The organism is Kitasatospora sp. NPDC127111, from assembly GCF_042677465.1.
GTDB lineage: Bacteria > Actinomycetota > Actinomycetes > Streptomycetales > Streptomycetaceae > Kitasatospora.
Genome location: NZ_JBHXTG010000034.1, coordinates 1 through 81735 on the forward strand (window position 1 = coordinate 1; position 81735 = coordinate 81735).

At 75.7% G+C, this 81735-nt stretch carries 64 protein-coding genes and 1 pseudogene; 39 read left to right on the plus strand and 26 right to left on the minus strand.

The window, feature by feature from the left end:
- The 9 genes from ACFVHB_RS21065 to eccCa form a co-directional block, all read right to left on the minus strand.
- A partial coding sequence (locus ACFVHB_RS21065; RefSeq protein WP_380324181.1) for a WXG100 family type VII secretion target occupies positions 1-1787 on the minus strand: 1787 nt, incomplete at its 3' end.
- A gap of 190 nt (positions 1788-1977) precedes the next feature.
- Complete coding sequence (locus ACFVHB_RS21070) at positions 1978-2634, minus strand: hypothetical protein (RefSeq protein ID WP_380324184.1); 657 nt, start codon at positions 2632-2634, stop codon at positions 1978-1980.
- A 1-nt stretch (position 2635) separates the two neighbouring features.
- Positions 2636-2926: a WXG100 family type VII secretion target gene (locus ACFVHB_RS21075; RefSeq protein ID WP_380324187.1), complete on the minus strand. Its 291-nt coding sequence runs from the start codon at positions 2924-2926 to the stop codon at positions 2636-2638.
- Positions 2927-2976: 50 nt separating this feature from the next.
- Positions 2977-3309: a WXG100 family type VII secretion target gene (locus ACFVHB_RS21080; RefSeq protein WP_380324190.1), complete on the minus strand. Its 333-nt coding sequence runs from the start codon at positions 3307-3309 to the stop codon at positions 2977-2979.
- A gap of 176 nt (positions 3310-3485) precedes the next feature.
- Positions 3486-6812, minus strand: coding sequence for a right-handed parallel beta-helix repeat-containing protein (locus tag ACFVHB_RS21085; RefSeq protein WP_380324193.1), 3327 nt, complete (start codon positions 6810-6812; stop codon positions 3486-3488).
- Positions 6809-9130 (minus strand): hypothetical protein, encoded by a 2322-nt coding sequence (locus tag ACFVHB_RS21090; protein ID WP_380324196.1) that lies wholly within the window; start codon positions 9128-9130, stop codon positions 6809-6811. Before ACFVHB_RS21090 ends, ACFVHB_RS21085 begins: the two co-directional genes overlap by 4 nt.
- Positions 9131-9144: 14 nt before the next feature.
- Positions 9145-10509, minus strand: a complete 1365-nt coding sequence (eccB, locus tag ACFVHB_RS21095) for a type VII secretion protein EccB (RefSeq protein WP_380324199.1) — start codon at positions 10507-10509, stop codon at positions 9145-9147.
- A gap of 8 nt (positions 10510-10517) precedes the next feature.
- A complete protein-coding gene (gene eccD / locus ACFVHB_RS21100; protein ID WP_380324202.1) occupies positions 10518-11912 on the minus strand; it encodes a type VII secretion integral membrane protein EccD in 1395 nt (464 codons plus the stop codon).
- Positions 11909-15943 carry a type VII secretion protein EccCa gene (gene eccCa / locus ACFVHB_RS21105; RefSeq protein WP_380324205.1) on the minus strand — a complete coding sequence of 1345 codons (4035 nt, stop codon included), beginning with the start codon at positions 15941-15943 and terminating at the stop codon, positions 11909-11911. The genes eccD and eccCa overlap by 4 nt, the downstream gene beginning before the upstream one ends.
- A gap of 434 nt (positions 15944-16377) precedes the next feature.
- On the opposite strand from eccCa, the gene ACFVHB_RS21110 reads away from it, so the two are divergent.
- Positions 16378-17724, plus strand: coding sequence for a ricin-type beta-trefoil lectin domain protein (locus ACFVHB_RS21110; RefSeq protein WP_380324208.1), 1347 nt, complete (start codon positions 16378-16380; stop codon positions 17722-17724).
- 70 nt (positions 17725-17794) lie between these two features.
- Here the strand turns inward: ACFVHB_RS21110 and ACFVHB_RS21115 are convergent, their stop codons facing one another.
- The 3 genes from ACFVHB_RS21115 to ACFVHB_RS21125 form a co-directional block, all read right to left on the minus strand.
- Positions 17795-18520: a LuxR C-terminal-related transcriptional regulator gene (locus ACFVHB_RS21115; protein ID WP_380324211.1), complete on the minus strand. Its 726-nt coding sequence runs from the start codon at positions 18518-18520 to the stop codon at positions 17795-17797.
- Positions 18521-18703: 183 nt separating this feature from the next.
- On the minus strand, positions 18704-19063 hold the full coding sequence (locus ACFVHB_RS21120; RefSeq protein WP_380324214.1) for a hypothetical protein: 360 nt from the start codon (positions 19061-19063) through the stop codon (positions 18704-18706).
- A 150-nt stretch (positions 19064-19213) separates the two neighbouring features.
- Positions 19214-22000, minus strand: a complete 2787-nt coding sequence (locus ACFVHB_RS21125) for an AAA family ATPase (RefSeq protein ID WP_380324217.1) — start codon at positions 21998-22000, stop codon at positions 19214-19216.
- Positions 22001-23099: 1099 nt separating this feature from the next.
- Between ACFVHB_RS21125 and ACFVHB_RS21130 the strand changes: the two genes are divergently transcribed.
- The gene (locus ACFVHB_RS21130; protein WP_380324220.1) at positions 23100-23828 is read left to right on the plus strand and encodes a hemerythrin domain-containing protein; all 729 of its coding nucleotides are present in this window, start codon (positions 23100-23102) and stop codon (positions 23826-23828) included.
- Positions 23825-24238 (plus strand): hypothetical protein, encoded by a 414-nt coding sequence (locus ACFVHB_RS21135; protein ID WP_380324223.1) that lies wholly within the window; start codon positions 23825-23827, stop codon positions 24236-24238. The genes ACFVHB_RS21130 and ACFVHB_RS21135 overlap by 4 nt, the downstream gene beginning before the upstream one ends.
- 28 nt (positions 24239-24266) lie before the next feature.
- On the opposite strand, the gene ACFVHB_RS21140 is transcribed toward ACFVHB_RS21135, so the two are convergent.
- Together ACFVHB_RS21140 and ACFVHB_RS21145 are read right to left on the minus strand one after the other, a co-directional pair.
- Positions 24267-27734, minus strand: a complete 3468-nt coding sequence (locus ACFVHB_RS21140) for a BTAD domain-containing putative transcriptional regulator (protein ID WP_380324226.1) — start codon at positions 27732-27734, stop codon at positions 24267-24269.
- 533 nt (positions 27735-28267) lie between these two features.
- A complete protein-coding gene (locus ACFVHB_RS21145; protein WP_380324229.1) occupies positions 28268-29371 on the minus strand; it encodes a LysR family transcriptional regulator in 1104 nt (367 codons plus the stop codon).
- Between the two features lie 140 nt (positions 29372-29511).
- On the opposite strand from ACFVHB_RS21145, the gene ACFVHB_RS21150 reads away from it, so the two are divergent.
- Positions 29512-30672, plus strand: a complete 1161-nt coding sequence (locus ACFVHB_RS21150) for an iron-containing alcohol dehydrogenase (protein WP_380324232.1) — start codon at positions 29512-29514, stop codon at positions 30670-30672.
- 275 nt (positions 30673-30947) lie between these two features.
- Positions 30948-31784: an SDR family NAD(P)-dependent oxidoreductase gene (locus tag ACFVHB_RS21155; protein ID WP_380324235.1), complete on the plus strand. Its 837-nt coding sequence runs from the start codon at positions 30948-30950 to the stop codon at positions 31782-31784.
- 154 nt (positions 31785-31938) lie between these two features.
- On the opposite strand, the gene ACFVHB_RS21160 is transcribed toward ACFVHB_RS21155, so the two are convergent.
- Positions 31939-32418, minus strand: a complete 480-nt coding sequence (locus ACFVHB_RS21160; protein ID WP_380324238.1) for a MarR family winged helix-turn-helix transcriptional regulator — start codon at positions 32416-32418, stop codon at positions 31939-31941.
- 159 nt (positions 32419-32577) lie between these two features.
- Here ACFVHB_RS21160 and ACFVHB_RS21165 point away from each other — a divergent pair, with 159 nt between their 5' ends.
- The 3 genes from ACFVHB_RS21165 (at position 32578) to ACFVHB_RS21175 (ending at position 34468) form a co-directional block, all read left to right on the plus strand.
- Complete coding sequence (locus tag ACFVHB_RS21165; RefSeq protein WP_380324241.1) at positions 32578-33438, plus strand: NAD(P)H-binding protein; 861 nt, start codon at positions 32578-32580, stop codon at positions 33436-33438.
- Positions 33439-33548: 110 nt separating this feature from the next.
- Positions 33549-34025 (plus strand): MarR family winged helix-turn-helix transcriptional regulator, encoded by a 477-nt coding sequence (locus tag ACFVHB_RS21170; protein ID WP_380324244.1) that lies wholly within the window; start codon positions 33549-33551, stop codon positions 34023-34025.
- A gap of 197 nt (positions 34026-34222) precedes the next feature.
- On the plus strand, positions 34223-34468 hold the full coding sequence (locus ACFVHB_RS21175; RefSeq protein WP_380324247.1) for a hypothetical protein: 246 nt from the start codon (positions 34223-34225) through the stop codon (positions 34466-34468).
- A 30-nt stretch (positions 34469-34498) separates the two neighbouring features.
- Here ACFVHB_RS21175 and ACFVHB_RS21180 read toward each other — a convergent pair whose 3' ends face one another.
- Complete coding sequence (locus tag ACFVHB_RS21180) at positions 34499-34735, minus strand: DUF6296 family protein (RefSeq protein WP_380324250.1); 237 nt, start codon at positions 34733-34735, stop codon at positions 34499-34501.
- Positions 34736-34935: 200 nt separating this feature from the next.
- Between ACFVHB_RS21180 and ACFVHB_RS21185 the strand changes: the two genes are divergently transcribed.
- The 3 genes from ACFVHB_RS21185 (at position 34936) to ACFVHB_RS21195 (ending at position 36752) form a co-directional block, all read left to right on the plus strand.
- Positions 34936-35625, plus strand: coding sequence for a TetR/AcrR family transcriptional regulator (locus tag ACFVHB_RS21185; RefSeq protein WP_380324253.1), 690 nt, complete (start codon positions 34936-34938; stop codon positions 35623-35625).
- 127 nt (positions 35626-35752) lie between these two features.
- Positions 35753-35947: a DUF1918 domain-containing protein gene (locus ACFVHB_RS21190; protein ID WP_380324256.1), complete on the plus strand. Its 195-nt coding sequence runs from the start codon at positions 35753-35755 to the stop codon at positions 35945-35947.
- Positions 35948-35996: 49 nt separating this feature from the next.
- On the plus strand, positions 35997-36752 hold the full coding sequence (locus ACFVHB_RS21195) for a DedA family protein (protein WP_380324259.1): 756 nt from the start codon (positions 35997-35999) through the stop codon (positions 36750-36752).
- Here ACFVHB_RS21195 and ACFVHB_RS21200 read toward each other — a convergent pair.
- Entirely contained in the window at positions 36749-37492 is a 744-nt protein-coding gene (locus ACFVHB_RS21200) for a PIG-L deacetylase family protein (RefSeq protein ID WP_380324262.1), read from the minus strand. The two genes, ACFVHB_RS21195 and ACFVHB_RS21200, sit on opposite strands and share 4 nt — an antisense overlap.
- 163 nt (positions 37493-37655) lie before the next feature.
- On the opposite strand from ACFVHB_RS21200, the gene ACFVHB_RS21205 reads away from it, so the two are divergent.
- Both ACFVHB_RS21205 and ACFVHB_RS21210 read left to right on the plus strand, forming a co-directional pair.
- Positions 37656-38273, plus strand: coding sequence for an ArsR/SmtB family transcription factor (locus tag ACFVHB_RS21205; RefSeq protein ID WP_380324265.1), 618 nt, complete (start codon positions 37656-37658; stop codon positions 38271-38273).
- Positions 38270-39640 carry an MFS transporter gene (locus ACFVHB_RS21210; protein ID WP_380324268.1) on the plus strand — a complete coding sequence of 457 codons (1371 nt, stop codon included), beginning with the start codon at positions 38270-38272 and terminating at the stop codon, positions 39638-39640. Before ACFVHB_RS21205 ends, ACFVHB_RS21210 begins: the two co-directional genes overlap by 4 nt.
- A 24-nt stretch (positions 39641-39664) precedes the next feature.
- Here the strand turns inward: ACFVHB_RS21210 and ACFVHB_RS21215 are convergent.
- Positions 39665-40615, minus strand: a pseudogene (locus ACFVHB_RS21215) (helix-turn-helix transcriptional regulator); the annotation flags it as partial.
- A gap of 39 nt (positions 40616-40654) precedes the next feature.
- Here ACFVHB_RS21215 and ACFVHB_RS21220 point away from each other — a divergent pair.
- The 3 genes from ACFVHB_RS21220 (at position 40655) to ACFVHB_RS21230 (ending at position 43813) form a co-directional block, all read left to right on the plus strand.
- Positions 40655-41179 carry a hypothetical protein gene (locus ACFVHB_RS21220; protein ID WP_380324271.1) on the plus strand — a complete coding sequence of 175 codons (525 nt, stop codon included), beginning with the start codon at positions 40655-40657 and terminating at the stop codon, positions 41177-41179.
- Positions 41176-41649, plus strand: a complete 474-nt coding sequence (locus ACFVHB_RS21225; protein WP_380324274.1) for a hypothetical protein — start codon at positions 41176-41178, stop codon at positions 41647-41649. Before ACFVHB_RS21220 ends, ACFVHB_RS21225 begins: the two co-directional genes overlap by 4 nt.
- 160 nt (positions 41650-41809) lie before the next feature.
- Entirely contained in the window at positions 41810-43813 is a 2004-nt protein-coding gene (locus ACFVHB_RS21230) for an FUSC family protein (protein WP_380324277.1), read from the plus strand.
- A gap of 128 nt (positions 43814-43941) precedes the next feature.
- Here the strand turns inward: ACFVHB_RS21230 and ACFVHB_RS21235 are convergent, their stop codons facing one another.
- The gene (locus tag ACFVHB_RS21235; RefSeq protein ID WP_380324280.1) at positions 43942-45345 is read right to left on the minus strand and encodes an amidase; all 1404 of its coding nucleotides are present in this window, start codon (positions 45343-45345) and stop codon (positions 43942-43944) included.
- 180 nt (positions 45346-45525) lie between these two features.
- Here ACFVHB_RS21235 and ACFVHB_RS21240 point away from each other — a divergent pair, with 180 nt between their 5' ends.
- Together ACFVHB_RS21240 and ACFVHB_RS21245 are read left to right on the plus strand one after the other, a co-directional pair.
- Complete coding sequence (locus tag ACFVHB_RS21240; RefSeq protein WP_380324283.1) at positions 45526-46083, plus strand: hypothetical protein; 558 nt, start codon at positions 45526-45528, stop codon at positions 46081-46083.
- 415 nt (positions 46084-46498) lie between these two features.
- On the plus strand, positions 46499-47482 hold the full coding sequence (locus ACFVHB_RS21245) for a carbohydrate kinase (RefSeq protein ID WP_380324286.1): 984 nt from the start codon (positions 46499-46501) through the stop codon (positions 47480-47482).
- A 50-nt stretch (positions 47483-47532) separates the two neighbouring features.
- On the opposite strand, the gene ACFVHB_RS21250 is transcribed toward ACFVHB_RS21245, so the two are convergent.
- Complete coding sequence (locus tag ACFVHB_RS21250) at positions 47533-49938, minus strand: ATP-binding cassette domain-containing protein (protein WP_380324289.1); 2406 nt, start codon at positions 49936-49938, stop codon at positions 47533-47535.
- Between the two features lie 314 nt (positions 49939-50252).
- Between ACFVHB_RS21250 and ACFVHB_RS21255 the strand changes: the two genes are divergently transcribed.
- From ACFVHB_RS21255 to ACFVHB_RS21290, 8 genes are all read left to right on the plus strand, one after another.
- Positions 50253-52046 carry a beta-galactosidase family protein gene (locus ACFVHB_RS21255; protein ID WP_380324292.1) on the plus strand — a complete coding sequence of 598 codons (1794 nt, stop codon included), beginning with the start codon at positions 50253-50255 and terminating at the stop codon, positions 52044-52046.
- Positions 52047-52581: 535 nt separating this feature from the next.
- Complete coding sequence (locus ACFVHB_RS21260) at positions 52582-52929, plus strand: GntR family transcriptional regulator (protein ID WP_380324295.1); 348 nt, start codon at positions 52582-52584, stop codon at positions 52927-52929.
- Complete coding sequence (locus ACFVHB_RS21265) at positions 52926-53939, plus strand: DUF1648 domain-containing protein (RefSeq protein ID WP_380324298.1); 1014 nt, start codon at positions 52926-52928, stop codon at positions 53937-53939. The genes ACFVHB_RS21260 and ACFVHB_RS21265 overlap by 4 nt, the downstream gene beginning before the upstream one ends.
- A gap of 266 nt (positions 53940-54205) precedes the next feature.
- Complete coding sequence (locus tag ACFVHB_RS21270; RefSeq protein WP_380324301.1) at positions 54206-56317, plus strand: SpoIIE family protein phosphatase; 2112 nt, start codon at positions 54206-54208, stop codon at positions 56315-56317.
- 51 nt (positions 56318-56368) lie between these two features.
- The gene (locus ACFVHB_RS21275; protein ID WP_380324304.1) at positions 56369-56812 is read left to right on the plus strand and encodes a helix-turn-helix transcriptional regulator; all 444 of its coding nucleotides are present in this window, start codon (positions 56369-56371) and stop codon (positions 56810-56812) included.
- 10 nt (positions 56813-56822) lie between these two features.
- Positions 56823-57233, plus strand: a complete 411-nt coding sequence (locus tag ACFVHB_RS21280; protein WP_380324307.1) for a VOC family protein — start codon at positions 56823-56825, stop codon at positions 57231-57233.
- Between the two features lie 138 nt (positions 57234-57371).
- Complete coding sequence (locus tag ACFVHB_RS21285) at positions 57372-57542, plus strand: hypothetical protein (RefSeq protein ID WP_380324310.1); 171 nt, start codon at positions 57372-57374, stop codon at positions 57540-57542.
- Between the two features lie 188 nt (positions 57543-57730).
- A complete protein-coding gene (locus ACFVHB_RS21290) occupies positions 57731-59404 on the plus strand; it encodes a serine hydrolase (RefSeq protein WP_380324313.1) in 1674 nt (557 codons plus the stop codon).
- A gap of 86 nt (positions 59405-59490) precedes the next feature.
- Here the strand turns inward: ACFVHB_RS21290 and glmS are convergent, their stop codons facing one another.
- Positions 59491-61317, minus strand: coding sequence for a glutamine--fructose-6-phosphate transaminase (isomerizing) (gene glmS, locus ACFVHB_RS21295; RefSeq protein ID WP_380324316.1), 1827 nt, complete (start codon positions 61315-61317; stop codon positions 59491-59493).
- A 58-nt stretch (positions 61318-61375) separates the two neighbouring features.
- On the minus strand, positions 61376-61660 hold the full coding sequence (locus tag ACFVHB_RS21300) for a hypothetical protein (protein WP_380324319.1): 285 nt from the start codon (positions 61658-61660) through the stop codon (positions 61376-61378).
- Positions 61661-61898: 238 nt separating this feature from the next.
- Between ACFVHB_RS21300 and asnB the strand changes: the two genes are divergently transcribed.
- From asnB to ACFVHB_RS21345, 9 genes are all read left to right on the plus strand, one after another.
- Entirely contained in the window at positions 61899-63749 is a 1851-nt protein-coding gene (asnB, locus tag ACFVHB_RS21305) for an asparagine synthase (glutamine-hydrolyzing) (RefSeq protein WP_380324322.1), read from the plus strand.
- A gap of 244 nt (positions 63750-63993) precedes the next feature.
- Complete coding sequence (locus ACFVHB_RS21310; RefSeq protein ID WP_380324325.1) at positions 63994-65118, plus strand: hypothetical protein; 1125 nt, start codon at positions 63994-63996, stop codon at positions 65116-65118.
- Positions 65119-65241: 123 nt separating this feature from the next.
- Positions 65242-66663: a pyridoxal phosphate-dependent decarboxylase family protein gene (locus tag ACFVHB_RS21315; protein WP_380324328.1), complete on the plus strand. Its 1422-nt coding sequence runs from the start codon at positions 65242-65244 to the stop codon at positions 66661-66663.
- Between the two features lie 236 nt (positions 66664-66899).
- A complete protein-coding gene (locus ACFVHB_RS21320) occupies positions 66900-68354 on the plus strand; it encodes a GNAT family N-acetyltransferase (RefSeq protein ID WP_380324331.1) in 1455 nt (484 codons plus the stop codon).
- Positions 68355-68674: 320 nt separating this feature from the next.
- On the plus strand, positions 68675-69937 hold the full coding sequence (locus ACFVHB_RS21325; protein WP_380324333.1) for a MurT ligase domain-containing protein: 1263 nt from the start codon (positions 68675-68677) through the stop codon (positions 69935-69937).
- Between the two features lie 49 nt (positions 69938-69986).
- Positions 69987-70715, plus strand: a complete 729-nt coding sequence (locus tag ACFVHB_RS21330) for a type 1 glutamine amidotransferase (protein ID WP_238864478.1) — start codon at positions 69987-69989, stop codon at positions 70713-70715.
- 360 nt (positions 70716-71075) lie between these two features.
- Positions 71076-72101, plus strand: a complete 1026-nt coding sequence (locus ACFVHB_RS21335; RefSeq protein WP_380324337.1) for a 6-phosphofructokinase — start codon at positions 71076-71078, stop codon at positions 72099-72101.
- Between the two features lie 123 nt (positions 72102-72224).
- Positions 72225-73220: a 2-hydroxyacid dehydrogenase gene (locus ACFVHB_RS21340; RefSeq protein WP_380324367.1), complete on the plus strand. Its 996-nt coding sequence runs from the start codon at positions 72225-72227 to the stop codon at positions 73218-73220.
- Between the two features lie 141 nt (positions 73221-73361).
- Entirely contained in the window at positions 73362-74336 is a 975-nt protein-coding gene (locus ACFVHB_RS21345; protein ID WP_380324340.1) for a cytochrome c oxidase assembly protein, read from the plus strand.
- Between the two features lie 108 nt (positions 74337-74444).
- Here ACFVHB_RS21345 and ACFVHB_RS21350 read toward each other — a convergent pair whose 3' ends face one another.
- On the minus strand, positions 74445-75155 hold the full coding sequence (locus ACFVHB_RS21350) for a TetR/AcrR family transcriptional regulator (protein WP_380324343.1): 711 nt from the start codon (positions 75153-75155) through the stop codon (positions 74445-74447).
- Positions 75156-75295: 140 nt separating this feature from the next.
- Between ACFVHB_RS21350 and ACFVHB_RS21355 the strand changes: the two genes are divergently transcribed.
- Together ACFVHB_RS21355 and ACFVHB_RS21360 are read left to right on the plus strand one after the other, a co-directional pair.
- Positions 75296-76765: an MFS transporter gene (locus ACFVHB_RS21355; protein ID WP_380324346.1), complete on the plus strand. Its 1470-nt coding sequence runs from the start codon at positions 75296-75298 to the stop codon at positions 76763-76765.
- Between the two features lie 94 nt (positions 76766-76859).
- A complete protein-coding gene (locus ACFVHB_RS21360; RefSeq protein ID WP_380324349.1) occupies positions 76860-77498 on the plus strand; it encodes a YdcF family protein in 639 nt (212 codons plus the stop codon).
- Between the two features lie 150 nt (positions 77499-77648).
- On the opposite strand, the gene ACFVHB_RS21365 is transcribed toward ACFVHB_RS21360, so the two are convergent.
- From ACFVHB_RS21365 to ACFVHB_RS21375, 3 genes are all read right to left on the minus strand, one after another.
- Positions 77649-79871, minus strand: a complete 2223-nt coding sequence (locus ACFVHB_RS21365; protein ID WP_380324352.1) for an NADP-dependent isocitrate dehydrogenase — start codon at positions 79869-79871, stop codon at positions 77649-77651.
- A 186-nt stretch (positions 79872-80057) separates the two neighbouring features.
- Complete coding sequence (locus tag ACFVHB_RS21370; protein ID WP_380324355.1) at positions 80058-80426, minus strand: DUF4180 domain-containing protein; 369 nt, start codon at positions 80424-80426, stop codon at positions 80058-80060.
- Positions 80419-80847 carry a helix-turn-helix domain-containing protein gene (locus ACFVHB_RS21375; protein ID WP_380324358.1) on the minus strand — a complete coding sequence of 143 codons (429 nt, stop codon included), beginning with the start codon at positions 80845-80847 and terminating at the stop codon, positions 80419-80421. The genes ACFVHB_RS21370 and ACFVHB_RS21375 overlap by 8 nt, the downstream gene beginning before the upstream one ends.
- 234 nt (positions 80848-81081) lie before the next feature.
- Between ACFVHB_RS21375 and ACFVHB_RS21380 the strand changes: the two genes are divergently transcribed.
- Positions 81082-81372 (plus strand): SAV_915 family protein, encoded by a 291-nt coding sequence (locus tag ACFVHB_RS21380; RefSeq protein ID WP_380324361.1) that lies wholly within the window; start codon positions 81082-81084, stop codon positions 81370-81372.
- Positions 81369-81686: a hypothetical protein gene (locus tag ACFVHB_RS21385; RefSeq protein ID WP_380324364.1), complete on the plus strand. Its 318-nt coding sequence runs from the start codon at positions 81369-81371 to the stop codon at positions 81684-81686. Before ACFVHB_RS21380 ends, ACFVHB_RS21385 begins: the two co-directional genes overlap by 4 nt.
- Positions 81687-81735 lie beyond the last annotated feature (49 nt).

The window sequence follows — 81735 nt, forward strand, 5'->3', positions numbered from 1 at the left end:
GTCCGCGGCGCCGCCGCACCGGGGCCGGCCGCGGCCGGGGCGCCGAAGCCGGGCAGGACGACGGCCGGGCCGGCACCGGCCGGAGCACCGGCGCCCGCGCCCGCCGGGTCCGCGGCCACCGGCCCGGAGGCCGTCCAGGGGTCGGTGCCCGCGTCCAGCAGGCCCGAGGCCTCGGACCGCGTTCCCGTCCCGTCCCCGGTGTCACGGGCGGCCGCCGCCGGGCCGGCCGCCGGCAGGAACGGCACCCCGCCCGCGGTGAGCCCCTCACCGCCGGCCGCCGCGCCGGCGTCCGATCCGGCCTCCCGCTCCTCCTGCTCCGTCCCGCTCTCCCACGGCTCCGCACTGGGCGTCAGCAGGCCGGAGGCGTCGGAGCGCTCACCCGCGTTCTCGGACCGGTTGGGAGCGCCTCCCATGCCGGGCATGAAGGGCATCCCGGCCCCGCCCAGTCCGGCCGGCAACGCCGACTCGGTGGCGGCGCCGGCCGGCAGCCCGGCGGGCGCGCCGTCGCGCAGCTCCTCGGCGGCCTTCTCCTCGCCGTCGGCGGCGCCCGCGCGACCGCCGAGGCCGAGCCCGCGCGGGAAGCCGGCCAGGCCGGAGGCGGTGCCGCGGCCCGTGGCGAGGCCCTTGGGGAGGGAGCCGATGCCGCCGAGACCGGCCGTCCCGCCCAGCGCGAGCGGGGGGATCGCGGACAGCGCGCCGAGGCCCGCCCCGCCGAGACCGTCCAGGCCGCCCGGCGAGTCCACGGAGCCCGGCCCGCCCAGTCCGCCGAGGCCCGGGAAGGAGAGCGGGTCCAGTCCGTTGAGGCCGGGGAGGCCGGGGAGCTCGCGACCGGGACCGCCGAGGTCCAGCCCGCCGGGGAACGCGGAGCCGTCAAGGCCCTTGAGGTCCCCCGGGCCGCCCACGCCGTCCAGCCCGCCGACACCACCGAGGTCCCCCGGGTCGCCGAGCCCGCCGGCGCCGCCGAGGCCTCCGCCGGCGAGGTCGGAGAGGCCGGCGAGGTCCCCGCCGCCGGGAAGTCCCCCGCCGATACCCTCCGGGTCGGGCAGCGGGCCGGGACCGCCACCGGGGAGGTCGGCGGTGTTCGGGCCGTCGCCGGTCCCCGGACCGTCGACGGGCGAGGGCACCGGCTGCGGGGAGACGATCGCGTCCGAGGTGAACTGGTAGTGCGAGGCCAGGGTCTTCAGCACGACCCGCATGTCCTCGCTCATCGCATGCACCAGCTCCGGCCGCAGGCTGATCGGGATGAGGCCGTTGGACATCGGGGTGATGCCCAGCGCCTGCGCCCGGTTGGCGTACCAGGTGTCGATCTCGACGATCTTGTGCTGGGCGTTCCGGAGCGTGACGGCGTTGTTCGCCAGCTGCTGCGGGACCGAGTGCATCCCGGTCGAACCGCCGGACAGCACCTTGGCGTTGGCGAGGACCTGCCGGGAGAAGGTGGTCATCGTGTCGAGGAAGGAGTCCGCCGCCGCGCCCTGCCACGGCCCGTCGTCCCCGGCCAGTGCCTTGGCCTGGTCGACCAGGCTCTTGCCGACCGCCTCCAGCGCCTTCTGCACCCGGTAGAAGGTGTTGGCGGCGTCCTGGAGGGACTGCGGGTCGGAGATCGCCCGGGCGTGGGACTGGTTGGCCTCGTTGCCGACCCCGGAGGACATCCCGTTGATGGCCGCCATGATCTGCTTCCAGTCCCACAGCTCGTAGTCGCCGCGCGAACCCGTCGAGGTGGCGTCCGGATCGCCGAAGACCGCCCCGTCGTCGCCCTGGTGGAAGCCGTGGCCGTTGTAGTCGGGCACGTCCGTTCTCCTTTCGGTCCTCCGGGCCCGCTCCGCCCGGCTCGTGTCCCGAGGCCGCTCGCCCCTGGGGCCCGTCTTCAAGCCCCCGTCTGCGGGGCGACGACGGGGGTTTGAAAACGGGCCCTTCGCGCTGTCCCCGGGACCGCCGTCCCCGCGACGGCCCCGCCCGGGACCGCCCCGCCCGGGACGGTCAGGACGGGGCCGGGGAGTTCCCTGCGCCGCTACCGGGGTTGGCCATCACGGCGCCGCCGGCCGCGGTGGCCACCGCGTTGAAGTCGCCGACCGCGTCGGCCAGGGCGTCGTGGAAGTCCCTGGCCGTCATGCCGTTGGCCTCCTCCACCGTCCGGTACTTGGCGCTCAGCGCCTTGACTCCGTCCCGCAGGTCGGTCAGCCCGGTCACCAGCGAGGCCAGCGAGTCGGTGAACTCCTTCTTCAGCCCGGTGTCGCCGTTGGGTCCGTTCACCTTGTTGCGCATCATGTTGGCGTGGTAGAAGGCGCCCGGCGCGACCGAGACGTCCTCCAGGGCCGTGGCGACGTCCTTCACCGGCTGGATCAGCCGGTCGATGTTGGCGGCGAACACGTCCAGCGACGGCGTACTGACGGCGATCCCGCCGGGGCCGGTCGCGCCGTTGCGCGGCACCGCCGGCACCAGGACCGGGTTGGAGTCGCTGAACGTCCCGTGCCCGGCCCCGACGTTGGAATCGCCGTCCCAGTGGATGGAGCCGCCGGTGCCGTTCCCGCTGCCGTTGCTGCCGGTGCCCGACCCGTAGTCGTTGTTGTTGATGTTCGGGTCGGAGGAGGCGTGGGAGTCGTCGCGGGCGGCGAGGGACTCGTCGGTCTCCGCCATGTCACTGCTCCCAGAGGCTCACGCCGTGCCGCTCGCCCTGGTGGTAGGCCTCGTGGATCTGGCCGAGCGCGGTGGTCGCGTTCTGGGCCTGGAGCACCATGTCGGCGGCCGCGGCGTCCCACTTGAGCTTGGCCACGTCGTAGGTGCCGCGGGCGTCGCTGCTCCACTCGCTCAGGTGCTGCTTGGTGCCGTCGTCCAGCTGGCTCAGCGTCTCCTGGAGCTTGTTGCTGATCGCGGTCATCTCACCGACGACGTACTCGACCTGGTTCATGTTGACGACGTACGTGCTCATGCGTGACTCCTCTGGTGTGCGGGGCGGCGGGGAAGACGGGGCGGGGCCGGTCAGAAGCCGGGCAGCGGGTTGGCCATCCCCTTGCTGAACTGGGCGGCCACGTCGGCGGTGGCCTGGTGGACGGTCCCGTAGCCACCGGTGTTGGCCTGGAGCTTCTCCAGCATCAGACCGAGCTGCTCGCGGACGGTGCCGAAGTCCTGGAGCCAGGTGTTCATCGCACTGAGGAAGGTGGTCGAGGCGTCGCCGGTCCAGCTCGACCGGAGCGTGTCGATCTGGCCCGCCATCTGGGTGTAGCTGCGGTTCACCTCGTCCACCGCGGTCTGGAAGCTGCCCTGGGCACCGAGCATCCCCTCGATGTTGACGGAGGTCGTCTGATTGGCCATCGGCCGGTCCCTTCGGTCCTGGTGCTCCTGCGCCACGCGGCTCGCGGGTGGTCCGCGGCCGGGCGACGGGGTGGGGAATGTCCCGGTCTGTCATGCTGCTCCACGCCGGGCCGGCCGGGAAGCGGAGCACCCCCGCACTGCCCCGCCGACCTGCGATCGCTGCCCGGCCGACCGTCTCACGGCCCCGCCGGCACCGCGGCCACCGGTTCCCGGACGGCGGGGGCCGGTACGTCCGGCCGGCCCGCCCCGCCCGGTCGTTCCGGCGGCGGCACGTCCGACGGGAGCACGGTGCGGGACCGGGCGCTCCCGGCGATCCGGCGCGCCAGCAGGTGGGCCCCGCGGGCGCCGTGCACCGGGTCCTGCCCGGCCAGCACCGCACGGGCCTCCGGCGCGACGACCAGGCCCAGGGCCGCCAGCCGCCGCTCCGTCAGCTCCGCCAACTCCGCGCCGCTGTAGGCGGGGAGGCGCAGGTACTCGGCGAACCCGCCCGCCAGGTCGGTGCGCGCGACCAGCAGGTCCATCAGGTACGGAGCCCGCCCGGAGAGCACCAGGACGGCGCCGTGGGCGTCGCGCCCGGCTGCCTCGACCGCCAACGCGTCCACCACCGCCGCCTGTTCGGGGGCGGGACGGCGCTCGAAGAGCGGGTCCGCCTCGACCAGCAGCACCCCGCCGGCGGCCTCCCGGAAGGCGTCGGCCAGCCGGGCGCGCGGCTGCTCTGCCCACCGGGCCGGCACGGCGGACAGCGGCAGCCGCTCCAGCGTGCCCAGCAGGGCGAGGCCGGCCCCGGCCAACGAGCGGGCATAGGCGGCGGCAAGGGCGCGCCGACCACTGCCGGGCGGTCCCTCCAGCACGACGTCCGCCAGGCCGGCGGTGCCCTGGTCGCGCTCGACGAGGACGTCGAGCCGGGCGGCCAGCGCCTGCCGGACGGTGGTGAGGCCGGTGAGGCCGGCCAGGTGACCCGAGGCCGCGGCGGCCCGTGGCGCCGGGGGCGTGACGGGGGCGGCGGCCGGCGCCGGCGGCGCCTCCCCGGCCGACCGGTCCCGCCGTTCGGCCTCGCCCGGCAGGGCGGTGAGGTCGGCGGCGGTCAGGCGGCTGAGTTCGCCGTCGTCCGCGGGCGGCCGGACGGCCAGCCGGGACGCCTGGTTGCTGATCATCGTCTCGAAGACCTGGCGCGCGACCCGGCCGTTGCCGAACGTCGGCCCCTTGGGGACGTCCTCGAAGTGGCGGGTCAGCGCCGCCACCGCGTCCCCGGTCAGTTCGTAGCAGTGCTTCGCGCACAGGCCCCGGACGATGGTGACCAGTTCCGCCGGCTCGTAGTTGGGGAACTCCACCGTGCGCGAGAACCGGGAGGCCATGCCGGGGTTGGAGGCCAGGAACTGGTCCATCTGCTCGGAGTAGCCCGCGACGATGACGACGATCTCGTCGCGGTGGTCCTCCATCAGCTTCATCAGGGTCTCGACGGCCTCCTGCCCGAAGTCCGGTCCGGTGCCCCGGGACTGGTTGGTCAGGGTGTACGCCTCGTCGACGAAGAGCACCCCGCCGAGCGCCTTGGTGAAGACCTCCGTGGTCTTGATGGCGGTGCCGCCGATGATCTGGGCGACCAGGTCGGCGCGGGCCACCTCGACGATGTGGCCCTGGCCGAGGATGCCCAGCTCGGCGAGCACGGCGCCGTAGAGCCGGGCCACCGTGGTCTTGCCGGTGCCGGGCGGGCCGGCGAACACCAGGTGGCGGCTCATCGGGGGCATCGGCAGGCCCATCTCCTGCCGCCGCTGGGTCATCCGGTTGAGGTTGATCAGGCCGGTGACCTCGCGCTTGACGCTCTCCAGGCCGACCAGCGCGTCCAGTTCGGCCAGCGGTCCGGTGCCGGGGACGCCGGGGGCGGTGGCGGTGCCGTCGCCCGGCCGCGCGCCGTCCGCACGCGCGCCGTCCGTACGGGCGCCGGACTCCGCGCGGACGCCGGGCTCCGGACGGGCGGTGGCTCCGCTGTCCTGGACGTCGCTGTCGCGCACCAGCGCCGAGCCGTCCGGCCCCGCCGCCCTGACCCCGCCGCCCGCGTTGCCGACGACCGTGCAGTTGCCGAGGTCGGCGCGGGCCCCGGCCCGCACGTCCACGCCGTGCCCGCGCGCGCCGCTGACCCGGCAGCCCACGGCGGTGAACGTGCCGCCCGCCAGCACCCGCACACCGTCGGTCCCCGATCCGGTGAACTCACTGTCATGGGCGACCAGTTCACCCTGGTCTCCGACGACCGCGGGGCAGCCGTCCAGCGTCGAGTCGGCCAGCCGGACGCTCGCACCGTCCAGCACGCCGAGGCCATGCCCGCCGCCGGTGGTGCCCACCCTGACGCCGGTGAGGCGTCCGCTGGTGGACCGGCCGGCCAGGTCCACCGCGTGGCCGCCGGCGAGAGTGATCTCCGCCTCCCGCAGGGCCAGTTCGGCCCCTCCGTCGGCCCGGACGCCGTCGCCGGCCGTCCCGCTGACGGTGAGCCGGTCCAGCTCGGCGGCGGCCCCGTCGGCGAGCCGGACGGCCGCGGTGGCGGCGTCCCGCACGGTCAGCCGGTCCGCCAGGGCGGCGCTGCCGGCGCCGGTCACCCGCAGGCCCACCGGTGCCCCGGTGATCCGGACGTCCTCCAGCACCGGCCGGGCGCCCCCGGTGACCTCCACCCCGCTGTCGGCCGCACCGTGGACGGTGCAGCCGCGCAGCACCGGCGCCGCCCCGCCCGCGACGTGCACCGCCTGGCCGGCCGACCCTTCGAAGGCGCAGCCGGTGAGGACGGTCTCGCCCCGGCTGGTCAGGTAGGCGTCCACCGCGGCGCTGCCGGACACGGTGACCCGGCGCAGCTCGGCCCGGGCCTCCTGTTCGACGGCGACGCCCGGCTTGGCGCTGCCGGTGATCACCGTGCCCTCGACGACGACCGCGCCCGTGCCGTTGACGCAGACACCGTTGCCCCGGGCCCGGACCAGCCGGCAGTCCCGCACCTCCAGGCGCCCGCGCTCGGCGACCACGACGGCCGAGGAGCCGGCGTCGGCCACCTCGGTGTCCTCCAGCACGCTGGCGCCGGTGGAGGTGACCACCACGCCGGCACCCTGCGGGTTCTCGACCCAGCACCCGCGCGCGGCGAGGGTGGCGTCCTGCCAGACCAGCACGGCGGTCCACGCCTCGCCGCGGATCCGGCAGCCGTCCAACGCGGCCTGCCCGCGGCGCAGGTCCAGCACCGGGGCCTGCCGGTCGGTGCCGGAGAGCACCAGGCCGGAGAGCCGGACCGCCTCGGCGTCCACGACGACCGTGCTGCCCGCGACGGCGTGCACCTCGACGGTCCCGCCGTCGCCGGCGTCCCCGACGTCCCCGGCCGCCACGGTGACCGCGCGGGTGAGGACGAGCGCCTCCTCGTACCGGCCCGGGGCCACGGTGATCAGCGCCCCCTCGGGGGCCTCGGCGAGGGCGGCGGAGATCGAGCGGTGGGCACCCGGGCGGTCCGGGGAAACCAGCAGCACCTGCCTGCTCACGGGCGGGATCCTTCCGTACGGGGGGTGATCATCAGGCCGGGCGGGTCGGCGCCCCCGGAGTCGTCGTCGGTCCCGGCACCGGCCAGCGCGGGCGGGATGCGTTCGAGGCCGGCCAGGGCCAGCGCGTCGAGCTTCGCCGGTCGCAGGTCGACCCGGCCGTCGGCGGTGATCTCCGACGGGGAGAGCTCGCGCAGCAGCACGGTGCGCCCGTCGACCCGCAACACCTTGAAGCCGGTGCCGGGCAGGAACAGCACCCGGTCGGGCACCGACGGGTCCAGCAGGGCGGTCCGACGGGCCGTCATCGACCAGACCAGCACGTCGGTCCCGTCCGCCGGGCCCGGGTGCGGCACGGTGCGGGCGTGGCAGAAGGCCCACTCGGTGAGCAGCTCCCCCTCGCGGTAGAGCGCCCGCTCCGACGCGTCCAGCCCGGTGCGCAACAGCGCCGGCCCGCGGTATGACGGCAGCCGGCCCAACCCGGCCGCCACGCACCGGGCCAAGGGCACGTGCGGGCCCGGGGCGGCGCTGCGGACCGCCGCGTCGGCCCGACGGCCGTCGCCCGACAGGTAGATCCGGACGGCGACCAGCTCGGTCAGCGCCGCCGCCCCCTCGGTCCGGCCCTCCCCGCGCAGCCCCGGGGCCTCCGACATCACCCGGGACACCGAGCCGGCCACCGCGTTGAACTGCTCGCTGAACGTCCGGCGCACCCACTCCCGCTCCTGGTCGATCCCGCGCTCCGGCGGCACCGCGCAGGCGGCGGCCGACGGCGTCGGCTGGACCCGCACCCGCGCGGGCGCGGGGGCCGGGCCCGGCGCGGGCGGCGCGGGCACCGGGTCGGGCGACGGCGGCTCCGTCGCGGGTGCGGGCACCTGACGGGCCGCCGGCGGCACGGGCACGGGCCCGCCGGACTCCAGCCGGAAGCGCGGCGCCGGAGCCGGGATCGACCGGTCCGGCAGCGGCGGGGCGGGCACGGCCGGCGCGGGGACGGCAGGGCTCTCGCTCCCGCCCCCGGACCGCGCCGGCTCCGTCCCGTTCGTGTCTCGGCGAGCCCTCTCGGGCGTGCCCGACTCGTGCGGGGTCGCGCTCTGACGAGCGGTCTCCGGTGCTGCCGGTGCGGGGCGGGCCGTCCCGGGGGGTGGGGCTTCCGCGCCTTCCGGCTCGGGAACGGGCGTGACGACGGCCGGGGCCGGGGCCGACGGCACGACCGCTGCCGCGGACGCGACCGGAGCCGCGGTCTCGGTGGCGCGACCCTCGACCGCGTTCACGTCCGCCGTCCCGGGCGCGACGGCCCGGGCGACGTCCTCGGCGGCACCGACCGGCTCGGCCGGCTCGACCGGCAACCGGGCCGACGCGGGAGCGGGGCCGGAGCCCGCCCCCGGAAGCCCCGCGGCCGCCGCCACCGAAGCCGCCGGGGCCATCCCCGGCGCCGGCGGGGCGGAGCGCGGGCCGGCCGCCGGGTGGTTCACCAGCTCCGCGTCCCGGCCCTGCCCGGCCCGGGCCGGGGCGACGAGGGCGCCGGCGGCGTCGCGGACCGCGGCCGGGAGCGCGGCGTACCGGACGACCGGGTGGCCGAGTGCGTCGGCGAGGACCTGCCCGGGGTCGACGCTGGCGGGGGTGTCCAGGGTGCCGTGCAGGACGAAGCGGACCGCCGGCCGGGCACTGGGCAGCACCGTGCCCCAGAACCGAGCCACGTCGTCGAGGGCGACCGCCGGCGCGCCGGGGCTGCCGAGCACGACGAGCAGCAGTTCCGGGTCGGCCGGCACCGCCTCGACCAGGTGCCGCCGTTCGGCGTCCGTGGGTTCCTCCCGGGTGCTGCGCAGCCAGACCCCGGCGGGCAGCGGCTCGGCGACCGCGTGCGGACCGGCCGGCCAGGGGCGGACGGGCGTGGAGAACTCCCAGGACGGCTTGGGGAACCGCTGCCCGTCCCGCTCGGCCGCCCGGCCCGGGCGGTACCGCAGCCACCCGTCGCCGTGGTGCGCGGGTACGAAGAGCCCGCCGGTGACGGTGGGCGTGACCTCGCCGTCGGGCGCGATCACCTCCCGGCCGAGCCGTTCGGCGATCCGCGCGGCCGCCTGCCCGACCTCGGTGCGGTCACCGCGGCCGAAGACCAGCCGCAGGCTGCCGTAGCGGGCGGGCGCGAGCAGCCGGGCGACCGCCGTCCACTCGCGCTCGGCGGCGCCGGCGGCCAGGTCGACCACGACCAGGGTGTGCCGTTCGTCGCGGGCGAGGCCGCGGGCGAAGGCGACGGCCCGGCCGTCCGGGCCGCCCTTGGGGTGGATGAGCAGGGCGCCGCCGTCTCCGGCACGCAGGCGCAGTCGCACGGCCCGTTCCCCCTTCACCCGCGCGCCGCGGCGCGGCCGAGGGCGGGGCCCTCGGGCAGCAGCGCGAGGACGTCGGCGGGCAGGGTGAGGGCGCGACGCGCGTCGCCGAGGCCGAGGGCGCGGAGGGCGTCGCCGTCGGTGATCCGGTACCGGGCGCCCTGCTCGGTGACGAGGTACGGAGGGCCGCCGGCCGGCGCGGTGGCGAGCACGCCGGTGCCGGGCGGCAGCACGACGGGGCGGGCGAGGACCGGGGCGAGGACGAGCCGGACCGTGCCGCCGGGCCCGGTCCGCAGGCAGAGCGCGCCGGCGTCGGGGGCGGGGAGGCCGGTGACGGCGGGGAGTCGGTTGAGTGCGCCGCGGTCGGCCGAGAGCGGGGCCGTGGCGAGGTCGGCGGCGGTGACGGTCCGGGGGGCGGGAGCACCGGGCAGGGCGGCGAGCAGGGCGTACTCGGTCGGGCCGACCGGGGCGAGGCCGTCGGCGCGCTGCACGTAGTGGTGGGCGTCGGCGCCGGGGCCGGTGCGGAACAGCTGGCCGGTGACGGTGCTCTGGCCGGCGACGGTGCCGGCCGGGGCGCCGGCGCCGGGCGGCGCGCTCGCCGCGAGGGGCGCTCCGGTGGGCACGGCGGCGAGCCAGTCGGCCGGGACGGCGACGGCGGGCCGGTCGTCCAGGCCGAGCGCGATCAGGGCGGAGTCCGCGGGGACGGGGTACTTGGTGTCGCCCACCAGCAGGTGGCGGGCGCCGTCCGGGCCGGCGACCAGCGCGGCACGGTCGGCGGGCAGGCCGGGGAGCGCGTCGGCGGCCGGACCGAAGACCAGCGTCTGGGCCGGCGGGGCGGCGCCCCCGGCCGGCCCTGCCCCGGCGCTCCCGGCCGTACCGCCGCCGCCTGCCGCACCGGGCGCGGGCACGCCTCTGACGTCCGTCCGGAGGCAGCGCGCCCAGGCGCCGGTGAGCAGCCCCGCGGCGGCCGGGACGGCGTCGGGGGCGTCCGGGATGCCGACCGGGACGCCGCGCGGGGTACCGGCCAGCACCTTGGCCGGGACGGTCTCGGGCGCTGCCCGCCCGCCGGCGATCAGCAGGGCCGAGGCCTGGTTGCGGGCCGGGCGGAGTTCGCCGTCCAGGTAGACGTAGCGGTTGCCGGTCTCCTTCTCCACGACGACGGCGCCGTCCTTGCGCCACGCGGTACTGGCCGGCGGGGCGAGCAGGCCGGCGACGGCGAAGCCGCCGCAGAGCAGGCCGGCGACGCCGGCGCCGAGGACGGTGCCGAGTGCGGACCGGCGGGTGGGGCTGTCGCCCTGGCCGGGGTCACCCCCGACGAGGGCTGAGGCCAGCCGGCCCATCGCGAACTGGTAGGACTGCACGTGGTCGCGTCGTGTCTGCACGGTCTCCCCTAGCCGGCCAGGGCCCGCAGCCGGGCGTAGACACCGATCACCTGGAGCAGCAGCGGCAGCAGGGCGATCGCGGTGACGGTCTCGGCGAGGTCGCCGAGGTGGCCCCAGACCGGCAGCAGCCGGGCCCGCGGCAGCCGCCAGGCGGCGGCCGGCAGCAGCGCGGCGGCGGCGAGCAGCACCGCGATCGCGGCGGCCTGCCCGCCCGGTCCGGCGGGCGCGGCCCGGAGGACGAGCACCAGCGCCGCCGCGTAGGCGCCGCACAGCAGCGCGGGGACGCGCTGGAGGGTGCCCTCCGTGCCGCGGGCGCGGAGCAGCAGGGCGGCGCCCAGGGCGAGCGGCAGCAGCCATCCGGTCCAGGAGGAGTCGAGGATCACCAGCAGGGTGACGGCGACCGCCTGCACGAGGGCGGAGGCCGTGGCGATGGTGTCGAGGCAGGCGGTGGCCAGGGTGACCCGGCGGTCGAGCCGTTCGCCCGGTTCGGGCTCGATGTCGCGCTGGAGTTCGGCGGCGTCGCGCGGCAGGTGCGGCACGCGCAGCCGGGCCGCCCGCAGGGCGAGCCGCGGTGCCAGGTGGCCGAGCACGAACAGCGCGACGGCCAGCGTGGCGGCGGCCTGGACGGCGTCGGCCCGGCCGGCCCGGACGGCGATCGCCCCGCAGGCCGCGGCGATGGCTCCGACCAGGGCCGTGCCGGGTACGGCCAACGGCAGCGCGCCGACACCGAGCAGCAGTGCGGCGATCGCCACGACGCCGCCGGCGGCGGCCAGCACGCCGGTGGCGCCCGGGAGGTGGCCGCCGGCAGGGGCGGCGCGCAGGGTCAGCCCGGCGAGCGCGGCGAACCCGAACGCGCCGAGGCCGGTGAGCAGCACGCTGCTCCGGTCGGCGCGCATCCGGGCCGTCACGGCGCAGGCGGTGGTGAGGACGGCGGCGACCGCCGCGCAGCGCGCCGCCGTGGCCGGCCCCGCACCGGCGCCGAGCAGGGCGGCGGCGAGTGCGGCCAGGGCCCCGCCGGCGAGGACCAGGGCGAGGGCCCGGGTGAGCTCGGGCCGCCACCGGCCGGGGCCCCGGCCGACCCGGTCGGCGACGCCGTCGGCGAGGTCGTCGAAGTGCGGGACGGGCAGCGGCGCCCCGGCGGGGCGCAGGTGGAGGACGTCGCCGTGACGCAGGCCGGCCGTGGCCGGGGTGGCCCCGGGGTCGAGGGGCTCGTCGCCGAGGCGCTGGAGGACCCACCGGCCGTCGGCGCGGTCGGGCCCGGCGGGCAGGGCTCGGAGCAGCACCGGCAGCAGGGCGGAGACGGTGGTGGTGACGGGGACGGCGAGGTCGGCGCGGCCGGCCGGGCCGTCGACGGTGAGCCGGCAGACCTCGGTGGCCTCGACCGGGGGCGGTGCGGTGGTCATCGTGCTCCAGTCGGGGCGGGGCCGGCGGGGACGAGGCCGGTCTGGACGAGCGTGACGGTGCGCCGGGTGACGAGCTGGGCACGTCCGGCGGGCAGGGTGCGGGGCTTGGCCTCGCCGAGGAACTTGCCCTCCTCCTTGGGGTAGGAGAGCAGCAGCGCGGGGTTGCCGAGCTCCCACATCCGGCGCAGCAACGGGTCCATGACGGCCCGCATGGCGCCGGAGGTGCTGCGGGCGACGACGACGTGCAGGCCGATGTGCCCGCCCTGGGCGAGCAGCGGTACCAGCGGGGCGGTCGGGGCGGCCGCTCCGGGGGCGCCGGTGAGCAGGTCGTAGTCGTCGACGAGGACGAACAGGCGCGGTCCTTGCCACCAGTCGCGCCGGGCCAGTTGTCCGGGGGTGACGTCGGGTCCGGGCACCCGCTTGCCGACGGAGACGACGGCGCTCTCGGCCAGCCGGGTGAGGCCGTCGGCGTCGACGGCGAGCCCGACCCGGTAGGCGTCGGGGACGTCGTCGAGCAGTCCGCGGCCGGGGTCGGCCAGCAGGATGCGGGCCTCCTCGGGGCGGTAGCGGGCGGTGATGGCGCGGACGACCAGCCGCAGGGCGTTGGTCTTGCCGGTCTCGCCGTCGCCGAAGACGGCCAGGTGCGGGGTGGTGCCGAAGTCGTGCCAGGCGGGGGCGAGGCGCTGCTCGTCCCAGCCGAGGCAGAACCGCAGCTCGGGGGTGTGGTCCGGGCCGGGGAGGCGGTGGGCGTCGAGGCGGGTGGGCAGCAGGCGGACGCCGGGGGCGGCGGCGCCGGCGGCGAAGGCCTCGATCTCGGCGACGGCGGCCTTGGTGGCCGCGGTGAGGTCCTCCGTGCGGGCGGAGCTGTCGGTCCTGGGCAGCGCGGACAGGAAGCGGTGTCCGCCGCCGGTGAGGCCGTGACCGGGGCGGTGCGGCACGGCGGCGGCCGCCTTGGTGCCGACCTCGGACTCCATGGCGTCCCCGAGGCGCAGTTCGAGCTTGGTGCCGAGCAGGTCGCGCAGCCGGGCGCGGAGCTCGGACCAGCGGACCGCCGAGGCGACCACGTGGATGCCGAAGGAGAGCCCGCGGGCGGCGAGGTCCATGACCCGCTGCTCCAGCTCCTCGTACTCCTGACGGAGCGTGGCCCAGCCGTCGACCACCAGGAAGACGTCGCCGTACGGGTCGTCGCCGAGCGGGTCGCCGGACCCGGCGCCGGCCCCGCCGCGGGCGCGGAGCGCGCGGTAGGCGGCCATCGACTCCAGGCCGCGCGCGGTGAACAACTGCTCGCGGTGCTCCAGCAGTTGGTGGATTTCCGCGACGGTCCGCAGCACGCGGTCGCGCTCCAGGCGGGTGGCGACGGAGCCGACGTGCGGCAGTCCGGCGGTGGAGACCAGGCCGCCGCCGCCGAAGTCGAGGCAGTAGAACTGGACCTCCGTCGGGGTGTGGGTCAGGGCGAGGGCGAGGATCAGGGTGCGCAGCAGGGTGGACTTGCCGGTCTGCGGGGCGCCGACCACGCCGATGTGGCCGTCGGCCCCCGACAGGTCGGCGACCAGCAGGTCGCGCAGTTGCTCGAAGGGGCGGTCGACCATGCCGAGCGGGACCTTCAGCGCGCCGCGCAGTCCGGGGTCGGGGGTGCCGAGGCCGCGGTCCGGGTCGGGTACGAGGCCGGGCAGCAGCTGGTCCAGGCTGGGCGGGGCGGCCAGCGGGGGCAGCCAGACCTGGCGGGCGGGCGGTCCGCCGTTCTCCAGCCGGGCGATCAGGACCTCGGAGAGGCTCTCGGTGGCCTCCTCGGTGGCCGGCTCGGCGGTCCGTCGCCGCAGCGCCTGTTCGGCGAGGGAGAGCAGCGCGGCCTCCTCCTCGGCGCGGGCGGAGGCGAGCGGCCCCCGCTGGTCGAGGCCGAAGGCGGTGACCTCCCGGGCGGGCACGGTGCGGGCCTGCTGGTCGGGGTGCGGCGGCGCCGGCGCGGGGCCGGAGACGTAGGCGGCCTTGAAGCGCACCAGGTTGGTGGTGTCCACCTTGAGGTAGCCGTTGCCGGGGGCGGAGGGGAGTTCGTACGCGCTGGCGGTGCCGATGACGCTGCGCGACTCCATGGCGGAGAAGGTGCGCAGCGCGATCCGGTAGGACAGGTGGCCCTCGACCCGGTGGATCCGGGACTCGTCCAGGCGCTGCGAGGCGAGCAGCAGGTGGACGCCGAGGCTGCGGCCGAGCCGGCCGACGGAGACGAAGAGGTCGATGAACTCGGGCTTCCCGGCGAGGAGTTCGGAGAACTCGTCGACGACGATGAGCAGCGCGGGCAACGGCGCCAGGGTGGCCCCGGCGGCGCGCGCCTTCTCGTACTCGTAGAGCGACGGGTGGCCGGCCTCGCGGAGCAGTTCCTGACGGCGGATCATCTCGCCGCTGATGGCGTCCCGCATCCGGTCGACGAGGTGGATCTCGTCGGCGAGGTTGGTGATGACGGCGGAGGTGTGCGGCAGCCGGTCGAGGCCCAGGAAGGTGGCGCCGCCCTTGAAGTCCACCAGCACCAGGTTGAGGATCTCGGACGAGTGGGTGGCGGCCAGGCCGATGACGAGGGTGCGCAGCAGCTCGCTCTTGCCGGAGCCGGTGGCGCCGATCAGCAGTCCGTGCGGTCCCATGCCGCCCTGCGCCGACTCCTTGAGGTCCAGTTCGACCACCTCGCCGTCCTCGGTGAGGCCGATCGGCACCTTGAGGCGGGCGTCCTGGGCCTGGCGGGAGCGCCAGCGGGCGGCGACGTCGAAGCCGCGGACGTCGCGGATGCCCAGCAGGGCGGCCAGGTCGAGGTCGGACTCCAGGGGACGGTCCCGCAGGTCGGCGCCGCCGCCGGTGCGCAGCGGTGCCAGCGCCCGGGCCAGGGTGTCGGCCTCGGCGGGGCCGAGCCGGTCGGCGCGGGCGGTGACGGTCTCCGGTCCGGCGGGGAACTCGACCCGGCCGTCGCGGGCGGTGAGCCGGAGCACCCGGGGGCCGCCGGGGACGGTGCCGGTGAGGTCGAGGAGGACGACGCCGCGCAGGCCGGCGCCGAGCAGGCGGGAGGTCTCGGGGAGTCGGACGCCCTGGGCGACGACCACCGTGAACGGCTCGGCCACGCTCGGGGTGGAGCCGGGGTCGTGGTCCGGGCGGTCGCGGACGGCGGGGCCGAGGAGGTCCAGCAGTGCGTCGTGGTCGGCGGCGGCGAGCCGGACGGGGCCGGCGGCGTCCTCCTCCCGCGGGTGGGCGTTGTGCGGCAGCCACTTCAGCCAGTCCCAGTCCCGTCGGCCGGCGTCGTCGGCGAGCACGGCGACGCGCAGCTCGTCGGGCGAGTGGAGGACGGCGAGCTGGGCGACCATCGCGCGGGCCAGGGCGAGCGCGTCCGCGTGCTCGCCGGCGAACTCGACGGCGGTGAAGCGTCGCAGGGAGACCGGGACGGGCAGGTGCGGCACCGTCTGGTGGGCGCGGGTGAAGCGGCGCAGCGAGATCGCGCAGAGCGGTTCGAGGTCCTCGACCGGCTTGGTCCTGGGGGGCAGGAACTCCAGGGCGGCGCGGCGCGTGCCGGTGCCGATCCGGACCCTGGCGAAGTCCTGGTGGCCGGGCCGGCGCTCCCAGAGCCGGGGGCCCGGTACCAGCGTCCACAGGTCGGCCGGGTCGGGGTCGTCCCAGAGCAGGGCGGCGCGCTGCTGTTCGGCGGCCTGCCGGGCCTGCCGGCGCTTCTGGGCCAGGTAGCGCAGGTAGTCGCGGCGTTCGGCGCGGACCCGGCGGCGGCGTTCGGCACCGGGGCGGCCGATCTGGACCAGGGTCATGCTGACCATGGCGACGCCCATCATCCCGGACATCGTGTACATCGCGGGGCCACCGGCGCCGACGGAGAACATCAGCACCATCGCCCCGGTGCCGAGGCCCATCGGCAGGTACGTCAGCACGGAGCCGAAGTCCCCGGTGGCGGGCTCGCCGAGCACCGGCGGCTCGGCCAGTTCGACCTGTTCCTCCGGCGGGCGGGGGCCCTCGGCGCGTGGTGGGCGCTTGACGACCACGGTGCTCACGTCCGGTTCTCTCCCGTCTCTCCCGCGCTCCGGGCTGCGGAGCGGCAGGCGGTTCGCTGTGCGTCGGCAGCCTAGGGAGGCGCGGCCGGCCCGCCCTGGCGTGACGGCCCTTCGCTGTCCCGGCGGACCAGGAAGCGTGTCCGGTGGGGCAACCGGACGGCGGGCGGGGCCCCGGTGTCCGGTGGGGAGTTGCACCTCGGGGCAAGGAATCCGGTGCGAAGGGTCCACGTCCGCGCCGGCGGCGGGGCGGGCGGACGGGCGGGGCGGTTGACTGGTGGCGGCCTCGCCGTCCGTGTGCGCCGGCCGTGCCCGTGCGAGTCGGCCGGGCACCGGTCAGCGGCCGGGCCGGTCGTTCCTCCCCCGTGCGCCCGATCGGCCGCCGCGGCACGGACGTGCGGGGCCGAACAAGAGTGGAGCAGAGACGTATGGATCGCGTGACGCCGTCCACGGACCCGCCGGGCGGGGCGCTCTGGGACCGCGCCCTGCCGTGGGAGGCCGCCGGGGGCGGCGCCGGCACTCCGCCGGCGGAGGCCGTGCCCCCGGCCGGACCGGCCGAGCAGCCCGGCGCCGGAGCCCCCGCGGCGGAGCCAGCCGGACCGGAGCCCGCCGGACCGGAGCCCGCCGCGCCGGAAACCACCGGCGCCGGCGAGCCGGGCAGCCGGACCGCCGCCGAGCCCGGCGGACCGGCCCCCCGCGCTGCGGCGTCGCCCGCACCGGACGGTCCGTCACCGGCCGCCGCCGCTTCGGCCGCCGGTTCCGCCACCGGTTCCGCCACCGCCGCGGTCGTCGCGCGGGAGGAGACGGAGCGGAAGAGGCGAGCGCCCCGCCCGGGGTCGGCCGAACCCCCCGGCGCCGAGGAGGAGCAGCCGGAGCGGAGCGCCCGGATCGCCGGGGTACTGATCGCCGCCGGCGTCCTGGTCGCCCTCGCGGTCACAGCCGTGTCGGTCACCGCCGGTCCGGGGGGCGAGGAGCACCCGGCGAGCGGCGCGCTGCCGACCGGTCCGGCCCTCACCGCGCCCCACGTCCCGGGGGCCCGGGGTGCCGTCCCGACCACGGCGGACGCCTCCCCCGGGGACACGGCCACCGCGACCGCCGCGGCCTCACCGTCCGCCGCCGGGCCGACCGGGGCCCCGCCGGCGGACGGCCCGCCGCCCGTCGGCGGCACCGGTGCGGCTCCGGGCAGCACCGCCCCCGGCGCCCCGGCCGCGCCCCAGCCGCCGGGCGGACCGGCAGCCGCGCCGAAGGCCCAGCAGCCCGGCGCTCCGGCCCCGGGCCCGGCCCAGCCGCCCGCTTCGGCGGGCAGCCGGCCGCAGGCGGCGGCCCAGCCCGCGGCCCCGGCACCGGCACCGGCCCCGGCGCAGCCCGCACCGCCCGCGACGACGGCCGCCCCGGCCCCGAGCGGCCGGACGGTCGCCGGCTACGGGTCCGACCGGTGCGTGGAGGTGTCGGCGCGCGCCGCCGTGGACGGTTCGCCGCTGCGGTTGTGGGACTGCTCCGGGGACGCGGCGCAGACCTGGGACTTCCGGTCGGACGGTACCGTCCGCGCGATGGGGATGTGCCTGGACGTCGCGGGCGCTTCGGCCGACGACGGCACGGTGATCCAGCTGGCCCGCTGCAACGGCGGCTGGGCCCAGCAGTTCGCCCTCAACCCCGCGCACGACCTGGTCAACACCCACCTGGGCAAGTGCGTCGATGCCCGGGACCACGGCACCGGGAACGGCACGGGCCTCCAGTTGTGGGAGTGCACGGGCGCGTCGAACCAGAAGTGGTACCTGCGCTGACCGTCCGTCCGGGCCGCCCCGCCGCACGGTGGGGCGGCCCGGACACGGTTTCGCGCCGCGCCCGACCGGCTCAGAGCACGCCCGTCCGGATCGCGTGCACCACGGCGTGGGTGCGGTTGCGGAAGCCGAGCCGGGTCATCATGCCGCTGACGATGTTCTTGATGGTCCGCTCGGAGTAACTCAGCTCGCGGGCGATGTCGGCGGTGTCCAGACCGTCGGCCAGCAGCCGCAGCACGGCGACCTCGCGGGTCTCCAGCCCGGCCGTGGTCAGGCCGCGCGGTCCGAGGACGTCGCGCTGGACGGAGCGGAAGCCGTCCACCAGCCAGCCCTGGACGGCCGGGGGCAGGTCGGTGCCGCCGACGGCCACGCGGCGGACCACCTCCAGCACCTTGTCGAAGTCGCACTGCTGGCGCCAGAGCAGGCCGCGCAGGCCGAGGTCCACCGCGCGCAGCACCTGGTGCTCGCGGATGCTCTCGGTGACCAGGACGATGCCCAGGCCGGGGTTGCGGGACCGGGCCGAGCACTCCTCCAGCCGGGTCATCGTCTCCTCGGTGACCCGGGTGGCGAGCACCAGCGCGACGTCCGCGACCGGGAACTCGTCGTCCTGGAGCAGCCGCAGGCCCGGGTGGCGGCGCAGCCCGAGGCTCGTCCCCTCGCCGGTGATCGGGTCGCTCGCGAGCACCGCGACGGCGGTCGTCCGGATCACGCCGACGCCGCTCGGGTCGCGTCGGGCGGGGGCGGGGACCGCGACCGGCTCGGGGGCCGTCGGCGTCCTCGGGGTGGTGATGGTGTCCATGGGGTTCGGGCTCGCCTGTCCTCGTCGGTTCGGAGGTCGAACACGCTAGGCGGGCCCTCTTGGCGGGGACTTGCAAGTGGATTGGAGGGCGTCGCCGCGCACCGCCCGGGAGGGGAACGGGCGGTGCGCGGCGTACCGGTGGCGGGGCCACCGGCGGTTCTCAGTGACGGCCGTGACGGCGGATCACCAGCGGTAGTAGCCGGCCGACCAGGCGTACCCGGTGGTCGAGACACCGGTGCCGGTCGCGTCGTCGAAGGAGAAGTCGCCGATGACGGCGCCGTTGGCCTGGCGGAGGACGACGACGTCCTTGCTCCGGCCGGTGACGCTGATCGTGGCGCAGGTGCCGGGGTTCACGACCTTGGTGGCGAAGTGCCGTTCGGGGAACTCCGCGTAGGAGGAGTAGTAGCCGTCGGAGCAAAGGGTGAACTGCCCCGGCGTCGCGGCCTGGGCCGCGCCGGCCGGGACGAGGACCGTCGCGAGGACGGCGGCGCCCAGGGCGGTGGCGGCGGCGAGGCGGCGCGGGATCGTTCCGTTCGGGCTCATCGAGGTCTCCCGGAGGTGTCGTCGGATCATCGGACCCCCTGAGGCAACCGTGGGCCGGCCCCTCCCGTCACCGGTGCGGGGCGCGCGGTGTCCCTCGGGCCACCGGCCGTTGCCCCGGGGACCCTCGACGGCCCGCGCGCCGCCGCCCGGTCACCCGGCCGGGACCCCCGCGCGACCGGCCGGGGCGAGCAGGCCGGCAGCGGCCAGCGCCGGGGCGAGCCCGGCGGGCGATCCGGTGCCGAGCTTGGCGAGCGCCCTGGCCAGCCCGGACTCCACCGCCCCCGGGTCCACACCGAGCCGCTCGGCGATCCCGGCCGTGGCGAGCCCGGCCGCGGCCAGCCGCGCGATCCGGACCTCCTGGCCGGTCAGCGGCCGCCGTCGCGCCCCGTCCGCCGACGGCACGCCGGGCACGGCTCCGGCCGCCCCCGGGCGTGCCGCGCAACGCGCCGCCCAGGGGCCGGCACCGAGCCCCTCGAAGGCGCGGCGCGCCTCGTGCAGCACCGCCTCCGCCTCCCGGCGGCCGGCGGCCCGCAGGCGCAGGCCGTGGGCGAGCCGCAGCCGCGCGAAGGGGAAGACCCAGCGCCGCGCCCCGGGCACCGCGTAGGCGGCGTCGAACAGCGCGTCGGCGTCGGGTCCGTCCGCGGCCAGCGCGGCCGCCGCGGCCAGCAGGAAGGCGTGGTGGCCGGAGATCTCGTCCATCCGGGCGGCCTGCCCGGCCGCCACGTGCGCGGCGGCCTCCGCCCGGCGCCCGGTCCGGACGGCGGCCTCGACGAGGTCGAGGAACGGCAGGTGGAACCAGGGCAGGCCGGCCGGCAGCTCGCCCGGCGGCATCAGGGCGACGAGGCCCTGGTAGGCCTCCTCGTCCCGGCCGTGGGCCAGCGCGGCCAGCGCGTGCAGGTGGTCGAGCTGGTCGGTGACGAAGCGCATGCCCGCCCGCGCGGCGACCGGCCGGACCCGGGCGTCGGCGGCGCGCAGGCCCGCCTCGTCGCCGCGGCCGGCCAGGAAGTGCGCGTGGTAGTGCCGGAACAGCAGGGCGTTGCAGTGGTAGCCGAGTTCCTCGGCCGCCTCCGCCTCGTGCAGGCAGGTCGCGGCCTCGTCCCAGCGCCCCCGCAGGTAGCCCCGGTAGACCTCGGCCTTGGCGACCGAGCCACGGGTGGCGTACCCGTGCTGGCCCGCGAAGCGGCGCCGCAGCGGGCCGTCCGCGGCGTCCACCGCGGCGGCCGTCCAGAGCAGCAGCCAGGCCGCGCCCGCCTCCTGTCCCCGGTCCAGGCCGTCCAGTAGTGCGGTGAGGAGCCCGGGCACGCCGTGGGCGGTGCGTGCCGGGTCGGACCAGGCGCGGTGGCAGAGCCGGGCGAGCGGGGACACCTGCGGGCGGTGGTCGGCCAGTACCTGCCAGGCCCGCGGGTCCCCGGTGTAGACGGCGGCGAGCAGCAGCTTGAAGTACGCCTGCTCGGCGAGCCCGCCGAAGGTCTCCGCCCCGGGCCGGGCCAAGGCGTCGATGGTGCCGGGCAGCAGCTCGACGGAGGACTCGAACGCCACCCGGTGGCTCTGGTCCACGTAGACCACGGCGTAGGAGAACAGCGGGGCGATGTCGTCCGGCACCGGCCCGCGGGCGATCTCCTCGACCAGCCGCGCGGTGTGCCGGAGCTGGCCGCCCCGGGCGGCCGCGACGGCGGCCCAGGTCAGCCGGCGGGCGCGGTCGGCGGGGTCGGCGGTGAGCGCCGCCGAGCGGTCGAGCAGCAGCGCCGCCTCCGCGTCGCCGCCGCGTCGCACCAGCCGGTGGCCGGCGTCCTGGAGGCGGGCGGCGAGGTCCTCGTCCGCGAGCAGCGCCGCGCTCGCCTCGTGGACCAGCCGCCGCGGGTCGTCGGCGGCCAGCCCCTCGGCGAGCTGACGGTGCGCCGCGCGCTGTCGGGGGCCGGACGCCCGGGAAATGACGGCGCGCCGCACCAGAGGGTGGCGGAAGACCAGCCGGCCCGCGGAGTCGAGCCAGGCGAGCCCGGTCGCCTCCAGCGTCTCCAGCACGGACTCCGCGTCGTCGCCGGCCACCGCGCGCAGCCAGGAGGCGGTGCCCTCGACCGTGCACGGGCCGGCCAGCGCGGCCAACAGCAGCACCCGTTCGGCGGTCGGGGTCAGGCCGGCCAGCCGGTCCGCGAAGAGCCGCTCCAGCCGGCTTCCGAGCGGCAGCTGGTCGGGCAGCGGAACGATGCCCCGCAGCTGGCCCCGCCCCAACTGACGCGGCAGCTCCACCAGGGCCAGCGGGTTGCCACCGGCCTCGTCCAGCAGCCGGGCGGCCGTGGTGGCGGCCAGCCCGGGGTGGCGCAGGTCGAGCAGTGTCCCGGCCTCCGCCGAGGAGAGCGCACCGACCTCGACGGGGTGCATCGACCACGCCTCGGCCGCGGACTCCTCGGGACGACTGGCGCTGACGATGACGACCGGGAGGGCGGCGATCCGCCGGTGGAGGAAGGCGAACACCGTGATGCTGGAGGAGTCGACCCAGTGCAGGTCGTCCACGAGCAGCAGCAGCGGTCCGCCGCGGGCGGCCGAGGCGAGCAGGGCGAGCGCCGACGCCCCGACCGTGAACCCGCCCGGCGGCGAGCCGGGGCGGATGCCCAGCGCGTGCTCCAGGACGTCCCGCTGATGCGGCGGCAGGTCGTGGGACCGCTCCAGGAGCGGCCACAGCACCTGGTGCAGCCCGCTGAACGCGTACTCGCGCTCGACCTCGGAGCCCACCGCCCGCAGCACGGTGAACCCGGCCTCCGCGGCCCGGTCGGCCGTCCAGTCCAGCAGCGCCGTCTTGCCGATGCCGGCCTCGCCGCGCAGGAGCACCGCCGCCCCGCCGGCCCCCGTCCGGGCCCCCTCCAGGGCCGCGGCCAGCAGCGCGGTCTGCTCACCGCGTCCGACCAGCCGGGTGGTCTCCGGCCCCTCCACGTGCTCCACGCGCCGTCGCTTCCCCCCTGGACCCGTCGTCCGGGTCCGTCGTCCTCGCGAGGCCGAGCGGGACGGGCGACCCGTCGCCGGCGACCGCCCGGTCCGCGCGCGGCGGCCGGCGCTCCCCGCCCTCGGCAGGCCGCCAGCCTAGTGGTCCTCCGCCCCGGGCCGGGCCGCGCCCGTCCCCGGAGCGGCGCTTGGAGCGCACTTGGCGCCCACTTGGCGTCCGCCGATCCGCGCTGTTCCCGGCCGCGCGCCGGGACGATACCGGCGGTCCGGCGCCCGCCGGACCGGGCTCCGCCCGTCCGCTCCGGCGCCGTCACCGGCCGGGCCCCGCACCCCCTTCCCCACCCCCTCACCGGACAGGTCGTACCTCCGTGACTCCCCTGAACGACGCCCTGCCGGCCACCCTGCGGGCGTACCGCACCTGTTCGCCACGCTCGGCCGGGACGGCACGCCCCTGGCCTGGCCGACCGCCGCCTGGGTCCGGCCGGACGGTGAGGCGCTGGTGACGACCTCGCTGGCGTTCGCCCGGAAGGCCCTCAACGTCCGCCGCGACGGGTGCCGGCCACGCCCCCCGGCACCGGCCCGGCTGCCCTGCCCGGGGCCGACCTGCTGGCCGGGTTCCCGACCGCCGTGCCGGGCGCCACCGCACCGGACGGCGCCCCGGCCCTCGCCCGCACCCGCGTGGTCCCACGGCCGGACGGCTACCGGGTGTTCCCGGAGGCGGACGTCCCGGTCGTCCCCGGCCCGGCGGCGCTGCTGGTGCACCGTCACGACGACCGGCTGAACGGGCTCCGCAACGCCCTGGTCAAGGGCCGCCTGTCGCTCGACGGGGACGCCTGGGTGCTGGCGCCGGCCACCGTGGTCGACCCGGCCGGCGCCGGGCGCCCGCTCGACCGGCTGCGCACCCTGCGCACCGCCCGCGCGGCCACCACCCGCTACCTCCGCCGGCGCGGCCTGCCCCGCCCCCGGATCACCTGGGACGAGTTCGCCGCGCTCACCGCTCCGCGCCCCACCGACCGACGTCCGCCCGCACCCCCCGGGCGGGCGCGCCACGGCCGCGATCCGCAAGTCCGCTGCAAGTGCCCTCCGGAGACTGTTCGACGTGACACCGATCGATCCGGCCCAGGCCGAACCCCACCCCTACACCCGCGAGATGGCGATGATCCACCGGATCTTCCGCCGGGAGTCGCGGCTGATGACCACCCTCGTCGCGGCGGTCCCGCCCGGCGACCACGCACGCGCCGCGGTCCTCGCCGGCGCCTGGCGGGCCTACGTCGTGGGCCTGCACCTCCACCACAGCGGCGAGGACGAGCTGCTCTGGCCCGCGCTGCGCCCGCACCTGGACGGCGAGGCCGAGCGGCTCGCCCTGATGGAGGCCCAGCACCACGCCCTGGACGAGGGGCTCACCCGGGTCGGCGGCCTGATGGACCGCTGGGCCGCCGGTGCGGCCGAGCCGGACCGGGACGAGCTGGTGGCCGCCCTGCGGGAGCACCACGAGCTGCTCTGCGAGCACCTGGACGCCGAGGAGACGACGGTCATGCCGCTGGTGGCGGCGCACGTCGGGGCGGAACAGTGGCACGCCGTCGGTGAGCGTGGCCTCGCCGAGACGCCGCGCGACCGGCTGATGATCGCGCTGGGCGCGGTCCTGGAGGACGCCTCCGCGAGCGAGCGGGCGGAGTTCGTCGGCCGGCTGCCGCTGCCCGCCCGGCTGGTGTGGCGGCTGGCCGGGCAGCGCCAGTACCGCCGGGAGATGCGCCGGATCCGCGGCGCGTGGGCGGACGGCCCGCTTCCGGACGGAGCGGCCGGGGCCCCGGAACCGTCCGGGCCGTGACGGTGATGACGGTCGTGACCTTCATGACGGACGGCGAGCCACCGCCCTTCACCACGGGTCCGGTGCGGGCCGCGGAGCCCGGTGCGGCCGCCCCCGCCCGGCCGCCGCTGACGGGCGGCCGACCCGGCCCGGCCGATGTCACCTTCGGCCGTCATCCCGAGCACGGCATCGTGGCCGCGGACCGCACCGGCGGCGCCAACACCTCCTGGATGCTGCGGCGGCTCGGGTTCGACGCGGTCCCGGGCCACCACCAGCTGTACGCGCTGACCGAACCGGCCCCGGACGGGGTGGCCCGGACCCGCGCCGCCGTGAAGCTGATGCGCCGCGCCGGCTACCTGGTCGCCGCCGACGGCGCCTTCGACGGAGCCTTCGACAGCGGCCTCGACGGCGGCTTCGACGGCGGCAGCTGAGGGAGCGCCGGCCCGACGCCCCCGGCCGCTACCGTGCGACGGGCGTCGGGGCGGTGCGCGGGGCGGGGATCAGCGCCCCGACGGCCGGCAGCAACCGGGCCGCCGTCCGGGCCTCCTCGGCGAGGTGGTCCGCCCCCCACTGCCGGGCGACCTCCTCCGCCGTCGCGTACGCCTCGCGGGCGGCCGGCAGGTCGCCCAGCAGGACGTGCACCTCGGCCAGCGCCAGGGCGATCGGCCGGGTGCAGAACTCGGCGGTGGCGGCCGATCCGAACTGGTCCCGCAGGGGCCGCAGCAGCGGGACGAGTTCGGCGGCCGCCCGCTTGTCCCCCAGCAGGCACGCCAGCTTGGCCCTGGTCCCGAGCCGCACCCCGTAGAAGTGGTCGGCGGCCGGGACCGGCTCGAACCGCACCGCCCGGGCCTCGTCCAACCGGCCCTGCAGGGCCAGGACGACCGCGAACGCCTCCCCGCCGCGCACGCCCCAGGTGTCGTGCAGCACCCGCGCGTGGGGCTCGACCTCCCCGGCGCGCCCCTGGCCGGTCCGGATCGTGATCAGTCCACGGTGGTAGAGGTCGGCGCCGAGCCAGGCGTTGCCGCCGCGCAGCCGCTCGCGGACCCGCTCGTACAACCGCTCCGCCTCGTCGAACGCGCCGCGGGCGTGGGCGAGCATCGCGAGCGTGGCCGTGCTGGTGGCCTCCGCCTCCGGCATCCGGTAGGCGCGGGCGATCGCCACCCCGCGTTCCGCGTGTTCGCGCACCGCCTCGGCGTCGTTGCAGACGGCGGCGATCCGGGCGTCGACGTGTTCGCAGAGCCAGTGGTGGGCCGGCAGCTCGTGGCCGGCCGTCAGGTCCCGCAGCTCGGCGATCACCATGCCGCGGCGCTCGCCCTGGAGCTCGTGCGGCATCAGCCGGGTCATGGTGGCGAGCGCCGAGGCGAGCAGCCGCGGTTCACCGGCCCGGCGGGCGATCCGCAGCTGGCGCTCGGCGGCGGCCAGGGCCCGGCCGGGATCCGTACCGGCGAGCTCCTCGACCATCCGCTGGAGCAGCCGGGTGGTGATCTGCGGCGCGAGGTCGTCGCGGGCGGCCAGCCGTTCGAGGGTCTCCACGACCTGGCCGCCGGTCTCCCGGTGGGTGCGGGCCAGCCAGGGCGTCGGCTCCGTCCAGGCGGTGTGGGCGGCGGCCAGCAGGTCGTCGCGGCCGACGAACCGCGCGACCGAGGCCGCCCGGTCCCGGGTCAGCCGAGCCGGTTCCGCGGCGCCGGCCCGGACCTGGGCCCGCAGCAGCCGGCCGAGCAGGCCGACCAGCCGCTCCGCGCGCTCGCCCTCCGGTCCGGGGATCCGGTCGGCCGCGTCGATCGCACGCTGGGTCAGGTCCGCCGCGACGTCGTACGCGAACCGGCGCTCCGCCGACTCGGCGGCGGCGACTGCGCAGTCGACGGCCTGCCGGGCCAGGCCGTCCTCGCCGGAGCCGGCCGCGTGCACGGCCAGGGCCGCCCGGTCGTCCGGGCGCAGCCGTTCGACGGCGGCGGCCAGGCGGCCGTGGAGGGCGCGGCGCCGCGCCGGTGTGAGGTCGGCGGCGAGGAGCTCGCGCAGCAGCGGGTGGGCGATCCGAACCCGGCCGGGGGAGGTCTCGTCCAGGAGCCCGGCGGCCAGGCACTCCGCCGTCGCCGCGGCACCGGCGGCGGGCGGGGCACCGGCAGCGGGCGTGGCACCGGCGGCTGCCTCGGCGCCGGTGCCCCGGGCGGGAGCGCCGCTCGCCGCGAGCAGCAGGGCCACGTCCTCCTCGCGTCCGCACACCGCCACGACGTCCAGCAGCGCGCGGGCCGGCGCGGAGGTCCGGGCGACGGCCCGGAGCAGCAGCGGCCGCGGTCCCGGGGGGAGGTCGCGCACGGCAGGCCCGCCCTCGGCCGCCAGCAGGCGGGCGGCCTGGGCCAGGTGGTGCGGGTTGCCGCCGGTCCGCTCGACCAGGGCGGCGACGACGTCGGCGGCAACGGGGGCGCCCGCCACCGACCGGAGCAGGGCGCCGGCCTCGGGAACGGGCAGTCCCCGCAGGTCGATCCGGTGCGGCTCGTGCCGGGACAGCTCGGTGAGCAGCGGCGCCAGCCGTTCGCCGCCGTCGTCCGGGCGGAACGCGGCGACGACGAGCACGGGCGTGCCGCGCAGCCCGGCGGCCAGGCCGACCAGGGCGCGCGTCCGCGCGTCGGCCTGGCCGAGGTCGTCGATCAGCAGGGCGAGCGGGCCGCGGCCGGCGGCGTCGGTGAGCCAGTCCCGGAGGTCGGTGCGCAGCCGCGCGCGGGCGGCGACGGTGTCGGCCGGCTGCTCGGCGGTGACGGCGGCGTGCGGCGGGGCGAGCAGGGCGTCGAGCGGGCCGCTGCGGGGCGGTGGGGTGGTCCGGGCGAGGGCGGTGAGGGCCTGCGCCCAGGCGCCGACCGGCTCGACGGCGGGGTCGTCGGGGCAGCGGCCGGTGACGACCGTCCAGCCGTCGGCGCGCAGCACCTCCGCGTAGCGGGCGAGCAGGGCGGTCTTGCCGACGCCGGCCTCGCCGCTGACCAGGACGACGCCGCCACCGCGGGTGGCCGCCCGGGCGGCGGCGCGGAGCCCGTGCAGTTCGTCCCGCCGGCCGCGGAAGGGGGTGTCGGACTCCCCTGATCCGGCCGGCCGCTCGGGCCGCTCGGCGGCGACCGGTTCACCGGCGGCCGGCCGCGGGGCGGCCGGATCGAGGCCGACGCGTTCCGGTACGGCCTCCCGCAGGACGTCGAACCGCCCGTTCAGGATGGCCTGTTCGAGCTCGGCGAGGGCGGGGCCCGGGTCGAGGCCGAGTTCCTCGACGACGACCGCCCGGGCCCGGCGCAGCGTCAGCAGGGCGTCCGCCTGGCGGCCGGTCGCCCACTGGGCGAGGGCGAGCAGGCGCCAGCCCTCCTCGCGCAGCGGGTCCGTGCGCACCAGCGCCTCGACCATCGGGACGACCTCCGCCGGGCGCCCGGCCCGCAGGCCGGATGATGCCGCCAACTCATGGGCGGTGAGGCGGAGTTCATCGAGACGGGCGATCTCGGCGAGGGCCCACTCCTGGTCGGCCCACTCCTGGTAGGCGGGGCCGCGCCACCAGCCGAGCGCCTCGGTCAGCCGACGGTGGGCGGTTTCCGGTGCGGCGTCCCGGGCGGCGTGGACCGCGGCCTCGAACCGCCAGGCGTCGACGGCCTCCACGGGCAGGTGGACGGCGTAGCCGGGCGGGGTGCTGACCAGCAGGGTGGACGCGGAGCGGGGCGGGCGGCCGGGTTCGAGGATCCGGCGCAGGTTGGAGACGCAGGGATGGAGGGACGTGAGGGCGCGGCGCGCGGCGGTGTCCGGCCAGAGGGTGTCGACGAGCCGGTCCACCGAGACGACCTGGCCCCGTCCGACCATCAGCAGCGCCAGGACGGCCCGCTGTTGGGGGCCTCCGAGCGACAGCCGTTCCGCCCCGAGAACCGCCTCCATCGGGCCCAGCACCCGCACACACAGCATGACGAACCAACCTACTGAACGACCGACCGACCAACGGGGAGGCCGCTTGCGAGAACCCCGGGCGTGTCGCGACCGCACCACGGGACCCAAGCCGACCGACCGGGCGCGAACCCGCCCCGAACGCAAGGACCTTGTACGCCGGTCGCGGTCACCCGCGTCGCCCGGTCCGGCCCCCGCCCCACCGCGACGGCGCCGTGACCTCGCGACGCCTCCGGGACGCGGGCCCCGGTCGGGCGTCACCCCCGGTCCCGCCGCCCCCGCGGAGGTCATGAAACCACGAATCCGACGCTCACCCTCAATCGCCGCCGGCCGGTCCGCCTCCCCGCCGCGACCTGCGCGTTCGCACCCCGGACCGGGCGGGGACGAACGGCCCTCCGCACCACTGCCGGCGCACCCGGCGGCGACCGGCCGGCCGTCGGGCGGGGACCACGGGTACGAGTTCACCACCCACGCCGAGCTCGACTTCCCGCTGACGGACCCGGCCGATCCCGGCGACGACATCGACCACGCGCCGGTCCCGGCCCGCGTCCGGCTCAGTCGGCACGACCACCCGAGGGCGCTCCCGTACAAGATCGACGAGAAGTGCCCGGAACCGCCCCGAGCGCACCGCCCTCCGCCACCGACGGGACCCGGTGCGTTTCACCGAGCAGTTCGGCGGAGCGGTCGGCGACCTCCTGGTGCAGGGCCTCGCGCACGGCCCGGACGGCGGGATGGGTGACCGCCTCCCGCCGGACGGCCAGCGTGATCGGCAGCCGGATGTCGACCTCGCCGGCCAGCAACCGCCGCAACCCGGCCCGGCCGGCGAGGAAGGCCGGCAGCACGCCGATGCCGGCCCCGAGACGGGTGGCTTCGAGCTGCGCGAAGACGTTCGTGGAGGAGAACGCGGGGGTGACGCCGGGCAGATGGCGTTCGATGTCGAGGTCGCCGACCTGGAGCATCGACTCGATGTAGAAGATCAGCGCATGCTCCCGCAGGTCGGCGGGCGCCTCGGGGGTCCCGCAGCGCGCGAGGTACTCGTCGCTGGCGTACAGCCCCAGCGCGTAGTCGGTGAGGTGCTCGGTCACCAGCCGGCTCCTCGGCGGCCTGCCGATGGCCAGGGCGAGATCGAAGCCGGACGGGTGCAGAGTCAACTGCCTTGTCGCCGTGATGAGTTCGGCGAACAGTCCGGGATGTCGCCGGCGCACCCGGGCCAGGGCAGGGGTGGCGAAGACGGTGCCGAAGCCGTCCGGGGCGCTCACCCGGACGGTCCCGTGAAGTGACGGCGCGTCCTCCTGACCGGACACCGCGTCGACGACGTGGACGAGGGCGTCCTCGATCGCGCGCGCGCTCTCCGCGACGGCCTTTCCGGCGGCCGTCAGCGCCCAGCCCTCCGGGCCGCGCTCCATCAGCCGCACGCCGAGGCTCCGCTCCAGCGCGGTGATGCGGCGGGACACGGTGGTGTGGTCCACGCCGAGCGCGTCGGCCGCGGCCACCAGACGTCCCGTCCGGGCGACCGCGAGCAGGTGGCGGAGATCGTCCGCGCGGAGCCTGCGCGGATCGAGGCCGCCGCGGTCCGCCGGCGGAACCGGAACCGGGACCGGAACCGGAACCGGGGCCGGGGCCGGATCCTCGCCGACCGGGCGGGAACGGGAGTGCACGGGAGCAGCGTATCTGCATTCCCGCACACCCCGTCTGCGCGATTGGCGATTGAACGCACACCCCGCGGGCGGCACAGTCGAACCGCTCCACCGGAGCGCCCGGCCCCCTCCCCCCGTCGAGCCCCGTCGAGAGGTTCTCCATGGTCGCCAGCCTGTCCCTGCCCCGGATCATGCGCGTCGGCCCCGGCGCCGCCGACGAGTTGGGCGACGTCATGACGGGACTGGGGCTGAGCCGCCCCCTGCTCGTCACGGACGCGTTCCTGGTCGGGACGGGCGCGGCGGAACGCCTGACGGCGGCGCTGCACAAGGCCGGGCTGCACCCGCGGCTCTTCTCCGACACCGTGCCCGACCCGACGACCGACTCGCTGGCCCCCGGCCTGGCGGCGTTGCACGAGCACCGGGCGGACTCCGTCATCGGGTTCGGCGGCGGCAGCCCGATGGACAGCGCCAAGGCCCTCGCCCTGCTCGGCGTGCGGGGCGGTCACATGCGCGACTACAAGGCGCCGCGCGTCAACCTCGGGCCCGCGCTCCCGGTGATCGCCGTCCCCACCACCGCCGGCAGCGGATCGGAGGCCACCCAGGTCACCGTCATCACCGACAGCGCCACGGACGAGAAGATGCTCTGCCTGGGCCCGGCGTTCCAGCCGGTCGCCGCCGTGGTCGACGTGGAACTGACCATGTCGATGCCGCCCCGGCTGACCGCCGACACCGGCATCGACGCACTCACCCACGCCGTCGAGGCGTACGTGAGCCGCAAGGCCAACCCCTTCACCGACAGCCTCGCCCTCGCCGCGATCGGCACCATCGGCCGCCAGCTGCGCCGCGCCTACGCGGACGGCTCGGACGCACGGGCCCGCGAGGCCATGATGCTCGCCGCGACCCAGGCCGGCATCGCCTTCTCGAACTCCAGCGTCGCCCTCGTGCACGGCATGAGCCGTCCGATCGGCGCGCACTTCCACGTCGCCCACGGCCTGTCGAACGCGATGCTGTTCCCGGCGGTGACCGCCTTCTCCGTGCACGCCGCACCCGGCCGGTACGCCGACTGCGCCCGCGCGCTGGGAGCCGCGGCCGGCACGGACCCCGAGGACGTGGCCGCCGGCAAGCTCGTCGACGCGCTGCACGGCCTGTGCCAGGACCTGGAGGTGCCCTCGCCCCGCGCCCACGGCATCGACCGGGAGGCCTGGACCAGGCTGACGCCCCTCATGGCCGAGCAGGCCCTGGGGTCCGGCTCCCCCGCCAACAACCCCGTCGTGCCCACCGCCGGCCAGATCGAGGAGCTCTACGCCCGCATCTACGCCTGATCCGCCCGCCTCTCCCGCCCCCCTTGTGGTCGCGTTCGCCCCGGGGGCGAAGCCGGGGGCGGGGGCTGGACATCACCCGCGGAGGTGTTCCGAGCGGTTGCGGTACGGGGGGCTGCGGGCGCGTGCGCGTCGCCCTCGGCCCCTCGCCGGCGGACTGCGCCGCCGCGCAGCTGGCCGCCGCCATGTCACAGCCCGCGGGGCCGTCTCGTCCCAGAGGACGTACACACCCGCAACGGCACGGGCGTTGCGGCCCCGCAGCAGGATTGGATTGCCTCATGAGCAAGGTCTGGTTCGTCACCGGTTCGTCCCGCGGCCTGGGCCGCGACTTCGTCGAGGCCGCGCTGTCCCGGGGGGACCGGGTGGCGGCGACCGCCCGGAACCCCGAGCACCTCGCCGGACTGGTCGCCGCGTTCGGCGACGCGGTGCTCCCGCTCGCGCTGGACGTGACCGACGGGGCCGCCGTCGAGGCCGGGGTGGGGCGGGCGAAGGAGCACTTCGGCCGGCTGGACGTCGTCGTGAACAACGCGGGCTACGGCCTGTCGGGCGCCGTCGAGGAGCTGACCGACCAGGAGCTGCGCGACCAGCTGGAGACCAACCTGTTCGGGCCGCTGCGGGTCGTCCGGGCCGTGCTGCCCCACCTGCGGGAGCAGGGCGGCGGGCACATCGTCCAGATCTCCTCGGCGGCCGGCGTCGCCGCGTTCCCGCTCGGCGGCGGGTACTGCGCCTCCAAGTGGGCCCTCGAAGGGCTGAGCGAGGCCCTCGCGGCGGAGGTCGCCGGCTTTGGCGTCAAGGTGACGCTGGTCGAGCCCGGTTCCTACGCCACCGACGCGATCGCCTCCGCCGTCCGCGCCCAGGCCCACCCGCTGTACGACGGGTTCCGGGAGGCCTTCGCCGCGAACGTGAAGTCGCTCGACCCCGGTGACCCGGCCGCCGCGGCCCGGGCGCTCCTCAAGCTCGTCGATGCCGAGCACCCGCCGCTGCGGGTGTTCTTCGGCAACGAGAACCACCAACTGCTCCAGCAGGTCTACGCCGACCGGCTGCAGACCTGGGCGGACTGGCAGGACCTCGCGTTCGAGGCGCACGGGCGCACCCCCGTGACCCCGGCGGCCTGACCCGGCCCGCCCGACCACCGACCCCCCGGCCACCGGCCCGCCCGGCCACCAGAGGTCCGCTCGGCCACCGGGCCACCAGGCCCACCGGGCCACCGAGGCCCCGACCGCTGCGCGCACCGCCACGGCCGGGGCCTCCGGCGCGTCGGGGCCCGGGTCAGCGGGGGAGGCGGTCGCGGAGCGCGTCCTGGGAGTCGACGTACTTGAGCATGAGGCGGGCGAACTCCAGCCGCTCCCGCTCGGTCCAGTCGGCGGTGATCGACTCGAAGGCGGCGCGCTGGTGACGGGTGAAGCGGGCCATCAGCTCGCGGCCCTCGGGGCCGAGGTGGAGGACGGTGCGTCGGCCGTCGCGCTGGGAGGCGGCGCGGACCAGGTAGCCCGCCGAGATGCAGTCGGAGACCATCCGGCTGGCCACCGACGGGTCCACACCCAGGTGCTGGGCGACCGCGCCGACGGTGACCTCGTCGGCGCCCTCCCGCTCGGCGTCCTGGACGATCCTGAGCACCAGCGTGCGCGTGAGGTCCTTCTGCGAGATCGGGTTCTCCACCTCCAGGAGCGAGGAGCGCCGCAACCGCCCGAAGGCCGGGCCCACGGCATCCAGCAGCTCGTCCGCCGTCATCGACTCGTGCTTCGTCATGCCCCCATCGTATCGGCATGAATGAACCGGCGAAGGCATGTGTTGACGCACAATTACATGCATGCCATCATGCATATGCACTTGCGCAGCGATCTCCGGATCGTGAGCGAGCACCAACCCCACGACCCATCGCGAACAGCGACGAACGGAGCACTCCCCATGACCACCACCCTCGTGACCGGCGCCCGCGGCAAGGTCGGCCAGTCCGTCATCACCCGCCTGCACGCCGCCGGACACGCCGTCCGCGCCGCCAGCGCCGCCCCGGCCGAGCTGAGCGTCCCGGACGGCGTCGAGACCGCCGAACTCGCCCTCGACCGCCCCGAAACCTTCGACGCCGCCCTCCGCGGCGTCCGCCAGGTCTTCCTCTACCCGGAGCCCGCCGGCATCCACGAGCTCGTCAAGGCCGCCGAGGCCGCCGGCGTCGAGCACGTCGTCCTGCTCTCCTCGTCCTCCGTCCTCGGCCCCGACGCCGAGAACGACCCGCTGGCCAGCCACAGCCTCCGCGTCGAGCGCGCCCTCGCCGCCTCCGACCTCACCTGCACCTTCCTGCGCCCGGACGCCTTCGCCAGCAACGCCTTCGGCTGGGCCCCCGTCATCGGCCGGTCGGTGCCCGTCCAGCTGGCCTACCCGGACGCGCACATCGCGCCCATCCACCCCGAGGACATCGCCGACATCGCCGTCGCCGCCCTGACCGGCGACTCCCCCGCCGGTGCCTCGCTCATCGGCCGCTCGGTCACCCTGACCGGCCCCGAGTCCCTCACCTTCCGCGAGCAGCTCGCCGTGCTCGCCGACGCCATCGGCCGCGACATCGCCGTCGAGCACATCACCCGCGCCGAGGCCGAGCAGCAGCTGGGCCACCACATGCCCGCCCCGATGGTCACCTCCCTGCTCAACCTCTGGGAGGCGGCCGACCACGGCCCCGCCACCGTCCACGACACCACCCGGACCCTCCTCGGCCGCCCCGCCCGCACCTTCGCCCAGTGGGCCCGCGAGAACGCCGCCGCCTTCACCCGGCCCTGACCGCACCTCGGCCGGCCCTGACCGCACCTCAGCCGGCTCTGACCGCACCTCAGCCCGGTCTGACCGCGCCTCACCGGTACCGGCCCCCGCTTCCTCCCGGAGGACACCCCATGAAGCCCATCGGCTACTGGCTCAACCGCACCGACCAGGCCTTCACCACCGCCATGAACACCCTGCTGGCCGACGCCGGCCTGACCCGCCTCTCGTGGCAGGTCCTCAACGTCGTCCAGGACACCCCCGACGCCACCGACCACGACGTGCTGACCGTCCTCGCCGCCAACGCCGAGCCCGCCGAGCTGACCGCCGCCGTCGAAGCCGTCCTCGCCGACGGCTGGGCGGACCGCCCCGCACCGGGCCGCCTCGCGCTGACCGACCACGGCCGCACCCGCCTCGCCCGCGCCGGCGAACAGGTCGACGCCTTCCGCGAGTCGGTCCTGACCGGCATCACCCACGAGGAGTACCGGACCGCCGTCACCGTCCTGGAACGGATGACCCGCAACGTCGAGAGCGCCCCGGCCCCGACCGCACCTGCCCCGACCGCACCTGCCCCAACCGCCCCGGCCCCGACCGCACCGGCCCGCCCCTGACCGCGGCACGCGGTGACCCCGGCCGGTGCGCCCCGCCGCTGACGCCGGACGCCGTGGGCCGCCGCGGGGCGCCGCCGGCCGGGCCGCGCCCCGGAGCCGGGCGGTCCGCCATTCCACCGGGCCCGGCCCGGTGGCCGATCCGGAGGCCACGGGGTTGCATGGAGTGACCGAGCCCCGACCATCCGGGAGGCTGTGCCGTGTACGAGATGTGGGCCGAGCACGACCCTGCGATCTCCCCGCCGGGCGTCGTGTGGCACGTGGTGGCCAAGGACAACGCGACGGCGTCCCTGTGCGGGCGCTTCCTCGAACCCTCCCAACGCGTCATGCCGGCGTTGGACGGCACCCCGCCGGACGGCACGACGCCGCCGGCCTCCTCCCCCGACCGGTACTGCGACCCCTGCCTGGTCACCGTCCGCGAGGCGATGGCGGAGAGCGGTCGGTGACCGACGGCCACCGACCGCCCGGGAGCGGCGTCACGGCAGCGGCACCGCGTGCAGACAGGGGTGCAGGCTGTCCCCGGCGGGCGCCGCGAGGACCGTGGCCACCTCACCGTTGATCTCGACCCGCAGATCGCCGTCCGCGTTCTCCCAGACCTGCTTCCCACCGGGGCCGACGGCGTCCGTGGCATGGACCACGACGACGTCCGGCGGGCCGTGCCCGCCGACCGGGCCGGGCAGGGTCACCGCGTAGCGGCCCTTGAGGCTCCTCATACCGGCCTCCTTCGAGACTCCCCGCCCTGTGCAGCCGATTGTCCTCCCCGCCCGAAGGCCTGTACACGGAGGACGAAGGTGCTCGCGGGACGAAGGCGCTCGCGCTCAGACCGCCCCGGGCAGCGCTCGCCCACGACTCCCGGGGACCGACCCGCGGCGGTGATTGGCCCGGGGAACGCCCGATGCGGCACAGTGGCCCCATGAGCGCGGACACGAGGAGTCACCGGGCTGCCGGGCAGCCCGCCCCCGGCCGGCGGCGGCCCGTGCAGCAGCGCAGCCAGGAGCGCTACGGGCGGATCCTGGACGCCTGCGCCGGCCTGCTCGACGAGGTCGGCGCCACCGCGCTCACCACCAAGGAGGTCGCGCACCGCGCCCAGGTGCCGATCGGGACGCTGTACCAGTTCTTCGCCGGCAAGGAGGACCTGCTGGCCGCGCTGGCCGGCCGCAACCTCGACCACTACCTCCAGCGGCTGGACCGGCGGCTGCTCGCGGCGGCCCCGGTCGGGCCCGCCGGGTTCACCGACCTCGCGGTGGACGAGTTCGTGACGATGAAGCGGACCGTACCCGGCTTCGGCCAGGTGGACTTCGGGCTGGCCGGTGCGGTGGTCCCGGCCGGGGTCCGGGACGATCTGCACCTGATCGACGCCGACCTGGACAACAACACGGCCGTCGCGCTGCGCCTCCAGGCCCTCGGCGGCGAGGTGTTCGCGGCGGCCGACCCGGTGGCGCTCACGCTCGGCCTGCGGGTCGCCCTGGAGGCCGCCGACGCGGTGCTCAAGCTCGCCTTCCGCAGCGAGCCGGACGGCGACCCGGCGCTGATCGTCGAGTGCAAACGGCTGGTCCGCTGCTATCTCGCCGAGCAGCTCTCCGGGACCCTCCCGCCCCGCTGAGCACACCCGCCGCGCTCCGGCCCGCCCGGGCCGGGGCCGCCGCGAGCCGTTGCGGGTCCGCTCCCCCCGCAGCACAGTGGAAGCAGAACAGCTGCCACTGCAGCCGCACAACCCCGAGGAGCAGACCATGCATGCAGCGGTTGGCGACCAGCTCCACATCCACAGCAGGTCGGTGGGCATGGTCGATCAGAAGGGCGAGATCATCGAAGTGCGCGGCGCCCAGGGCGAGCCGCCGTACGTGGTCCGCTTCGAGGACGGTCACACGGGCCTGATCTACCCCGGTCCGGACTGCAACATCGAACCCCGCGAGACGCTCCGCTGACCCAGACGGCCGCCACCCCGCGTTCCTGCGGCGCGGGGTGGTGAGTCACATGTCCGCGCCCGAACCCGCACTGCCCGGTGCGCTCGCCGGCCTGGCACCGCTGCTCGACGAGTACGGCTACCCGGCGGTGGCGCTGTTCGTCCTGCTGGACAACTGCGGCATCCCCGCCCCCGGCCAGACCATCCTGGTGCTCGCCGCCGTCTACGCCGGCACCGGGCACCTCAGCTTCGCCGCCGTGGTGGCGATCGCCTTCGCGGCCGCGGTCGTCGGCAACAGCCTCGGCTACCTGATCGGCGCCACCGGCGGCCGTGCCTTCGTCCACCGCTGGGGGCGGTACGTCATGCTCACCCCGGCCCGGATGGAGCGCGCCGACGAATTCTTCGCCCGGCAGGGCGGCAAGGTCGTCACGGTCGCCCGGTTCGTGGACGTACTGCGCCAGACCAACGGGATCATCGCCGGGACCACTGAAATGGGCTGGCGACGGTTCCAGCCGTTCAACGTGCTCGGCGCGGCGCTCTGGGTCGGCGTCTGGTCCGCCTTCGGCTACCTGGCCGGCTCCAACATCGGCACGGTGTACCGGACGGCGGTCCGCTACCAGCTGTGGCTGCTGATCGCCGTCGGCGTGCTCTGCGTGGCGCTCGCCGTCCGCCGGGTGCTCCGCCGCCGCGAGCGGGGGCGGCGGCGGAGCACCCGGGCGGACGAGTCCGGCGAGGAGACGTCCGGCGAAGGCACGTACGGCGAAGGCACGTCCGGCGACGGCACGTCCGGCGAGGACGGGAACGAGGAGGCCCCGGACAGGCCCTAGCGGAGCGGGAACACCTCGAAGGGGACGGCGAAGCGCGTGCCGAGACGGCTGCCGGCGCCGCGGCCGAAGCCCTCCAGGAACTCCCGCGGGTCGGCCATCGCGCCGCCCAGCCCGGCCAGGTAGGCCTTGTGCTCGGCCAGCGAGGCGATGCCCAGCTCGAAGTGCTCGGTGGTGTCGACCGCGTGCCGCGACTCGGGCGAGGCGGCCGCCCAGACCTCGCGGACGCCGTTCCACGGCTCGTACCCCTCGGCCGTCAGCTCGCGGAACACCCACCGGTTGCCGGCGTCCCGGACGGCGTCCAGGGTGGCCCGGCCGACGGCGATGTGGTCGGCCTGGTTGAGGAAGACCCCGCCGTACGTCTCCCGGAAGTTGCTCGTGATGACGATGTCCGGGCGGTGCCGGCGGACGGCGCGGGCGATGTCGCGGCGCAGCGGCAGCCCGTACTCGAGCACGCCGTCCGGGTGGCCGAGGAACTCGACGGTGTCGACGCCGACCACGGCGGCGGAGGCGATCTGCTCGGCCTCGCGCAGCGGGCCGCACTCCTCGGGGCTCAGCGAGTCGATGCCGGCCTCGCCGCTGGTGACCATCACGTAGACCACCTTCTTGCCCTGCGCCGTCCAGCGGGCGACGGCCGCGGCGCCGCCGTACTCCATGTCGTCGGGGTGGGCGACGACCGCCAGCGCGGTCTGCCAGTCCTCGTTGACGTGCTCGTAGGGCTCGGGGGCCTGCTGCTCGCTCATGGTGGTGCCGCCTCTCCGGTCGTCCGGTCGTACCGCAGCCGACTCTAGAAGATCTAGATGCCGGCCGTCCGGCGATCGAACGGCTGCCGGGGCGCGGCCTGTTACAGAGAAATCTCTGCAAAGACCTCTATGCAGAGAGTTCTCTGCACCCTACGATGCCGTCATGACCGATCAGCCCGAACACCCCGAAGAGACCAGCCCGCCCACCCGGCCGCAGCGCCGGCTCGACGCCCGGAGCCTGCGCGGCCTGGCCCACCCGCTGCGGATGCGGATCTTCGAGCTGCTGAACCTGGACGGCCCCGCCACCGCGACCCGGCTCGCCGAGCGGCTCGGCGAGAACACCGGGACGGTCAGCTGGCACCTGCGCCACCTCGCCGAGCACGGCTTCATCGAGGAGGAGACCGGCCGCGGGACCAAGCGCGAACGCTGGTGGCGCCGGGTGCCGGTGGCCAACCGGCTGGACACCGCCGACTTCCGCGACGACCCGGCCAGCCGCGGCGCGCTCTCGCTCTACCTGCACGAGCTGGTGCGGCAGTACTTCGACCGCGTCACCTCCTACCTCGACGAGGACTGGGAGGACGAGTGGCGCACCGTCGGCACCGTGTCCGACTGGAGCAACCTGCGCCTGACCCCGCCGCAACTCCAGGCGCTCAACGACGAGTTGTTCGCCGTCATCGCCCGCCACACCGCCGGCCAGGACGCCGAGCCGGACCCCGCCGCCCTGCCGGTCGTGGTGCAGCTCCAGTCCTTCCCGCGCCGGGCCGCCGGCGGTGCCGAATGAGCCGCCGGACACCCGACGCGAACGCCATGCGCACCGCGGACGCCACCGACAGCGGGGACGCCACCGACAGCGGGGACGCCGCCCGCAGCACGGCCAGGGGCGGGCTGCTCCGCCGCCACCGGGACTTCCGGCTCCTGTGGTGCGGCGAGACCGCCGGGAAGTTCGGCGCCTCGGTCACCGGCGTGGCGCTGCCGCTGATCGCCGTCTCCGACCTGCACGCCTCGACCCTCCAGATCGGCCTGCTGAACGCCGCCGCCTGGGCGCCCTGGCTGCTGATCGGCCTGCCGGCCGGAGTCTGGGTGGACCGCTTACCCCGCCGGCCGGTGATGCTCGCCGCCGCGGCGGTCTCGCTGCTGCTGTTCGCCGCCGTCCCGCTGGCCGACCGGCTGGGCCGGCTCAGCATGGGCCTGCTGCTCGCCGTCTCCCTGCTGACGGGCACCGCGGCCGTCTTCTTCCAGACCGCCTACACCGCCTACCTGCCCGGACTGCTGGCCCCCGCCGACCAGCCCGAGGGCAACGCCAAGCTGCACGGCAGCGCCTCGGCCGCCCAGATCGCCGGCCTCGGCTCCGGCGGCCTGATCGCCCAGTTCGCGGGAGCGGTGAACGGCATGGCCGCCAACGCCGCGACCTTCCTGGTCTCGCTGCTCTGCCTCGGCCGAATCCGGTACCGCGAGGCGCCGACCCCGCCCCGGGAGCGCGCGCTGCGCCGCGAGGTCGGCGAGGGCCTGCGCCTGGTCGCCGGCGACCGCTGGCTGCGCACGCTGACGCTGTTCGGCGCCACCTCCAACCTGGCACTGATGGGGTTCCAGTCGATCCTGGTGGCCTTCCTGGTGCGCGAGGTCGGCCTCGCCGACGGCACGGTCGGCGGGCTGGTCGCGGGCGCCGCGAGCGGCGGGATCGCCGGGGCGTTCGCCGCCCGCCGGGCCGCCGCCCGGATCGGCACCGCCCGCGCGATGCTCCTGTTCGAACTGGGGCTGCCCACCCTCGCCCTGCTGATCCCGCTCACCACGGCCGGGCCGGGCGTCCTGCTCTACCTCGCGGGCGGGTTCGGCGTCTCCGCCGGAGTGGTGGCCGGCAACGTGATCAAGTCGGGCTTCCAGCAGAGCTACTGCCCGCCCGAGCTGCTCGGCCGCCTCACCGCCAGCGCCGCCGTCCTCAACTACGGCACCATCCCGCTCGGCGCCGTGCTCGCCGGTGTGCTCGGCTCCACGATCGGCCTGCGCCCGGCGATGTGGGTCACCACCGCCGGCGTGCCGCTCGCCGCGCTGATCCTGCTCCTCTCCCCCGTCGGCCACACCCGCGACCTCCCCACCACCCGTCGCCCGGAGCCGGCGAGCGCGGCCCGCCCGACGGCCCGGGTCTCCTGACCCGCCCGGCCGGGCCGCCGGTCGACTCCCGTAGCGGGCGGCCAGGGCGCGGACCGTCCCGGCGAGGCGGTCGCGCAGCTCCGGCGGCTCCAACACCTCGACCTCCGCGCCCAGCCCGAGGAAGAACCCGTGGGCCTGGTCGAGCGACTCGATCGGTAGCACGGCCCGCAGCCGGCCGTCCGGCTCGGCCACCGCGGTCTCCCGGAGGCGGCGCCCCACGGCGCCGGTGAGGCGGGCCGCCGCCGCGGGCGTCAGCAGCGCCACCGCCTCGGCCCGGTACAGCCGGGCGTGGAAGTCCGCCTCGTGGCTCCGCCAGTGGGCGGGCAGGTCGAACCCCTCGGGGAGCTCGAACTCCTCGCCGGAGAAGGAGAGTTCGAGGATCTGGTCAACCCGGTAGGTGCGCGGGCCGGGGCCCGCGACCACGTACCAGCGGCCCGCCTTCAGCACCAGGCCGTACGGCTCCAGGCGCCGGTCGACCTCGGTCGGCTCCTTCCAGCGGCGGTAGCGCACCCGCAGCACCCGCCCGTGCCAGACCGCCTCCGCGACCTGCGGCAGGAACGGCACCCGGTCGTCCTCCGCGTACCAGCCGGGCGCCTCCAGGTGGAAGCGCGAGCGGATCCGGTCGGCGTCCTCGCGCAGGCCGGGCGGGATCGCGGCGCGCAGCTTGAGCTGGGCCGCGGCGAGGGCGGGGCCCAGCCCGAGGGCGGCGGCGGGCCCGGGCAGGCCGGAGAGGAAGAGCGCCTCCGCCTCACCGGAGTTGAGCCCGGTCAGGCGGGTCCGGTAGCCGTCCAGCACCTGGTAGCCGCCGCCGTGCCCGGCATCGGCGTACAGCGGCACGCCGGCGGCCTGCAGCGCCTCGATGTCCCGGTAGACGGTGCGCACCGAGACCTCCAGCTCCTCGGCCAGCCGGGCCGCGGTCATCCGGCCGTTGGTCTGGAGGAGCAGCAGGATCGAGAGCAACCGGCCGGACTTCACTGACAGAGGATGTCAGTGGAGCGCGCCTACCGTCCAGGCATGGCTTTCACGGAGAAACTCCTGCTGGTGCCGCCGCCCGTCCAGGCCGGCGGCCGGCACGTCAAGCGCTACCACGTCACCGCCGACCCGCGCGGCATCGACCCCGAGGTCGAGCGGGCCGCGTACGCGCTGCTGCCCGACCTGCTGCCGCCGCCGGACGGCACGCCGCCGGCCTCCTTCGTCGTCCTGCACCGCGGGGGCGACACCGGCGCCTACCTGAACGTGTACAGCTGGGTGTGGGACAACGTCCTGCACTTCGCCGGCGCGGCCGCCGGTCAGCCGGTGCTGGGCTGCCCGGACACCGACCCGACGCACTTCGTCCGGCTCGACCGCTCGCTGATCGGCTGCGTCTGGGAGCTGCCGCCGATCCAGCACGAACGCGACGCCTGGGTACGCCACCTGCTCGCCCCGGACCGTCCCGACCTGGCCGCCTACCTCGCCGACTCGCTGCCCGCGGGCACCACCGGTACGACCACTCCGGCCAGTACGCCCGGCACGACCACGGTAACGGGAGAGCGCGCGTGAACGACTTCGACTTCCTGCTCGGCACCTGGGACGTCGCCAACCGCCGCCGGGCCGACTTCCTCGACCCGGCGAGCCCCTGGGAGGAGTTCCCCGCGGTCAGCCGCGCCACCCGGCATTTCGGCGGCGGCGCCAGCTTCGACGAGATCGAGTTCCCCACCAAGGGCTTCTCCGGGCTGACCCTGCGGCTGTACGACCCCGCCGCGCGGGCCTGGTCGCTGTACTGGTCCAGCACCCGCACCGGCACCCTCTTCCCGCCCGTGGTCGGCCGGTTCACCGACGGCCGGGGCGAGTTCCACGGCGACGACCACTACGACGGCCGGGCGGTGCGGGCCCGCTTCGTCTGGTCGGGCATCACCGCCGACTCGGCCCGGTGGGAGCAGGCGTTCTCGGCCGACGGCGGCGGGACGTGGGTGACCAACTGGATCATGGAGCTGACCCGCCGCCACCCCGGCCCGGCGGAGCGGCCCTGAAGCCCGTCCGGCGGCCCGCGGAGCCGCTCGGGTCCACTGCTCGGACGGGGCGGCGCCCGGGACCGGCTTGCCGATCAGGGCGAGCGGGACGAAGAAGTCGACCTGCCCGATGGAGCGCCGGTGCCGAGCCCGGCCGCCCCGTACGCCGTACGTTTTCTCCATGGCACGGAGCTCACGGGCCGGGCGGCTCGCACCCCCGAGGTGGCTCACCGCCGGGCTGCGCCCGCACCCCGCGCCGATTCCGTGGGCCGCCGTGGCGCGGGCCGCCGTCGCGCTCTCCGCACCCCTCGCCGTCGGCCTCGCCGTCGGGCAGCCCGGGTACGGCGCGCTGGTGTCGATGGGCGCGCTCTCCGCCGTCATCGGCGACACCGCCGACGCGTACCGGATGCGGGTGTTCAACATCGCCGTCCCACAGCTGTTCGGTGCGCTCGGCGTCACCCTGGGGAGCCTGGTGTACGGGGAGGGCTGGGCCGCCGTCGCCACGCTCACGGTGGTCGCCCTGGTCTCCGGCATGATCTCCTCGATCGGCGCCGTCGCCTCGGCGTCGGGGCTGCTGCTCCTGCTCAACGCCGTGGTCGGCGCCGGCCTGCCGATGCCCTCGCCCTGGTGGAAGCCGCCGCTGCTGCTCGTCCTGGGCGGCCTGGTGGTGCTGGCGCTCACCCTGTTCGGCTGGCCGCTGCGCGGCGGCGTCCCCGAGCGGGAGGCCGTCGCCGGGGCGTACCGGACGGTCGCCGACTTCCTGCAGGCGGCGGGCACGCCCGCGCACGACGAGCGGCGGCAGGCCGTCACCCAGTCGCTCAACCAGTCGTACGACCTGCTGCTCGCCCACCGCGTCCGCCGGCACGGCCGTTCGCCCGGGCTCGCCCGGCTGATCGCCCAGCTCAACGCGGTGATGCCGGTGGTCGAGGCCGGCTCGGCGGCCAAGCTGCGGCCGGCCTCGCTCGGCCCGCTGCCGCCGGCGTACCCGGCGGCGCTGCGGGAGCTGGCCAGCGTCGTCGAGCAGGGCCGGCCCGGCACGGGCACCCTGGACCTGCCGCCGCCCACCGGCCCGTCCGAACGCGCCATCGACCAGGCGCTGCGGCACGCGGCCGGCATCGCCCGGGAGCCGGCCCCCGACCCCTACGGGCCGGCCGACCGGATCGGCCGGCCGGCCACGTTCCGGGCCCGGGCCCGGCGCACCGCCCGCGCGGCCCTGCTGTCCGGCGCGTCCTGGCGGTACGGCCTGCGGCTGGCGCTGTGCATCGGCCTGGCCCAGGCGGTGGTCTCGGCGCTGCCGGTGCTCCGCTCGTACTGGGTGGCGCTGACCGTCACCTTCGTGATGAAGCCCGACTTCGGCTCGGTGTTCTCGCGCGCCGTGCTGCGTGCGCTCGGCACGGCGGTCGGGCTGGTGATCGCGGTCCCGGTCCTCGCCGAGGTGCCGCGCGGGTGGTGGGACGTGCCGATGACCGCCCTGCTCGCGATGCTGATCCCGGCCTTCTCGGCGAAGGGCTACGCCTTCCAGACCGCGGCCATCACCCCGGTCATCCTGCTGCTGTCCGACCAGCTGAACCACCAGGGCTTCCAGCTGGTGCTGCCCCGGCTGTACGACTCGCTGATCGGCTGCGCGATCGCGCTGCTGGTCGGCTACCTGCTCTGGCCGGAGTCCTGGCACACCCGGATCGGCGACCGGCTCGCCGACGCCGTCGCGGACACGGCCGCGTACGTCGTGCTGGCCTTCGCCATGGCGCCCGGTAAGGACCAGGCGGTCCGGCTGCGCCGCCGGCGACGGCTCTACCGCGACCTGTCCGACGTCCGGTCCGAGTTCCAGCGCGCGCTCACCGAACCGCCGCCGACCGGGGCGCTGGCGGCCGCCTGGTGGCCGCTGGTGATCGCGGTCGAGCGGATCGTGGAGGCCACCACGGCCACCCGGGTCCGGATCGACCACGGAGTGCCGGCGCCGCCCGCCGCCGAGGTCGCGGAGATCACCCGGGAGCTGAACGAGCTCGCGGGCGCGCTGCGGGCGGGGGCGGCCCCGCTGACGCCGGCGCCGGTGGACGACCGGGGCGGCCCGGCGGACGGCCCGGCGCAGGGGCGGGCGCAGGGGCCCGAGCGGGAGGACGTGCTCGCCCCGCTGCACCAGGAGGTCCTGGCCGCACGGGCCATCGCCACACCGGACCCGGCCTGATCCCGCGCCGCCCGGCCCGGTCCCGGGCCGGTGTCAGCGGCGGGCCGGGGTCAGCGGCGGGCTAGTGTCAGCGGCGGGCGCCGTGTCAGCCCTGGACCGGTGTCGGTCCCGGACCGGTGTCAGCCCTGTCAGTCCTGGATCCGCCGCCAGGGCCGGTCCGCCTCCAGGGCGAAGGCCAGCTCCAGCAGCAGCCGCTCCTGGCCGTGCGCCGCCGAGAGGTGCACGCCGACGGGCAGGCCGTTGGCCGCCGGCTCGCCCGGCAGCGCGATGCCCGGCCCGCCCGTCACGTTGTTCACCGGTGTGAACGCCACGTAGCGGTGCAGCCGGTCGAGCAGCTCGTCGAAGGCCACGTTCGGGCTCAGGTGCCCGATCGGCGGTGCCACGTGCGCGAGCACCGGCGAGAGGATCGCGTCGTGGTCGCGGAACAGCCCCGCGTACGCCGCCTCGGCCTGCCGGAGCCGGCGCAGCACGCCGGGCGTCTTGCGGAACTCTCGGTGGAAGGTGCGGCGCAGCCCCGTGGTCAGGCCGTCCAGCTTGCGGGCCTGGAAGCCCGGGTCGAGCATCAGCTTGCCGGTGGTGGCGATCAGGAAGGCGATGTAGCCCCAGTAGAGGGTGAAGTCCCGGGAGAACTCGGCGCCGAACGGCAGCACCGCCGGCGTGACCTTGTGGCCCATCGCCTCCAGCCGCTCCGCCGTCCGCTCGACCGCGTGCCGGGTCGGGGCGTCGCTGGCCGCCACCGGCGAGTCCACGACCAGCCCGATCCGCAGCGGCCGGTCGCCCGGCCCCTCGACCAGGCCGAGCGGGGGCAGTGCCGGGTTGCGGTGGTGGCGCTCGGCGGCGGCGAAGAAGGCGGCGGTGTCGCGCACGCTGCGGGTGACCACGCCGTCGGTGACCAGGTCGATCGGCAGCCTCCGGCCCTGGTCGTTCGGGACCAGCCGGCCGCGGGTGGGCTTCAGGCCGACCAGCCCGCAGCAGGCCGCGGGGATCCGGATCGAGCCGCCGCCGTCGTTGGCGTGCGCGATCGGGACGACGCCCGCCGCGACCAGCGCGGCCGAGCCGCCCGAGGACGCGCCCGGCGAGTGCGAGGGCCGCCACGGGTTGCGCACCGGCCGGGCCTCGGCGAACTCGGTCGAGGCGTTGAGGCCGAACTCCGGCAGCCGGGTCTTGCCGAGGACGGACAGGCCGGTGCCGAGGAACTGCTCGGCGAAGCCGGCGCTGCGCCGCGCGGGCTTGGCCCGGAACGCCGAACTCCCGTGCCCGGTCGGCATGCCTCGCAGGTCGACGTTGTCCTTCAGGTAGCTGGGCACCCCGGACAGCGGGCCGCCCTCCCCGGCCGGCGCCGTCCTCGGCTGCCCGTACGCGGCGAACGCGACGGGCGCCAGCGCCGCGTCGACCTGCTCGGCGCGTGCCGCCGCGGCCGCCGCCAGCTCCGCCGGGCTCACCTCGCCGGCCCGCACCAGCGCGGCCAGCCCGACCGCGTCGTGCTCCCCCAGCGCGTCGTCACCGAACGCGTGGACCCGCTCCTCCGCCATGCGAACTCCCCATCCCTACCGGCTGGTAATACCGCGGAGGTTCGCAGTCTAGGGCCGCCGGCCGCTCAGCGGCAGAGGCACGCTGGCCGCGCGGGCGACGGGGGGCGCCGGGCGGATGCCGAAGGGCGCCGGGCGGAAACCCGGTACCGGGGACTGGCCCGGTTCGATCATGATGAGGGCATGACCGACAGGACGGACGTGAACGACGACCCCGAAGCCCTGGGCCTCTGCGTGGTGGCCAACGTCGCGCGGGAGACCGGCTTCGGCGAGGGCGGGCTGGAGATCCGCTCCGGGCTGCGGCACTTCGCGCCCGGGGCCAAGGTCTGGCTCGCGCCGCCACGGTGGTGGAACGGCAACGCCAGTGTGATGGTGGCCGGCCGGCACCGGGGCAACAGCCGCCGCTACGTCACGATCGCCGTCCCGCGCCGGGCCCTGGAGAACTTCCGGGTCCGCGCCGTCCACAGCCCGGGGCTGCACCGCGCGCTCGGCGGGGGCGAGCTGTGGACCGCCGAGGACGCGGAGCACTACCTGCGGTACTGGGCCCTTCCGCGGCTGGAGACCACGGTGCAGCGCGCGGGCGAGGACTTCTCCCGCACGGCGCCCTCCGTCACCGACCCGCCGCCGATGGAGCTGGAGCACGAGGGCACCACCTACTACCTGGCCCACTTCAACGCCAACCGCGCCCGCTACTCGACGCTGCCACCGCCCGTCGAGCCGTCACCGCCGGCCGGCGACTGAGGCGCCGGCCGCCGGGGGTGCGGGCCAGCGGGTGGTGGAGCCGCCGTGGGCGAAGATCGCGCTTCGCCCGCACCTTCCGCGCCTCGACCGGGCAGTCCCCGCGCCGGCCGCGGCTGCAGCACGCCCCGGCGGGCGCTGCTCGGCAGCGATCCGCCGATCGCGGTCGTCGCCGAGCCGTCCGGCTCCGCCGACCGGAGCCACCTGACCCGCACCACGCGCTGGCACACCGGCCTGACCCCGCGGATGCTCGGTGCGGGCGGCGCCGTCAGCGGCATCAGCGGTGACGGCTCCAGGCCCCGGCCTGACGGGAGCATCGAGATCGCCGCCCGACAGGCCCTAGACTCGCGCTCCGACCCTCCCGCCTGCCGGGCGACCCGGCGGTCCGCCCCGCAGCCCACCCCCGAAGGCGGTCACCGTGCCCCAACGCCCCGTCGCCGTCCTCGGCGAGTGCGTCGCCGACGCCTTCGCCGACTCCTCCGCCGGGCAGCGCCCCGGTGAGCTCGCGCTGCGCGTCCTGCCCGGCGGCGGACCGGCCAACACGGCCGTCGCGCTGGCCCGGCTCGGCACCCCGACCCGCTTCCTCGGCCGGATCTCCGCCGACCCGTTCGGCGCCCTGTTCCGGCAGCACCTGCGCGGCTCCGGCGTCGACCTCGGGGCCTGCGTGGACGCGGCCGAGCCCAGCACGCTCGCCATCGCCACCCTCGACCCGCACGGGCAGGCCCAGTACTCCTTCCACGCGGAGGGCACCGCCGACTGGGCCTGGAGCGCCGAGGAGCTCGCCGCCCTGCCGCTGGCCGACGTCGCCTGCCTGCACACCGGCTCGCTCGCCCTGGTCCGCGAGCCCGGCGGCCGCCGGATCGAGGAGCTGCTCGCCCGCGCCGACGGCCGTCCGACCGTCTCGGTCGACCCCAACGTCCGCCCGCTGCTGGTCGCCCCGGCCGTCTACCGCGCCCGGCTCCCGCACTGGTGCACGGCCGCCGACGTCCTGCGGCTCAGCGCCGACGACCTCGGCCTGCTGCTGCCCGGCGTCTCCCCCGAGGAGGCCTGCGACAGCTGGCACCGGGCCGGCGTCCGGCTGGTCGTGATCACCCTCGGCGGCCGGGGCGCGCTCGCCTCGCTGGACGGCGAACGGCTGACCGTCCCCGCGCCGGCCACCGCCGTGGTCGACACCGTCGGCGCCGGCGACGCCTTCACCGGCGGCCTGCTGCACCGCCTCGGGCGGCTCGGCCGGCTCGGCGGCCGGCTCGACGGGCTGACCCTGGACGAGGTCGGCGACGCGTGCCGGTTCGCCGCCCGGGTGGCCGCGCTGACCTGTTCGGTGGCCGGCCCCAACCCGCCGTGGCCGGCGGACCTCCGGGCGGCGGCCCCGCGGGAGAGCGGCCGCCCCGATCCGGCATAGCGGGGAGCACGCCGCCCGCACGGGGGGACCCCCGCGCGGGCGGCAGCCGGTCAGCCGCCCACGTACGCCGCGAGGTGCTCGCCGGTGAGGGTGGCGCGGGCCGCGACCAGGTCGGCGGGCGTGCCCTCGAAGACGACCCGCCCGCCGTCGTGGCCGGCGCCGGGACCGAGGTCGATGATCCAGTCGGCGTGCGCCATGACCGCCTGGTGGTGCTCGACGACGATGACCGACTTCCCGGAGTCGACCAGCCGGTCGAGCAGGCCCAGCAGCTGCTCGACGTCGGCGAGGTGCAGACCGGCGGTCGGCTCGTCCAGGACGTAGACGCCGCCCTTCTCGGCCATGTGGGTGGCCAGCTTGAGCCGCTGCCGCTCGCCGCCGGAGAGCGTGGTGAGCGGCTGGCCGAGGGTGAGGTAGCCGAGCCCGACGTCGGAGAGCCGCTTCAGCACGGCGTGCGCGGCCGGCGTGCGCGCCTCGCCCGCGCCGAAGAACTCCTCGGCCTCCGCCACCGACATCGCCAGCACCTCGCTGATGTCGCGGCCGCCGAGGTGGTACTCCAGCACCGAGGCGTCGAAGCGCTTCCCCTCGCACTCCTCGCAGACGGTGGCGACCCCGGCCATCATCGCCAGGTCGGTGTAGACGACGCCGGCGCCGTTGCAGTTCGGGCAGGCGCCCTCGGAGTTGGCGCTGAACAGGGCCGGCTTCACGCCGTTGGCCTTCGCGAACGCCTTGCGGATCGGGTCGAGCAGCCCGGAGTACGTCGCCGGGTTGCTCCGCCGCGAGCCGCGGATCCCGCCCTGGTCGACCGAGACCACTCCCGCGCCGTCCGGCCCGGAGCCGTTGACCAGCGAGCCGTGCACCAGCGAGCTCTTGCCGGAGCCGGCCACACCGGTCACCACGACCAGCACCCCGAGCGGGACGTCGACGTCGACGTTGCGCAGGTTGTGCGTCGTCGCGCCGCGGATCTCCAGCCTGCCGGTGGGCTCGCGCACCGACTCCTTGACGGCGGAACGGTCGTCGAGGTGCCGGCCGGTCACGGTGCCGGCGGCCCGCAGCCCGTCGACGGTGCCCTCGAAGCAGACCGCGCCGCCCGCCGTGCCGGCGCCCGGGCCGAGGTCCACCACGTGGTCGGCGATCGCGATCGTCTCCGGCTTGTGCTCGACCACCAGCACCGTGTTGCCCTTGTCCCGCAGCCGCAGCAGCAGGCCGTTCATCCGCTGGATGTCGTGCGGGTGCAGGCCGATGGTGGGCTCGTCGAAGACGTAGGTGACGTCGGTGAGCGAGGAGCCGAGGTGGCGGATCATCTTGGTGCGCTGCGCCTCGCCGCCGGACAGCGTGCCGGCCGGCCGGTCGAGCGAGAGGTAGCCGAGGCCGATCTCCACGAACGAGTCGAGGGTCTGCTGCAGCGTGGCGAGCAGCGGTGCCACCGACGGCTCGTCGAGCCCGCGGACCCAGTCGGCCAGGTCGCTGATCTGCATCGCGCAGGCGTCGGCGATGCTGATCCCCCTGATCCTCGACGACCGGGCGGCCTCGCTGAGCCGGGTGCCGTCGCAGTCGGGGCAGGTGGTGAAGGTGACCGCGCGCTCCACGAACGCGCGGATGTGCGGCTGCATCGCCTCCTTGTCCTTGGAGAGCATCGACCGCTGGATGCGCGGGACCAGCCCCTCGTAGGTCATGTTGATGCCCGCGATCTTCATCCTGGTCGGCTCGCGGTGGAGGAAGTCCGCCAGCTCCCGCTCGGTGAACCGGCGGATCGGCTTGTCCGGGTCGTAGAGGCCCGACTCGCTGTAGAGCCGGTGGTTCCAGCCGCCGGCGGTGTAGCCCGGGATGGTGAGCGCGCCCTCGTTGAGCGACTTGGCGTCGTCGAAGAGCTGCGTGAGGTCGATGTCGGTGACCGCGCCGCGGCCCTCGCAGCGCGTGCACATGCCGCCGGTGATGCTGAACTCGCGGCGTTCCTTCACCGTCCGGCCGGCGCGCTCCACGGTGACCGCACCCGCCCCGCTGACCGAGGCGACGTTGAAGGAGAACGCCTTGGGCGAGCCGATGTGCGGCTGCCCGAGCCGGCTGAACAGGATGCGCAGCATCGCGTTGGCGTCGGTGGCGGTGCCGACCGTGGAGCGGGGGTCGGCACCCATCCGCTGCTGGTCGACGATGATCGCGGTGGTCAGCCCGTCGAGGACGTCGACCTCGGGCCGCGCCAGCGTCGGCATGAAGCCCTGCACGAAGGCGCTGTACGTCTCGTTGATCAGCCGCTGCGACTCGGCGGCGATCGTGTCGAACACCAGTGAGCTCTTGCCCGAGCCGGAGACCCCGGTGAACACCGTCAGCCGGCGCTTCGGGATCTCGATGCTGACGTCCTTGAGGTTGTTCTCGCGTGCGCCGTGCACGCGGATCAGATCGTGGCTGTCGGCAACGTGCGGCTCGGGCGAGTGCGGGTCCGTCCTCGCGTCCTTGCTCATGGTGTCTCCAGTCCATGGGGCGGGGCCGCCGGCGCGGTCACCGCCGTCGTCACCTGACTCGATCGGCCGGCTCCGAGCAGTATCGCCGGTTCTCCCGCGTCGGGGCGATCGCCGGCCGGCCGAACCGTCCGGGCCGAGGTCGAGACCGTCGACGCGGAGGTCCGGGGCTCCCCGGCTCGCCGGCTCGCCGGAGCGAGGCGAACCACCCCCCGGACGGACCGCGCGAACTATCCTGCCGGTACGACGCACCCCCACCGCACGACAGCTCGAACTCCCCGACCAGCAAGCCCCGTTCCCACCGAAGGCCGGTCCTCATGCTCGAGTACGACGACACCGGATTCCGCCGCGACGGCGCACCGCACCGGATCATCTCCGGCGCCGTGCACTACTTCCGCGTCCACCCCGACCTCTGGGACGACCGCCTGCGGCGGCTGCGGGCGATGGGCGCCAACACCGTCGACACCTACGTCCCGTGGAACTTCCACGAACTGCCCTCCGGCGAGGTCGACTTCACCGGCTGGCGGGACCTGGCCCGGTTCGCGCGGCTGGCGCGGACGAACGGCCTGGACGTCATCCTGCGCCCCGGCCCGTACATCTGCGCGGAGTGGGAGTTCGGCGGCCTCCCGGCCCGGCTGCTCGCCGTCGACGGCCTGCGGCTGCGCTGCGCCGACCCGGCCTACCTGGCCGAGGTGGACGGCTGGTTCGACGCCGTGGTGCCCGAGATCCTGCCGCTGCTGGCCAGCCGGGGCGGCCCGGTGGTGGCCGTCCAGGTGGAGAACGAGTACGGCAGCTACGGCAACGACGCCGCCTACCTGGCCCACCTGCGCGACGGGCTGCTCGCCCGCGGCGTCGACTGCCTGCTGTTCACCGCCGACGGCGCCGAGGACACCATGCAGCAGGGCGGCACCATTCCCGGCCACCTCGCCACCGCCACCTTCGGCTCGCGGCCCGCCGAGCGCTTCGAGGTGCTCCGGCGCCACCAGCCCAAGGGCCCGCTGACCGCGATGGAGTTCTGGATCGGCTGGTTCGACCGCCTCGGCGAGCCGCACCACGTCCGGGACGCCGGGGAGTCCGCCCGGGCGCTCGACGACCTGCTCGCCACCGGCGCCTCCGTCAACCTCTACATGGCGCACGGCGGCACCAACTTCGGCTTCTGGGCCGGCGCCAACCACACCGGCGCCCACCCCGAGGACGCCGGCCACGAGCCCAACGTCACCAGCTACGACTACGACGCGCCGATCGGCGAGGCCGGCGAACTCACCGAGAAGTTCCACGCGTTCCGCGCCGTCATCGGCAGGTACGTCCCGCTGCCGGACGTCGAGCTGCCGGAGCCTCCGCCGCGGGTCGCGCCGCAGCGGATCGAGCGCGCGACCGGCCGCGCCCGCCTGCTGGCGGCCCTCGACACCCTCACCGCCCCGCTGCACCGGGCCGCCCCCGAGCCGATGGAACGGGTGGGCCAGTCGCTCGGGCTGATCCACTACCGCACCCGGGTCCCCGGCCCCCGGGCCGCCCTGCCGCTGCGGATCGACGGCATCGGCGACCGTGCCCACGTCTTCGCCGACGGGGTGCCGCTCGGCGTCCTGGACGGCAACGCCCCCGGCGCGACGCTGCCGCTGGCGACCGGGCCGGCGGGCGTGACGCTCGACATCCTGGTCGAGGCGCTCGGCCGGGCGAACTACGGCCCGATGCTGGAGAACGACCGCAAGGGCATCGGCCGCGGCGTCGCGCACGGGCACCAGCGCCTGTTCGGGTGGGAGCTGCGGCCGCTCCCGCTCGCCGACCTCGGCTCCCTCGACTTCTCGGACGGCGTCGGGGCGGGCGACGGCGACCCGGTCTTCCACCGTTTCGAGGCCACCCTGGACGCCCCCGCCGACGCCTTCGTCGCCCTCCCGGGCTGGGGCCGCGGCCTGCTCTGGCTGAACGGCTTCCTGCTCGGCCGCTACACCCACCAGGGCCCGCAGCGCACCCTCTACGCTCCGGGCCCGCTCTGGCGCACGGGCGTCAACGAGCTGATCGTCCTGGAACTCGAGACCCACGCCGAGGCCGTCGAGCTCCGCGACCTCCCCGACCTCGGCCCCACCGCCGCCGCCCCCAGCGCCGACTACTGACCGCACCCCCCGGCCGATCGCCCCGCACCCGCGGGGCGGCCGGCCCTTCCACACCCCGGCACCGCCGCCGACCACCGACCGCACCACCCGGCCGGTCGCCCCACACCCGAGGGCGGCCGGCCGTTGCCCGGCCCGGCACCGCCGCCCCCAGCGCCGACCACCGACCGTGCCTCGGCCCACGGCCGGCCGGTCGCCCCACACCCGAGAGCGGCCGCCATGGCCCGGCCCGGCACCACCGCCCCCAGTGCCGACCACTGACCGCCCCCCACCTCACCCATCGCCCCACACCCAGGGCGGCCGACCATTCCTCGTCCCGACCTCGCCGTCCCGACCAACGGCCCACCCCCGCCGACCACGACCGCACCCCCGGCCCACGGCCCACGGCCGGCCGGTCGCCCCAGACCCGGCCGGCCGTTGCGCGTCCCGGCCCCGCCGCCCCGGCCAACGGCCCACCCCCGCCGACCACCGACCGCGCTCACGGCCCACGGCCCACGGCCCGCCGCCGGGCGTAGATGGTGCTACTGTCGATAGCATCATGCTGCTGAAGCTGGACCTCACCGACAGCCGCCCCCTGCACGAGCAGGTGGCGGGCGCGATCCGCCGCGCCATCGCCGAGGGCGAGTGCGCGCCGGGCGACCGGCTGCCGCCCGCCCGGGAGCTGTCCCGGGCGCTGGGCGTCAACGCCAACACCGTCCTGCGCGGCCTGCGCGCGCTCCGGGACGAAGGAGTGCTGGAGTTCCGCCGCGGCCGCGGGGTGACCGTGCTCGCCGGCGCGGACCAGCGGGCCCGCCTGGTGGACCAGGCCGGCGCGCTGCTCGCCGAGGCCACGCGGCTGGGGTACAGCAGGGCCGATCTCGTCGAACTGATCAGGAGGCTGCCGTGAACGCCGGGGGGAACCGGATACGAGGTACGCGCTGGGGTGCCGTCGCCTGGGCGGCGGCGGTGTACGCGATGCTGGTCGCGCTGCCGGCGGCCGCGGCCGGCCGGCTGCCGGAGCGGGTGGCCAGCCATTGGAGCGGCGGCGGCGGCCCGGACGGTTCGATGCCGTTCTGGGCGGTGCCGGTGTTCCCGGCGGCGCTCTGGACGGTCCTGCTGGCCGGGTTCGCGCTGAGCGCCCGGTGGACCGGCGACCCGGCGCGGCACTGGCACCGCGCGGCGCTGGCCGCCGCGGGCGTGCTGGTCGCCGGCGCCCAGGCCTCGATCGTGCACGCCAACCTGGACCGCGCCGTCTGGACCGAGGCCGGCGACGTCGGCCTCGACGTCGCCCTCGTCCTGACGACGTCGGCCCTCACCGGCCTGGTCGTCGGCCTCGCCGCCCGCCGCACCACCGCCCTGGCGTCCGCAGGGCCGGGCAACGGACCGGCCGACTCACCCGCCGACGGACCCGCCGGGGGCCCGCAGCTCGACATCCCCGCCGGCGAGCGGTTCGCCTGGCTCTCCCGCGCCGTCAACGGCTGGCTCCTGCTGACCGCCGCGCTGTCCGGCCTGCTCGCCGCCGGCACCGCCGTCGCCGCCCTCGCCGGGCTGATCGGCTCGCCGTGGCCGGTGCTCGTCCCGCTGGTGATCGTCGCGATCGCCGTGTACCTCTGCTCCTCCGTCCAGGCCCTGGTGACGCCCAAGGGGCTGGAGGTCGCCTTCGGCCCGGCCGGCTGGCCGGTCCGCCGCTGGCCGGTCGAGGCCATCGAGTCGGCCCGTGCCGAGCAGCGCACCCCGGCCCAGGTCGGCGGCTGGGGCTACCGGCTCAGCGGTCTGGGCACCACGGTGATGCTGCGCCGCGGCGACTGCCTGGTCATCCACCCGCACCAGGGCGCCGACTTCGCGGTGAGCGTCGACGACGCCGAACGCGGCGCCGCCCTGCTCAACTCCCTCGCCGCCCGGCGCACCACCGGCTGACCCCGACCCCACCCCGCACAGGAAGTCGGCCGGGCCGACTTCCTGTGCGGACGCCCGCCCGCCCCGCCGCGACGGCACCGCGCGCCCCCGCGACACGACGGCCGGTGCGGCCACCCCGCGGCCCGGGTGCGCCCGGTCGGCCGGGTACCGTGCCAGGGACGGCCGCCGGCGATCAGCGCCGCCCGCCCTCCGGCCGTCGCCCACCGAGCGGCCGCGGCGCCGGACTCGGCGTCGCCGCCCGCACCGCCGAAGGGGGAACGAGACGGGTGCCCGAGCCCCAGCTGACACCGGAGGTCTTCGACCGGGCCATCGTGGCGATCGCCCTCACGGCCGGGCCGGAGCACCGTCTGGTGTACCGGAACGACGCCTTCGGCGACCTGTTCGGCCCCCGGCCGGTCGGGGTGCCGATCCGCGAGGTGTTCACCGAGCCCGGGGTGGACCGGTTCATCGAGACCCTCGACCTGGTCCGCGCCGACGGGACGGCCCGCCGGGTCACCACCCCGCGGACGCTGGAGACCTCCGACGAGGACGACCCCGAGGACCACCGGCACTTCGTCTACAGCTGCTCGCCGGTCTCCTCCCGGTTCGGCCCCGGCGTCCTGGTCAGCGCGATCGACACCACCGCCGAGGTGCACTCCGTCCAGCGGGCCGAGCGGCTGTCGGCCGACCGCCTGCACGCCCTGGAGCGCTACGAGGCGCTGCTGTCGGCGGTCTCCCAGCTGGTCTGGCTCAACCTCCCCGACGGCACGATGGCCGAACTGGTCCCGGGCTGGGAGGAGCTGACCGGCCACCCCTGGCGCGACACCATGGACGAGGCCTGGTTCGAACTGATCCACCCCCGCGACCGGGACGGCCTGGCGCGCCGGTGGACGGAGGCGGAGGCCGGCGAACCGTCGATGTTCGAGCACACCTTCCGGGTCCGCACCGCCTCCGGCGAGTACCGCCACGTCGCCTCGCGGGCCGTGCCGATCGTCCGCGACGGCCGACTGGTGGAGTGGATCGGTGCCACCTCCGACATCGAGGACCGCTGGCGCAACCGGATGCGCGAGCGCATGCTCGCCCGGGCCGTCGCCGTCACCGAGGCCACCCGGCCCGAGGACGCGTTCGCCGCCGTCGCCGACCTGGTGGTGCCCGAACTCACCGACGCCTGCACGGTGTTCGTGCTGGCCGAACGGGAGCAGCCGGCCCGGTCCGGCCAGCCCCGCCGGCCGGGCGGACCGCGCGCCACCCGAATCGCCTCCACCGCCAGGCCCGGCCTGCCGCCCCTGCCGCCGCTGCGCCAGCAGAGCTTCCTGCTCGGGCCCGCGGCGCGGCGGGCGGTCGACGAGCGGGCGCCCGTCCTGCTCACCTTCCCGGCCGGTCGCGTCCCGTCCGGCGTGGTCCCCGAGGAGTCGTCCCGCTGGCTGGACCGGGCCGGCGCCACCAGCCTCACCCTGCTGCCCATCGTCCTCGACGGCACCACCGTCGCGCTGGCCGCCGCGGCCGGCTGCGGCGACACCCCGCCGCCGGGCCGCGCCGACATCGAGCTGCTCCAGGAGGTGCTCCAGCGCGCCCAGCTGCCGCTGCGCCAGACCCTGGAGCTCCAGCGCACCCGGCACGCCGCGCTCGTCCTCCAGCGGGCGCTGCTCACCGCCCCGCCCACCGTGCCGGGCGCCGGGCTCGTCGCCCGCTACCAGCCCGGCAACCGCGCGGCCGAGGTCGGCGGTGACTGGTACGACGCCTTCGTGCTCCCCGACGGCTCGCTCGCCCTGACCATCGGCGACGTGGCCGGCCACGACCTCACCGCCGCCACGACCATGGGCCAGCTGCGCAGCATGCTGCGGTCCATCGCGTACAACCGCACCCACCTGCACACCCCCGCCGACGCCCTGACCGGGCTGGACGCCGCCGCGGACGGGCTCGGCGTCGCCGCCTTCGCGACCGCCGTCCACCTGCACCTGGCCCGTTCCGGCGAGGGCGACGGCGGCTGGCAGGCGGCCTGGTCGAACGCGGGGCACCCGCCGCCGCTGCTGCTCCCGGCCGCCGGCCCGCCGCGGTTCCTCGACGCCGAGGAGGCGGACGTGCCGCTCTGCGTGGCCCCGGCGGAGCCGCGCCGCACCCACCGCGCGCGGATCGCCCCGGGCGACACGGTGCTGCTCTACACCGACGGCCTGGTCGAGGTGCCCGGCGAGAACCTGGCCGCCGGCCTGGACCGGCTGGCGGCCGCCGCCGACCGGGCCCGCGGTCTGCCGCTCCCGGACCTCTGCGACCGCCTGCTGGCCGAGGTCCCCGACGCCCGTGACGACATCGCCCTGATCGCCTTCCGCGCCGCCCCCGGCGCCCCCGCCGGCCCCGCCGCCGTCGCCCCGGACAGCGCCGCCGGCCCCGCCGCCGTTTGAGCGTTTCCGCAGGTCGCCGCGGTGTCGGGGGTGGGTGGTAGCGTCGTTCGCATGACCCCGGAGGAGCTTGAGAACCTCGCGCACCTGCGCCGGGCCCGTGATCTGATCGACCGGGAGTACGCGCGGCCGCTCGACGTCCCGACGATGGCCCGGCGTGCGCTGATGTCGCCGGCGCACTTCTCCCGGCGGTTCCGCGCGGCCTACGGCGAGACGCCGTACAACTACCTCATGACCCGCCGGATCGAGCGGGCGATGGCACTGCTGCGCGCGGGCGTGAGCGTGACGGACGCCTGCATGACGGTCGGCTGTACCTCACTCGGCTCATTCAGCTCCCGGTTCACCGAGATCGTCGGCGAGACGCCCAGCGCGTACCGCGCCCGGGAGCACCGGGCCGTGGCGGCGATGCCGGCGTGCGTGGCGAAGGTGCGCACCCGCCCGACGAGGAGGCCGCGGCCGAGCAGGATCGGAGAAGTGGATCGCGCCGCCGCCGCCTAACGTGGACGGCATGACCATCGCACTCCAGTACTGCCACATCACCGTCAACGACGTCGACGCGGCGCTCGCCTTCTACCGCGACGCGCTCGGCCTGGAGCTCCGCAACGACGTCGCCTCGGGCGAGTTCCGCTGGGTCACGCTGGGCAGCCCGGCGCAGCCGGGCCTCGACATCGTGCTCTCGGAGCCGCACGCCGGCCGTTCCCAGGCCGACGGCGACGCCCTGCAGGAGCTGCTCACCAAGGGCGTCCTGCCGATGACCGTCTTCAGCACCGACGACGTCGACGCGACCTTCGAGCGGGTCCGGGCGTCCGGTGCCGAGGTGCTGCAGGAGCCGATCGACCAGGCCTGGGGGCCGCGCGACTGCGCGTTCCGTGACCCCTCGGGCAACATGGTGCGGATCCAGCAGCAGGCCAAGGCGTAACGCCGCTCCCCCGTCCCCCGTCCCCGTCCCCCTACCCCCTGGTCCGCCCCGGACCGGGGGGCGGTCGCCGTCGGGCGGTGGATCGCCGGGACTCCCCGCCTCGACGCCCAGGAGCCCCCGGAGCCCCAGGAGCCCCGCGTGCTCGACGCCACAGCCGCCGCCCTCGCCCGCGAACCGCAGCAGGACGGCCGGGTCGGCTACCAGCGGCTGTCCGAGCTGCCGGGCGTCCCGCGCGAGGCTCCTCCGCCTTGCGGTGCACGCACCCCAAGGCCGCCCCGCCCGCCCTCCGGGCGGACGACGGGAGTGTGAAGACGGACCCCAGGGCCGGAACAGGCCCCGGGGGCGCACCGCGGCTCGACCGAGCGGGTGGATTGCGCCCGCGAGGGCGCGCGGCGGCGGCCGGGCTCCTCCGGCCCCGGCCAATACTCGCGCCGTGAGGCAGGCGGCGGCGCTACCGGACCGGGGTGGCGCCGCCGTCCGGACGCGGGAGGACCTTGATGCACCGTCACGGCGCGGCACGTCGGAACGGCCGCCGTCCGGGGCTGCGCACCGGCGCGCCGCTGCTGGCCGCCGTGCTGCTGGCCGGTCCGCTGCTGGCCGGGTGCACCTCGGCGAAGGCCACCGATCCGGCCGCCGCCCCCGTCCAGAGCCCGTCCCCGGCCGCGAGCCCCTCCGCCCTGGCCACGGCGCCGCCGGCCCAGCCGCCCGCGCAGCTGACCGACGCCCAGGTGTCCGCCGCCGTGGCCGCGCTGGACGGCTTCGTGCAGGACGCGATGACGAAGACGGGTGTCCCGGGGGTCGCCGTCGCCGTGGTCCACCGGGACAAGGTGCTCGTCGCGAAGGGCTACGGGGTGCGTGAGCTGGGCAGGCCCGACGCCGTGGGGCCGGACACGGTGTTCCAGCTCGCCTCGGTCTCCAAGCCGATCGCCTCGACCGTGGTCGCCGGGGTGGTCGGCCAGAAGGCGGTGAAGTGGGACGACCCGGTCACCGCGCACGACCCGGAGTTCGCGCTGGCCGACCCCTGGGTGAGCGGCCACGTGACGATCGCCGACCTGTTCTCGCACCGCAGCGGCCTGCCCGACCACGCGGGCGACCTGCTGGAGGACCTCGGCTACCAGCGTGACCACATCCTGCGGCACCTGCGCGACCAGCCGCTCTCGCCGTTCCGGGCGAGCTACGCGTACACCAACTACGGCCTCACCGAGGCGGCGGTGGCGGTGGCCAGGGCGAAGGGCGTGGCCTGGGAGGACCTCGCGGCCGACACGCTCTACGGGCCGCTGGGCATGACCTCGACCAGCTCGCGCCGCTCCGCCTACGACGCCGCGGCGGACAAGGCGGTACCGCACGTACGGGCCGCCGGCGGCGGCTGGCAGGTCAGCACCACGCAGAACCCGGACCCGCAGTCGCCCGCCGGCGGGGTGACCTCGACCGTGCGGGACCTCGCCAAGTGGATGCGGCTGCAGCTGGCCGACGGCACGTTCGAGGGCAGGCAGGTCGTCGACCCGGCGGGCCTGAACGAGACCCGGGTGCCGCACAGCGTCGCCAACCCGCCGATGGCGCCGGCCGGCAACCCGGGCTTCTACGGCCTCGGCTGGAACGTGAGCTACGACCCGCACGGGCGGCTCCGACTGAACCACTCCGGCGCCTTCGAGCTGGGCGCGGCGACGGTGGTGACGCTGCTGCCGTCGGAGCAGCTCGGGATCGTCGTGCTGAGCAACGGTCAGCCGATCGGCGTCCCGGAGGCGGTGGCCGCCGAGTTCTTCGACCACGCCCAGGAGGGCCGGCTGACGGTCGACTGGCTCGGCCTGTACGGCAAGGTCGTCCCCGCGGCCGCGATGGGCGGCGTCTCGCCGACCGACTACACCAGTCCGCCCGCGGGCGCCGCCCCCGCGAAGGCGGACGCGGCCTACCTCGGCACGTACGGCAACGGCTACTACGGTCCGCTGACGGTGAGCGCGCAGGACGGCGGACTGGTGATGAGCCTGGGGCCGGACGACCTGCGGTTCCCGCTCCGGCACTACGCCGGCGACACCTTCAGCTTCCAGACCAGGGGCGAGAACGCGGTCGGCCTGTCCGGGGTGACGTTCACCGTGGGCGCCGACGGGCGGGCGTCCACGGTGGTGGTCGAGCAGTTCAACCACGAGGGCCTCGGCAGCTTCACCCGCGGCTGAGTCCGGGTGGGCGACGGCTGCCGCGGCCCCGGCCCGGCACCGGCCCGGCACCGGCCCCGGCGCGGGGGGCCGGCGCTCCGGGGCGGCTACTCCACCGTCACGCTCTTGGCGAGGTTGCGCGGCCTGTCGACGTCGCGCTTCAGCGCCACCGCGGCGTGGTAGGCGAGCAGCTGGAGCGGGATGTTGAGCAGCAGCGGGTCGAGCTCGGGCTCGCTCTTCGGGACCAGGATGCAGTGGTCGGCGAGCTTCGCCTCGGGCCGGCGGTGGGCGACGGCCACCACCCGGCCGGAGCGGGCCTTGATCTCGCCGAGCGTGGTGAGGTTCTTGTCCAGCAGCTCGTCGTCCGGCACCAGGGCGACGGTCGGCAGCTCGGGGCTGATCAGCGCGAGCGGGCCGTGCTTCAGCTCGCTGGCCGGGTAGGCCTCGGCGTGCACGTACGAGATCTCCTTGAGCTTCTGCGCGCCCTCGCGGGCCACCGGGTAGCCGCGGACCCGGCCGATGAACATCATGCCCTCCGACTCGGCGTACTCGGCGGCGAGTTCGGCGATGCCGTCGCTCTGGGCGAGGATCTCCCGGATCTGGTCCGGCAGCGCCCGCAGGCCCGCCACGATGCGGCGGCCGTCGGCGGGCGAGAGGTCGTGGATCCGGCCGAAGTGCAGGGCGAGCAGCGCGAAGGCGACGACGGTGGAGGTGAACGCCTTGGTGGAGGCGACCGAGACCTCCGGCCCGGCGTGCAGGTAGATGCCGCCGTCGCACTCGCGGGCGATGGCGCTGCCGACGGTGTTGACGACGCCGAGCACCCGGCCGCCCTTGCGCTTGATCTCCTGGACGGCGGCCAGCGTGTCGTAGGTCTCGCCGGACTGGCTGACCGCGACGTACAGGGTGTCCGCCTCGATCACCGGGTTGCGGTAGCGGAACTCGGAGGCGGGCTCGCTGTGCGCGGGGATGCGGGAGAGCTCCTCGATCAGCTGGGCGCCCATCTCGCCGGCGTAGTAGGCGGAGCCGCAGCCGAGGATCTTGACCCGGCGGATCTCGCGCAGCTCGCGGGCGTCCAGGTTGAGGCCGCCGAGGTGGGCGGTGGCGAACCGCTCGTCGAGCCGGCCGCTGAGGGTGCGCTCGACCGAGCCGGGCTGCTCGTGGATCTCCTTGAGCAGGAAGTGCTCGTAGCCGCCGGTGTCGTAGGAGTCGATGTCCCAGTCCACGGTGGACGGCTGACGGTGGGTGGTGCGGGCGTCCTCGGTGAAGGTGCGGAAGCCGTCGGCGCGCACGGTGGCGAGCTCGCCGTCCTCCAGGTGGACGACCTGGCGGGTGTAGCGGACCAGTGCCGAGACGTCGGAGGCGGCGAACATCTCCTTCTCGCCGATGCCGAGCACGATCGGGCTGCCGTTGCGGGCGACCACGATCCGGTCGGGCTGTTCGGCGTCGAGCACGGCGATGCCGTAGGTGCCGACGACCTTGCCGAGCGCGGCGCGCACGGCCTCCTCCAGCTCCACGCCCTCGGTGGCGTGGGCGGAGATCAGGTGGGCGAGCACCTCGGTGTCGGTCTCGGAGCGGAAGACGGCGCCCTCCTCGGTCAGCCGGGCGCGCAGCTCGTCGGCGTTCTCGATGATGCCGTTGTGGACGACCGCGATCCGCTCGGCGTCGTCCAGGTGCGGGTGAGCGTTGGCGTCGCTGGGCACGCCGTGGGTGGCCCAGCGGGTGTGGCCGATGCCGGTGGTGCCCTTGAACCGGGCGGGCACCACGGCGGCGAGGTCGGCGACCCGGCCCTTGACCTTGCGGACCTTCAGACCGCCGGTGCGCCCGGTGACGGCCACGCCGGCCGAGTCGTAGCCGCGGTACTCCAGCCGGGCCAGGCCCTCCAGCAGGAAGGGCGTCGCGTCCTTGGGGCCGATGTAGGCCACGATTCCGCACATCTGGTGACTCCTTCGAATGACAGAGGTGGTGGCTTCGTAAGACGGTCGGGGGCGGCGCTCAGCCGTAGACGATCCGGCGCAGCTGCCGGGCCGAGAGCTCGGGTGCCGCCACCCGCCGGGCGGGCAGCTCCTCGGCCAGCCGGGCGAAGATCCGCTCGTTGGTCAGGCCGCGTGCCTGCAGCTCGCCGTGCCGGCGGCGGACGTACTCCTCGGTCGTCTCGGAGAAGTACGCCAGGACCTCCGCCACCACCCGCGCCGCCTCCCGGGGCCCGAGGGGGCTGGTCCGGGTGAGGTGGGCGAGCAGGTCTTCGTGAGGGTGCGAGGAGCCGGGTGAGCTGGACACGAGTGAGGACTCTAGGCCGGGCCTCCCGGCGAGATCAAAGATCCTGCCCGAATTCGGGCAGATCTTGAGACTTTCGGCGCAAGGAAGGCCTCCGGACGCCCGGCCGCCCTCTCATGGCCGGCGGAACGCGGGACCGTCACCTCGTCGACACACCCTTGTAGCGGCACCGGATCGCCACGTAGCGTGTTGGTCCGCATACGCATCGGAGATGCGGATCGGACGAACCGGAGGCTTGCTGATGTGCGGGATCACCGGATGGGTCGCCTTCGACCGCGACCTCACCACCGAACGTGCGGTGCTCGACGCGATGACGGCCACCCAGCTCTGCCGCGGCCCGGACGCCGGCGGGGTCCACCTGGAGCGGCACGCCGCGCTCGGCCACCGCCGCCTCGCCGTGATCGACATCGAGGGCGGCACCCAGCCCATGACCGTCGAGCACGACGGCCGGGTGCTGGCCGCCCTCACCTACAGCGGGGAGGTGTACAACCACCGCGAGCTGCGCGCCGAGCTGGAGGCGGCCGGCCACCGGTTCCGCACCCGCAGCGACACCGAGGTGGTGCTGCACGCCTACCTGGAGTGGGGCGAGGGCCTGGCCGAGCGGCTGAACGGCATGTTCGCCTTCGCGGTCTGGGACACCCGCGGCCAGGAACTGCTGCTGGTCCGCGACCGGATGGGCGTCAAGCCGCTGCACTACCACCCGACCCCGCACGGCGTGGTCTTCGGCTCCGAGGTGAAGGCCGTGCTCGCCCACCCCGCCGTCCGGCCGGTCGTCGACCTGGACGGCCTGCGCGAGATGTTCGCCGTCACCAAGTCCCCCGGCCGCTCGGTCTACCGCGGCATCGCCGAGGTGCGGCCCGGCCACGTGGTCCGGATCCGCCGCGAGGGCATCTCGATCCGCCGGTACTGGGGCCTGGAGGCCCGCGAGCACACCCACGACCTGGACACCACGGTGGCCACCGTCCGGGCCCTGCTCGACGACATCGTCCACCGCCAGCTGGAGTCCGACGTCCCGCTCTGCTCGCTGCTCTCCGGCGGGCTCGACTCCAGCGCCGTCACCGCCCTCGCCGCCCGGGCGCTGCGCGCCGCCGGCGCCGGCCCGGTGCGCTCCTTCGCCGTCGACTTCACCGGCCAGAGCGAGCACTTCCGGGCCGACGAGGTGCGCTCCACCCCGGACGGCCCGTACGCCCGCCTGCTCGCGCGGCACGTCGGCGCCGACCACAGCGTCATCGAGCTGGACAGCGCCGCCCTCACCGACCCCGAGCAGCGCGCCGCCGTGCTGCGCGCCCGGGACACCCCGGGCGGCTTCGGCGACATGGACACCTCGCTGCTGCTGCTCTTCCGCGGGGTGCGCGAGCACTCCACGGTGGCGCTGTCCGGCGAGTCCGCGGACGAGCTCTTCGGCGGCTACCGCTGGTTCCACGACCCACGGCTGGTCGCCGCCGACGACTTCCCGTGGGCGGGCGCGGTCACCCAGCTCGCCGGCGAGGGCGCCGGGCCGCGCGAGCAGCTGCTCGACCGCGGGCTGGTCGCCAAGCTCGACGTCCACGAGTACCGGCGGGCCCGCTACCGGGAGGCGCTGGCCGAGGTCCCGCACCTGCCCGACGCCTCCCCGGTGGAGCGGCGGATGCGGGAGATCTCGTACCTCAACCTGACCCGCTTCGTCTGCATCCTGCTGGACCGCAAGGACCGGATGAGCATGGCCAACGGGCTGGAGGTCCGGGTGCCGTTCTGCGACCACCGGCTGGTCCAGTACGTCTTCAACACCCCGTGGGCGATGAAGAACTTCGACGGCCGGGAGAAGAGCCTGCTGCGCGCCGCCGTCCGCGACGTCCTGCCGCCCGAGATCGCCGACCGGGTGAAGAGCCCCTACCCCATCGTCCAGGACCCGCACTACCCGGCGCTGCTGCGGGCCGAGCTCGCCGAAGTGGCCGCCGACCCGAAGGCGCCCGTCCTCGGCCTGCTGGACCGCCGGGCGCTCACCGACGCGCTCGCCCCGGACACCGACCCGCAGTCCGTCCGGCTCGCGGCCGACCTGGCGCTGGACCTCAACACCTGGCTGACGGAGTACCAGGTCTCGCTGGAGCTCTGACTCCGGCGCGCCTCCCGGGGCGTCAGCCTTCCCCGGCGGCGCGGCGGCACCGCCCGTGCCGCTGCGCCGCCCGGGTGGCCCGTCGCGGACGGTGACGCCGGCCAGCCCGCCTCGTTGGGCGGACACGGCGTGCGGTAGCGTCGCCGACACCTCCCGAATGGCGGCCGAAAACACGGATTCCCACCCAGGTGCCGTCAGGATGGGGAGCGACCCGTCCGCCTCGATCCGCCGGGGGATCTCCGTCATGCAACCGCGAGCGTTCGCGATTCTCACCGCCCTCCTGCTGGGGGTCCTCGGCCTCGGCTCGGTGGCGGTCACCGACTGGACGCCCGCCACCGCCACCACCGCGGCGGGCTCGGCCGCCCCCGGGACGCCGGGCGGGGGCGCACCGCCCACCGGCGGCCAGGGCACCGCGACGACCGCCACCCCGACCGGGGACCCGGCGGTGTGGACCCGCTCGACGCTGCGGAACAAGCTGATGGCCGAGATGGAGGCCACCGACCCCGGCGTGGCGCTGGCCGACCTCGACAGGATCAGCAAGGAGAAGCCGTACACCGTGCGGTTCTGCCACCCGATCGCGCACGAGCTCGGGCACGCGGCGGTGAAGCGGTTCAACGCCGACTTCCAGAAGGTGATCTCCTTCCCGCACGAGACCTGCGCGGCCGGCTACCTGCACGGCGCGGTCGAGGAGATGCTGAACGCCTCCACCCAGCCCGAGGTGGACCTGCTCAAGCTGTGCGCCCCCAAGAACACCGGCCCGTGCATCCACGGCGTCGGCCACGGCACCATGTTCGTCGCCAAGCAGGACGTGGCCAAGGCCCGCGACCTGTGCAACAAGTTCACCACCGACCAGAACCGGATCCGCTGCTCGGAGGGCCTGTTCATGCAGCTCTTCGGCCCGGACGAGGAGGACGAGACGGCGAAGGCCAACCTGCCCGCCGACAAGCTCGCCCAGGACCCGCTGTACCCGTGCAAGGACCAGCCGGCGCTGTTCCAGTCCGCCTGCTTCTTCTACGCGCCGACCTTCTACCTCTCCTCGCACGACTACCCGAACCACCCCGAGGTGTACGCCGACGCGCTGAAGTGGTGCCTCAACGGCAAGGCCTCCGGCGGCGCGGTGGACTGCAGCCGGGGCGTCGGCTCGCGGACCATGAAGTACAACCTGGACCGCGAGGACTGGGCCGCCCAGCAGTGCGCCACCGCCGCCGACGGCTGGCAGCGCAAGGCCTGCGCCGAGGGCCTGGTCAGCTACTACACGGTGAACTACACCGACGGCGGCGCGGCCGGCCGGCTCTGCGCCAAGATCACCAACAAGGAGATGCAGGGCTACTGCCGCTCGGCGAGCGGGCTCTCCGCCTCGCTGGACTGAGCCCGCCCCGTCCCACCTGTCGGGCCCGCGCCGCACGGCGCGGGCCCGTTCCGTAGGATCGGAGCCCGATCCAGGTGCGCCGAGGACGCCGCGCCACCAGGCCCCGCACCTCCTGGAGCCGCCGTGACCGAGGACTTCCGCGCCGCCGCGCACACCGCCGCCGACCTGGTCGCCGACTACCTCGCCGCCGTGCCCGCCCGCCCGGTCTGGCAGCCGATGGACGAGGCCGCGCGCGCCGCCCTGCTGGACGCGCCGCTGCCGGCCGCCGGCCGCCCGCTCGCCGACCTGCTGGCCGCCGTCGAGAAGGACGTGCTGCCGTACCCGATGGGCAACGGCAACCCGCGCTTCTTCGGCTGGGTGAACTCCGCGCCCGCCCCCGCCGGGGTCCTCGCCACCCTGGCCGCCTCCGCGATGAACCCCAGTTCGGCGGGCGGCGACCACGCCGACGTCCACCTCGAACGCGCGGTGGTCCGCTGGATCGCCGAACTGGTGGGCTTCCCGCACCCGGCCGGCGGCGGGCTGCTCACCTCCGGCACCTCGATGGCGACCATCGTCTGCCTGGCCGCCGCCCGCGACCGGGCCGCGCGCGCCGCCGGGTGGGACGTCCGCGAGGACGGCCTCGCGGGCCTGCCGCCGCTGGTCGGCTACGTCACCGGCGAGACCCACTCCTGCGTCCGCAAGGCCGCCGAGCTGCTCGGCCTGGGCAGCCGGCACCTGCGCACCGTCGCCACCGGCCCCGACGGCCTGCTGGACGTCGCCGACCTGCGCGCCGCGATCGAGCGCGACCGGGCCGCCGGGCTGCTGCCGTTCCTGGTGGTCGCCTCGGCCGGCACCGTCGGCACCGGCGCGGTGGACGCCTTCCACCCCATCGCCGACCTCTGCGCCGAACAGCGGCTCTGGCTGCACGTGGACGGCGCGTACGGGGCCTTCGGCCGGCTCGACCCGGCCATCGCGCACCGCTACGCCGGGCTGGAGCGGGCCGACTCGCTCGCCCTCGACCCGCACAAGTGGCTCGGCGTGCCGGTCGACTGCGGCTGCGCCCTGGTGCGCGACACCGAGGAGCTGCGGGCCACCTTCAGCCTCGTCCCCTCCTACCTGCGCGACGAGGCGGCGGGTTCGCTCGGGTGGTTCTCCGAGTACGGCACCGAGCAGACCCGCCCGTTCCGCGCCCTCAAGGTCTGGGCCACCATCGCCCACCGCGGCCGCGACGGCCTCGCCCGGGACATCGCCCACTGCACCGCGCTGGCCCGCCGCCTCGGCGAACTCGTCCGGGCCGATCCCGAGTTGGAGCTGCTCGCCGAGGTGCAGACCTCGATCGTCGCCTTCCGCCACCGCGCCCCGGGGCTGGACGAGGCCGCCCTCGACGCCCTCAACCGCGAGCTGCCGGTCGCCGTGCAGCGCCGCGGCCGGGTCTTCGTCACCGGCGCCCGCCTCGGCGACCGCGAGCTGCTCCGCGCCTGCCTCCTCAACGCCACCACCACCGAGGCCGACCTCACCCTCCTCCTCACCGAGGTCAAGGCCGCCGCCCACGAACTGCTCGGCTGACGGCGAGCGGACCCGAGCGCCCCGGAGGCGAGCGGGCGAGTGACCGCCCCGAGCCGAAGGGGCGCGCCGGTGCCGAAAGGGAGGAGCGAGGACGCCTGAGGGACGAGGGCGTCGGAGCGACGACCGTCGGCACCGGACCCGAGCGCCCCGGAGGCGAGCGGGCGAGTGACCGACATTAACCACAAGGTCACGGGGGATTCGTGATCGTGAAACACCGGAACGGCAGATTTGATGCCATGGAGCACACGGAGCAGCTGACGACGACCGGAACGACGAAGAACCCGACGCCGACCCCCTCCCGTGCCCAGCGGCGCGGTGCCCGGGCGCACAGGTGGCGCCGCGACACCGTGGAGCTCGCCGCGGTGTTCCTCTCGGTGACCGCGGCCGATCTGGTGGCCAAGGTGGTGGTGCACGGCCCGGAGGGGCCGGTGGTGCTCGCGACCTCCGCGGTGGCCCTGGTGGCCACGGCGGTCTTCCACAGTTGGTGGTCGCACCGCCACCAGTTGCACGGGCCGCCGGCGCCGGACGCGCCCGCGCCCCCGGCCGCCGGGGCGGAGCCGCGGCCGGAGCGGTCGAGGGGAGCGTCGGACGAGCCGTTGCAGGGGCCGCTGCACGACTTCGAGCAGACGACGCTCTGGCGGATCCGCACCACGGTGCAGGACTCCCCCGGCAGCCTGGCGCGGGTGTGCACGGCCTTCGCGGAGCGGCAGGTCAACATCGTCTCGATGCAGTCGCACCCGCTGCCGGAGGGCACGGTGGACGAGTTCTTCGTCCGCGCGCCGCGCTCGCTCACCCGGGCCGAGCTGGCCGTGCTGGTGGCGGCGGCGGGCGGGCACGACATCTGGAGCGCCCCGGCCGACGCGCACGACCTGGTGGACGTGCCCACGCACGTGCTGGCGCTGGCGACCCGGACCGCGCTGGACGCCGCCGAGCTGCCGATCGCGCTGCGGCAGCTGTTCGGCCAGTGCACCATCCGGCAGTACCCGGGCGCGGCCGGGCGCGGCGGCGCCGGGGTGGACGGGCACGTGATGCGGCTGCCGGTGCCCTCCGGCGACCTGATCGAGCTCAGCCGCCCGCACCTGCCGTTCACCCCGACCGAGTTCGCCCGGGCGCAGGCCCTGGTCGAGCTGGACACCCTGCTCGGCCCCCGGGTGCCGGACGTCTCGGCCCGGCTGACCCTGCCCGCCGGCGCCGACCTGACCGTCCGGCGCGCGGACGCGGGCGACAAGGAGGCGGCGCTGGCGATGCACCACCGCTGCTCCTCCGACACGCTGCGCAAGCGGTACCACGGCCCGGTCCGGGACGCCGACCGCTACCTGGACCACCTGCTGGACGCCCGGCACGGCCAGGCCCTGGCGGTGGAGGCCGCGGACGGGCGGATCGTCGCCCTGGGGCACCTGATGTGGGACGACGGCAGCGCCGAGGTCGCGGTGCTGGTCGAGGACGCCTGGCAGCGGCGGGGGCTGGGGCTGGACCTCATGCGGCGGATGTCGGCGCTGGCCCTGGAGGCCGGCGTGGAGACGGTGTACGCCGTCACCCAGTCCTCCAACACCGGACTGATCGCCACCATGCGCAAGCTGGCCGCGCCGCTGGACTACCAGGTCGAGGAGGGCACCCTGGTGATCACCGCGCACCTGGCCGAGGCGGCCGAGGAGCTGCCGGTCCCCTGGCCGATCCGGCCGGGCCGGTAATCGTTTCTTCACCACATCCTCACGGCACACCCCCGGGCCGGACGGCGACCTCGCCGTCCGGCCCGGGCCCGTGCGGCCCGTGAGGGAACCACCGGCCCGGGAAACGGCGTCCGAAGCCGCGTACGGCCCGTCCGTACACCGCCTTTTCTGACGACCTGTCAGTGTTCACCGGGAGTCGCCACCGGGGCCGTCGCAGCAGGCGGCGCGGGGTCCGGAGCGTCGACCCGGGCGGAGGAGTCGGTAGGCTGGCCCCGTCCCCGCCGCCCGACGGCCCGTTATCCGGCCCCGGGCGGTGCCGCAGCAAGGAGGAACCACTGAGCATGGCAGGCACCGAATCGGAGCCCACAGGCGCACGCGACGCCTCCCTGCCGGCCCGCGCCAAGATCGCGGTCACGGCCGGCCGGGTGGCCGCCGCCGTGTCCCGCAAGGCCGGCCGCGGCAGCGGCTCGGTGATCGGCGGCAAGGTCGCCCTCAAGCTCGACCCCGATCTGCTCGCCACTCTCGCCGACCACCTCGACGTCGTGCTGGTCAGCGCCACCAACGGCAAGACCACCACCACCCGGCTGATCGCCGAGGCGCTGCGCGCCGCCGGCCCGGTCGTCTCCAACGCGCTCGGCGCCAACATGCCGGCCGGCATCACCTCCGCCCTGGCCGGCGGCTCGGAGGCCCGCTTCGGCGTCATCGAGGTGGACGAGAAGTACCTGGCCGGCGTCGCCCGCGACACCCGCCCGAAGGCGATCGCCCTGCTCAACCTCTCCCGCGACCAGCTCGACCGCGCCGCCGAGACCCGGATGATGGCCGAGAAGTGGCGCGAGGGCCTGCAGGACACCGAGGCCGTGGTCATCGCCAACGCCGACGACCCGCTGGTGACCTGGGCCGCCTCCTCCTGCAAGAAGGTCGTCTGGGTGGCCGCCGGCCAGGCCTGGAAGGAGGACGCCTGGTCCTGCCCCGCCTGCGGCGGCGTGATGCAGCGCCCGGGCGACGACTGGTTCTGCCAGGACTGCGGCTTCCGGCGCCCCAACCCGCACTGGGCGCTCCAGGGCACCCACGTGATCGACCCGCAGCGCGGCGCCTGGCCGATCCGGCTGCAGCTGCCCGGCCGGGCCAACCTGGCCAACGCCACCAGCTCCGCCGCGGTCGCGGCCGTCTTCGGGGTCGCCCCGCAGGTCGCGCTGGAGCGGATGCAGTCGGTGACGGCCGTGGCCGGCCGCTACGACGTCGTCCAGTACCAGGGCCGCGACATAAGGCTGCTGCTGGCCAAGAACCCGGCCGGCTGGCTGGAGACCTTCTCGCTGATCGACGGCCCGCCGGCGCCGGTCATCCTGTCCGTCAACGCGCTGGACGCCGACGGCACCGACACCTCCTGGCTCTGGGACGTCGACTACGAGCGCCTCGCCGGGCACCCGGTGTTCGTCATGGGCCAGCGCAAGCTGGACCTGGCCGTCCGCCTGGAGGTCGCCGGGCTGCAGTTCCACGTCGTGGACTCGCTGGAGCAGGCCGTCCGGATGGCCCCGCCCGGCCGGATCGAGGCGATCGCCAACTACACCGCCTTCCAGCAGCTGCGGAAGGTCGTGGCCGGCTGATGCCGGCCCAGCAGCCCCATCGAGTGAGCGTGACGGAAGGCCTTCGAGGATGAGTGAGAGCAGCCTGCGCGTGGTCTGGGTCTACCCGGACCTGCTCAGCACCTACGGCGACCGGGGCAACGCCCTGGTCGTGGAGCGCCGGGCCCGCCAGCGCCACCTCAACGTGACCCGGATCGACGTCCGCTCCGACCAGTCGATCCCCACCAGCGGGGACATCTACCTGATCGGCGGCGGCGAGGACCGTCCGCAGCGGCTGGCCGCCGAGCGCCTGCGGGCCGACAGCGGCCTGATCCGGGCCGCCGAGAACGGCGCGATCATCTTCGGCGTCTGCGCGGGCTTCCAGATCATGGGCCACGAGTTCATCAACGACCTCGGCGAGCGCGAGCCGGGCCTGGGCCTGCTCGACGTCTGGACCACCCGCGGCGAGGGCGCCCGGTGCGTCGGCGACGTGCTGGCCGACGTCGACCCGCGGCTCGGTCTGCCGCAGCTGACCGGCTTCGAGAACCACCAGGGCGTCACCCACCTCGGCCAGGGCGTCCAGCCCTTCGCCAACGTCACCGTCGGCCGGGGCAACGGCACCGGGGACGGCACCGAGGGCGCCTGGCGGGACACCGTCTTCGGCACCTACCTGCACGGCCCGGTGCTGGCGCGCAACCCCGCCGTCGCCGACATGCTGATCAAGCTGGCGCTGGACGTCAACGCCCTGCCGCCGGCCGACACCACCTGGTACGACGCGTTGCGCGCCGAGCGCATCGCGGCCACTTCGCGCCCCGCGTAGTACGCCCCCCGGCCCGTCCGCTCCCACCGGCTGCCCGCATCGCGGGCACCTGGTCCACGGGCGGGCCGGAACGTACGACAATGGGGCTGCCGGCTGCACACCCTCCTCGGCAGCAGGCTGCACTTCCGCGCGGGGGCGCCGACGGCGCCGCTCCCGCGTCGGCTCCTGCCCGGCCGGACGCAGGCGCCGTATGCTCGACCCCGCGGCCGGTTCCGGGCGTTCCGCTCCGGATCGGCCGGTCCTTCACCCGACGGTCAACTCCCCGCCACCACGGCGTGGAACGGCGCCGCTACGGTGACGGTTCGTCGCACCAGCCTGTAGTCCGGCCGTTCCTCGGTTCTGCTCGGGAGTTGCAAAACTATGCGTATCGGAGTGCTGACCAGCGGCGGTGACTGCCCCGGCCTGAACGCGGTGATCCGTTCCGTGGTCCACCGGGGGGTGGTCGACCACGGCGACGAGATCATCGGGTTCGAGGACGGCTGGCGCGGTTTCCTGGAGGGCCACCACCGGCCCCTGACCCTGGACTCGGTGAGCGGCATCCTCGCCCAGGGCGGCACCATCCTCGGCTCCTCGCGGGTGCAGCCGAGCCACCTGCGCGACGGCGTCGAGCGCGCCAAGCGGTACTGCGCGGACCTCGGCCTGGACGCGGTGATCCCGATCGGCGGCGAGGGCACCCTCAAGGCCGCCAAGCTGATGAGCGACGCCGGTCTGCCGATCGTCGGCGTGCCGAAGACGATCGACAACGACATCGCCGCCACCGACGTGACCTTCGGCTTCGACACCGCCGTCTCGGTCGCCACCGAGGCCCTGGACCGGCTGAAGACCACCGCCGAGTCCCACCAGCGCGTCATGGTCGTCGAGGTCATGGGCCGCCACACCGGCTGGATCGCGCTCAACGCGGGCATGGCCGCCGGCGCCCACGCGATCGTCGTCCCGGAGCGTCCGTTCCACATCGAGAAGCTCACCGCCGTCGTCCGCGAGCGCTTCGACCGGCAGAAGAAGTTCGCGATCGTGGTCTGCGCCGAGGGCGCCAAGCCCGAGCCCGGCACCATGCACTGGGAGGAGGGCACCAAGGACATCTACGGCCACGAGCGGTTCACCGGCATCGCCACCCAGCTCTCCCGCGAGCTGGAGCACCGGCTCGGCAAGGAGGCCCGCCCGGTGATCCTCGGCCACACCCAGCGCGGCGGCACCCCGACCGCGTACGACCGGGTGCTCGCCACCCGGTTCGGCTGGCACGCCGTGGAGGCCGTCCACAAGGGCGCCTTCGGCCACATCACCGCGCTGCAGGGCACCAACATCAACCTGGTGCCGCTCGCCGAGGCCGTCGCCGAGCTGAAGACCGTGCCGCAGGACCGCTACCTGGAGGCCGAGACGGTCATCTGACCCGCCCCGCGTCACCCCGGCCCCCGAGCACCCGCCCGGGGGCCGGTGTCGTTCCCGCCTCCCGCCCGCCCGCCGCGGCTAGCGTGACCGGTGGACCAGACCACCACCGGAAGGGACCAGCCGATGGAGATCCTCGCGTACGGCGTGCAGGCCGACGAGCGGCCGCTGCTGGAGCAGGCGTTCGCGGGCCGGCACGAGCTGCGCTGCCTGGACGTCTTCCTCAACCGCGACACCGCGCCGCTGGCCGCCGGGTACCCGGCCGTGAGCAGCAGCGTCAACGCCGAGCTGGACGCCGGGACGCTCGCCCTGCTGGCCGCCGGCGGCACCGAACTGATCGTCCAGCGTTCCACCGGGTTCAACAACATCGACCTGACCGCCGCCGCCGAGCTGGGCCTGACCGTCGGCCGGGTCTCCCACTACAGCCCGTACGCGGTGGCCGAGCACGCCTGGGCGCTGGCGCTGGCGGTCAACCGGCGGCTGACCCGGGCCGCGAACCGCAGCCGGGAGTTCGACTTCCGCCTCGACGGCCTGCTCGGGCGCGACATCCACGGCATGACGGTCGGCGTGATCGGCACCGGCAAGATCGGCACGTGCTTCACCCGGATCGCCCACGGCTTCGGCACCGAACTGCTCGGCTGGGACCTCGCCGCCAACCCGGAGTGCGTCGCGCTCGGCATGACCTACACGGACCTGCCCGAGCTGCTCTCCCGCGCCGACCTGGTCAGCCTGCACGTCCCGCTGGTGCCGGACACCCACCACCTGATCGACGCCGCCGCGCTGGCCCGGATGAAGGACGACGCCCTCCTGGTCAACTCCAGCCGCGGCGGCCTGGTGGACACCGCCGCCCTGGTCGAGACGCTGCGGGCCGGCCGGCTCTCCGGCGTCGGCCTCGACGTCTACGAGGAGGAGAGCGGCGTCTTCTTCACGGACCGCTCGATCGAGGGCATCTCCGACGACGTCCTGGCCCGGCTGGTCACCTTCCCCCACGTGGTGGTCACCTCGCACCAGGCGTACTTCACCGACACCGCCGTCGGCCAGATCATCGCCGCCACCGTCCGCAACCTCGACGACTTCGCGGCCGGCCGGCGCAACGAGAACACCCTCGTCCCGCGGTCCTGAAGCCGCCCGGCCGGGGGGTGGGCGAAGCGCCGGGGTAAGGCCCGCCTAGGCTGTTCCCGAAGCAAAACGGGCGAACCGGACCCACCCAGGGGCCGCGAAGAGGGAAAGCAGGACCCGCCGATGGGCGACGGAATGTCAGGCATGCACCACCACGGGGGGATGACGCAGCTCGGACCGTTCTCCCTCTCGAACGTCCTGACCTGGTCCCCCGACTGGGTGTTCCTGATCGGCAGCCTGGTCGCGCTGGCGCTGTACGGGACGGGCGTGGTCCGGCTGTACCGGCGCGGCGACCGCTGGCCGGTCGGCCGGGCCGTCGGCTGGGTGGCGGGCATCGCCTCGGTGATCCTGGTCACCTGCACCGGGCTGAACGACTACGGCATGGTGCTGTTCAGCGCGCACATGATGCAGCACATGGTGCTGTCCATGCTCTCGCCGATCCTGCTGCTGCTCGGCGCGCCGATCACGCTGGCGCTGCGCGCGCTGCGCCCGGCCGGCAAGGGCCGTCCGCGCGGACCGCGGGAGCTGCTGGTGGCGCTGCTGCACAGCACCTACGTCAAGGTGATCTCGCACCCGGCGTTCACCATCCCGCTGTTCATCGCGAGCCTGTACGGGGTGTACTTCACCCCGCTCTTCGACTTCCTGATGCAGTACCGCCTCGGGCACATCTTCATGATGGTGCACTTCCTCGCCACCGGGCTGGCGTTCTTCTGGCCGATCATGGGCGTGGACCCGGGCCCGAACCGGCCCGGCCACGTGATGCGGATCATCGAACTGTTCATGGGGATGCCGTTCCACGCCTTCTTCGGCGTCGCCGTGATGATGGCCAGCCACCAGCTGGTCACCACCTTCACCGAGGACGGCGCGCCACCCGGGACGGACCTGCTGGCGGACCAGAAGCTGGCCGGCGGGATCACCTGGGCGTTCGGCGAGATCCCGACCGCGATCGTGCTGATCGCGCTGGTCTACCAGTGGATGCGGTCCGAGCAGCGGCTGTCCCGCCGCCGCGACCGCGCCGAGGACCGCAACGGTGACGCCGAGCTGGCGGCGTACAACGCGTACCTGGCCTCGCTGGACAAGCGCGGCCAGCGTCCGGCCCCGGCCGCCGACGCCGGCTGAGCCCGCCGCACCACCGAGGAACCCCCCGCCCGACGCCCGGGCGGGGGGTTCCGGCGTTCCCGGGACCATGCGATCGGGGAGGAGCCAGCCCGCCGGGGAGCCCGGAGGTCAGGCGGCCGGGCCGGCCTGGCGGGCCAGGCCGGCCACCAGGATGTCCAGGCCGAACTCGAACCGCTCGTCGCCGACGTTGCGGGTGAGGGCGGCCGCCATCGAGGTGATCATCGGGTAGCGGTCGACCGGGATCGTCGCGAAGTACTGCCGGACCCGGTCGGTGTACTCCTGGGAGTTCCCGCCGCCGCGGGTCGAGACCTCGAAGGTGGTCGCGGTGGTGTACAGGCCGAGCAGGTCCACCCCGTAGGCGGCCGTCTGCTCGTCCAGACCGCCCGCGCGCAGGATGCCGAGCATGGCCTCGGCGATGTCCATCGCGTGCGGCGTCATCGGGACGTTGGCGACCACGGCGGCCTTGGCGAGGTCCCGGTGGCCGAGCAGGACGTCCCGCGAGCGGCGCATCAGCCGCTTGATCTGGTCCTGCCAGTCGGCGGGATCCGGCCGTTCGAGCTCGACCTCGGAGTAGGCGAGGTCGAGGACCAGCTCGATCAGCTCCTCCTTGTTGCCGACGTGGGCGTAGAGGCTGGCCGCGCCGGTGTCGAGCTCCTGGCCGACCCGGCGCATGCTCAGCGCGTCCATGCCCTCGGTGTCGACGATCCGCAGCGCCGCCTCGACGATCCGCTCGCGGGTCAGCGGCTGGCGCCGCGGCGAGCCCTGCTCCTTCTCCGGCCAGTGCGCTGACCAGCTCGAACGCGGGGCGGCACTGGTCATGGGGGGCTCCTTCGGGTCGGCGACGGGTCCACATTACTTGACACGAACACCGTTCCATGGAAGAACACTGTTCGTTGCGAAAAACAGTGTTCGTTCGGACGAACGAGGTTCGTCCAGCTCCCACCTCCGGAGAGCCACTCATGACCAGTCAGACCCTCCCTCCCCCGGCCACCCGCACGGCCGCCGAGCCCGAACCGGCGGGCTACCGGCTGCGCTGGGCCGCGCTCGCCGTCATCCTGGCGGCCGAGGTGATGGACCTCCTCGACACCACGATCGTCGGCGTCGCCTCCCCCGCCATCCAGCGCGACTTCGGCGGCACCGAGGCGCAGATCCAGTGGATCTCCGCCGCCTACACGCTCGCCTTCGCCGTCCTGCTGATCACCGGCGGCCGGCTCGGCGACCTCTTCGGCCGCAAGCGCCTCTTCGTCACCGGCGCGGCCGGCTTCACCGTCGCCTCCGTGCTCTGCGCCGCCTCGACCGGCGCCGGCACCCTGATCGCCGCCCGGACCGTCCAGGGCCTGTTCGCCGCCCTGCTGATCCCGCAGGGGCTCGGCCTGATCAAGGCGATGTTCCCGCCGAAGGAGGTCGGCGCCGCCTTCGGCCTGTTCGGCCCGGTCCTCGGGCTCTCCTCCGTCCTCGGGCCGACCCTGGGCGGCTACCTCACCGACGCCGACTGGTTCGGCACGGGCTGGCGGATGGTCTTCCTGATCAACCTGCCGCTCGGCCTGCTCGCGGTGTTCGCCGCCGTGAAGATCCTGCCCGCCAACCGCACCACCCGCGGCGCCGAGGCCGGGCGGCTCGACCCGGTCGGCGTCCTGCTGCTCAGTGCCGCCGTGCTGCTGCTGGTCTACCCGCTGGTGCAGGGCCGCGAGCTCGGCTGGCCGCTCTGGACCTACCTGGCGATGGCCGCCTCGCTGCCGGTCCTCCGGATCTTCGCCCTCCACCAGCGCCGGGTCCTGCGGCGCGGCGGCACCCCGTTGATCGAGCCCTCGCTGTTCGCCAAGCGGGCCTTCACCTCGGCGCTCGCCACCGGGCTGGTCTTCTTCGCGGCGTTGTCCGGCCTGATGCTGACCTTCACCCTGTACCTCCAGCTCGGCCTCGGCTGGACCCCGCTGCACTCCGGCCTCAGCATGATCCCGCTCTCGCTCGGCATCGTGGCCGGCGCGATCCTCTCCGGCGGCTTCCTCGGCCCCCGCTACGGCCGGCGGGTGCTGCACGCCGGCATGGCCGTCGCCACCGCGGGCACGCTCGCCCTCCGGGCCTCCGTCGAGCACTGGGCCGGCGGCCTGACCAGCTGGGAGCTGATCCCCGGACTCGCCCTCACCGGCTTCGGCCTCGGCCTGATCATGGCGCCGTTCTTCGACATCGCCCTGGCCGGCGTCGAGGAGTCGGAGACCGGCTCGGCCTCCGGCGTGCTCAACGCCCAGCAGCAACTGGGCGGCTCGATCGGCGTCGCACTGCTCGGGACGGCCTTCTTCGGCTGGGCCGGCTCGGACGGCTTCCGCCACGCGGCCGGCTGGACCTTCGGGCTCACCGCCGTCCTGCTGGCCCTCGCCTTCGGCGTCGCCTTCCTGCTCCCCCGCCGGGCCCGCCCCGAGGGCGAGCACTGAGCCCGGCCGCCACGCGCCCCGCCACCGCGACCCCCGCCCCCGAAGTGCCGGGCGGGGGTCGCGGAGTCCAGGGGAGGTCCTAGGCTCGGACACCATGGGCACCCTGTCGATCGTCGCCGTCCTGCTCGGCGGGTACGCCGTGCTCTGGCTGCTCGGCTTCCTCGGCTGGGCGCTGTTCGACCGCCGCCGGCCGGACCCCGCCGGGGCCGACTTCCTCGTGGTGCTGGGCGCCGGGCTCGACGGCTGCGAACCGGCCCCGCTGCTGGTGGCCCGGCTGGAGGCCGCGCTCGCCCGCTACGCCGCCGAGCAGGCCGCCGGACGCGCGCCGCTGCTGCTGGTCACCGGCGGGAAGGGCCCGCGCGACGACTGCACCGAGGCCGCCGCGATGGCCCGCTGGCTGACCGCCCGGGGTGTGCCGGCCGAGCGGATCCGGCGCGAGGAGCGGGCCGCGAACACCACCGAGAACCTGCGCTTCAGCGCGGCGCTGATGGCCGCGGAACGACCCGGCTACCGCTGCACCGTGGTCACCAGCGGCTTCCACGTGCCCCGCTCGGGGCTCGCCGCGCGCCGGGCCGGCGTCCCCGGCCGGGTGGCCGGCGCGGACGGGCTGCTGGCGCACGGGCCGTACCCGCTGCTGCGCGAGGCGGTCGCGACGGCGCTGCTCTACCCGCGGGCCAACGGCGCGGCCGTCCTGCTGCTCGCCGGGGCCGGTGCGCTCCTCGGCCTCTCCTGAGCCGCCCCGCTCCGGCCCCGGGAGCCCTGGGAGCCCTGGGAGCCCGCGGGCCGGACGGCGGCACGGGGGAAGGCAGGGGGGAAGGCACGGGAAGGCCCCCGGGTCCGCAACCGGACCCGGGGGCCTCCCGGTACCTCAACTAGACCGTGATCAGCCGAGGCTGGCCAGCGCGTCGTTGAAGGTCTTCGACGGGCGCATCACGGCCGCGGCCTTGGCCGGGTCCGGCTGGTAGTAGCCACCGAGGTCGACCGGCGAGCCCTGGACGGCGATCAGCTCGTCCACGATGGTCTGCTCCTGCTCGGTCAGCGCCTGGGCCAGGCCCGCGAACGCCTGCGCCAGCTCGGCGTCGGCGGTCTGCCCGGCCAGCTCCTGGGCCCAGTACATGGCCAGGTAGAAGTGGCTGCCGCGGTTGTCGATGCCACCGAGGCGGCGGCTCGGCGACTTGTCCTCGTTGAGGAAGGTGCCGGTGGCGCGGTCCAGGGTGTCGGCCAGCACCTGGGCGCGGGCGTTGCCGGTGCTGGTGGCGAGGTGCTCGAAGCTGGCGGCCAGCGCGAAGAACTCGCCCAGGCTGTCCCAGCGCAGGTAGTTCTCCTTGACCAGCTGCTGGACGTGCTTCGGGGCGGAGCCGCCGGCGCCGGTCTCGAACAGGCCGCCGCCGTTGATCAGCGGGACGACCGACAGCATCTTGGCGCTGGTGCCCAGCTCCAGGATCGGGAACAGGTCGGTCAGGTAGTCACGCAGCACGTTGCCGGTCACCGAGATGGTGTCCTCGCCGCGGCGGATGCGCTCCAGCGAGAACTTGGTGGCCTCGACCGGGGACTTGATCTCGATCTGCAGGCCGGTGGTGTCGTGCTCCGCCAGGTAGGTCTTGACCTTCTCGATCAGGACGGCGTCGTGCGCGCGGGCCTCGTCCAGCCAGAAGACGGCCGGGCTGCCGGTGGCGCGGGCACGGGTGACGGCCAGCTTGACCCAGTCGCGGATCGGCAGGTCCTTGGTCTGGCAGGAGCGGAAGATGTCGCCCGGCTGGACGGCCTGCTCCAGCACGACGTTGCCCTCGGTGTCGACCAGGCGGACGGTGCCGGCGGCCGCGATCTCGAAGGTCTTGTCGTGGCTGCCGTACTCCTCGGCCGCCTGGGCCATCAGGCCGACGTTCGGCACCGAGCCCATGGTGGCCGGGTCGAAGGCGCCGTGGGCGCGGCAGTCCTCGATGACGGCCTGGTACACGCCGGCGTAGCTGTGGTCCGGCAGCACGGCCAGGGTGTCGGCCTCGTTGCCGTCCGGGCCCCACATGTGGCCCGAGGTGCGGATCATGGCCGGCATCGAGGCGTCGACGATGACGTCGCTCGGCACGTGCAGGTTGGTGATGCCCTTGTCCGAGTCGACCATGGCGAGGGCCGGGCCGTCGGCCAGCTCGGCCTCGAACGAGGCCTTGATCTCCTCGCCCAGGTGCGGCACCTTGTCCAGGCCCGCGAGGATGCCGCCGAGGCCGTTGTTCGGGTTCAGGCCCGCGGCGACCAGGACGTCGCCGTACTTGGCGAAGGTCTGCGGGAAGAAGGCGCGGACCACGTGGCCGAAGATGATCGGGTCGGAGACCTTCATCATGGTGGCCTTGAGGTGCACCGAGAACAGCACGCCCTCGGCCTTGGCGCGGGCCACCTGGGCGGCCAGGAACTCGTTCAGGGCGGCGGCGCGCATCACGGAGGCGTCGACGACCTCGCCGGCCAGCACCGGCACCGACTCGCGCAGCACGGTGGTGGTGCCGTCCTCGCCGACCAGCTCGATGCGGAGCGAGCCGTCCTCGGCGATCACGGCGGACTTCTCGGTGGACGCGAAGTCGTTCTCGCTCATGGTGGCGACGTTGGTCTTGGACTCGGCGGTCCAGGCGCCCATGCGGTGCGGGTGCGTCTTGGCGTAGTTCTTGACCGACGCGGGGGCGCGGCGGTCCGAGTTGCCCTCCCGCAGGACGGGGTTGACGGCGCTGCCCTTGACCTTGTCGTAGCGGGCGCGGACGTCCTTGTCCTCGTCGGTCTGCGGGTCGTCCGGGTAGTCCGGCAGCGCGTAGCCCTGCGCCTGCAGCTCGGCGATGGCCGCCTTCAGCTGCGGGATGGAGGCCGAGATGTTCGGCAGCTTGATGATGTTGGCGTCCGGGGTCTTGGCGAGCTCGCCTAGCTCGGCGAGGGCGTCCTCGATCCGCTGGCCCTCCGCCAGACGCTCCGGGAAGCTCGCGATGATCCGCCCGGCCAGGGAGATGTCGCGAGTCTCCACCTGCACGCCCGCCGTGGAGGCGTAGGCCTGGACCACGGGCAGGAACGAGTACGTTGCCAGGGCCGGCGCCTCGTCGGTGTGCGTATAGATGATGGTCGAGTCAGTCATCGGTACTCCGCTTCACGTCTCCAACGTCTTGACGTCAAGATATCTCGTGACCGCCCCTCCGCTCCACCTCCCCCCGCCCGGAGCACGCGCCGACGCCCGTCACGGGTCCGCGGCGGTCAGGTCCACCGTGGTCCCGGGACGGGCGCGGGGCAAGCGGAGCGGCGTCCGCGGACGGGCGCGGCGGCGTCACACCCCGGCGGTGCGGGCGGCCAGCTTGGCGTCGAACTCGGCCTCGTCGGCCAGGAACCAGAGCTCGCCGCCGCGGTTGCACTCCCGGACGAAGTCCCGCAGGGCGGTGCTCACGGCGGTGTGCCGGGAGATGTCGCCGACGACGGCGAGGCCGACGCGGTAGTTGACGAACTTCTGCACGATGCCGCCGGCGACGCGGGTGCTCAGCCGGAAGAAGTCGTCCTCGAAGCGGGCCGCCGGGACGACCACCCAGGTGGCGCCGTGCCCGAAGGCGTCGCCGATCACGTCCGTGGCCTCCCGTTCGCCCAGGATCGGCGCCCCCTCGGCGGGCAGGCGCAGGACGGTGACCTCGTGGCGGTCAGACATTCCGGTTCTCCTCGATGAGCGTGTGGACGATGGCGAGCAGTTCGGCGGTGTCGGCCAGGCCCCCGAGCACGATGACCTTGAGGGTCTCGCGCTCCTCGTTGTGCACGGTCTCGACCCGCAGCGGGGTGCCGCCCTCGCGCGGGCCCGCGATCGCCGCCATCACGGTGTTGGCGAGGCGGGCGGCCTCCGCCCGGCCGACGCCGTCCACCTGGACGATCGCCGACACCTCGGCGTGGCGCCGCTCGGGGACGGCCGGGGCGGCCGGGGCCCCGGTGAGGGCCTCCAGGCCGGCGGCGGCGATCCGGTACTGCTTGCCGATCCTGGTGGCCCGGAGCCGGCCGTCGCGGATGTAGCCGCGGACGGTCCGGACGTGCAGGCCGAGCAGCTCGGCCACCTGCTCCACCGAGTAGTACTGCGGCATCCCCCGCCCCTCCCTTCACTCTTCCCTTTCCTTCCCCAACCTACCATCAGCGACGGGATGAAAGGGAAGGATAGGGAGGCGCCGGTGGCGGCTCCTCGGAGCGGGCGTCAGAACTCCGTCAACACGGCGCGGCATTCGGTCAACGCTGCGTATGGACGGCGGCCGGGCGGCCGGTGCCGTCCTAGCGTCGGAGGAGCAGTTCCGGCAGGCCCACCACTCCTCGGGAGCACCCGCATGGCCCGCGTCGTCTGGCACGTCCCGGTCACCGTCACCGGACGCACCACCGCCCTCCGCCTGTTCCGCCTCCGCGACGGCCGCCGCTGCGCGGTCGGCTTCGCCACCGCCGAGGCCCTCACCGCACTCCTCGGCCCGGACCAGGCGTTCACCGAGCTCGGCGAGCCGGCCCTGCGGGCGCTCACCGCACCGCTCGGCGTGGACGCCCTGGTGGTGGACCCGAGGCTGGTCGCGCCGCCGGTCACGGCCGGCCGCTCCCCCGCCCCGGCGGCCCGGCTCCAGCCCCGGTGACCGCCCTCCACCTGCTCCCCGGCGGCGCCGAGCCGCGGCCGGAGGGAGCCCGGTCACTGCACGCCATCGCCCGGGTCGGCTTCGGCCCCGTCCCGCTGGACTTCCAGCGGCTGGCCGCCGAGTTCCCGGCGGTGCGGAGCGGTCTCGCACTGGCCGGCGAGGCCGACCTCGAACTGCGGCTCGCCTGCACCGGCCCCGAGGAGTTACGCGCCATCTCCACCGCCCTGCTGCGGGCGGGCGCCGCCCACGTCCAGGTCGACCTGGTGCTGCGCGCCCTCGTCCCGGGACCGCCGGACCTCCGGCCGGTGCCGTGACCGGAGCCGTACGGCGTCTTGCAGGCGGCGGCCCGCACCCCCGCAAGGG

Excerpts from the sequence above, each read along its gene's own strand:
- ACFVHB_RS21070 (WP_380324184.1), bottom strand. The coding sequence starts at position 2,634 with ATGGCGGAGACCGACGAGTCCCTCGCCGCCCGCGACGACTCCCACGCC.
- ACFVHB_RS21075 (WP_380324187.1), bottom strand. The coding sequence starts at position 2,926 with ATGAGCACGTACGTCGTCAACATGAACCAGGTCGAGTACGTCGTCGGT.
- ACFVHB_RS21080 (WP_380324190.1), bottom strand. The coding sequence starts at position 3,309 with ATGGCCAATCAGACGACCTCCGTCAACATCGAGGGGATGCTCGGTGCC.
- eccD (WP_380324202.1), bottom strand. The coding sequence starts at position 11,912 with ATGACCACCGCACCGCCCCCGGTCGAGGCCACCGAGGTCTGCCGGCTC.
- ACFVHB_RS21115 (WP_380324211.1), bottom strand. The coding sequence starts at position 18,520 with ATGGACACCATCACCACCCCGAGGACGCCGACGGCCCCCGAGCCGGTC.
- ACFVHB_RS21120 (WP_380324214.1), bottom strand. The coding sequence starts at position 19,063 with ATGAGCCCGAACGGAACGATCCCGCGCCGCCTCGCCGCCGCCACCGCC.
- ACFVHB_RS21140 (WP_380324226.1), bottom strand. The coding sequence starts at position 27,734 with ATGCTGTGTGTGCGGGTGCTGGGCCCGATGGAGGCGGTTCTCGGGGCG.
- ACFVHB_RS21150 (WP_380324232.1), top strand. The coding sequence starts at position 29,512 with ATGGTCGCCAGCCTGTCCCTGCCCCGGATCATGCGCGTCGGCCCCGGC.
- ACFVHB_RS21155 (WP_380324235.1), top strand. The coding sequence starts at position 30,948 with ATGAGCAAGGTCTGGTTCGTCACCGGTTCGTCCCGCGGCCTGGGCCGC.
- ACFVHB_RS21160 (WP_380324238.1), bottom strand. The coding sequence starts at position 32,418 with ATGACGAAGCACGAGTCGATGACGGCGGACGAGCTGCTGGATGCCGTG.
- ACFVHB_RS21165 (WP_380324241.1), top strand. The coding sequence starts at position 32,578 with ATGACCACCACCCTCGTGACCGGCGCCCGCGGCAAGGTCGGCCAGTCC.
- ACFVHB_RS21170 (WP_380324244.1), top strand. The coding sequence starts at position 33,549 with ATGAAGCCCATCGGCTACTGGCTCAACCGCACCGACCAGGCCTTCACC.
- ACFVHB_RS21180 (WP_380324250.1), bottom strand. The coding sequence starts at position 34,735 with ATGAGGAGCCTCAAGGGCCGCTACGCGGTGACCCTGCCCGGCCCGGTC.
- ACFVHB_RS21185 (WP_380324253.1), top strand. The coding sequence starts at position 34,936 with ATGAGCGCGGACACGAGGAGTCACCGGGCTGCCGGGCAGCCCGCCCCC.
- ACFVHB_RS21190 (WP_380324256.1), top strand. The coding sequence starts at position 35,753 with ATGCATGCAGCGGTTGGCGACCAGCTCCACATCCACAGCAGGTCGGTG.
- ACFVHB_RS21195 (WP_380324259.1), top strand. The coding sequence starts at position 35,997 with ATGTCCGCGCCCGAACCCGCACTGCCCGGTGCGCTCGCCGGCCTGGCA.
- ACFVHB_RS21200 (WP_380324262.1), bottom strand. The coding sequence starts at position 37,492 with ATGAGCGAGCAGCAGGCCCCCGAGCCCTACGAGCACGTCAACGAGGAC.
- ACFVHB_RS21205 (WP_380324265.1), top strand. The coding sequence starts at position 37,656 with ATGACCGATCAGCCCGAACACCCCGAAGAGACCAGCCCGCCCACCCGG.
- ACFVHB_RS21210 (WP_380324268.1), top strand. The coding sequence starts at position 38,270 with ATGAGCCGCCGGACACCCGACGCGAACGCCATGCGCACCGCGGACGCC.
- ACFVHB_RS21220 (WP_380324271.1), top strand. The coding sequence starts at position 40,655 with ATGGCTTTCACGGAGAAACTCCTGCTGGTGCCGCCGCCCGTCCAGGCC.
- ACFVHB_RS21230 (WP_380324277.1), top strand. The coding sequence starts at position 41,810 with ATGGCACGGAGCTCACGGGCCGGGCGGCTCGCACCCCCGAGGTGGCTC.
- ACFVHB_RS21235 (WP_380324280.1), bottom strand. The coding sequence starts at position 45,345 with ATGGCGGAGGAGCGGGTCCACGCGTTCGGTGACGACGCGCTGGGGGAG.
- ACFVHB_RS21240 (WP_380324283.1), top strand. The coding sequence starts at position 45,526 with ATGACCGACAGGACGGACGTGAACGACGACCCCGAAGCCCTGGGCCTC.
- ACFVHB_RS21250 (WP_380324289.1), bottom strand. The coding sequence starts at position 49,938 with ATGAGCAAGGACGCGAGGACGGACCCGCACTCGCCCGAGCCGCACGTT.
- ACFVHB_RS21255 (WP_380324292.1), top strand. The coding sequence starts at position 50,253 with ATGCTCGAGTACGACGACACCGGATTCCGCCGCGACGGCGCACCGCAC.
- ACFVHB_RS21260 (WP_380324295.1), top strand. The coding sequence starts at position 52,582 with ATGCTGCTGAAGCTGGACCTCACCGACAGCCGCCCCCTGCACGAGCAG.
- ACFVHB_RS21275 (WP_380324304.1), top strand. The coding sequence starts at position 56,369 with ATGACCCCGGAGGAGCTTGAGAACCTCGCGCACCTGCGCCGGGCCCGT.
- ACFVHB_RS21280 (WP_380324307.1), top strand. The coding sequence starts at position 56,823 with ATGACCATCGCACTCCAGTACTGCCACATCACCGTCAACGACGTCGAC.
- ACFVHB_RS21290 (WP_380324313.1), top strand. The coding sequence starts at position 57,731 with ATGCACCGTCACGGCGCGGCACGTCGGAACGGCCGCCGTCCGGGGCTG.
- glmS (WP_380324316.1), bottom strand. The coding sequence starts at position 61,317 with ATGTGCGGAATCGTGGCCTACATCGGCCCCAAGGACGCGACGCCCTTC.
- asnB (WP_380324322.1), top strand. The coding sequence starts at position 61,899 with ATGTGCGGGATCACCGGATGGGTCGCCTTCGACCGCGACCTCACCACC.
- ACFVHB_RS21310 (WP_380324325.1), top strand. The coding sequence starts at position 63,994 with ATGCAACCGCGAGCGTTCGCGATTCTCACCGCCCTCCTGCTGGGGGTC.
- ACFVHB_RS21320 (WP_380324331.1), top strand. The coding sequence starts at position 66,900 with ATGGAGCACACGGAGCAGCTGACGACGACCGGAACGACGAAGAACCCG.
- ACFVHB_RS21325 (WP_380324333.1), top strand. The coding sequence starts at position 68,675 with ATGGCAGGCACCGAATCGGAGCCCACAGGCGCACGCGACGCCTCCCTG.
- ACFVHB_RS21330 (WP_238864478.1), top strand. The coding sequence starts at position 69,987 with ATGAGTGAGAGCAGCCTGCGCGTGGTCTGGGTCTACCCGGACCTGCTC.
- ACFVHB_RS21335 (WP_380324337.1), top strand. The coding sequence starts at position 71,076 with ATGCGTATCGGAGTGCTGACCAGCGGCGGTGACTGCCCCGGCCTGAAC.
- ACFVHB_RS21340 (WP_380324367.1), top strand. The coding sequence starts at position 72,225 with ATGGAGATCCTCGCGTACGGCGTGCAGGCCGACGAGCGGCCGCTGCTG.
- ACFVHB_RS21345 (WP_380324340.1), top strand. The coding sequence starts at position 73,362 with ATGCACCACCACGGGGGGATGACGCAGCTCGGACCGTTCTCCCTCTCG.
- ACFVHB_RS21350 (WP_380324343.1), bottom strand. The coding sequence starts at position 75,155 with ATGACCAGTGCCGCCCCGCGTTCGAGCTGGTCAGCGCACTGGCCGGAG.
- ACFVHB_RS21355 (WP_380324346.1), top strand. The coding sequence starts at position 75,296 with ATGACCAGTCAGACCCTCCCTCCCCCGGCCACCCGCACGGCCGCCGAG.
- ACFVHB_RS21360 (WP_380324349.1), top strand. The coding sequence starts at position 76,860 with ATGGGCACCCTGTCGATCGTCGCCGTCCTGCTCGGCGGGTACGCCGTG.
- ACFVHB_RS21365 (WP_380324352.1), bottom strand. The coding sequence starts at position 79,871 with ATGACTGACTCGACCATCATCTATACGCACACCGACGAGGCGCCGGCC.
- ACFVHB_RS21370 (WP_380324355.1), bottom strand. The coding sequence starts at position 80,426 with ATGTCTGACCGCCACGAGGTCACCGTCCTGCGCCTGCCCGCCGAGGGG.
- ACFVHB_RS21375 (WP_380324358.1), bottom strand. The coding sequence starts at position 80,847 with ATGCCGCAGTACTACTCGGTGGAGCAGGTGGCCGAGCTGCTCGGCCTG.
- ACFVHB_RS21380 (WP_380324361.1), top strand. The coding sequence starts at position 81,082 with ATGGCCCGCGTCGTCTGGCACGTCCCGGTCACCGTCACCGGACGCACC.